General features: G+C 63.4%; 97 protein-coding genes and 2 pseudogenes (1 of these 99 running past the window's edge). 56 read left to right on the top strand and 43 right to left on the bottom strand.

Features of this window, described 5'->3' with window-relative positions; all coding sequences use genetic code 11:
- Both AC5RU7_RS14045 and AC5RU7_RS14040 read right to left on the bottom strand, forming a co-directional pair.
- A protein-coding gene (locus AC5RU7_RS14045; RefSeq protein ID WP_494052742.1) for an ABC transporter substrate-binding protein crosses the window boundary here: on the bottom strand, nucleotides 1–6 show its start. It extends 1539 nt beyond the left edge of the window; the window shows 6 of its 1545 coding nt (coding positions 1–6); the start codon lies at nucleotides 4–6; the stop codon falls past the left edge of the window.
- 35 nt (nucleotides 7–41) lie between these two features.
- Entirely contained in the window at nucleotides 42–1178 is a 1137-nt protein-coding gene (locus AC5RU7_RS14040) for a D-2-hydroxyacid dehydrogenase (protein WP_494052741.1), read from the bottom strand.
- A gap of 732 nt (nucleotides 1179–1910) precedes the next feature.
- On the opposite strand from AC5RU7_RS14040, the gene AC5RU7_RS14035 reads away from it, so the two are divergent.
- Genes AC5RU7_RS14035 through AC5RU7_RS14020 form a run of 4 tightly spaced genes read left to right on the top strand, consistent with a single transcriptional unit; the run spans nucleotide 1911 to nucleotide 7626 of the window.
- Nucleotides 1911–2852, top strand: a complete 942-nt coding sequence (locus tag AC5RU7_RS14035) for an ABC transporter permease (RefSeq protein WP_494052740.1) — start codon at nucleotides 1911–1913, stop codon at nucleotides 2850–2852.
- A complete protein-coding gene (locus tag AC5RU7_RS14030; protein WP_494052739.1) occupies nucleotides 2849–4642 on the top strand; it encodes a dipeptide/oligopeptide/nickel ABC transporter permease/ATP-binding protein in 1794 nt (597 codons plus the stop codon). The genes AC5RU7_RS14035 and AC5RU7_RS14030 overlap by 4 nt, the downstream gene beginning before the upstream one ends.
- Entirely contained in the window at nucleotides 4642–5508 is an 867-nt protein-coding gene (locus tag AC5RU7_RS14025) for an ATP-binding cassette domain-containing protein (protein WP_494052738.1), read from the top strand. The genes AC5RU7_RS14030 and AC5RU7_RS14025 overlap by 1 nt, the downstream gene beginning before the upstream one ends.
- A gap of 42 nt (nucleotides 5509–5550) precedes the next feature.
- Nucleotides 5551–7626, top strand: a complete 2076-nt coding sequence (locus tag AC5RU7_RS14020; protein WP_494052737.1) for an alpha-amylase family protein — start codon at nucleotides 5551–5553, stop codon at nucleotides 7624–7626.
- Between the two features lie 716 nt (nucleotides 7627–8342).
- Here the strand turns inward: AC5RU7_RS14020 and AC5RU7_RS14015 are convergent.
- The 4 genes from AC5RU7_RS14015 to AC5RU7_RS14000 form a co-directional block, all read right to left on the bottom strand.
- Nucleotides 8343–8861 carry a glycerate kinase gene (locus AC5RU7_RS14015; protein WP_494052736.1) on the bottom strand — a complete coding sequence of 173 codons (519 nt, stop codon included), beginning with the start codon at nucleotides 8859–8861 and terminating at the stop codon, nucleotides 8343–8345.
- A complete protein-coding gene (locus tag AC5RU7_RS14010) occupies nucleotides 8800–9396 on the bottom strand; it encodes an SDR family NAD(P)-dependent oxidoreductase (RefSeq protein ID WP_494052790.1) in 597 nt (198 codons plus the stop codon). Before AC5RU7_RS14010 ends, AC5RU7_RS14015 begins: the two co-directional genes overlap by 62 nt.
- Nucleotides 9397–9512: 116 nt before the next feature.
- Nucleotides 9513–9803: a hypothetical protein gene (locus AC5RU7_RS14005; RefSeq protein WP_494052735.1), complete on the bottom strand. Its 291-nt coding sequence runs from the start codon at nucleotides 9801–9803 to the stop codon at nucleotides 9513–9515.
- 518 nt (nucleotides 9804–10321) lie between these two features.
- Nucleotides 10322–11101 (bottom strand): alpha/beta fold hydrolase, encoded by a 780-nt coding sequence (locus AC5RU7_RS14000; protein WP_494052734.1) that lies wholly within the window; start codon nucleotides 11099–11101, stop codon nucleotides 10322–10324.
- 879 nt (nucleotides 11102–11980) lie between these two features.
- Here AC5RU7_RS14000 and AC5RU7_RS13995 point away from each other — a divergent pair.
- From AC5RU7_RS13995 to AC5RU7_RS13975, 5 genes are all read left to right on the top strand, one after another.
- On the top strand, nucleotides 11981–13309 hold the full coding sequence (locus AC5RU7_RS13995) for an FAD-binding oxidoreductase (protein ID WP_494052789.1): 1329 nt from the start codon (nucleotides 11981–11983) through the stop codon (nucleotides 13307–13309).
- On the top strand, nucleotides 13309–15510 hold the full coding sequence (locus AC5RU7_RS13990; RefSeq protein ID WP_494052733.1) for a malate synthase G: 2202 nt from the start codon (nucleotides 13309–13311) through the stop codon (nucleotides 15508–15510). Before AC5RU7_RS13995 ends, AC5RU7_RS13990 begins: the two co-directional genes overlap by 1 nt.
- 20 nt (nucleotides 15511–15530) lie before the next feature.
- The gene (locus AC5RU7_RS13985) at nucleotides 15531–15965 is read left to right on the top strand and encodes a GlcG/HbpS family heme-binding protein (protein ID WP_494052732.1); all 435 of its coding nucleotides are present in this window, start codon (nucleotides 15531–15533) and stop codon (nucleotides 15963–15965) included.
- A gap of 75 nt (nucleotides 15966–16040) precedes the next feature.
- On the top strand, nucleotides 16041–17873 hold the full coding sequence (gene uidA / locus AC5RU7_RS13980) for a beta-glucuronidase (protein WP_494052731.1): 1833 nt from the start codon (nucleotides 16041–16043) through the stop codon (nucleotides 17871–17873).
- 72 nt (nucleotides 17874–17945) lie between these two features.
- Complete coding sequence (locus AC5RU7_RS13975) at nucleotides 17946–18824, top strand: 2-hydroxy-3-oxopropionate reductase (RefSeq protein ID WP_494052730.1); 879 nt, start codon at nucleotides 17946–17948, stop codon at nucleotides 18822–18824.
- Nucleotides 18825–19087: 263 nt separating this feature from the next.
- On the opposite strand, the gene AC5RU7_RS13970 is transcribed toward AC5RU7_RS13975, so the two are convergent.
- The 4 genes from AC5RU7_RS13970 to uxaC are packed head-to-tail and all read right to left on the bottom strand — an operon-like array spanning nucleotide 19088 to nucleotide 23725.
- Nucleotides 19088–19609 carry a gluconokinase gene (locus AC5RU7_RS13970; RefSeq protein ID WP_494052729.1) on the bottom strand — a complete coding sequence of 174 codons (522 nt, stop codon included), beginning with the start codon at nucleotides 19607–19609 and terminating at the stop codon, nucleotides 19088–19090.
- Complete coding sequence (manD, locus tag AC5RU7_RS13965; RefSeq protein ID WP_494052728.1) at nucleotides 19606–20835, bottom strand: D-mannonate dehydratase ManD; 1230 nt, start codon at nucleotides 20833–20835, stop codon at nucleotides 19606–19608. Before manD ends, AC5RU7_RS13970 begins: the two co-directional genes overlap by 4 nt.
- 29 nt (nucleotides 20836–20864) lie before the next feature.
- Nucleotides 20865–22271, bottom strand: coding sequence for a mannitol dehydrogenase family protein (locus AC5RU7_RS13960; protein WP_494052727.1), 1407 nt, complete (start codon nucleotides 22269–22271; stop codon nucleotides 20865–20867).
- Between the two features lie 32 nt (nucleotides 22272–22303).
- Complete coding sequence (gene uxaC / locus AC5RU7_RS13955) at nucleotides 22304–23725, bottom strand: glucuronate isomerase (protein WP_494052726.1); 1422 nt, start codon at nucleotides 23723–23725, stop codon at nucleotides 22304–22306.
- 188 nt (nucleotides 23726–23913) lie between these two features.
- On the opposite strand from uxaC, the gene AC5RU7_RS13950 reads away from it, so the two are divergent.
- From AC5RU7_RS13950 to AC5RU7_RS13935, 4 genes are all read left to right on the top strand, one after another.
- Complete coding sequence (locus AC5RU7_RS13950) at nucleotides 23914–24969, top strand: LacI family DNA-binding transcriptional regulator (protein WP_494052725.1); 1056 nt, start codon at nucleotides 23914–23916, stop codon at nucleotides 24967–24969.
- A 127-nt stretch (nucleotides 24970–25096) separates the two neighbouring features.
- Nucleotides 25097–25387 carry a fibronectin type III-like domain-contianing protein gene (locus AC5RU7_RS13945; RefSeq protein ID WP_494052788.1) on the top strand — a complete coding sequence of 97 codons (291 nt, stop codon included), beginning with the start codon at nucleotides 25097–25099 and terminating at the stop codon, nucleotides 25385–25387.
- A 526-nt stretch (nucleotides 25388–25913) separates the two neighbouring features.
- Nucleotides 25914–26120, top strand: a complete 207-nt coding sequence (locus AC5RU7_RS13940) for a hypothetical protein (RefSeq protein ID WP_494052724.1) — start codon at nucleotides 25914–25916, stop codon at nucleotides 26118–26120.
- 334 nt (nucleotides 26121–26454) lie between these two features.
- The gene (locus AC5RU7_RS13935) at nucleotides 26455–27021 is read left to right on the top strand and encodes a recombinase family protein (RefSeq protein WP_494052723.1); all 567 of its coding nucleotides are present in this window, start codon (nucleotides 26455–26457) and stop codon (nucleotides 27019–27021) included.
- A 41-nt stretch (nucleotides 27022–27062) separates the two neighbouring features.
- Here the strand turns inward: AC5RU7_RS13935 and AC5RU7_RS13930 are convergent, their stop codons facing one another.
- The 6 genes from AC5RU7_RS13930 to AC5RU7_RS13905 form a co-directional block, all read right to left on the bottom strand.
- Nucleotides 27063–28295 carry a saccharopine dehydrogenase family protein gene (locus AC5RU7_RS13930; protein ID WP_494052722.1) on the bottom strand — a complete coding sequence of 411 codons (1233 nt, stop codon included), beginning with the start codon at nucleotides 28293–28295 and terminating at the stop codon, nucleotides 27063–27065.
- 356 nt (nucleotides 28296–28651) lie between these two features.
- Nucleotides 28652–29083 carry an acyl-CoA thioesterase gene (locus tag AC5RU7_RS13925; RefSeq protein ID WP_494052721.1) on the bottom strand — a complete coding sequence of 144 codons (432 nt, stop codon included), beginning with the start codon at nucleotides 29081–29083 and terminating at the stop codon, nucleotides 28652–28654.
- A gap of 298 nt (nucleotides 29084–29381) precedes the next feature.
- Nucleotides 29382–30914, bottom strand: coding sequence for a carboxyl transferase domain-containing protein (locus AC5RU7_RS13920; RefSeq protein ID WP_494052720.1), 1533 nt, complete (start codon nucleotides 30912–30914; stop codon nucleotides 29382–29384).
- A gap of 2 nt (nucleotides 30915–30916) precedes the next feature.
- Nucleotides 30917–32179: a CaiB/BaiF CoA transferase family protein gene (locus AC5RU7_RS13915; RefSeq protein WP_494052719.1), complete on the bottom strand. Its 1263-nt coding sequence runs from the start codon at nucleotides 32177–32179 to the stop codon at nucleotides 30917–30919.
- A gap of 284 nt (nucleotides 32180–32463) precedes the next feature.
- Nucleotides 32464–33900: an amidase gene (locus AC5RU7_RS13910; RefSeq protein ID WP_494052718.1), complete on the bottom strand. Its 1437-nt coding sequence runs from the start codon at nucleotides 33898–33900 to the stop codon at nucleotides 32464–32466.
- A 23-nt stretch (nucleotides 33901–33923) separates the two neighbouring features.
- The gene (locus AC5RU7_RS13905; RefSeq protein WP_494052717.1) at nucleotides 33924–35243 is read right to left on the bottom strand and encodes an Nramp family divalent metal transporter; all 1320 of its coding nucleotides are present in this window, start codon (nucleotides 35241–35243) and stop codon (nucleotides 33924–33926) included.
- Between the two features lie 121 nt (nucleotides 35244–35364).
- Here AC5RU7_RS13905 and AC5RU7_RS13900 point away from each other — a divergent pair, with 121 nt between their 5' ends.
- Complete coding sequence (locus tag AC5RU7_RS13900; RefSeq protein ID WP_494052716.1) at nucleotides 35365–36351, top strand: Lrp/AsnC family transcriptional regulator; 987 nt, start codon at nucleotides 35365–35367, stop codon at nucleotides 36349–36351.
- 91 nt (nucleotides 36352–36442) lie between these two features.
- Here AC5RU7_RS13900 and AC5RU7_RS13895 read toward each other — a convergent pair whose 3' ends face one another.
- From AC5RU7_RS13895 to AC5RU7_RS13885, 3 genes are all read right to left on the bottom strand, one after another.
- Nucleotides 36443–36826, bottom strand: coding sequence for a RidA family protein (locus AC5RU7_RS13895; protein WP_494052715.1), 384 nt, complete (start codon nucleotides 36824–36826; stop codon nucleotides 36443–36445).
- A 28-nt stretch (nucleotides 36827–36854) separates the two neighbouring features.
- A complete protein-coding gene (locus tag AC5RU7_RS13890; RefSeq protein WP_494052714.1) occupies nucleotides 36855–38081 on the bottom strand; it encodes an NAD(P)/FAD-dependent oxidoreductase in 1227 nt (408 codons plus the stop codon).
- A 314-nt stretch (nucleotides 38082–38395) separates the two neighbouring features.
- Nucleotides 38396–38587 carry an IS1096 element passenger TnpR family protein gene (locus tag AC5RU7_RS13885; protein ID WP_494052713.1) on the bottom strand — a complete coding sequence of 64 codons (192 nt, stop codon included), beginning with the start codon at nucleotides 38585–38587 and terminating at the stop codon, nucleotides 38396–38398.
- 26 nt (nucleotides 38588–38613) lie between these two features.
- Here AC5RU7_RS13885 and AC5RU7_RS13880 point away from each other — a divergent pair.
- The 8 genes and pseudogenes from AC5RU7_RS13880 to AC5RU7_RS13845 form a co-directional block, all read left to right on the top strand.
- Nucleotides 38614–38779 (top strand): annotated as a pseudogene (locus AC5RU7_RS13880) (3-hydroxyacyl-CoA dehydrogenase family protein); the annotation flags it as partial.
- A gap of 376 nt (nucleotides 38780–39155) precedes the next feature.
- Nucleotides 39156–40361, top strand: a complete 1206-nt coding sequence (gene pdhA, locus AC5RU7_RS13875) for a pyruvate dehydrogenase (acetyl-transferring) E1 component subunit alpha (RefSeq protein ID WP_494052712.1) — start codon at nucleotides 39156–39158, stop codon at nucleotides 40359–40361.
- Nucleotides 40358–41464, top strand: a complete 1107-nt coding sequence (locus AC5RU7_RS13870) for an alpha-ketoacid dehydrogenase subunit beta (RefSeq protein ID WP_494052711.1) — start codon at nucleotides 40358–40360, stop codon at nucleotides 41462–41464. The genes pdhA and AC5RU7_RS13870 overlap by 4 nt, the downstream gene beginning before the upstream one ends.
- Nucleotides 41465–41466: 2 nt before the next feature.
- A complete protein-coding gene (locus tag AC5RU7_RS13865; RefSeq protein WP_494052710.1) occupies nucleotides 41467–42912 on the top strand; it encodes a dihydrolipoamide acetyltransferase family protein in 1446 nt (481 codons plus the stop codon).
- A gap of 246 nt (nucleotides 42913–43158) precedes the next feature.
- Nucleotides 43159–44490, top strand: a complete 1332-nt coding sequence (gene aceA / locus AC5RU7_RS13860) for an isocitrate lyase (protein WP_494052709.1) — start codon at nucleotides 43159–43161, stop codon at nucleotides 44488–44490.
- A gap of 72 nt (nucleotides 44491–44562) precedes the next feature.
- Nucleotides 44563–46206 (top strand): malate synthase A, encoded by a 1644-nt coding sequence (gene aceB, locus AC5RU7_RS13855; RefSeq protein WP_494052708.1) that lies wholly within the window; start codon nucleotides 44563–44565, stop codon nucleotides 46204–46206.
- A gap of 122 nt (nucleotides 46207–46328) precedes the next feature.
- Complete coding sequence (locus AC5RU7_RS13850; RefSeq protein ID WP_494052707.1) at nucleotides 46329–47645, top strand: ATP-binding protein; 1317 nt, start codon at nucleotides 46329–46331, stop codon at nucleotides 47643–47645.
- 1301 nt (nucleotides 47646–48946) lie between these two features.
- Nucleotides 48947–49513 (top strand): recombinase family protein, encoded by a 567-nt coding sequence (locus AC5RU7_RS13845; RefSeq protein WP_494052706.1) that lies wholly within the window; start codon nucleotides 48947–48949, stop codon nucleotides 49511–49513.
- 174 nt (nucleotides 49514–49687) lie between these two features.
- Here AC5RU7_RS13845 and AC5RU7_RS13840 read toward each other — a convergent pair whose 3' ends face one another.
- The 4 genes from AC5RU7_RS13840 to AC5RU7_RS13825 form a co-directional block, all read right to left on the bottom strand.
- Nucleotides 49688–50593: an aldo/keto reductase gene (locus AC5RU7_RS13840; protein ID WP_494052705.1), complete on the bottom strand. Its 906-nt coding sequence runs from the start codon at nucleotides 50591–50593 to the stop codon at nucleotides 49688–49690.
- A gap of 203 nt (nucleotides 50594–50796) precedes the next feature.
- Nucleotides 50797–51633, bottom strand: coding sequence for a carbohydrate ABC transporter permease (locus AC5RU7_RS13835; RefSeq protein ID WP_494011293.1), 837 nt, complete (start codon nucleotides 51631–51633; stop codon nucleotides 50797–50799).
- Between the two features lie 7 nt (nucleotides 51634–51640).
- Entirely contained in the window at nucleotides 51641–52597 is a 957-nt protein-coding gene (locus tag AC5RU7_RS13830) for a carbohydrate ABC transporter permease (protein ID WP_494052704.1), read from the bottom strand.
- 35 nt (nucleotides 52598–52632) lie between these two features.
- Nucleotides 52633–53949 carry an ABC transporter substrate-binding protein gene (locus AC5RU7_RS13825; RefSeq protein ID WP_494052703.1) on the bottom strand — a complete coding sequence of 439 codons (1317 nt, stop codon included), beginning with the start codon at nucleotides 53947–53949 and terminating at the stop codon, nucleotides 52633–52635.
- A 260-nt stretch (nucleotides 53950–54209) separates the two neighbouring features.
- Between AC5RU7_RS13825 and AC5RU7_RS13820 the strand changes: the two genes are divergently transcribed.
- On the top strand, nucleotides 54210–57563 hold the full coding sequence (locus AC5RU7_RS13820; RefSeq protein ID WP_494052702.1) for a glycosyl hydrolase: 3354 nt from the start codon (nucleotides 54210–54212) through the stop codon (nucleotides 57561–57563).
- Nucleotides 57564–57655: 92 nt separating this feature from the next.
- Here the strand turns inward: AC5RU7_RS13820 and AC5RU7_RS13815 are convergent, their stop codons facing one another.
- A complete protein-coding gene (locus AC5RU7_RS13815) occupies nucleotides 57656–59119 on the bottom strand; it encodes an MFS transporter (protein WP_494052701.1) in 1464 nt (487 codons plus the stop codon).
- Nucleotides 59120–59499: 380 nt separating this feature from the next.
- Here AC5RU7_RS13815 and AC5RU7_RS13810 point away from each other — a divergent pair, with 380 nt between their 5' ends.
- From AC5RU7_RS13810 to AC5RU7_RS13785, 6 genes are all read left to right on the top strand, one after another.
- On the top strand, nucleotides 59500–60702 hold the full coding sequence (locus AC5RU7_RS13810) for a flavin reductase family protein (RefSeq protein WP_494052700.1): 1203 nt from the start codon (nucleotides 59500–59502) through the stop codon (nucleotides 60700–60702).
- 115 nt (nucleotides 60703–60817) lie between these two features.
- Nucleotides 60818–61792: a LysR family transcriptional regulator gene (locus AC5RU7_RS13805; RefSeq protein ID WP_494011299.1), complete on the top strand. Its 975-nt coding sequence runs from the start codon at nucleotides 60818–60820 to the stop codon at nucleotides 61790–61792.
- A 44-nt stretch (nucleotides 61793–61836) separates the two neighbouring features.
- Nucleotides 61837–62973, top strand: coding sequence for an LLM class flavin-dependent oxidoreductase (locus AC5RU7_RS13800; protein WP_494011300.1), 1137 nt, complete (start codon nucleotides 61837–61839; stop codon nucleotides 62971–62973).
- A gap of 11 nt (nucleotides 62974–62984) precedes the next feature.
- Complete coding sequence (locus AC5RU7_RS13795) at nucleotides 62985–65426, top strand: beta-glucosidase family protein (protein ID WP_494052699.1); 2442 nt, start codon at nucleotides 62985–62987, stop codon at nucleotides 65424–65426.
- Nucleotides 65423–66076, top strand: coding sequence for a TetR/AcrR family transcriptional regulator (locus AC5RU7_RS13790; RefSeq protein ID WP_494052698.1), 654 nt, complete (start codon nucleotides 65423–65425; stop codon nucleotides 66074–66076). The genes AC5RU7_RS13795 and AC5RU7_RS13790 overlap by 4 nt, the downstream gene beginning before the upstream one ends.
- Before the next feature lie 76 nt (nucleotides 66077–66152).
- Nucleotides 66153–66494 (top strand): hypothetical protein, encoded by a 342-nt coding sequence (locus AC5RU7_RS13785; protein WP_494052697.1) that lies wholly within the window; start codon nucleotides 66153–66155, stop codon nucleotides 66492–66494.
- 104 nt (nucleotides 66495–66598) lie between these two features.
- On the opposite strand, the gene AC5RU7_RS13780 is transcribed toward AC5RU7_RS13785, so the two are convergent.
- The gene (locus AC5RU7_RS13780; protein WP_494052696.1) at nucleotides 66599–66868 is read right to left on the bottom strand and encodes a hypothetical protein; all 270 of its coding nucleotides are present in this window, start codon (nucleotides 66866–66868) and stop codon (nucleotides 66599–66601) included.
- A 363-nt stretch (nucleotides 66869–67231) separates the two neighbouring features.
- On the opposite strand from AC5RU7_RS13780, the gene AC5RU7_RS13775 reads away from it, so the two are divergent.
- The 8 genes from AC5RU7_RS13775 (at nucleotide 67232) to AC5RU7_RS13740 (ending at nucleotide 74747) form a co-directional block, all read left to right on the top strand.
- Nucleotides 67232–68251, top strand: coding sequence for a VOC family protein (locus tag AC5RU7_RS13775; RefSeq protein ID WP_494052695.1), 1020 nt, complete (start codon nucleotides 67232–67234; stop codon nucleotides 68249–68251).
- A 6-nt stretch (nucleotides 68252–68257) separates the two neighbouring features.
- Nucleotides 68258–69220: a fumarylacetoacetate hydrolase family protein gene (locus AC5RU7_RS13770; protein ID WP_494052694.1), complete on the top strand. Its 963-nt coding sequence runs from the start codon at nucleotides 68258–68260 to the stop codon at nucleotides 69218–69220.
- Complete coding sequence (locus AC5RU7_RS13765) at nucleotides 69217–70263, top strand: cyclase family protein (RefSeq protein WP_494052693.1); 1047 nt, start codon at nucleotides 69217–69219, stop codon at nucleotides 70261–70263. The genes AC5RU7_RS13770 and AC5RU7_RS13765 overlap by 4 nt, the downstream gene beginning before the upstream one ends.
- 34 nt (nucleotides 70264–70297) lie before the next feature.
- The gene (locus tag AC5RU7_RS13760) at nucleotides 70298–71368 is read left to right on the top strand and encodes an amidohydrolase family protein (protein ID WP_494011308.1); all 1071 of its coding nucleotides are present in this window, start codon (nucleotides 70298–70300) and stop codon (nucleotides 71366–71368) included.
- Nucleotides 71369–71379: 11 nt separating this feature from the next.
- A complete protein-coding gene (locus AC5RU7_RS13755) occupies nucleotides 71380–72372 on the top strand; it encodes a fumarylacetoacetate hydrolase family protein (RefSeq protein ID WP_494052692.1) in 993 nt (330 codons plus the stop codon).
- 145 nt (nucleotides 72373–72517) lie between these two features.
- Nucleotides 72518–73708 (top strand): 4-hydroxybenzoate 3-monooxygenase, encoded by a 1191-nt coding sequence (locus tag AC5RU7_RS13750; RefSeq protein WP_494052691.1) that lies wholly within the window; start codon nucleotides 72518–72520, stop codon nucleotides 73706–73708.
- 98 nt (nucleotides 73709–73806) lie between these two features.
- Complete coding sequence (locus tag AC5RU7_RS13745) at nucleotides 73807–74013, top strand: hypothetical protein (RefSeq protein ID WP_494011311.1); 207 nt, start codon at nucleotides 73807–73809, stop codon at nucleotides 74011–74013.
- 476 nt (nucleotides 74014–74489) lie between these two features.
- Nucleotides 74490–74747, top strand: a complete 258-nt coding sequence (locus tag AC5RU7_RS13740; protein ID WP_494011328.1) for a DUF3072 domain-containing protein — start codon at nucleotides 74490–74492, stop codon at nucleotides 74745–74747.
- A 49-nt stretch (nucleotides 74748–74796) separates the two neighbouring features.
- Here AC5RU7_RS13740 and AC5RU7_RS13735 read toward each other — a convergent pair whose 3' ends face one another.
- Nucleotides 74797–75000 (bottom strand): hypothetical protein, encoded by a 204-nt coding sequence (locus AC5RU7_RS13735; protein WP_494011329.1) that lies wholly within the window; start codon nucleotides 74998–75000, stop codon nucleotides 74797–74799.
- 366 nt (nucleotides 75001–75366) lie between these two features.
- Between AC5RU7_RS13735 and AC5RU7_RS13730 the strand changes: the two genes are divergently transcribed.
- Together AC5RU7_RS13730 and AC5RU7_RS13725 are read left to right on the top strand one after the other, a co-directional pair.
- Entirely contained in the window at nucleotides 75367–76653 is a 1287-nt protein-coding gene (locus tag AC5RU7_RS13730) for a glycosyltransferase family 87 protein (protein WP_494052787.1), read from the top strand.
- Between the two features lie 28 nt (nucleotides 76654–76681).
- On the top strand, nucleotides 76682–77941 hold the full coding sequence (locus AC5RU7_RS13725; protein WP_494052690.1) for a glycosyltransferase 87 family protein: 1260 nt from the start codon (nucleotides 76682–76684) through the stop codon (nucleotides 77939–77941).
- A gap of 3 nt (nucleotides 77942–77944) precedes the next feature.
- On the opposite strand, the gene mptB is transcribed toward AC5RU7_RS13725, so the two are convergent.
- Nucleotides 77945–79537: a polyprenol phosphomannose-dependent alpha 1,6 mannosyltransferase MptB gene (gene mptB, locus AC5RU7_RS13720; protein ID WP_494052689.1), complete on the bottom strand. Its 1593-nt coding sequence runs from the start codon at nucleotides 79535–79537 to the stop codon at nucleotides 77945–77947.
- A 290-nt stretch (nucleotides 79538–79827) separates the two neighbouring features.
- Here mptB and AC5RU7_RS13715 point away from each other — a divergent pair, with 290 nt between their 5' ends.
- Nucleotides 79828–81354 carry a SulP family inorganic anion transporter gene (locus AC5RU7_RS13715; RefSeq protein WP_494052688.1) on the top strand — a complete coding sequence of 509 codons (1527 nt, stop codon included), beginning with the start codon at nucleotides 79828–79830 and terminating at the stop codon, nucleotides 81352–81354.
- Between the two features lie 46 nt (nucleotides 81355–81400).
- Here AC5RU7_RS13715 and AC5RU7_RS13710 read toward each other — a convergent pair whose 3' ends face one another.
- The 5 genes from AC5RU7_RS13710 to AC5RU7_RS13690 form a co-directional block, all read right to left on the bottom strand.
- On the bottom strand, nucleotides 81401–82522 hold the full coding sequence (locus AC5RU7_RS13710) for an NAD(P)/FAD-dependent oxidoreductase (protein ID WP_494052687.1): 1122 nt from the start codon (nucleotides 82520–82522) through the stop codon (nucleotides 81401–81403).
- A gap of 84 nt (nucleotides 82523–82606) precedes the next feature.
- Nucleotides 82607–83650 (bottom strand): Gfo/Idh/MocA family protein, encoded by a 1044-nt coding sequence (locus AC5RU7_RS13705; protein WP_494052686.1) that lies wholly within the window; start codon nucleotides 83648–83650, stop codon nucleotides 82607–82609.
- Nucleotides 83650–84429 (bottom strand): amino acid ABC transporter ATP-binding protein, encoded by a 780-nt coding sequence (locus AC5RU7_RS13700; RefSeq protein WP_494052685.1) that lies wholly within the window; start codon nucleotides 84427–84429, stop codon nucleotides 83650–83652. The genes AC5RU7_RS13705 and AC5RU7_RS13700 overlap by 1 nt, the downstream gene beginning before the upstream one ends.
- Nucleotides 84426–85214, bottom strand: coding sequence for an amino acid ABC transporter permease (locus tag AC5RU7_RS13695; protein ID WP_494011336.1), 789 nt, complete (start codon nucleotides 85212–85214; stop codon nucleotides 84426–84428). Before AC5RU7_RS13695 ends, AC5RU7_RS13700 begins: the two co-directional genes overlap by 4 nt.
- A 79-nt stretch (nucleotides 85215–85293) precedes the next feature.
- The gene (locus AC5RU7_RS13690) at nucleotides 85294–86151 is read right to left on the bottom strand and encodes an ABC transporter substrate-binding protein (RefSeq protein WP_494052684.1); all 858 of its coding nucleotides are present in this window, start codon (nucleotides 86149–86151) and stop codon (nucleotides 85294–85296) included.
- Nucleotides 86152–86324: 173 nt separating this feature from the next.
- Between AC5RU7_RS13690 and AC5RU7_RS13685 the strand changes: the two genes are divergently transcribed.
- Entirely contained in the window at nucleotides 86325–87431 is a 1107-nt protein-coding gene (locus AC5RU7_RS13685) for a LacI family DNA-binding transcriptional regulator (RefSeq protein WP_494052683.1), read from the top strand.
- Between the two features lie 35 nt (nucleotides 87432–87466).
- Here the strand turns inward: AC5RU7_RS13685 and AC5RU7_RS13680 are convergent, their stop codons facing one another.
- Nucleotides 87467–88618 (bottom strand): GGDEF domain-containing protein, encoded by a 1152-nt coding sequence (locus tag AC5RU7_RS13680; protein WP_494052682.1) that lies wholly within the window; start codon nucleotides 88616–88618, stop codon nucleotides 87467–87469.
- Nucleotides 88619–88767: 149 nt separating this feature from the next.
- Here AC5RU7_RS13680 and AC5RU7_RS13675 point away from each other — a divergent pair, with 149 nt between their 5' ends.
- The 3 genes from AC5RU7_RS13675 (at nucleotide 88768) to AC5RU7_RS13665 (ending at nucleotide 91528) form a co-directional block, all read left to right on the top strand.
- Nucleotides 88768–89004, top strand: a complete 237-nt coding sequence (locus tag AC5RU7_RS13675) for a zinc-ribbon domain-containing protein (RefSeq protein ID WP_494011340.1) — start codon at nucleotides 88768–88770, stop codon at nucleotides 89002–89004.
- A 236-nt stretch (nucleotides 89005–89240) separates the two neighbouring features.
- Complete coding sequence (rsgA, locus tag AC5RU7_RS13670) at nucleotides 89241–90404, top strand: ribosome small subunit-dependent GTPase A (protein ID WP_494011341.1); 1164 nt, start codon at nucleotides 89241–89243, stop codon at nucleotides 90402–90404.
- Between the two features lie 95 nt (nucleotides 90405–90499).
- A complete protein-coding gene (locus AC5RU7_RS13665) occupies nucleotides 90500–91528 on the top strand; it encodes a LacI family DNA-binding transcriptional regulator (RefSeq protein WP_494011342.1) in 1029 nt (342 codons plus the stop codon).
- A gap of 2 nt (nucleotides 91529–91530) precedes the next feature.
- Here AC5RU7_RS13665 and AC5RU7_RS13660 read toward each other — a convergent pair whose 3' ends face one another.
- The 7 genes from AC5RU7_RS13660 to AC5RU7_RS13630 all read right to left on the bottom strand — a co-directional run bounded on the left by AC5RU7_RS13660 (nucleotide 91531) and on the right by AC5RU7_RS13630 (nucleotide 99421).
- Entirely contained in the window at nucleotides 91531–92574 is a 1044-nt protein-coding gene (locus AC5RU7_RS13660) for an arabinan endo-1,5-alpha-L-arabinosidase (protein ID WP_494052786.1), read from the bottom strand.
- 1 nt (nucleotide 92575) lies between these two features.
- The gene (gene arfA / locus AC5RU7_RS13655) at nucleotides 92576–94081 is read right to left on the bottom strand and encodes an arabinosylfuranosidase ArfA (RefSeq protein WP_494052785.1); all 1506 of its coding nucleotides are present in this window, start codon (nucleotides 94079–94081) and stop codon (nucleotides 92576–92578) included.
- 121 nt (nucleotides 94082–94202) lie between these two features.
- Entirely contained in the window at nucleotides 94203–94844 is a 642-nt protein-coding gene (locus AC5RU7_RS13650) for a YesL family protein (RefSeq protein ID WP_494052681.1), read from the bottom strand.
- Entirely contained in the window at nucleotides 94837–96195 is a 1359-nt protein-coding gene (locus tag AC5RU7_RS13645) for an arabinan endo-1,5-alpha-L-arabinosidase (RefSeq protein WP_494052680.1), read from the bottom strand. The genes AC5RU7_RS13650 and AC5RU7_RS13645 overlap by 8 nt, the downstream gene beginning before the upstream one ends.
- A 3-nt stretch (nucleotides 96196–96198) precedes the next feature.
- Nucleotides 96199–97152 carry a carbohydrate ABC transporter permease gene (locus AC5RU7_RS13640; protein ID WP_494011345.1) on the bottom strand — a complete coding sequence of 318 codons (954 nt, stop codon included), beginning with the start codon at nucleotides 97150–97152 and terminating at the stop codon, nucleotides 96199–96201.
- Nucleotides 97153–97163: 11 nt separating this feature from the next.
- On the bottom strand, nucleotides 97164–98072 hold the full coding sequence (locus AC5RU7_RS13635; RefSeq protein WP_494011346.1) for a carbohydrate ABC transporter permease: 909 nt from the start codon (nucleotides 98070–98072) through the stop codon (nucleotides 97164–97166).
- Between the two features lie 17 nt (nucleotides 98073–98089).
- Nucleotides 98090–99421 (bottom strand): ABC transporter substrate-binding protein, encoded by a 1332-nt coding sequence (locus AC5RU7_RS13630; protein ID WP_494052679.1) that lies wholly within the window; start codon nucleotides 99419–99421, stop codon nucleotides 98090–98092.
- Between the two features lie 298 nt (nucleotides 99422–99719).
- On the opposite strand from AC5RU7_RS13630, the gene AC5RU7_RS13625 reads away from it, so the two are divergent.
- Entirely contained in the window at nucleotides 99720–101177 is a 1458-nt protein-coding gene (locus AC5RU7_RS13625) for an arabinan endo-1,5-alpha-L-arabinosidase (RefSeq protein ID WP_494052678.1), read from the top strand.
- Nucleotides 101178–101231: 54 nt separating this feature from the next.
- On the opposite strand, the gene AC5RU7_RS13620 is transcribed toward AC5RU7_RS13625, so the two are convergent.
- On the bottom strand, nucleotides 101232–101369 hold the full coding sequence (locus AC5RU7_RS13620) for a methionine/alanine import family NSS transporter small subunit (RefSeq protein WP_494052677.1): 138 nt from the start codon (nucleotides 101367–101369) through the stop codon (nucleotides 101232–101234).
- Nucleotides 101366–102940 carry a sodium-dependent transporter gene (locus AC5RU7_RS13615; RefSeq protein WP_494052676.1) on the bottom strand — a complete coding sequence of 525 codons (1575 nt, stop codon included), beginning with the start codon at nucleotides 102938–102940 and terminating at the stop codon, nucleotides 101366–101368. The genes AC5RU7_RS13620 and AC5RU7_RS13615 overlap by 4 nt, the downstream gene beginning before the upstream one ends.
- A 111-nt stretch (nucleotides 102941–103051) precedes the next feature.
- Here AC5RU7_RS13615 and AC5RU7_RS13610 point away from each other — a divergent pair, with 111 nt between their 5' ends.
- The 10 genes from AC5RU7_RS13610 (at nucleotide 103052) to AC5RU7_RS13565 (ending at nucleotide 113896) form a co-directional block, all read left to right on the top strand.
- Entirely contained in the window at nucleotides 103052–103786 is a 735-nt protein-coding gene (locus AC5RU7_RS13610; RefSeq protein ID WP_494052675.1) for an alpha/beta fold hydrolase, read from the top strand.
- An 8-nt stretch (nucleotides 103787–103794) separates the two neighbouring features.
- On the top strand, nucleotides 103795–104418 hold the full coding sequence (locus AC5RU7_RS13605; RefSeq protein WP_494052674.1) for a TetR/AcrR family transcriptional regulator: 624 nt from the start codon (nucleotides 103795–103797) through the stop codon (nucleotides 104416–104418).
- 105 nt (nucleotides 104419–104523) lie between these two features.
- Nucleotides 104524–105750, top strand: a complete 1227-nt coding sequence (locus AC5RU7_RS13600) for an MFS transporter (protein ID WP_494052673.1) — start codon at nucleotides 104524–104526, stop codon at nucleotides 105748–105750.
- Nucleotides 105750–107456: an amidohydrolase gene (locus AC5RU7_RS13595; protein WP_494052672.1), complete on the top strand. Its 1707-nt coding sequence runs from the start codon at nucleotides 105750–105752 to the stop codon at nucleotides 107454–107456. The genes AC5RU7_RS13600 and AC5RU7_RS13595 overlap by 1 nt, the downstream gene beginning before the upstream one ends.
- A gap of 45 nt (nucleotides 107457–107501) precedes the next feature.
- Entirely contained in the window at nucleotides 107502–108584 is a 1083-nt protein-coding gene (locus tag AC5RU7_RS13590; protein ID WP_494052671.1) for an agmatine deiminase family protein, read from the top strand.
- Complete coding sequence (locus AC5RU7_RS13585) at nucleotides 108581–110341, top strand: amidase (RefSeq protein WP_494052670.1); 1761 nt, start codon at nucleotides 108581–108583, stop codon at nucleotides 110339–110341. Before AC5RU7_RS13590 ends, AC5RU7_RS13585 begins: the two co-directional genes overlap by 4 nt.
- Before the next feature lie 461 nt (nucleotides 110342–110802).
- The gene (locus tag AC5RU7_RS13580) at nucleotides 110803–112059 is read left to right on the top strand and encodes a D-arabinono-1,4-lactone oxidase (RefSeq protein ID WP_494011357.1); all 1257 of its coding nucleotides are present in this window, start codon (nucleotides 110803–110805) and stop codon (nucleotides 112057–112059) included.
- A 47-nt stretch (nucleotides 112060–112106) separates the two neighbouring features.
- Nucleotides 112107–112442, top strand: coding sequence for a hypothetical protein (locus AC5RU7_RS13575; protein WP_494011358.1), 336 nt, complete (start codon nucleotides 112107–112109; stop codon nucleotides 112440–112442).
- A 105-nt stretch (nucleotides 112443–112547) separates the two neighbouring features.
- Nucleotides 112548–112763, top strand: a complete 216-nt coding sequence (locus AC5RU7_RS13570) for a hypothetical protein (protein WP_494011359.1) — start codon at nucleotides 112548–112550, stop codon at nucleotides 112761–112763.
- Entirely contained in the window at nucleotides 112760–113896 is a 1137-nt protein-coding gene (locus AC5RU7_RS13565) for a baeRF2 domain-containing protein (RefSeq protein ID WP_494011360.1), read from the top strand. The genes AC5RU7_RS13570 and AC5RU7_RS13565 overlap by 4 nt, the downstream gene beginning before the upstream one ends.
- 52 nt (nucleotides 113897–113948) lie before the next feature.
- Here AC5RU7_RS13565 and AC5RU7_RS13560 read toward each other — a convergent pair whose 3' ends face one another.
- Nucleotides 113949–114533, bottom strand: a complete 585-nt coding sequence (locus tag AC5RU7_RS13560) for a MarR family winged helix-turn-helix transcriptional regulator (RefSeq protein WP_494011361.1) — start codon at nucleotides 114531–114533, stop codon at nucleotides 113949–113951.
- Between the two features lie 260 nt (nucleotides 114534–114793).
- On the opposite strand from AC5RU7_RS13560, the pseudogene AC5RU7_RS13555 reads away from it, so the two are divergent.
- Nucleotides 114794–115343: pseudogene (locus AC5RU7_RS13555) on the top strand (hypothetical protein); the annotation flags it as partial.

Below are 115343 nucleotides of genomic sequence, written 5' to 3'. Positions count from 1 at the left end.
TGGCATTGGGAGGAGCTCCTTTACTCAGGGGTGCCAAGTGGCTAAGGGTGAACTTGGGTTGGGGATTTACTGAAAACGTCACGGGGGGTAATTGCATTCAACAGTGGCTCGCCGCGTAGGTATCGGTCCCGGTTCTCCAGGATCAGGCTGATAGAGCGTTGCGTCCGGTCCGGGAGCGCGGGTGTCATGTGGGGGGTGATAATGACACTTGGCATGTCCCAAAGCGGTGAATCCTCAGGCAGCGGCTCGGGATCAGTGACGTCGAGCCCGGCTCCGGCGATCTGGCCCTCTGTAAGGGCCTCGATCAGCGCGTCCTGGTCTATGAGTTGGCCGCGCGCCATGTTCACGATGTATGCGTCGTTTTTCATGGCAGCGAACTGCTGGGATGAGAAGAGATGGTAAGTCTCGTCGGTCAAGGGTGCTGCAATCATGATCACATCTGATTCCTGGATGAGCGGATCCATGGAGTCCCCCGCGTCGGTGGAGAGCATAAGGTCTACTGCGGGGTGTGACTGGCCTGCGCGCCGGCGTGAGGCGATGACGCGCATGCCGAAGGCCTTGCCGAGCTTGGCCATGGCCTCACCGGTGTTGCCAAATCCTACGACGCCCAGAGTCTTCCCCCACAGCGCCAGACGGTGATGGTAATTCGGAATTCCGCGCCAGATGTGCGCTTCCTGCATCTGGAAAAGCCGGTGGGCGTCGAAGGTGAGGCCGAGGGCGAAGTAAAAGCCGTGCTGTGCCAGTGCCTCTGCTGACCGGCCCGCCGAGCCCGTAATGATGAGTCCGCGCTCGAATGTTTCCGGGCGGGCCGATCGGGCGAGTCCCGAGTGGTCGCAATGGACCCAGCGGAGATGAGGGGCAGCCAGGAACCGGTCATCAATGTCAATCGGCAGGATGGCAACATCAGCTTGCTGCAAGGCCTCCTCAATCCCAGCGGAGTCGCCGGGGTGCAGATGGATGAACTCAGCGGGGGCGAAAGCTTCCCGAAGTTGCTGAACCTCATGCGGGTGGTACAGCACAGTTGAAAGCACAGTATGGATTTCGCGTGGCTGAAGCTCGTCTTGCATCGGTATGAACTCCTTTGTATGAACCGAACCTGAAGAAATCTTTGGCTCTTCCGAGCCAGCGTAGGACGGGGAATAGGTCATGTCAACCGGTTGCCACAAAAAAAGGTTCATAACACTTTGTCTCACCTGCAGAGGCAGGCAGTGCGCCTACCAATCGGTTGCCCGCTGCTCTTGTGGGCGCAATGAAGGTTGCAATTCGCCATGGTCAATCTTTCTCGCTGGAAGCCATCTTGTTGGCGATCATCGCCCTCAACCTTCAAGACCCCACAGAACCGGCCGCAGAACGTAGGCTGTTCCTTCCAACCCTCTCCCAACTTCTCGCCCCTTTCGAATCAGTACCGGCTGGGGTTAACCTCACGGCCGCTTAAGAGGTTTGGTTGGAGTCGTGTTTTCGTCAGGAGTCCCAGGAGGGGCGGGGTGAGGATCAACGGCATCGTTGATGGTCTTCCGACGGGAAATACTACCCAAGATGCCAATCGGTTGCCCCCGAGAAAGGGCTCCGGCGCCCGGCTACCTTTGGGTTTTCTCATCCGGCAATGCGGCGCGGACCACGCGCGCGAAGCAGACGTACAAGTGACTTCTTGGATGGGACACCTTAGAGTGCAGCAAACCACCCCAAGGAATTTTGCACATTGCCCCGGCAACCGGTTGTCATGTGAGCTGGGCCATGTTTTACTTGTTTCTACTGCGGTACGGGAAACCCCGTAGTCCGAACCCGTCGGACGAGATCCCGCCAAATCCTGACAAAGGGGTCCTAGCGATGCTCTATCGCTTCTTATGCAAGCCGATACGAACTCGGTTCCGGGAAACCGGAGCAGGCACCTGCCTGAGCGGAGGCTGCTGATGCTTCCTTACATCCTCCGCCGTGCAGCGACGGGTGTCATTCTGGCCGTGTTGGTAACCTTCATTACCTTCTGGCTCCTGAGCTTTTCCTTCGACGGGGTAGTGTCAAACATCCTCGGTCCAGCGGCGTCAACGGAGGCAGTCGCGGCATTGAAGGGGCAGATGGGGCTGGACAGGCCATTCCTCGTTCAATACTTCGATTGGTTCTTCGGCATATTCCGGGGCGACTTCGGGATCTCGTACTTCACGAGCGAGCCGGTCGCAGAAGCGGTCAGCGCGCGGCTCGGTGTGACCCTGTCTATCATTTTCGTGGCCATGGCGCTCACCATCGTCGTCAGTGTTGCCCTTGGTGTCCTGGCTGCCTCCCGGGCCGGAGCTGTTGACCGGCTTGCGCAGGGCGTTTCCTTGCTCGGTCTCCTTTTGCCGAACCTGCTCATTGCCATTGGTCTCGTTGTGCTGCTGGCCATCAATCTGCGCCTATTGCCGGCTACTGGTTTTGTCCCGTTCAGTGAGAGCCCCTCAGGCTGGGCCGCCTCAATCACCATTCCTGTTATCGTGCTCGTCATTAACGGCATCTCCAATATGGCGTCACAAATCCGAGGGACGATGATTGGTGAACTGCGCAAGGATTACGTTCGTACTCTCCGTACCCGGGGAGTACCCGCCTGGTCCGTCGTCTATAAGCATGCTCTGCGTAACGCCGCAGCCCCTGCCCTGGTGGTCATGTCACTGGAGTTCCTCTCCATGCTGGGCGGCACACTGATTATTGAGAACGTGTTCGCCCTGCCCGGTTTCGGTGTGTTTGCATTCAACTCCGCCATCCAAGGTGACATCCCGAGCATTTTGGGCATTACCGTTTTCAGCGTACTGCTCGTTGTAGGTGTGAACCTTCTGACCGACCTCATTAACGGATGGCTTAACCCGAAGGCGAGAATCCATTGAGCACGCAAGAACCATCTGCCCTTATTGAGCCCGCGGCGGCTCCACCCCGCCGCTCCGTCGTCCGGAAGCTGCTGAAGGATCCCCAGGCCGTTATAACCACGGCGTTCCTACTGCTCGTTGTCCTTCTGGGCATTTTTGCCCCCTGGATCACAAGCCACGGACCGAATGATGCCTCGCTATCGGCAGTAAACGCGCCGATCGGCACGCCCGGTTACCTACTGGGCGGCGACCAGAACGGGCGAGACATCTTCGCGCGTCTACTCTTTTCCATCAATACGAGTGCTATCTCCGCTGTTATCGGCGCCGGCATTGGTGTAATCATCGGCCTGACCTTCGGGCTGATTGGCGGCTACTTCGGCGGCCGCGTCAGGGGCTCCCTGGAATGGCTCTTCAACCTCATCATGACCTTTCCCGGTCTCCTGCTTCTGATCGTCCTGATGCCCGTGACGAAGGGTGACTTCCGGATAACGATGCTTATTTTCGGCGTGCTGCTGGCACCCGGAATATATCGGCTCGTCCGCAACATCACGGTGGGCGTAAGAAATGAGCTGTATGTCGACGCGGCACGCGTCGCAGGTCTCTCAACACCCCGAATCCTCGGGCGCCACGTGATGCCCGTCGTGCGAGGGCCAGTCATCATTTCCCTGGCCTTCCTCATGGGCTCGGCGATTGGCGTGCAGGCCGGCTTGGCGTTCCTGGGCGTGGGCTCCACCGATATCCCAAGCTTTGGTGCCATGATCTCTGATGGGTTCACGAACCTATATGTCGATTCCATGCAGTTTGTTTGGCCGGCCCTGTTGCTTGGCATGTCCACCGCCGCACTGGTTTTGCTTGGAAACGCGCTTCGGGATGCGCTCGAGGGTGCACGTCCCAAGCCTTCAAAGGTGACCATGTCCGCTCTCTCCAAGAGCGTCGCCGAGGACACATCGCCTTCGGACACCGACTCTGATGCACTCCTGAGTATTCGGGATCTGCACCTCGACTACCCCGATCCAGGAGGCAACGCAAAATCGGTGCTGAAGGGCGTTTCACTGTCCGTGCGCCCGGGGGAAACTATGGGACTCGTGGGTGAGTCCGGCTCCGGCAAGACGCAAACCGCGTTCTCCGTCCTCGGCGTCCTGCCGATGGAAGCAACCATCCCCAAGGGATCCATCAAGCTCGACGGCCGGGAACTTATAGGCCTTTCCGAGCGGCAGCTACGCTCACTGCGCGGTAAAGAAATCGCGTATGTTCCGCAGGAACCGATGTCCAACCTGGACCCGTCGTTCACTATTGGTGCGCAGATGATCGAAAGCATCCGGGCGGCGTCCCCGCTCTCCCGTTCGGAGGCAAAGCAACGGGCTCTCGAACTGCTTCGACACGTTGGAATCACAGACCCTGAGCGGACGATGCGTTCGTATCCTCATCAAATCTCAGGGGGAATGGCTCAGAGGGTGCTCATCGCCACCGCTGTCGCATGCCGGCCCCGGGTCCTGATCGCGGACGAACCGACTACCGCGCTGGACGTTACTATCCAGGCCGAGATTCTGGACCTTCTCAGGGACCTGCAGAAGGAAATGGGAATGGCCATACTGTTGGTCACTCACAACTTTGGCGTCGTAGCGGATATCTGCGACCGCATGGCGGTTATGCAAAACGGGGTTGTAGTGGAGTCCGGTGACGTGGTGGAAGTATTCCGCAACCCTCAGCACCCCTACACACGCAAGCTCCTCGCTTCAATTCTCGACGAGACAACCGTTCGCGAGGACCATTCCCGACTGGCCGGCGACCTTTTGAAGGAATCGAACTGATGCCCAAGACATTGCTTGAAATTGAGGACCTCCGTGTTGAGTTCAAGGGGCAGGGGTTCCGGGCGAAGACCCATGAAGTGCTGCACGGTGTCTCCCTCTCCATCGCAGACGGGGAGGTGCTGGGTCTGGTCGGGGAATCAGGCTCAGGCAAGACCACCATAGGCCGAGCCGTTCTCGGACTCGTCAAACCAAGTGGCGGAGCCATCCGGTTCAAGGGTGAGGACATCACCCACGCCCACCAGGCCCGCCGCCGGGAACTTGCGCGCAACATCCAAGTGGTGTTCCAGGATCCCTACTCATCCCTTAATCCGGCACTCACGGTCGGAGACATTCTCAGCGAACCACTAATTGTCCAAGGCGCGACCCCAAAGGACGCCCGCAGCCGCGTCAAGGGCCTCCTTGACCAAGTCCAACTACCGCACGATGCTGTAGATCGCCTACCACGGGAATTCAGTGGAGGACAACGCCAGCGAGTCGCCATTGCCCGGGCACTCGCACCCGAGCCCCAACTCATTGTGTGCGACGAACCCGTCTCGGCTCTGGACCTGTCGACACAAGCAATTGTTCTGAAAATGCTGATGGATATCCAGGCCGAAACGGGAGTAGCGTTCCTGTTCATCTCGCACGATCTCGCCGTCGTCCGACACATCAGTCACCGGGTTTCGGTCATATATAAGGGTGACCTCGTTGAGACGGGGCCCGCGGCAACCGTCACCTCCAACCCCGCACACCCCTATACCAAGCGCCTACTGCTCGCAGCGCCCGTGGCAGACCCGATCGAGCAGCGTCGCCGCCGCGAGGAACGGCGCCTGCTCGCTGAGCAGGAACTCCAGGCACGCGGCGCCGCTCCCTCCATCGCCGGTTAGCTCCCCATTCTGCGACGACCACATCACTAGTTAGGTTTTCCCATGCCCACAAATCCCACCCCGTCTGAGCGCGATCTGCCCCCCGACAGTCGGTGGCTTGAGCCGTTCGGTGTCCTGCAAACAAATCTCCAGGACATAGATGCAGGAATGGATGTAGAGGCCGCAGTTGATGCGGTCGTGGAATACGGCGCCGACACGTGGCTGCTTAATGCCGGCGGAATATCCTCCTTCTACCCGACCGACCTGCCGTTTCAGACACGTAACCCGCTGCTCGATCTAAGAGAGTCCGGCGACCTGCTTGGCGACGCGGTGGCGGCAGCCAAACGACGCGACATCAAAATCATCGCCCGGTTCGACATGTCCAAGGTCGCCCCACGCATTGCAGCTGCCCACCCGGAGTGGCTCTACCGGTCAGCCGAGGGGGAACCACAGATCTACAACAACCTGTACAGTACCTGCCCCTCAGGTGAGTACTATCAATCGCGCGCCTTTGACGTGCTGGACGAGGTGCTGGGACGGTATGATATCGACGCCGTCTTTTTCAACTGGTTCAACTTCAACGAACGTGACTATGACGAAGTCATGCACGGGCCATGCCACTGCGAAGGGTGCACAGAGGGCTTCGCCAAGTTCAGCAACGGCGCCGAACACCCCCGCGACATGTCGTCCCCAACCTTCGGCATGTATCGGCAGTACACTGCCGCCACGCTGGCACAGCTGACGACGAGAATCGCCGACTACGTCGCCCAGCGCAAGGAGGATGTGGGCGTAATACTCCGCCGAGGCGCCCCTATTGAATACGTCGAGGGCAACAATCACTACAAGGCAATGCCTGGCAACGAGCTGTGGCCCCATGCCGTTGCCGAAGCGGTCAGCGCCCACGTTTCATCGCGACCTGGTTCGGCTGTAATGGTGAACTGCGTCGCCTTTGTCGACAGCACCTATCGGCTGGCCAATGAGGAGCCGGAACATTTTGCGCAATATCTCGTGCAGTCGATCGCTCGAGGCGGAAATCCCTCAGCCTACTTCTTCGGGGCACCCGGGCGCTTGCCCATGGAACCAGCCATTTCGGTCGGGCGGGATGTCATGCAGTTTCGGGCGCGCAACCGGCAGCTCTACGCTGGCTTCCGCTCAGCCGCCGATATAGCCCTGGTAAGACCGGACTACGGTTCCGCCCCCCGCGGGTACTACTGGAACGCACTGGAGGAGTTCAGGGGGTTTTATCTCGCACTGCAGGAAGCGCATATTCCGTTCGATGTAGTACCCGTCGATCGGGTGAGCACCCTTGCTGATACGGGTGCTCTCGTCAGGTATCGCCTGGTGGTTTTGCCTGACCTTGGCACACTCCGCGACGGTTCCAGCGCTGTCGACGAGTACGTGCAGGGAGGGGGCGCTCTCCTCATGACCGGATCCTCAGGCCTGAGCCACGCCGGCTCCATGGAGCTGGCTAGTGCTCCTGCCCTGCAGGCGTTGGTGCCGGTACTTGAGGGGAACGATCTGCGCTCAACGTTTGTCACCGATTCCCCACAGCCCCGGATCGATGAGTACCACTACGCCGGGCCACTGGTCCCTGTTGTCGGCCGCTATCAGCGGTTTGCCTGGAAACCAGGGACGACCAAGGTGGGGGCTGTCCTTCCTCGTGCCCCGTTTGGGCCTCCAGAACTGTGTTACGGCCATGTGATGAGCGGTGACCCAGGCGCCGTTCGCGCCACTTACGGCCGCGGTAGCGTCGTTCATGTTCCGTGGACAGTTGGCCGATCCTACCGTGAATTCGTCAAGTCAGAATCACGGGACCACATCATCAACCTTGTCCACTCGGTTTGGCAGCCAAGCGTTACTACCGATATTCACGAGGCGGTGGAGACGATAGTGGGGCAAAGCGGGAAGAGCATGGTGGTTCATTTGATCAACCACAGCGGAGCTCGTCGTCGGTCGTATCGTCCCCACATTCCGATCTCTGGAGGCCAGCTGCGGTTGATCGGACAAGCTGGTTCAAAGGTCGCAGCCCAAGCGCTCGTTGGAGGAGCTTCCCTTTCACAGCGCAACGAAGGAAATGACTTGGTTTTGGACCTTCCAACGATCAATCTTTTTCAAGTCGTGACGATTACACCCGCATGACCAATTAGCGCCGCCAGTATCGGCCGAGCGTCCAAGTTGTCGGCCCCATTAGTACCCAGGGCGGGTACTAATGGGGCCGCTACTGCGAGAAATGTTGGAACCTCATAATCGAGCCTGCCAGGTCCATTGGCAAAGAGACAGCTGGAAACGGCCCCAAGCATCTCGGTGTCCTTTTGGACCACCCGGGAACACTCGGGGCCGGTTTTGTAGCGAGGGTTGGGACCTAACACGCCGCCATTCCGGCTGGATAACAGGGCTTTAAGTGATGGACAGTGTTCAATCACCATCCACTCTCCGCAGGATCAGCGGCACTTGCGCCGTGGTGTCTCCTGTATTTTGGTCACACGCTTCCGGCGCCCATGCCCAAGGCCAGCCCTTGTTCCACCAGCGCGGGTACAGCCGAATGGCTTGACGCCGCGCCGGGTAACGGGACTCTCGTTTGATATCTGCCGCTCTCAGCTGGCTCTACACAACAGCCGGGTGTTGGTATCAAAGTCTCGAGGCAAGACGCAGGGATCTGGGATAGCAGGTTAGAACGGAATCCTCCGTCTTCCGGCGGGTCCATCTCGGGGTCGGCCGTGTGGCTTTGTGGCAGGAAGTTGCTCTTGCTACCTGGGGCCGAGGGATGGCATCTCGGCTGCAATGGCCGATTCCATGGTTCCCAGGAGGGCACCCACATTTGAAGCAGAGCGTGCCACGTCGGATTTGGTCTCTCTTCAGGAGTCGAGGAATTCGGCCCCAACCCGGAGAGGAGACCAGCCCCGCCATAGTCCACTCACTATGGCGGTCGGCCTGTGAATCCCGCAGGTTGGCGCCGCGACGGTGCCTTCTCCCCCATCAGCAATCACGACTAAATCGAATGTCAGGGCTGGCCGCGCAGCAATAAAGGCCCGTGGTGAGATACCAGCAACTTCCTGGAAGGACAGTGAGTGCTCGAATTTGTCGGAAGCTATCGAACCCGCATGCGAGATCCCTAGAGAAATGGTCGATGCATTTCGCTGTTCAATCGCAGCCCGCTTATTATGGCCGAACCGGGCAGGCAGGCGCAGGGTCCTGGTGCTGCGCAGGGGTGCCGGCAGAGTCAGCACAGCACCAGCACAGTTGCCAGCACAATTTCGCCGGAAGGCGAGGTCGAGCGCGCATAATTGAGGTCTGGTGCCTGAGGCTGGGGAATTACTGGACAGACCATCCCCCGTCGGAGGCCAGAATCGCTCCGTTGATGTTGACGCTGTCATCGGAGAGCAGGAACGTTATCGAGGCGGCCAGCTGATCCGCTGTTGCGACAGTAGGGATTTGCGCCTGGAACGGGCGCAAACGTGCTAGGCCGGCCTCGGAAACGTCCTTGGGGAAAGGAATGCCGGTAGCAACCCCGCCAGGTGCAACAGCGTTTACTCGGACGCCTTTGGGGCCGTACATAAAGGCGGCCGATTTGGTGAGGCCGAGCACGCCGTGCTTGGAGACTGTGTAGGCGTTTCCTGGGGCGTTACCGCGAAGACCAGCCTCGCTGGAGACATTGACGACGGAACCGCCTCCGGCTTCCAACATGAGTGGGAACACAGCCCGGGTAACTTTGAACGCGCCGGTTAGGTTGACGCCGAGGACGCGATCCCAGATGGCGTCTGAAGTTTCGTGCAGGGGAGAGAAGTCGTCATTGATGCCGGCGACGTTGGCAAGCGCGTCAATTTTTTCCCCCGCTGTGCGGACGACGGCGTCAATGGCCGCTTGGTCCGTGATGTCCGCTGCCACGCCAATGATCAACGTTTCGGGCAGTGATAACCGAAGCTCATCGAGCTTTTCCTCCGAGACGGTAACGGCGATTCCTTGCCGCCCTCACGCGTGACCCGGGATGCATCAGCCCTGCCGATGCCAGACGCCGTACCAGTTACCTAGACGGTCTTTCCTGAAAAACGACTGTCAATGATTTGTTCCTGCCAGCCCGGATCCAGATCCTGTTCAGGTTCTTGTCCTGCGTTGACATTCAAAACCAGGTCATCGATGACCGACTGGGGCATTTTGCCCTGGCTAAGCACCACTAATTGCTGCAGGGGAAGCGCCCTGATGGGTTCAAGGGATTCCTCGCTTACACCTGTTTGCGCAAGCAGGCCCCGCAACACCTCACCGCCAAAAGGATGGTCGAGCCATGCGCCAATGCTGGTATTAACAGAAAGTGATGTCATGATTTTGGCCCCATTTATCCAATACATTGCTCATAGGCATTGCTCGAGGAGTTTTTATAGTGCGGAAGGCAGCCAGGGCGGGTATGCCCGGATTGCTCTGAAGGTGCCGGTTTCTGTCCAATCCGCTTCGAACGGATCTGGTGTTGAACGGACATCTGGAGCGCCGAGGGGATGAGCGCATCTGCGGGACTTGAACGTCACACCAGAATCTGGCCGCCTAGAATTGTCTCCTGAGGCGTTCTTGGGAAAAAGTCAGGCTGCCAGGTAGACGTCGAATTCAGAGAGTTCCACAATTCGCCTGCCTCCGTTCGGTGTGACGACCCAGAACAATTCCATCAGCGGCAGGACTTCAGTTACACGACCCAAAACATGCAAGGTGCCTCCTACCCTGGCCTCGACGGTGTCCCCTGGCGACACCTGGGTGCAGCTGTGAAGGCGGCTGTCAGAGGGCACAGGCGGCCCAGGGCAGGTATGGTCAGGTCTGATCAACTGAGATGCAGGTTTCATCTTGTTGGCTGCTAACTGTTTAGTTTGGCGTGATCTGAGACAAGCCGGGCGATTAGCGCCGGTTCCGCGACAGGAGCGAGATGAGCAGTTCCACGCAGAATTTCGTGTCGGGCGTGTGGCACACTCTGCGCGATGAGCTTTTGGTCATCAACCGGGTTGGCATTATCGGCTTCCCCGCTGATGACAAGCAGCGGCACCTGTATTGCCAGCAGGTCATCCCGTACGTCTGCTTCCGCAAGAAGGTCGCATGCGAAGGCATAACCGACGGGGTCAGTAGATGCGAGCATGTGGCGGAGCCGATCAACCGTATCGGGCTCCTGCTGCTGGAACTCCGCAGTGAACCAGCGGTCAATAACTTGGGGAACCATTGGATTAATTCCCTGCTCCCGCACCATTAGGCCCCGGTCCACCCATACGTTTCGGGAAAACCGTGCCGCGCAGCACATAGCCACAGCGGATGTTGTCCGCTCAGGCCGGAGAGCCGCAGCCCGCAAAGCGACAAGGCCGCCCAGGGAGACCCCCGCTATGTGCGCTTGTTCAATTCCCTCAGTGTCCAAAACGTGAAACAGATCCCCGACCAGATCATCGAGATGGAAGGGGCTGTTCCCCTTCGGGCCTCCGCGGTCACGTTGATCAAAGCGAACCACATCGAAGTCAGGCGGCACGTTGGCAACCACGTCGTCCCACATGCCGCCTGTGGTGGCGAGAGAATTGACGAAGACGATGGTTCCCGAACCGGGTCCGGAACCAAGCCTTCTTTCTACAACTGTATTAAAACCGCCACCGCTCATGGCATGACTTCCTTTCAAAGGTTCGATGGTCCGCGGCGCTGCAAGACAGGGGTTACGTGAGCTCGGTGTAGACCTTCCTGCGTGCCTGCGGCCACCTTCATCTTCGAGTCTTTCCGGGCTCCAAAATTTTCCAGCCACGCTAGAGGCCCACCAGCAAAACTGGCCGAACAGGACACCTAGCGATAACTGTCCCCAGCCAGTATCGCTGCCAAATCATGGATGCGTCAACCGGTTGCCGTTTTGGTGCTTCTGATGTACTGACCCGTCGCGCTTCTCAGAACCAGGAAGATCGATGACTTCACGCTGTTCCGCGCTTGCGCGCTCCTCGCCCCGCATTCGGCAAGCGGTTGTCAAACGGGTTCGGGCATGCTTTACTTCAAATTATGCGGTATCGGCAGGCAGCGTTACCGCGGACCTCAAGCCATCAAGGTATTGGTAGAAGCAATCGACAAAGGGGTCGCGGTGCCATCAGTTTCAATGCGCGGCTGTCGACCGACTGTGCAGGGTAACCCGTCGGCGACGGCTTCGTCTGTTCGCGCATCCCGCACGGAGATGGTGGCACCGGGTCGGATGGCATCAGCTCGAACAAGCTGCGCCAACCCAACTTACCCAGCACCTTCTGCTGTCTTGCACTGGCAAAAAGCGGCTGCATGGGGCTTAGCCCCATTGATCCCACTTCAACCCGCGTGCGCGGCACACATTCATCAACATTGACGCAAGGAGCAAGACGACATGTCGAAAGCTGCGAATTTGCAGGATACAGCCATCGATACCCACGCATCCCCTGCACAGGACCAGGCCCTTTCGGGCGGACCCGTGGCTCTCGACGAACTCCGTCTCGCACTGCCGTCAGATGTTGTGTGCACTGATCCCGGTCTTATGGAGCCCTACCGACAGGACCGGGCACTGGATCCCGCCGCGGGTATACCCTTGGCGGTCGTGTTGCCCTCAACCACCGAGCAGGTTCAAGTCACTATGCGGTGGGCGGCTAAACACCAGGTGCCGGTCGTTCCCCGCGGTGCAGGGACCGGGCTCTCGGGCGGAGCAACTGCCCTCAGCAACGGAATCGTGCTGAGCACCGAGCGGATGCGCAACATCAACATCGACGTCATCACCCGTACTGCCGTCGTGCAGCCTGGACTCCTCAATGCTGAGGTAAAGGCAGCTGCTGCACAGGAAGGGCTCTGGTATCCGCCGGATCCTGCGTCCTATGAAATCTGCACTATCGGCGGTAACGCTGCTACCAATGCAGGCGGCTTGTGTTGCGTCAAGTATGGAGTTACTTCCGACTACATCCTGGGCATGGAAGTCGTTACCGCTGACGGCAGGGTCGTAAACCTGGGAGGCCCCAGGCTGAAAGACGTGGCAGGGCTGTCCATGCTTAAGCTCTTCGTAGGTAGCGAGGGAACGCTGGGCATCATCACGGAGCTGACCTTGCGCCTTTTGCCGCCAGCGCCGCCTGCACGGACGGTGATCGGCTGGTTCTCCAGTAGCAGGGAGGCTGCCGGGGCGATCCTCGATATCGCATCAAGTATTCGCCCCTCAATGCTCGAGTACATGGACGCCACATCGATTAATGCAGTCGAAGACGAGCTCGGCATGGGGTTGCACCGGCACGCCGCCGCCCTTGTAGTTGCGCGCTCTGATGACCAAAGCCCCAGCGGTGCGGAAGCCACCATCATGCTGGAGGCCTTCCAGCGGCACGGCGCCTTCGAGGCGTTCGAAGTCGCAGACCAGCAGGAAGGTGAAAGCTTTGCCCAGGCACGCCGGATCGCGATCCCTGCCGTGGAACGAATGGGCACATTGCTGCTTGAAGACGTGGGTGTCGCCATCCCTCGGCTTGGAGAACTCATCCTCGGCGTTGAGGAGATCGCCAAAGCCCGGGAGGTGGTCATTGCCTTTATCGCCCATGCCGGCGACGGCAACACCCACCCCTTGATTGTTTTCAACCCCGAGGACGCCGACATGAAGGAACGCGCCTACCTCGCTTACGGAGAAGTGATGGATCTAGCCATTCAGCTGGGAGGCACGATCACCGGTGAACACGGCGTGGGCCGGTTGAAGCGGCCGTGGCTTGTGGATCAAATCGGCGAAGACCTGCTTGAGATCTCGCACAACGTGAAGCGCGCCCTTGATCCGGCAGGAATTCTCAACCCCGGCACCATTTTCGCCGCCGGTACTTCCGGCTCCACCAGGACAGGACTCTGATGACACAGGCAGATCGCATCCACGTTTCCGGCCTTGCGGTAGATCCTGCACTGCACCGCTTTATTGAGAACGAAGCGTTGCCTGGCTCTGGTATCGAGCCAGACAACTTCTGGCGGGGATTCGCAGATATTGTCCAGAACTTGGCGCCGCGGAACCGTGAGTTGCTCGCGCGGCGCGATGAACTCCAGGCACAAATCGACGCATGGCATGCCGAGAATCCGGCTCCCGTTAATCCCGTCGCGTACCGGTCGTTCCTGGAAAGTATCGGCTATATCCTTCCCGAGCCGGACCACGCACAAGTGGTGACCACTGGTGTTGACGATGAAGTTGCCTTCGTTGCAGGCCCGCAGCTGGTGGTGCCCATCTCGAACGCTCGTTACGCGCTCAACGCCGCCAACGCACGGTGGGGTTCTCTGTACGATGCCCTCTACGGGACCGACGCGCTGGCACCGGCCACCAAATCCAGGGTTTACGATTCAGCACGGGGCGATCTTGTTGTCTCCTATGTTCGCGGCTTGCTGGACGAATTTTTTCCGCTGGCGTCCGGACGCCACGCGGACTCCGTGAGGTACACGGTACGGGACGGTTCGCTGGCCGTGGAACTTTCAGACGGGACCGTCAGCAACCTGGTCCAGCCCGGACTTCTGGCCGGCTACACAGGCACACCGGATTCCCCGACGGCGATCCTTTTGCGCCACCATGGCCTTCACGTCGAGATCACCATCAATCACGCGACAGAAGTCGGCCGGAGGGACGCGGCCGGTATCTCCGACGTCATCATGGAATCGGCCATCACCACCATCGTCGACTTCGAGGACTCCGTAGCGGCGGTTGACGCCGAGGACAAGATTGTCTGTTATCGAAATTGGCTGGGACTCAACCGAGGTGACCTGGCCGACACCTTCGAAAAAGGCAACGAACTGGTGGTTCGGCAACTGGCCGACGACCGCCGCTACACCTCTCCAGACGGAGCAGGCGACGTCCTTAAAGCGGGACGGGCACTGCTTTTTGTCCGCAACGTCGGCCATCTCATGACCACTGACGCCGTACTCGATGCTGCAGGAAAGGAGATCGGGGAAGGCATCATGGACGCGGTCATCACCGCGCTGGCTGCGCTCCCGGGCCGGAACCCTTCAAGCCCGCGGCGAAACGGATCCGAAGCTTCCATCTATATCGTCAAGCCAAAGATGCACGGACCGTCCGAGGTGGCCTTCGCAGTGGAACTGTTCGCTCGAGTGGAGAACCTCCTTGGCTTGCCACCGAACACCCTCAAACTCGGCCTCATGGACGAGGAGCGGCGGACCACGGTGAATCTAAAAGCCTGCATAGCGGAGGCACAGGAGCGGCTGGTCTTTATCAACACCGGCTTCCTGGACAGGTCCGGGGACGAAATCCACACCTCCTTGGAGGCTGGGCCTTCTGTCCGCAAGGCAGAGATGCGCAACCAGGCGTGGATTTCAGCCTATGAGGATCAGAACGTCGATATCGGTCTTGAAGTAGGGTTGCCAGGCCACGGCCAGATTGGCAAAGGCATGTGGGCCATGCCGGACCTGATGGCCGATATGCTCCACCAAAAAATTGCGCACCCCAAGGCCGGGGCCACTACCGCATGGGTCCCTTCTCCCACCGCCGCGACCCTGCACGCCATCCACTACCACCGCGTAGACGTACAGGCCCGGCAACACGAAATCACCGGTGAAGGCAGGCGTGGCACCCTCGAGGACATACTGACACTGCCTGTCGCCACTCACCCCGACTGGTCGCCCTCAGAGCGCCAGGAGGAACTCGACAACAACATGCAATCGCTGCTTGGCTACGTGGTGCGCTGGGTCGACCACGGGGTCGGGTGCTCGAAGGTCCCGGACATCCACAACGTGGCACTAATGGAGGACCGGGCGACCCTGCGCATTTCCAGCCAGCACATCGCCAACTGGCTGCGCCATGGAGTGGTGACCGAAGAGGAGGTGCACGAAAGCATGCGCCGTATGGCCGCCGTCGTCGATGAACAAAATGCCTCTGACCCGCTGTACCGCCCCATGTCACCCACCTTCGAGGAAAGCATTGCATTCCAGTGCGCCGAGGATTTGGTGTTTGAAGGAAGGAACCAGCCCAACGGCTACACCGAACCCCTCCTGCACAAGCGGCGCCGGGAGGCCAAATCGAAATTTTCCCAGGCCGCCGCGATGACCATCCACAACTGAACCCACGGCAGGAGCTAGACATGGAAAAGTACTACGTTGAATCAGTCACGGTAAGCTATGCCGCCGCCGCCCGCGCTGTTTCCTTGGCAGTGGAAGAAGGGGAAAAGCGGGGCGTACTAGTATCAGTCACCGTGGTTGACCCCACCATGGGTCTGGTGGCTTTCGGGAGGGCCGACGGGTCCATGCCACACAGCGTGGAAACGAGCCGGCGGAAAGCCAACACTGCAGCCTCATCGCGGAGGCCCAGCGGCTGGATGCAAGGCGATTTCGCAACCGCCCTCCCTATGGGAACGGGGAACCTGCTCACGAACATCCGCGGAGGTTTCCCGCTGACCCTGGACGGAAAGCACCTCGGCGGCTTGGGTATCGCTGGTGGAACTCCGGACCAGGACGCCGAAATAGGACAGGCAGTCCTGGACGCCCTGAGCAGCGAACTGCTCTCGGTCCCAAACTGAACTGGCCCAGGCATTCAGCAGCTAACGACGCTGCAAAACCAAACCCAACTATTCTTGAACTTCCAGGAGACCTCGATGCTTAAACCCCGTTCCACACCAACCCGCGAGCTGGTCAACCTGGACGGATTATGGCTCTTTGCCCTCGATACCGAAGCCGGCGAGGCGCCTTGGACCCGCACCCTGGACACCAAGCTTGAAGCCGCCGTACCGGCCAGTTACAACGATCAGTTTGTTTCCCCCGAGGTCCGGAACCATGTGGGCTGGGTTTACTACCAAAAGGCGGTACGTGTCCCACGAGGTTGGGCAGAAGACCGAATCGTCCTGCGCTTTGATGCAGTAACCCATGAAAGCCGGGTCTATGTCAACGACACCAAGGTCGCCGAACATGTCGGCGGTTACACACCCTTTGATGCCGACATCACCGACTTCGTTACTCCGGGTGAGGAGTTCCGGCTGACCGTAGGAGTAGGCAACGAGCTCACCAACGTGACCATTCCGCCGGGTACCATTTCCGTGTCGCAGAGCGGCCGCCGGACCCAGTCGTACCTTCACGATTTTTACAACTATGCCGGCCTTGCCCGATCAGTCTGGCTCTACAGCACGCCGCGGACCTATCTCCAGGACGTAACAATCACGACGGAGGTCAATGGGACAACGGGCATCGTCTCCTACAACCTTCAGCCAAACGGCGTAGCAGAAGCCAGGGTTACGGTCTTGGATGAAGAGGGAGTGCAGGTTGGGACATCCAACGGGCTGCAGGGATCCCTTGAAGTTAATGCAGTGAGGCTCTGGCAGCCTGGCGCCGCGTACCTTTACCGGTTGCTCATTGAACTCCTGGATGGTGAGGAAGTTGTCGATTCCTACACCGAAAGCTTTGGAGTGCGGACTGTAGAAGTCCGTGGAACGGAGTTCCTGATCAACGGTGAGCCGTTCTACTTCACCGGGTTTGGCAAACACGAGGACACTGCCGTTCGCGGTAAGGGCCATGACAATGCCTACCTGGTGCACGACTTCGAGCTCATGGACTGGATCGGTGCAAACTCATTCCGCACCTCCCACTACCCCTACGCAGAGGAAGTACTGGAATTCGCGGACCGGCACGGCATCGTGGTCATCGACGAAACAGCAGCAGTTGGCTTGAACCTCGGTGTCCAGGGCGGGCTTTCAGGAAAACCTACTACGCCGTCGTTTTCAGCTGACACCTTCAATGACCAGACCCAAGAGGCACATGCCCAGCACATTCGAGAGCTCATCTCCCGGGACAAGAACCACCCAAGCGTTGTCATGTGGTGTATCGCCAACGAACCCGCTTCCAACGAGGACGGAGCACGCGAGTACTTCTCGCCGCTGGTGGAATTGGCCCGGGAACTCGATCATACCCGGCCTCTCACCTACGCAATCGTCATGTTTGCCACGTTCAAAAATGACCAGATCATTGACCTCTTCGATGTTGTAAGCCTGAATCGCTACTACGGTTGGTATGTCATGAGCGGAGACCTGGAGTCCGCAGAGAAGTATCTCCGGATGGATATTCAGGGTTGGATTGATCGGGTCGACAAGCCCATCATGATGACCGAGTACGGTGCCGACACGCAGCCGGGCGTTCATTCTGTATGGGATCAGCCCTGGTCGGAGGAATACCAGACAGCCTTCCTGGACATGCATCATCGTGTCTTCGACGAATTTCCGCAATTCGTGGGGGAACAGGTATGGAACTTCGCGGATTTCCAGACCAGCAACGGCATTCACCGCGTTGACGGTAACAAGAAGGGCGTTTTCACCCGCACCCGGCAGCCCAAGGCAGCGGCACACGCGCTTCGCGCCCGTTGGCGGAAAATCGGCAACCGCAAGCCCTCAGCTGCCGCTGCCGAGCTCCCGGCCCCAGTGGAAAACCCGGTTTTCCGGTAGCGGACAAGCAGCCCTTAACTTCCGGGAGCATCTAGCTGCCTAATCCATCCTCAAAACGTGAAAGAAAGTCTTATGAGCAACGTTGCAGTTATTGGACTCGGAATCATGGGCCTGCCCATGGCCATCAACCTGGTCAAGGCCGGCCACAGCGTCACCGGCTTCAACCGCAGCCAGGACAAGATCGACAAGCTCGTCACCGAAGGCGGCAAGGGCGCCACCAGCATCGCTGACGCCGTCAAGGACGCCGACGTCGTCATCACCATGGTCCCGGACTCCCCCGACGTCGAGGGCGTCGTCAGCGGCGAAGACGGCGTCTTCGCCAACGCCAAACAGGGCACCCTCTGGATCGACGCGTCCAGCATCCGCCCCGACGTCGCCAAGCGCCTCGCCGACGAAGCCCGCGAAGCAGGCATCCGCCCCCTCGACGCCCCGGTCTCCGGCGGCGAACAGGGCGCCATCGACGCAGCCCTCTCCATCATGGTCGGCGGCGACAAGGAAGACTTCGACGCAGCCTCGGACGTCCTGAACGCCGTCGGCAAGACCATCGTCCACGTTGGCCCCTCCGGCTCCGGCCAGACCGTCAAGGCAGCCAACCAGCTCATCGTCGCCGTCAACATCGAAGTCCTCGCCGAGGCCATCGCCTTCCTCGAGGCTTACGGCGTGGACACCGACGCCGCCCTCAAGGTCCTCGGCGGCGGCCTGGCCGGCTCCAAGGTCCTGGACCAGAAGGGCCAGAAGATGCTCGACCGCAACTTCGACCCCGGCTTCCGCCTCGCCCTGCACCACAAGGACCTGGGCATCGTCACCTCCGCCGCCCGCGAAGCCAACGTCGCCGTCCCCCTCGGCGCCGTCGTCGCCCAGCTCGTCGCCGCCACCGTCAACCAGGGCGACGGCGCACTGGACCACTCCGGACTCTTCAAGCAGGTCCTCCAGCTCAGCGGCCGGGAATAACCCCGGCGCCCAGGCGCGATAACAGACACAAACAGGGCAACCTCCGTCGTACATCACGACGGCGGTTGCCCGTGTTTAACGTTTGGATGCTGTGGCTTATTGACCCCTTGAACCAAGGTCGTTGCAAGGGCGCGGACGTGCAGATGAGTGCCAACCAAAATCCCAGTATGACTACCAACAAAGAACCCCCCGTCCCTTTAATCAAGGGGCGGGGGACCTCTGGATTAGGCCGGGCAGCTACTACACCTGTTCAGCTGCCAGAGTCACCCTGCAATCCCAGTGAGCGCCTCGGCCACGATCTGCTGGACGGGGGCGGCGATGTCGACGACGATGCCGGCTTCGTCCTTTTCGAGTGGTTCCAGTGTGGCGAGTTGGGAATCGAGCAGCGCCGGCGGCATGAAGTGCCCCGTCCGGCCCTCGGTGCGTGCCTTCAGCACTTCTTTGGTGCCGTGCAGGTGCACGAAGACGGTGTCCGGTGCCTGTTGGCGGATCGCGTCCCGGTAGCTGCGGCGGAGCGCGGAGCAGGCCAGTACTAGTCCGCCGTCCCCTGCCGTGGCCAGTTCGGAACCCACAGTGGCGAGCCAGGGCCAGCGGTCCTCGTCCGCCAAGGGTGTGCCGGCCGCCATCTTGGCGACGTTCTCCGCCGGGTGGAGCGAATCACCGTCCAGGAACGGGACACCGAGTTCGCGGGCTACGAGGTCGCCGATGGTGGTCTTGCCGCAGCCGGAGACCCCCATCACGATGACGCGGAGCTTAGGCCCGGTGTGGGCGTTGGAAGTGTTCACCAGTCGTGGACCGTTCCATCGATGAGGCGGTTGTAGGGCAGGTAGGCCTGCTGGTACGGGTAGGCTGCTGCGGCTTCTTCGTTGAATTCCACGCCGATGCCGGGCTTGTCGCCGGGGTGCAGGTAGCCGTCCACGAACGCCATGGACTGCTCGAAGACCTCGTTGGTTTTGTCCGAGTGCTGCATGTATTCCTGGATGCCGTAGTTGTGGATGGCCAGGCCCACGTGCAGCTGCGCGGCGAAGCCCACCGGGGAGATGTCCGTTGGGCCGTGGAAGCCGGACTTGATCTGGTACTGCGCGGCGAAATCCATGACCTTCTTCAAGGGTGAGATCCCGCCGAAGTGGGTGGACGCCGCCCGGACGTAGTCGATCAGCTGTTCCTTGATCAGGGTCTGGTAGTCCCACACGGTGTTGAAGATTTCACCGATGGCCAGCGGGGTGGTGGTGTGCTGGCGGACCAGGCGCAGGCCTTCCTGGTTCTCCGCCGGGGTGCAGTCCTCCAGCCAGAACAGGTCATACGGCTCCAGTGCCTTGCCGAGCTTCGCGGCCTGGATCGGCGTCATCCGGTGGTGACCGTCATGCAGCAGCGGGATCTCGGGCCCGAACTCGTTCCGCACCGCCTCGAACACCGAGGGCAGGTGGCGGAGGTACGCGCGGGTATCCCAGTCCTCCTCCACCGGAAACGCGCCCCGCCCGGCGGGCTCGTAGTCGTAACGTTCGCCTGTGGCCTGGACCTGGGAAGCCACCCCATAAATGGATTTCAGGGAGGGAACCGCGGTCTGGATCCGGATCGACTTGTACCCCAGTTCCAGATGCTCACGGACGGAATCGAAGAGTGAGGGAAGGTCCAGTCCGGAGGCGTGGCCGTAAGCACGCAGGCCATTGCGGGACGCACCACCCAGCAGCTGGTACACCGGCATGCCGGCCATTTTGCCTTTGATGTCCCACAGCGCCATATCCACGGCGGCGATCGCGGCCATGGTGACCGGGCCGCGGCGCCAGTAGGAGCTGCGGTAGAGGAACTGCCAGGTGTCCTCGATCCGGTGCGGGTCCTTACCGATCAGCAACTGCGCAACGTGTTCCTTCAGGTAGGCGGCAACGGCGAGCTCGCGGCCGTTCAGGGTAGCGTCACCGATACCTGTCACACCGTCCTCGGTGGTGATCCGGAGGGTCACGAAGTTACGCGAGGGACTGGTCACGAACACGTCGGCGGCAATGATTTTCACAGCAGGTCCTTTCTGAGGAAGCCTCAGGTTCAATTCGAATTTTGATTGGGCAGGGAAAAGGCGCCGCATTGACCAGCGACGAGATCAACGACAGCGGCATCGGCCGCCAATTCAGCATCGACAAGTTCCAACAGGGCACGAACTCGCTGCGTGCCCCTCAGCAGGTTGGCGGCTGCAACAGCCTCTGCCAGCGAATCCTGGAGCACAGCAGCCGACACGGAATAGTCGATCCAGGCTGCGATCATGAGCGCAGCACCAGCTCCCGACCGTCCCGCCTTTCGCTCAGCTTTGAGCACCGGAACGGCACGCATCCGCAGCTTGGTGCTGCCGTCCGTGGCGATTTGCGCGAGGTTGTGGGCCATCCGGGCGTTGCGGAACCGAGCCAGCAGCTCCGCCCGGTAGGCCGGAACCTGCAGGTCGGCACCATGCTGCGCTGCCGGTCCAGCGAGGTTCGCTTCCGCCTCATCCCAAAAACCTTCAACGGCGGACCGGCACACAGTATCTGCCAGTGCTCCGGCAACGGTGGAATGACCGCGAAGGTGGCCCGCGTAAGCCAGCAGGGAATGTGCGCCATTGAGCAGCCATAACTTGCGGTTTTCGTAGGGTTCGATCTCATCCACGAAGACCGCACCCGCGTCTTCCCACCGCGGACGCCCGGCCGGAAAGCGGCCACTGAGGACCCAGTTGCGGAAAGGCTCGGCCACCACCGGGGAGTTATCCAGGTAGCCGCAGACATTCCTCACTGCCTGGACGTCGGCCTCAGTGGTCCGCGGTGTGATGCGGTCCACTGAGCTGCTGACAAAGCTGATGTTGTCCCCGATCCAGACTGCGAGCTCCGGGTCCCATGCTTCGGCCATACCCACCACGGCATTGCGTGCCACGATGCCGTTGTTGGACAGGTTGTCGCAGCAGACGACGGCGAGTGGACCGGCGCCGGCACGTTCGCGCTCAGCCAAGGCACGGACCAAGCGGCCGACCGGCGTGGCGGGTCTCCCGGTAGCACCGGCCCGCAGTTCCTGAAGGTCCGCGGCAACATGCGGGGCGGAGGGGTTTAGGCGGCCGTCCGGGCCGAGGCCGTAGGCGGCTTCGGTGATTGTCAACGTTACGATGGCGGTGGATGCTGCAGCGATCAGGGCATTTAGCCTGCCACCGTCGGCGCCGTCCACCGCTTCCGCAATGCTGCCAATGACCTCGAAGGTGTCGCTGGCATCACCTCGTTCCACGAGAGTGAATAATCCGTCCTGTTCCACGAGGGCGATTGCAGCGTCGGGACGCCGTCCTGTGAAGGCGGCAATACCCCATTCGGCAGCATCACCTGCATGTTGGGTGTACCAGGCTTGGTGTGAGCGGTGAAAGGCACCTAGGCCAAGGTGGACAATTCGCACCGGAGGCGTGGGCGATGGCCACAAGGACCGGCTGAGCTTTGGTATCTTCACAGGCGTAGGAACCGGGAAGTCAACTTCCCTCGTCACAGCTTGAAGACCCTTCGGGGTGAGGCGTCGACAAGGTCGACGATGAGTTCGTGGGCACGGTCCTCGCTCACCCGGTGCTCTGCGACCAATCGGGCCAGGAAAGAAGCCTCGATGCGGCGGGAGGCGTCATGCCGGGCCGGGATGGAGCAGAACGCGCGGGTGTCATCAATGAAGCCGGAGGACCGGGAGAATCCAGCGGTCTCGGTGACGGCAGAGCGGAAGCGGAGCATAGCGTCCGGGGCGTCAAGGAACCACCACGGAGCGCCTAGATAAACTGACGGGTAGAACCCGGCGAGGGGCGCGAGTTCGCGGGAGAAGACTGTTTCGTCCAAGGTGAACAGCACCAGGTGGAAGTCCTTGGCGGTGCCGAAATCCTGCAGCAGGGGCCGGATTGCCTCGGTGTAGTTGATCGCGAAAGGGATGTCGTGGCCGCTGTCCGCACCGAAGGTGTTGAACGTGGGTTCGTGGTGGTTGCGGTATGAACCTGGGTGGATGGTCATAACCAGGCCGTCCTCCACGGACATCCGCGCCATCTGGTACATCATGTGGGCTTCGAATGCGTCCCGGTCCTCCGGCGTTGCGTTGCCGGAGCGGGCCCGCTCAAAAAGGCGAGCTGCGTCTGTTTGACTGAGCTTGAGCGTCGCGGGCGTGCGGACACCATGGTCCGCCGAGACGGCCCCGTTCTCCACGAAATACCGGCGACGGTTCTCCAGCGCAGTGATGTACCCGGCGTAGCCGGTGCCGCCATCGCCGGCCGCTGCGATGAGCCGCTCCACGTTGTCCTGCCACTGGGGGTGGTTGATGTCGAGGTACTGGTCTGGACGGAAGGTGGGGAGGACCCGGCCGTGGAACGAGGGATCCGCGGCGATGGCTTGGTGGCTGGCAAGGCTGTCGAGAGGATCATCAGTGGTGGCCAGCACTTCGATGTTGAAGTCCTTGAAGAGCTCCCGGGGGCGGAAACCAGGCTCCTGCAGCCGTGCGGAAATTGCGTCATAGCTGGCGTCCGGGCTGTCCGCGCTCAGCTCCTGCTGGAGACCGAAAACACTCTGGAATTGATTACGGAGCCAGTAGCCCGAGGCGGTTCCCTCAAACAGTGGCCAGGCCTTGCAGAACTCGCGCCAGACCGTCCGTGCATCCGGAGCCGCAGCGGGGTCGCCCTGCGCACCGGTCTGCGGGCGCAGCAGGTTGTGGTCAACGCCGCTCGCGTGAATTAAACGGGTGACGTAATGGTCGGGGCTGACAAGCAGCGCTGCCGGGTCCGGGAATGCGCTGTTGTGCTCGATGACGGCGGCGTCAACGTGGCCGTGGGGAGAAATGATGGGCAAGTCCTGGACGCGCGCCAGCAGATCGCGGGCGATGCTCCGCATTCCGGGGTCAGCGGGCAGGAGCCGGTCTGGATGGGCGAGAGACTGAGGCATGGCACCAATCGTGGCGCAGCACGACGAGTCTGTCAACCGGTTGCCATGGCCGTGGTTTGTGTGGGATGCCCTAAAGAACGCGATATCAGACTGACCAGCCCCGGTCGTCGAGAAGCGGCATCCGGGGGAACCAATCAATTTTTTGGCAACCGGATGGGATTTGCTGCCTGAGCAGATATCATTGGGGCATGACTAAACTTCCTGCCCCTGAAGTTGAGGCCGAGTTTCCTCGAGGCAAAGCCGATGGCAAGGCGGGCAAGCCCAACGCCACAATCTATGACATTGCCAAGCTGGCAGGGGTCAACCCGTCCACCGTCTCCAGGGCTCTTAGCAAGCCGGGCCGGGTGAGTGCCGGGACGAGGAAACTTATCGAGGATGCTGCCGCCGAACTGAATTACAAGGTCAACCCTTTTGCCAGAGCTCTCCCTACCGGGAGGACGAACACCATCGGTCTTATCGTTGCTGACATCGCCAACCCGACGTTCTTTGGCACGATACGCGGAGCAGAGTCCACTGCTGCCGGCCGTGATTATTCTGTCATTCTCGCCGAATCTGCAGAGTCTCCTGAGCAGGAACTTTCCGCAGCCCAGCGCATGCTGACCAGCGTTGACGGGCTTATCCTGGCGGCTCCGCGAATGGATGACGATCACATCCGTCGTTTGGCGGAAGAAAAGCCCGTTGTGGTCGTAAACCGCGATGTGGAGGGCATTGTTTGCGTCCTGCCCGATGTGGACAAGGGCTTGGGCGAGGCCGTCCGCCACCTCGTGGGTCTGGGACACGACAAGATCACCTTCATTGCAGGGCCGAGCGCCTCGTGGATGACGAATCGCCGCTGGCAGGGTGTCAAATCAGCTTGCGAATGGTCACGGATTCAGGCCATCAAGATGGAATCCGAGAGCCCAACCATCAAGGGGGGGCGGGCAGTTGCACGTGCTGTTGTCAGCAGTGGAGCTACAGCCGTTATTGCCTTCAACGACCTACTGGCCATAGGACTCATGCAAGAACTGCAAGCTGCAGCCTATGCTGTGCCGGACCAGATCAGCATCGTAGGATTCGACGACATTTTCGGGGCAGACTTCACGACACCCGGCCTGACGACTGTTCGCACTCCCATGGAAACTTGCGGCATTGAGGCAGCGAGCTCGCTATTGAGAGCTCTCAAGGGCCCGGAAGACGCTCCTTCCACCAGGTACCTTGATACGGAATTGGTCGTAAGGGGTTCCAGCGGAAAGCTCCTTCGATAAGTTGCCGGCCTGGTTTCCTGGCGTGACCTGGTCACCGACGGCGTTTACCAGCCTTCGATCCTGACGCTGGCCCCCTTCACTCGTTTCCGAGGAGGGCGCTCAGCGCTGCGTCACCGTCCGCCTTACCCTGAAGAACACCGGCACACGCGCCGGTGAAGAAGTCGTACAGGTCTACGCGGGTCCCAGCGCCGAACTAGCTCTTCCGCAGGTCGAACGCAAACTCATCGGCTACCAGAAACTGGGCCTGGAAGCCGGCGAAAACCGACGAGTAGAAATCACCATCCCCCTCAAGGAGTTCTCCTCGTGGAACACCGCCACCCAGACCTGGGAACTTGGCACAGGGAACCGGCAAATCTTCGTCGGCAACTCCTCGGCTAACCTTCCCCTGACCTTCACCACCAAGATCAACGAAAAGTAATCTAGACGACAGGGGGAGCACACTCACTTGGTGTGCTCCCCCTGTCACGGCCGACGGTACTCGAGGCGTCAGCCCCAATGGCACGGTCGACCCTTCCGAGCCGTGGCTACCCACCGTTCGAATGGCTAATGCCGTCGGCGAGGTCCTCGAAGGCGACTGTCCACCCTCCCGCCTCCCCGCTTGTCGTCGCATAAGCACTTCTTGTGCCGGGTTTGATGGCAATGTTCGTCGCCGATGACACGCCTTCTCCGTCCGTGAGGATAGAGATCGTGGACACTTGCTCCCCCTGTGGGCCTTTTTGGCTTTAGCTGTGCCTTCCCGTGGTGACGGCGGCCCTAGGTTTGTTCCTCGCTGTTTCCGCAGCTGCTCGCCCTCGAACTTGCGTTTAGTTGGTGCCGGTAGTTGTAAAACGCATGACGCGGAACGGCACGTGCTGGTCCACTCCGGCGTACTGGCCCGCACGCCCCAGTTCCAGCTGAGGCTTAGCACCAATAACAGGTCTTGACGGTAAATAAGAGGAAAAACCATGCAAAAGATCATTGCTGAGCTGCACGTTCAGAACCGTGAAGACAAGGAAACTCAGCTGACACTAGCCCTGAGAACAGCTATACAGGCAGCCACAGCTGAAAAAACCAGTGGTGTGCTCATCACGCGCCATCATTACGGCAGATTTACCGTCGCCCTATCTCGGACGGTGCCGTACGGGCAGACGCATGAACTAGACCTAGCCTAGTCGTGACCAACACGGACGGCACTTGAGTTAAACCGACGTCACTACTCCCGTGCCCATCGGAAGGTGTCCGGACACTTCGATGGAACGAATGCCAACTTCAACATCTACTTGCCCTAAAAGGAGAGCTGGGAGGGCAGGTTCTTCCAGAAGCTCTACCCCCTTCAAGGCCCGGAGGCCTCAAACGAGACGATCGCGTTCCGCCGCTAGCGGGGCGGAGAATCAACTTCCGCTGTCAGTTGGGGTACACCAAACCTGACGAACCGGGGCGCATGCCTTGACTTTTTTCTGAGAGGGGCCAAGAACTCAACCTGACAGGACGAGGTTGGAGGCACCGGTGACTGGACAGCGGATCGGGTACGTACGCGTGAGCACGCTGGACCAGAACGAGGAGCGCCAGCTCGAAGGCCAGGTTCTGGACCGGGTCTTCATGGATCAGGCCTCGGGCAGGGACACCGCGAGGCCAGAGCTTACAGAGTTGCTGCGGTTCGCGCGAGATGGGGACACCGTGGTGGTGCACAGCATGGACCGGCTGGCCCGGAACCTCGATGACCTGCGTGCTCTTGTCCAAAACCTGACACGCAAGGGCGTGCGGGTGGAGTTCGTCAAAGAGAGTCTGGTCTTCACCGGCGAGGACTCCCCCATGGCCAACCTCATGCTCTCCGTCATGGGCGCGTTCGCCGAATTCGAGCGTTCCCTTATCAGGGAACGCCAGAGGGAAGGGATCGCCCTGGCCAAACAGCGCGGCGCCTACAAAGGGCGGAAAAAGACCCTCACGCCGGAACGGGCCGCCGAACTGGTCCAGCGGGCCGGCAACGGTGTCCCGAAAGCCGTCCTTGCCCGCGACTACGGGATCAGCAGGGAAACGGTCTACCAGTACCTGCGCCAGGCCAAGGTGGAGTGAGCCACGCTCCCCTCCCTGCGCCGTCGAGTGCAGGATCTGGTTCAGACGAGTTTGGTTACCTCGTACGTGTGGCCGGCCGCACGGAGTCGCTTTATGAGCACGTTGCCGAGTGCAGTGGCCGGTGTCAGCGACCCTTTCGCGGTCGGCAGCCGGTCACCGTCGAGGGCAAGAGCGAGTGCAGTCTCCCCTGCCATCACGGCGGTGGCGGCATAGCCGGGATCACCGGGGCCAGCAGCAATCGCCTGGTACCGGTGCCCGTCCTCGGTGCGGGCGGTCACCTGGGAGTGGAACCAGCCCGCGCGCTGCATGCTGGTGCTCGGACCCGCACCTGGTGCCGGAAGACAGCGGTCGAGCACCCGCCGGGTCGGCGGGAACGCCATCGCGCCCGTGAATGCCCGAAGCCCGAGTGCCATTGCCCTGGCGATGACCGCTCCTGCCGGTCCGGGGGCCACCCCCATCACCTCGCCGTACTGAAGGGAGCGGCCGTAGGCCCAACCCTGCAATGCGTTGCTGCGGCGCACTATCCGGGTGTTGAACGGGGCCATGATGAAAGGCGCGGTCCAGGTGCCGTCTTCGGAACGGCGCACGGGGCCGGCGTCAGGAGGCTGTTGTGTCGTCGGCTCCCTTGTGCGGTCGGGGCTCAGAGCGTAGGGGTCCGCGGCTAATGACCTCAGGGCGGTGCTCGATCGCATCGCGTCGAGCTGCCCGCGCATCGATTCGAGCGTGCCTCCGCTAATGCCACCCTTGGCCGTAGCAACGAGTTGGACCTCGACCAAACCGCCAGCGCCATCGGCTTCTGCCGCCTGATGAAGCAGCAGTACAGCGAGGTCGGACGGCACGGAGTCGTAGCCGCAGGAGTGCACGATCCTGGCCCCGCTCGTCCTGGCCAGAGCGTCATAGCGATCGATCGCCTCCCGAATGAAGGACACCTCGCCCGCGAGGTCGGCGTAGTGGGTACCGGCCCGTGGGCAGGCGTCGACGACGGGTAGTCCGTGTTTCGCGTATGGACCGACGGTTGTCAAGAGCACGCGTGTGCCCGCGGCCAGAGCGGCGATCGAGTCCGCGTCCTCCGAGTCGGCTTCGATTAAGGCCCATCCATGCGCCGCGACCGGCAACTGCGACCGAACCGCCCCGAGTCTGGACCTCGACCGGCCCGCGAGCCCGACTCGCATACCGGCCGGTGCATGCTCCGCGACGTAGACGGCGATCAGTCGGCCAACGAAACCCGTCACTCCGTAGAGAACGAGGTCATGTTCCCGAGATGAGCTGTCCATAACTGTCAGCCTTCCACAGCGGCAACTCCAAGCCGACACACGGCCCCTTGCCTTGGTCCTAGCAACAACCGGAACTGATCTACGTTCGAACGAGAAGTCAGGTCCGCCCGTCCACAGCCGGGGACAATTCTCATAGGTTTATCCACCGCTACTGCTGCCAGGGAGCTACCCCGACGGCTCCCTACTCCAGCCATGGACCGATCAGAGTCGCCACCACTTCCGGCCGCGTGATCAGCAAGCACGCGTTTGCCCGGCCGACTCGGGTTGACAGAATCTTCATAATCGGCGCGTTGTAAACGGGTTGGGGAGTCGCCTAGAACCTGCAAGCCAACTGGAACGAATGTGAGTTTTCTCCGCTAGCCTTGCAGTGTTTTTGTGAAGTGATGCGTCGGAATTCTGTCTCTGTCGTAGGTGATTTCTATGTAGCCGTGGGGTTCGGGCTTGCCCTCGCTGTTCAAATTCACGAACACGATCTCCTCGATTGTGAGAATGCTTCGCCGCGTGATCATGTTTCGGACTTCTGCTCGCATGGTCAGTGAGGTCCGACCGAACTTCGTTGCCGTGAGACCCATTTCTATGAGGTCACCCTGCACAGCGGAGCTGACGAAGTTGATTTCCGAAATGTACTTCGTCACGGCCCTGCCATTGCCGAGCTGGAGGATGGCATAGATTGCTGCTTCCTCATCGATCCATCTGAGAAGGCTCCCACCGAACAAGGTGCCGTTCGCGTTCAAGTCTTCTGGCCGCACCCACTTTCGAGTGCGGAAAGTTATATCTGAGGGTTCCATGGTGAGACCTTACTTCTGAGGCGGACCTGACTTGGTTTTATGTCGTCTGAGGGAACGTGCGTTGTTTAGCGGCTGGCCCATCGGGCGGCCTGTCGGGGTTTGGCTCTCTGCACGTTTCTGCTTTGGCTGCAGTTCCACCGGCCACTCATGGAGGCCCCAACAAACCGAAGGTTCCAGGACAGCGTGGTGAGACATCGCTTGCCCGGCTCATCGCGTGGGTGGCAATGCTGTGGAAGCCGGCTCTGGGTGTTGTCCCCTCGAAGCGGAGGCAGAACGACGGATGAGGCTTGCGCACCGGTTATGCCTGAGCTCCGGTAGCGGAGGTGGGCAGGCCGAGGTTGCGGTACTTATTGAGCCGCTGCGGCAGCAGCTCGCCGATGCCGGCTGAGGACAGGGTGACAAGTTCGTACTCGATGGCCTGCCCCAGCCGCTGGCAGAAGGCCTTGGCCTCCAGTGCTGCGTCGCCGCGCTCGTCAATGACGTGCTGGACAAGCCCGTTGGCGAAGAGGGACGCAACGTTGACGCCTTGGGCTTCGGACATGGCCGGCGCGAAGTCTGTGCTCCGGTGAACGATGGCGCTGGCGCCTTCGGGCGGGAGCGGAGCCAGCCACGCGTGCTGGGCCGCGATGGTCCGGTCTGCCGGCAGCAGGGCCAGCGCACCGCCGCCTGCGCCCTGGCCGAGCAGCACGGAAACTGTGGGCGAGCTGAGCCCGATCAGATCATGCAGGGACCTCGCGATTTCGCCTGCAAGGCCGCCTTCCTCGGCTTCCTTGGACAGCGCAGCGCCACCGGTATCGATGACTGTCAGCAGTGGCAGGCCGAGCTCCTCAGCCAGCCGCATGCCACGGCGTGCCTCGCGAAGTGACGCCGGACCCATCGCCGTCTGCTGGGAGGGCCGCGGCCGGGTGTGGCCGATCACCACGCAGGACTTTTGGCCGAAGCGGGCCAGTGCCAGAAGCAGGCCCGGGTCTTTCTCGCCCTGTCCCGTCCCGTTGAGCGGAAGCACATCCCGGGCCCCGTGCGCCAGCAACTGGCGCAAGTCCGGGCGCCGCGGATTGCGGGAGATTTCAATCGACGCCCAAGCGCCGGCCTCCGACGGTTTCACAGACAGCGTCCGAGGCGGAGCGACCTGCGGATTTGGGCCGGTGACCAGAATGCTCAAAGCCCGGTCAATGACGTCGGACAGCTGCCAGGGCGGGACAACGGCATCCACGAGCCCCTTGTCGAAGAGGTTCTCTGCCACTTGGACATTCTCTGGGAAGGGGATGCCGTAGAGCACCTCGTAGACCCTGGGTCCCAGGAATCCCAGCAGGGCGCCAGGTTCGGCCACTGTGATGTTCCCGAGGGATCCCCAGGATGCCATGACGCCGCCAGTAGTGGGATGGCGGAGGTAGACCAGGTATGGCAGCCCAGCCTGCCGGTGTGCCCGCACGGCCGCGCTAATTTTGATCATGGACAGGAAGGCGATGGTGCCTTCCTGCATACGCGTGCCGCCGGAGGCAGGTCCAGCCAGCAGCGGAAGCCCTTCCTGCGTTGCCCGTTCGACGGCGTTTACGATCCGTTCGGCGGCCGCGAGCCCGATGGAGCCGGCCAGGAAACGGAACTCGCTGACGATGACGGCCACCCGGCGGCCGCGGATGAGGCCCTCACCGGTCAGGACGGATTCATCCACGCCGGTTTTAGCCCGGGCCGCCGCCAGCTCCTGCCGGTATTCGGGACCCGGGTCAGGGTCCACGACCGTGCCGTCCCAGCTCCGGTAGGAGCCGGGATCCAGCACCGTAGCGATGAGTTCAGTGGCGTTCAGGTGACGGACCTTCTGTTGTGTCGGCATCCTCAGCGGCGTTCCTCATCCTGGCCTGTTCCGGCGGCTGCGCGCCCGGCGCGTCCGGCGCCGGCTTCGGAGACCAGACCAAGCCACTGCCGGATCTGCTCCCCGTCCTGGTCCAGCAGCGGCGGGGCAGTATGCGTCTTCAGCGTCGTTTCGGCAGTGTCCGCGGCGCTGAAAAACCGCAGCGGCGGGCCGGGCAGGCTCACATTGCCGAGGATCTTGTGGTCGACGTCGATCACGAGTCCCTGCGAGTGAACCTGGTCCCAGGCATACACTTCGTCCAGCGTCCGGACTTTGCCCGCCGGAATGCCGGCCTGGTAGAGCTTGGCCAGCAGGGGTTCGGCCTCAAAGTCGGAGAACACCCGCTCCACCTCTTCAATAACTTTCTCCCGGTTGCGCACCCGGTCCGCGTTGCTGGCGAACTCAGGCCGGGCGGCGTTGATCCCGAATGCCGCGGCGAACGTGGCCCATAGTTTTTCGCTGCCCACACTGATCTGCACCCGGCCCTGCCGGCAGTGGAACAGGCCATAGGGGGCGATGGAGGGGTGGTGGTTGCCCTGGGCCTTCGGGACCTCGCCGGCGACCGTCGCCCGGGTGCCCTGGAAGGCGTGGACCCCGATCAGTGCGGCGAGCAAGGAGGTGCGGACGATCTGCCCCAGGCCGCTGCGTTCGCGCTGCAGCAGCGCGGCGAGCGTCCCGAACGCCCCGTACATGCCGGAGAGCAGGTCCGCGATGGGCACTCCCACGCGCTGCGGATCCTCCGGGCCGGATCCGGTCAGGGACATCAGGCCGGCCTCGCCCTGAAGGATCTGGTCATAGCCGCTGCGCCGGGATTCGGGGCCGTCGTGCCCGAAGCCAGTGATGGACAGGACCACCAGTGCCGGGTTGAGGGCGTGCATTTCCGCGGCCGAGAATCCAAGCCGGTCCAGTACGCCTGGGCGGAAGTTCTCGATCACCACGTCCGCCCGTTCCAACATCTCCCGCAGGACCGCCCGGCCGTCATCGCTCTTCAGGTCCAAGGCGATGGATTCCTTGTTGCGGTTGCAGGACAGGAAGTATGTGGCCTGGAGATCATCCTCGGGACCCACGAACGGCGGTCCCCAGCCGCGCGTATCGTCTCCGGTGTCCGGGCTTTCGACCTTGATGACGCGCGCCCCGAGATCGGCCAGCATCATGCCGGCATGGGGTCCGGCGAGGGCCCGACTCAGGTCCACCACGAGGTAGCCCGACAGCGGGCCTTCGGTGCGGTGGGTGGATTCTGCGCTCATAGGGATTTTCCTTCTGTTGCTTGGTTTGCAGGCTGCGCATGCGATGCTGCTGTTCGTTGCCCTGTTTTGTCACCAGCATTCAGCCGGCGACGGCCGTCCAGACGCTCGGGCCGGAGCCGAGGGCATGGGTCGGGAGCGAAGTGGTCGCTGCGGTGGTCATTGCGTTGTCCTTGTTTAGTTCCGGGCAGAGTCCGGTCGTAAGATGCGGGCACCATTTGTTCGAGGACGTTGTGGTGGGGCTTCCGTTGCTGATCGCTCGATTTGTCCATTCTGCGCGGGTTCTTTCAAGGGGTGGTGGTCATCTCCAAAGACCGGGCATCAGGGCGACGCGCCCCGGCACCGTTCCTTTGCTCGAATGCGTAGGCGATCTGCAAAAGAGCCTTTTCTGCCCGGGGTGGTGCGATGATCTGTAGTCCGATGGGCAGCCCGGCGGGTGTGAAGGCGGCAGGCACCGATATGGCGGGGCAGCCGGTTACCGAGATTATCGATGGCAGTCTCATCCATTCCAGGTAGTTGTCCATGACGTGACCATGGATTTCCTGCGGGTAGGGAAGTTCAGCGTCGAATGGTGCCACCTGGCTGACCGGGGTGATGAGGAAGTCATACTGTTGGAAAAACAGGCGCATGGTGTGGTGAAGCGTTGTCTGCGCTATTTCAGCTTTTCCTATGTCATTCCCGGTGAGACGCCGCCCCTGCTCGATGTTCCACACTGCATCGCTCTTGAATTGGCCCGGGTTGCGGTCGAGCAGGGGCCCGAGGGTGTACTCGATCTGCCATGCCCGCAGCGTATTGAATACTGAGTCGGCACCTGCGAGGTCCGGGGCTGCTTCTTCCAGATGGCAGCCCAGATCCGTGAAGGCTTGAAGTGCGGGACGCAGCGAGTCGAGCACCTCCGGGGCGACGGGGACAGAGCCGGTCAGGTCTGCCGACCATGCAATGCGTGTACCGTGCTGATCTGTGGTGAGAGGACCGGCGAAGGCCTGCCCCGGGGTTTCCAGAGACAGTGGACTCCTGGGGTCCGGTCCGGCGAGCACGGAAAGCAACAGCGCAGTGTCCTGTACTGTGCGGGCCATTGGGCCTTTGACGGACAGCCGCCCCCATGCAGCGCTTTCGGGCCATGAGGGTACACGTCCGGGTGTGGGCCGTAGCCCGACCACGTTGCAGAAGGAGGCTGGGTTGCGTAACGAGCCACCGGTGTCGCTTCCGTCCGCGATGGGGATCATGCCCGCTGCGAGGCTTGCGGCGGCACCTCCGCTGCTTCCGCCAGCGCTCTTCGCCAGGTCGTAGGGGTTGCGGGTGAGCCCGTAGACGTCGTTGTAGGTGTGGGAGCCTAACCCGAATTCGGGCACGTTCGTTTTTCCCAGCGTGAGCGCCCCGGCCTTCTTCATGCGTTCGACGACGATGTGGTCAACGGCGGGCACGTCCGTGGCGAAGAGTTTTGAACCGCGGGTGGTGCGGATCCCCTTTGTGGGCAGGATGTCTTTATGTGCGGTGGGTAGCCCGTATAAGGGTCCCTTGTCGGTGGTCCTGCTCCACTGTCGATCGAGCTGCGCGGCCTGGTCCATGGCCTGGTCCAGGTCCATGGCGACGAGGGCGTTGACCTTTGGATTGGTCTGTTCGATGCGGTCGATGTGGGCCGCTAGGACTTCGGTGACGGATAAGGTTCCGTTGCGCATGGAAGTGGTGAGGTCAGTGGCGGTCATGAATGGGATGTCGGACATGTCTGCTCTTTCGGTAATCTCGGTCAGTTTGAACCGGAGAGGACTTGAACGACTTGGTTTACGCACAGGCTGCCGAACAACGCGAGCCCAAGCCCGAGAGCACAGTTGCTGAGGATGCCGTTGCGGAAACCTCGGTTGAGGCTGCGACGGTTGAGCAGCACGAGCAGGCTGCCACAAAGCACAGGCAGGATGAACGCCGACAGGGTCGCATAGATCACCACCAGGGTCACGGGGCGCCCGACGAATTGGAAGGCGATGGCGCTCAGTACGCAGTAGAGGATCACCGAGCGGAATACGGGGGTAGAACTGGACATGTGGGCGTCAGCATCCTCGTCGGGAACCTTCCGCAGAACACGGATGGCATCGGCAATGAGATAGCCCATGGCGCTGAAACCTCCAAGGATGGAACTGAAGACAACCGCCAGTAGGCACAGAAGGAAGCCGATCCGACCGATTTCCCCGGCCATGTCGGCCATGGGGCCAGCGATCGTGGCCAGGCCCGCATTGCCGGCGATGCTCTTACCGGTGCCGTAGATCAGACCTGTACCGAGGATGCTCATTGCGACCGCGAACACAATTACCCCGATGTAGCTGGCTGCCGTGTCAACCCGGAGGTGGGGCAACCATTCTCGTCCCTGCCACCGCTTTTCCCGCACCCAGTATGCGTAGGCGAGGATACCGGCGGCCCCACCCACGCCACCAATCAGTGCCAGGACGGCCAGGATGGATCCTGTGGGCAACTGGGGCACAATGGTTTTGAACGTGACCTCAGGCGAGTCAGCGTCCGCCACGACCATGACGGCGCTGACGAGGACGGTCACGAACATGAGTAACCCCAAGGCGACCATGACTCGTTCGAAGAGGGAATATCGTCCTAGCGCTACCATTGCTCCTGCGGTGACGGCAATGGCGATGGTCACGGGGACCACAGGAGCGGCGGGAAGAAGTTCCACGACGGCGAGTGCCGCCACTGAGCTCAGGCCCGCCCCGTAGAAGAGGCCGATGACGACCATGAAAAGCAAGAAAACCACAGGAAGCACTGGTCCGCTGATGTCGGCCATCTGTGAGAGCATGGTCCGCCGGGAACTTAGCTGGAGGCGCCCCACGCACTCCGTAAGTGCGAACTTGATCAGCACTCCAATCACGATCGTCCACACGAGAGCCATGCCGTAGGCGGAGGATCCATTCAAGGTGGTAACCATGTCACCGGCCCCGACACTGGTAACTGCCAGAACCATGCCGGGACCCATGGCCCTGATGCGGGTGGCCACGGTGCGCGGAGGTCGCGGCGAGTGCTGGGCATCGCGCTGTTGATCTGTCTGCTGAGAGGGGTGAGTTGTCATAGCGACCTGGCTTCCCGGGATGGTGTTTCCTCGAATGAAGGGCATATTTGATATTGGTCACGCTGATTCGCACGGTCAATGGGCTGGTGTAATTCGACGGAATCTGACATACGATCGGCCAATGACTTCAGTTTCTCGCCCCGAAGTGACGCACCTCATCGATGATCTGGACCGTAGGATCATCGGCGCCCTGCAGCTTGACGGGCGCGCTTCCTGGTTGCGGGTCGCAAGGGCATTAGGAGAAAACGAGCGGACAGTGGCCCGCCGTGGAATGCGCCTGCTGGACAGTGGCATCATGCGGGTCACGGGCATGCAGCTCAAGGCCAACGGCACGATTCTGGCCCTGAAGTGCGGCCCAGGACACGTACGGATGTGCTCCCGGGCCGTTAGTGCCCGACCCGAAACGATGTGGTCCCACATGGTCGCCGGTTCTCACGACATCGTCGCGGAGGTCAGTCACTCCCGGGCCGAAGAGCTGACCTTCCTGTTCGAAGAGTTGCCGGCTATTCCCGGGCTTACATCAAGCAGTACCTATCCGGTCCTGCGGTACCTAAGAACCGCTCACCAATGGCGCCCCGGGGTGCTTAGTGACGCCGAGTGCGAGGAGTTGGAGTCCGGAGCCCCCGTGGATCAAAGACTGCATATCGGTGAATTGGAGGGCGTCTCGCCCGGTGACCGAATCATGCACTCCGCCCTGATGGAGAACGGGCGCAGGACCTACGAGGAACTGGCCCGGCTTGCCGGTGTATCGGAAGCCACTGCGAGGAGGCGCATCGATCAAATGCGGCAGGACGGGCAGCTGGTCGTGCGCGCCGTGGTTGACCCAGCGGTGCTCGGTTTGCCCATCAAGGCGTTGATCTGGGCGCGGACTGCGCCCCGGGAGCTCGACCAGTTGGTCGCTGCCATTGAGGGCACCCCCCGCATCCGATACGCCAGCCGAATCACTGGACCTTACCAGGTCTTGATCGCGGTGGACCTGGCGTCACGTTCTGACTTGGATGACTTTATTAGCCATGCAGAATGGGCACAACATGCCGACAGTATGGATGTGGGAGTCGTGGTAGCGACAGGGAAACGAGGCGGCTTGCTCAGCGACGCCCTGCGCTGACAGCGTTCGCCACCGGGCTGCGGGCAAAGATTGCCGGCCGCCGGGACGCCCTAAGACTCGCGTCTGCCGCATGGACCCCATCCAGCGGAATCTAGGGACCGATCACAGCTATGGCATCGATCTCGAAACGCAGACTCATTGCCAGAGCTGCCTGGACGGTAGTGCGGGCCGGACGGGGTTCAGCAAACCTGGTCACGTACACGGCATTGAACAGATCCAGATCCTCGATGTTGCGCAAGTAACAAGTAGTTTTCACAACGGATTCCAAACCACAGCCGGCCGCGGCCAAAACAGCCTCGAGCGCGTTGATGGCCAGCTCGATTTCGTCCTCCAGCTGCACCGGAGCGCCTGGAGCTCCAGGCGTGATGCCCGCTTGGCCGGAGACGAACAAGAAATCGCCGATTTGTACGGCCTGTGACAGCGCTGGAGACGACAATGCCTCCGGTGTGCTGATAATACGTGCTGTCTTGTTCATGTTTTTCTCCTCGTTGCTGTTGCGGATGTTAACGCAGGGGGTCAAAGTCGACGGCTTCAGGAACGTTGTTTCCGGAGATCAGCTCTGCGAGCATTTGGCCTCCGGCGGGGCCCAAGGTTAAGCCCCACATGCCGTACCCACCAGCGACATGCACATCCGGGATCCGACTGCGGCCGATAAGCGGCAATCCGTCCGCCGTGCACGGGCGCGATCCCACCCATTCTTCGCTGCGGCGGTCGAAATCAATGGATGGAAGTAAAGGCTTAATGGTCCGGACAACGGCATCGAGGCGCCGGTGATCGAGAGGAGCGTCAGGGTGGCGGAACTCCATCATTCCTGAGATGCGCAATGTCTGTCCCATGGGCGTGGCGACCACCCGGTGGGACGGGAAGTAGAGCGGCCCAGATGGCAGGGCGTCAGTCTTTACACTGAAGCTATATCCCCGGCCGGCCTGGACGGCTTGCCGGATGCCAAGCTTTTTTCGGAAGTCGGCAAGCCACGCCCCATTCGCCATGACGACCGCATCTGCAGGCATACGTCCCGCGCTGGTGTGAAGGACTGGGCCGCCATCATGCTCCACACCGAGCACGGAGACACCCTCTTTAATGACGGCGCCGCTGGCCACGAGCCTCTTTGCCAAAGAGCTCACGAAAACTCGTGGGTCCAGGTAATACTGATCGTTGAGTTTTAGCGCCCCGCCAAGGTCCTCCGAGACCATGGGTGCCAAGCGCCTGGCAGCCTGCCCGTCGAGAAGGTCAAAGTCAACATCCTGGCCTGCAGCTCGAACGAACTTCAATTCGTGCTCGATGCCCGATAGTTGCTGAGCGCTGGCGGTGAAGATCAGTCCCGGATCCATTCGCACGGGGCCGCCCTGCACACCTGCGGCTTCCAATTCGCGGTAAGCCCGCAGCGCCTGCAGGTTAAGTGGGGTAAGGGACTGGACGCCTGCCTCCCACTTGTCCGCCCGGCAGTTGCCCACGAACGCCATCAGGAACCGGAAGAGGTTTGGGTCGGGGCGGAGCGGGACCGAAACAGGAGAGGTGTTGGAGAAGAATGCCGACAGACCAACCTTGAGCGCTGCCGGTTCGGCCAGGGGCACCGAAAATGCCGGGCTAATCCACCCGGCGTTGCCCCACGATGCCCCAGAACCTATCTGCTTCCTCTCCAGCACAGTGACCCGATTGCCCTTTGCCATCAGAAACCAAGCCGCCGACAGGCCGACGATGCCGCCGCCAACTACTACCACATGCTTCATTTTCTATTCCTGTCTTGCTGAATAAGGAGCTGCTCCAGCATCTCAAGACCCATTGGAAACAGTGGCGAAATGGCAGAAACAACGAAAAACGCCATCTCAATGACCGAAAGTCGCCCTTCGCGAGGCAAAAATGTCCCTATCGAACTCTCCTACTCCGGCGGATTCTCCCGATGGGACTGCAGATCCCCGAGGGCGTCCTGGTACCGGTGCCTGAACCAGTACACGTCCGAGAAGAACGCCAAAGCCCAAAGCGTCCAAGCGGACCAAAGAGCTGGAGAAGGAGACTGCTGGCTCAGGCAGGGTCAAACGGCGCATCAGAGCCGATTATGTCGGCCACCCATTGCGGAGCGTTCGGCATGGTCAGGATGCGACGGGTCGGCCAAGGCATCCATGATCTCCTCGTAGATCTCCTCGTAGCCGGGAAAACCTCCGGAGTCTTCCAGCGGGTCGTGCCGAGTGCGCTCGATCAGTTGGGCTTGCGGACTGTCTCTCGTCTGCGGGCCCACGGGATACCAGCTTGAGCTGCAGGGCTCTGAAAACGACCGACCTCGTGGGTCTCGACGTGCGGTTGGGGATCGCCGAGTACTTACATGCCACCCTGGGCGAACGATCTGCCCCGCCGCAATTTTCAGAGAGAAAATGTGGCCCGCGGCGGCCCTGGACGCAAGTCAGATAAGGGGTTCTTCGACTGGACCTGATCCTACCTGCACGTCAGGGCTACCTCCGCTCCTTTAGTTTGGCCACCTTGACCCGGCACCTCTGTTTGGCGGGTATCCAGCCCGCGCAGGAATACCGAGGCTGTTACGACAACCAGAAGTACCTCTGCCAGGAAAACAGCTCCCATGAGCATTGCCCCCCTTTGGTGTCCTACTCCGGTTAGCGGCGTCCACGGACCTCAGCTCCCGGAGGTTTCTATTGGTCTCTGTACCAGTGCGTAAGCCACACCATATCTTCAAAATGTCTTCTTAATAGGTCGAAAAGCAGATTATTGTCCACGCTTTCATCGGAACGGTATTCAAGAATTAGTCTGAAAGGATAATTTGTTGGAAATATTGATCTATCGAGGACGGAACAATGACGATCTCCGCCAACCCCAAGGCACCCGAAGAGGCTCCGGTTACGCCCGCCGAGGGCTCCATTCCGGAGTCGGTGCGCAAGTTCGGCATCACGGTGGAGGACTACATGCTCCCCGCGCACCACCCGATTCAGATGGTAGATCCGGACGGCAAGCTCATCCCCCTTGACGATCAGGGCGCCCAACCCGGCCACGAATATCCCGTTCCTGGAGACCAGGAGCTGGTAGCTGCCTATGAGCAGCTGGTAATTGGACGCAGGGTTAACGACCAAAACTCGGCCCTGGTCCGCCAGGGGCGTATGGCTGTCTACCCGTCCAGCCACGGCCAGGAAGCCTGTCAAGTAGCAGCAGCCCTTTGCCTCTCGGACGGGGACTGGATGTTCCCCACCTACCGCGATTCCGTGGCAGTAATGGCCCGAGGTGTCGACGCCGTACAGGTAATGACCTTGTTCCGAGGTGACTGGCACGGCGGGTACAACCCTAACGACCACAAAGTGGGTATCCAGTCCACACCCCTGACCACTCAGCTGCTTCACGCCGTCGGCGTAGCCCACGCAGCCAAGCTGCGCGGTGAGGAAACTGTCGTCTTGGCTATGTGCGGGGACGGGGCGACCAGTGAAGGCGACTTCCACGAAGCATTGAACTTCGCGGCTGTTTTCAAACTCCCCGTCATCTTCTTCGTACAAAACAACAAGTACGCCATATCCGTGCCTTTGGCGCAGCAGTCCGTCGCCCCGTCTCTGGCGCACAAGGCAGTGGGCTACGGGATGGCAGGAGAACGCGTGGACGGCAATGACCTCGTCGCTCTCCTGGCAGTACTGGGCCGAGCAGTGAAACTGGCCCGTGAAGGTTCAGGTCCGCTTCTCGTCGAGGCACACACGTACCGAATGCAGGCGCACACCAACGCCGATGATGCCACCCGTTACCGCCAGGACAGTGAGGTCGCCGAATGGCTAGCGAAAGACCCCCTGAGCCGGATGATGACCTACCTCACTGATAAAGGCCTGTTGGACGACGAGCTTGAAACGCAGATAGCCGAAAGGGCCGAAGTAGTCGCTGCCCAACTCCGGGACGGGCTCAATGAAGACGTCGCCGTGGACCCCCAGGACCTCTTCAAGTACGTCTTCTCCTCCCCCACGCCGCAACTGAAGGAACAGTCTGCGCTGCTCGCCGACGAAATCTCCCGGGAAGAAGCAACCAAATGAGCCCCACCATCACAACTTCCTCCGAGGCCAACGGCAGCGTCAGTGCCGCCACCGCCACGGCTGCTGCCCGCGCGGCCGCACCTGAAAACGGACCGCAGTCAGCGACCCTCGCCAAGGCAATCAATACAGCCATGGTCGATGCGATGAACACCGACAAGTCAGTCGTCGTTTTCGGCGAGGATGTCGGAACGCTAGGCGGAGTCTTCCGCATCACCGACGGTTTGACCAAGACTTTCGGTGACCAACGGTGCTTCGACACTCCTTTGGCAGAATCAGGCATCGTGGGTATGGCCGTGGGCATGGCCATGAACGGCATGCGGCCTGTAATTGAAATGCAGTTCGACGCTTTTGCTTACCCCGCGTTTGAACAAATCGTCAGCCACGTGGCCAAAATGCATAACCGCACCAAGGGCGCGGTGAAGTTGCCTATCGTGATCCGGATCCCGTACGCCGGAGGCATTGGGGGCGTCGAACACCACTGTGATTCCTCTGAGGCGTACTACGCCCACACCGCCGGTTTGAAGGTGTACGCACCGGCCACGGTGGCTGACGGGTACCGCATGCTGCGCGAAGCCATCGATTCCGATGACCCCGTCATCTTCCTGGAGCCCAAAAAACTCTACTGGTCCAAGGACCTTGTAGACCTGCAGGCCCTGCGCGATCAGCATGCATCCAACACCGAAGGAGGCACCTCGAGTGAGGGCCGGGCGGCTGTCGCCCGCGCCGGGACTGACGCTACCCTCATCGCTTACGGCCCGTCCGTTCCAACGGCTCTGGCGGCAGCTGCTGCAGCCGCCGAAGAAGGGCGTTCCCTGGAAGTCGTTGACGTCCGCTCAATCGTCCCCTTCGATGACGAAACCGTCAGCGCATCTGTACGCAAGACGGGGCGTGCCGTAGTGATTGCCGAAGCCCACGGTTTCGCGTCCGTGGCCTCCGAGATCGTAGCCCGGGTCCAGGAAAGCTGCTTCCACTCCCTGAGAGCACCCATCCGCCGTGTCACCGGGTTCGACGTTCCCTACCCGGCCCCGAAACTAGAGCACTATTACCTGCCCGGCGTGGACCGCATCCTCGACGCCGTCGACGACCTCCAGTGGGAAGACTAATCATGAGCGAACCAAACGTATTCCTCCTCCCTGACCTCGGCGAGGGCCTCACCGAGGCGGAACTGGTCAACTGGCTCGTTTCCGTGGGCGACGAAATCCGCGTGGACCAGCCCATTGCCGAAGTGGAAACAGCGAAATCCATGGTTGAAGTACCCTCGCCCTACGCTGGGACGGTAGCTATCCTCCATGGCGCACCGGGCCAGACACTTGACGTGGGCAAGCCTCTGATCTCCGTGACGGCTGCCGGCACTCCAGGCGTGTCTGCCAGCATCCCTTTGTTCGACGAAAGCGCCACACCAGCCGCAGACGCCGCCGCAACTGCCTATCGGGAAGAAGAAAAGGCCGGTTCCGGGAACGTCCTGATCGGCTACGGCACCCCGGGAGGGTATGGCCAGGCGCGCCGCAACCGACCCCGTAAGGCCGCTGCTACCACAGCCGGTGCTAACGCGTCGGCACCGGCATCCAGTCCACCAATCCAGGGAAGACCCGGAACCGTCAGCTCGCCCCTCGTTCGCAGGATGGCCCGAGAAAACGGAATCGACCTAAACTCGCTTATCGGCACAGGAACAGCCGGTTTGATAACACGGCGTGACGTGGAAACGGCCATCTCAGTTCCCTCCCTGCCAACAACCCCCGCTCTCGCGCCCACAAAAGAGTCGCCGGCAGAAGCGCCGGCGGCCGGGGCCGATCCAACTACCCGCGATACAGACATTGACTCCCGTACTGGACTTCGTATTGCAGCAAGGACGCCGGTCAAGGGCGTGCGCAAGGCGGTGGCTGCCAACATGTCCCGCAGCCGAACAGAAATTCCCGAAGCCACAGTCTGGGTTGATGCCGATGCAACGACACTGGTAGAGCTGCGGGAGGGCATGAAGAAACAGAATGCCGACAGCACCCCTGGGCTGCTTGCCTTTATTGCCCGTTTCGTCACCTCCGGCCTCAAGAAGTACCCGGAGTTGAATACCCGATTCCAAACCGCCCACGAAGCGGAAGACAGTGAGCTGAAGGAAATTATCGGTTTCGACGGGATAAACCTGGGGTTTGCCGCGCAAACCGACAGGGGACTCGTAGTTCCCTCCATCCGAAACGCCGACAAACTCAGCGCCCGTCAACTGGATACCGAAATCCGCCGCCTCAGCAAGGTCGCACGCGAAGGTAAAGCAACACCGGCTGAACTAGGCAGCGGCACCTTCACACTGAACAACTACGGCGTCTTCGGGGTAGACGGATCAGCTGCAATCATCAACTACCCCGAAGTCGCAATCCTTGGCGTAGGACGCATCATCGACAAACCGTGGGTGGTCAACGGAGAAATAGCCGTCCGAAAAGTCGTCGAGCTGACGCTCGTATTTGATCACCGCGTTTGTGACGGCGGAGCGGCAGGCGGGTTCCTACGCCACGTCGCCGACGCCATCGAGAACCCCACTTCAGCGTTGGCCGACCTGTAGCCAACGAGCCCCATCACGGGCAAACCTAGACAGCCTTCGAAAAGAAGGCAAAGAACTTTGCTTGACGCGCCCAACAGGGCGATGAAGCGAGTCCCCATATCCCTCCTGCTCAAGAGCAAGAGGAGCCCACCCCGGTCCCATTCCGCTGCGCCCAAAAACCGGACCGAGGGAGAGCAGATCCACTTCAATTGGCTGGTTCGCTGCGGGGAAGCAGACGAGAACGAGCCTCATAAGGAGATTTACAGAATGATTGAAGCAACGAAGCCCACCCCGCAGACCTCCGATCAGCAGGCCGCCGCCCTGGAGCTCGAGTGGGCCGCCAACCGCCGCTGGGAAGGTGTGACCCGGGACTACAAGGCTTCCGACGTCGTCCGTCTCCGGGGACGTGTCTCCGAAGAGCACACCCTGGCCCGGCGCGGCGCGGAGAAGCTGTGGAAGCAGCTCACCGAAGAGCACAAGACCGGCGGCTACACCAACGCCCTGGGCGCCCTGACCGGGAACCAGGCAGTGCAGCAGGTCAAGGCCGGATTGCGGGCCATCTACCTCTCCGGCTGGCAGGTTGCTGCGGACGCGAACAACTCCGGGCACACCTACCCGGACCAGTCCCTTTACCCGGCCAACTCGGTTCCCACCGTGGTGCGGCGGATCAACAACGCCCTGCTCCGCGCTGACCAGATCGAGTTCTCCGAGGGCGTCCAGAGCGTTGAGGACTGGCTGGTCCCGATCGTCGCCGACGCCGAGGCCGGGTTCGGCGGGCCGCTGAACGCGTACGAGCTGATGAAGTCCATGATCGCCGCCGGCGCTTCAGGTGTTCACTGGGAGGACCAGCTCGCGTCGGAGAAGAAGTGCGGGCACCTGGGCGGCAAGGTTTTGATCCCCACCCAGCAGCACGTTCGGACCCTGAACGCAGCCCGCCTGGCCGCTGACGTCGCCGGTACCCCCACCGTGGTCATCGCCCGCACCGACGCCGAGGCGGCCACCCTGATCACCTCAGACGTTGACGGGCGGGACCAGGAATTCATCCTCCGCGAAGGCGGCCAGCCGGTCCGTACTGCCGAGGGCTTCTACAAGGTCCGCAACGGCATCGAACCCTGCATTGCCCGCGCCAAGGCCTATGCACCCTATTCGGACCTGATCTGGATGGAGACCGGCACCCCGGACCTGGAGCTGGCCCGCAAGTTCGCTGAAGCTGTCAAGGCCGAGTTCCCGGACCAGATGCTGTCCTACAACTGCTCGCCGTCGTTCAATTGGCGCAAGCACCTGGACGACGACACCATCGCCAAGTTCCAGCGTGAACTTGGCGCCATGGGCTTCACGTTCCAGTTCATCACCCTGGCCAGCTTCCACGCCCTGAACTACTCGATGTTCGACCTCGCCCACGGCTACGCCCGCGAAGGCATGAGCGCCTACGTCGAGCTCCAGGAAAAGGAATTCGCCTCCGAGTCCCGCGGCTACACCGCAACCAAGCACCAGCGCGAAGTCGGCACCGGCTACTTCGACACCATCTCCACCGCGCTCAACCCGAACGCATCCACCCTCGCCCTGGTCGGATCGACCGAAGAGGGCCAGTTCCACTAAAACTTCCGACGGCGGTCCTACTGCAGGAAAAGCGGTGGGACCGCGCGTCACACTTCCTGAGGAAACACTGCCATGAACAGCTTGATAGACAGCTTCACCATAAACGGAATTCGATTTACTGCCCAGCCGATTCGTCGGCAGGATGAGATCTTGACGCCGGAAGCCTTGGAATTTGTCTCGACGCTCCATTGGGCGACCGAAGAGCGCCGACAGGAGCTACTGAAAGCCAGGCAAACCACGCGGAGCGAAATTCGTGCTGGCAAAGACCTTCGGTTCCTCCGGGAAACGGAGTGGATTCGCAAGGACATGTCGTGGCGGGTCGCCCCACCGGCTCCGGGCTTGGAGGACCGCCGCGTAGAAATTACGGGGCCGGTGGACCGTAAGATGACCATCAATGCCCTGAACTCCGGCGCGAACGTGTGGCTCGCTGACATGGAAGATTCTTCCACCCCCTCTTGGCGGAACGTCATCAAGGGCCCGCTGAACCTCACCGACGCGCTCGAGCGCCGGATCGATTTCACCTCTCCTGAGGGCAAGGAATACAAGCTCCGCCCCGCCGGCGAATTGCCCACCATCGTGGTCCGCCCGCGCGGCTGGCACCTTCCGGAAAAGCACATGCTCATCGACGGCGCCCCGGTGGCCGGCGGGATCGTTGACTTCGGCCTGTTCTTCTTCCACAACGCCCGCCGCCTCCTCGCCCAGGGCAAGGGCCCCTACTTTTACCTGCCGAAGATCGAAAACCACCTTGAAGCACGGCTGTGGAACGACATCTTCATCCTGGCCCAGGACCTGCTCGGCATCCCGCGCGGAACCGTCCGCGCCACCGTGCTGATCGAGACCATCACCGCGGCCTTCGAAATGGAGGAGATCCTCTACGAGCTGCGGGACCACGCCGCCGGCCTGAACGCCGGACGCTGGGACTATATCTTCTCCCTGATCAAGAACTTCCGCACCCGCGGCCCCCGGTTCGTCCTGCCTGACCGCGCCCAGGTGACCATGACCCAGCCGTTCATGCGCGCCTACACCGAACAGCTCGTGCGCGCCTGCCACAAACGGGGTGCCATGGCAATCGGCGGCATGGCAGCCGCAGTTCCCAACCGCAAGGACAAAGAAGCCAATACCAACGCGCTCGAGAAGGTGCGTGCGGACAAGACCCGCGAGGCCAACGACGGCTTCGACGGCTCCTGGGTAGCCCACCCGGACCTGGTACCGGTTTGCCGCGAGGTGTTCGACGGCGTCCTCGGGGACCGCCCGAACCAGCTGGACCGGCTCCGCGAGGACGTCACTCCAGACGACCGCGCGCTCTTGGACATTGCCTCGACAAGGGGCAATATCACCGAGCAGGGCATCCGGAACAACATCGAAGTGGGCATCCGCTACATCGAATCCTGGCTCCGCGGCAACGGCGCAGTGGCCATCCACAACCTCATGGAAGACGCCGCCACCGCCGAAATCTCCCGCTCCCAGCTCTGGCAGTGGATCTACGCCCGCGCCATCACCGATGAGGGAGACATTATCTCCAAGGAATGGGTAGAAGATTTGCTGGAGGACGAATTCGATGGACTGGAGAGGTTTGACGGGGACCGCTTTGAAGACGCACGCGAAATCTTTACCCAAGTGACGTTGGGCCGGGACTTCCCTACCTTCCTGACCCTCCCCGCCTACGCGCTCTACCTGAAGGAGTGCAACGAGACTGAGCTGGCGGCCGCCCGCTAGCCAACGCCACCCATGAGCAGAGAGCGAGCGGACAGTACGTTCAGTTGACCCACGTCAACTGAACGTACTGTCCGCCGCACCACATCAAAACCCATTCAACGAAGAACCACTGGGAGTACGGCATGACTAATTGGCGGATCAGGGATTTCCATTCAGCGGACCTCGACGGGATTCTGCATCTGTGGGAAGCCCTCAAAGCCTCCAACGTCGATCCGGTATACGCACTGTCCGAAGTCCTTGCATCTTGCGAGAAGGACCACGCCGTTGTGGCGGTGCAAGGCGAGCAAGTGATTGGTGCCGCCGTCGGACGCGCCGCGCACGACCAGGGCTGGATCGTTTTCCTGACCACGCTGCCGAAGTACCGCGGCCGCGGGATTGGAACCTCCCTGCTGGCCGCCGTCGAAAACCGGATGGCGCCACACGGGCTGAACAAGCTCTCAGCACTCATGCCCGAATCCGAAACCCGCGTCGAGGGCTTCCTTAGCCGCGGTTTCGCATTGAAGAAAAACCTTCGCTACTTCGAGCGAACCATACCGGTCCAGCGCCAGGAACTCGGTGCACTCGGCCAGCTGGGCGGACGCGTCTTAGCAAGGGATTTGTGGGAAAACGTAGCCGGAATGCGTAAAGAGAAGGAACTGCTGGAACGCCGTCTGGTCCTGCCCCTGGCCGAAGCCGACCTTGCCGACGAATTCGGCGTGGTCCCGCCGCGGGCTGTGGTGCTCTTCGGGCCGCCCGGCACAGGCAAGACCACGTTCGCAAAGGCCATCGCTTCCCGCCTGGAGTGGCCCTTCGTTGAGGTTTTCCCCTCCCGGCTCGCCGCAGATCCCCACGGCCTTGCCGGCGCGCTCCGCGAAACGTTCCTGGAAATCTCGGAATTGGAGCACGCCGTGGTGTTCATTGACGAGGTGGAAGAAATCGCATCCCAGCGTTCCGGTGAGCCGCCCTCGCCGCTGCAGGGCGTTACCAACGAGCTCCTCAAGATCATCCCTGCCTTCCGCGAACAGCCGGGTCGCCTTCTGGTCTGCGCCACCAACTTCATCCGCGCCTTGGACACCGCCTTCCTGCGACATGGCCGTTTCGACTACGTCATCCCCATAGGGCTGCCCGACCGCCAGGCCCGCGAAGCCATGTGGCAACGATTCATCCCGGCGCCCGTTGCCGACTCCGTGGACGTGGAACTTCTTGTGGAACGCACCGAGGGCTTCTCCCCGGCCGACATCGAATACGCCGCCCGCAGCGCCTCCCAGCGCGCTCTGGAAAAGGCAGTCTACGACGACGGCGGGCTGGCCTTTGGGGGCCAGCTTTCCGTCCGTGAGGCGGTACGCAAAGGTCCCTCCACCCAGGACTACCTGGACGCCATCGGCGAAACCCGAACAACGGTCAGCCCGGATGTTCACGAGCAGTTCCTGGAGGATATTGAGGCGCTCGGGAGGGTGTGATGGTCACAGAAAAGGACGGAAAATCCCCGCTGCATTTATCCGGTGGCCAACCGTCCGACACTCCCCGTCCGCCATCGCGGGGAGTGATAGCGGAGCGCGTGCTGCATGGCGGCACCGAGACTGATCCCCCGCTTCACGCTGAGGTGGAAGGCGATGAATCTACTGCCCGTCAGTGGCTCCGGTACGGACAGCGGCAAGAGTTGTTGCACACCGTCCCGCCATCCCCTTCCGGCCCAGCCGCACCTTCAAATGCGAGTTAGTCACGTTGGCCACACCCAACGGACGAAACGGATTCCTTATGGTTAGGCAGCATCATGAAAGCTGGAGGTGAAGGAATTCCTTGCCCGCTGCTTTATGAGAAAGGTGAGAACACTCCACCCAGCGCGGAGGTAGCTGGAAGAAGGAAACCGCTCCGTGCGGAGGAAGTTAATGTCCCATCCGATGATGCTGGGACAGTATGGTTCAGGAGCAGAACAATGAAACCCCGTACTCAACGACGGCAGCACGCGGGCGAGGACAAGCGATCCCCTCTCCCTTGCCCTGGGCCGCCGCAGCACTTCCCGCCGGAAATTGTTGTGGTGGTCCTTGGCGTGATGTATCCAAGTGTCCTCCCCCAGCCTGTCGACGCTACCACCCACCTTGATCTGCCACTTCCATCTCTCGGCCTAGACACCGCTCGGCAAAGCGCGGATGTAATCTTTCACGATCCGCTCTCTTCCCAACGAAACGGTGACGAGGCTTCCCTAGCCTTGAAGTATGGAAAGAAACACAAGGGCACAGGGTACGAAAATCATGCGGACGCCCAGAAAGCTGTTGCCCGCGATCTGACGTTGCTCTTTCTGGCGAAAACGCGGGTAACCAACACCAGCTCTCAGCTGCCATCACATTCAGACGCTACTCACGGGGACATTATTCAAGGAGCGGATTGGAAAGGCCTCAGACTGGGTCATGAGGTTGAGGTGCTCGACGACGGTCTGGTTATTGCACGTGGGGTAATTGAATACCTGTCTTCGGATCAAGGCATCATCCGACTCAAGCTCTCTTATGGAAGAGGTAGACGAACGTACCGCTGGAGGGACGGTCGGCAGGTTCGTACTGTCTGCCAGGATGGGCCAACCCAGCCGGTGACGAGCACCACTCCTTAGCTGCAGTTTCAGGGCGTAGGGGCTAGGAGCCTTTGGGGGCGTTGCTCCTGTAAGGTACGGCACACCCCAACTGGACGCACTCGAACTGTAGGTCTTGACTTTCATCTGGGATGCGCCTAGAACTCAACCTGACAGTATTGAAGGTGGGTGGTTCACGTGGCTGGACAGCGGATCGGCTACGTACGCGTGAGTACGCTGGACCAGAACGAGAAGCGCCAGCTCGAGGGCCAGGTTCTGGACCGGGTCTTCACGGACAAGGCCTCCGGCAGGGACACGACCAGGCCCCAACTCACGGAACTGCTGCGATTCGCACGCGACGGGGACACTGTGATCGTGCACAGCATGGACCGGTTGGCCCGCAACCTTGATGACTTACGCGCTTTGGTCCAGGGCCTGACCCGAAAAGGCGTGCGCGTGGAGTTCGTCAAAGAGAGCCTGGTCTTCACCGGCGAGGACTCCCCCATGGCCAACCTCATGCTCTCCGTCATGGGCGCGTTCGCCGAATTTGAACGCTCCCTTATTAGGGAGCGCCAGAGGGAGGGCATCGCCCTCGCCAAGCAGCGCGGCGCCTACAAAGGTCGGAAGAAAACCTTGACACCAGAACGGGCGGCCGAGCTGGTCCAGCGCGCCGGCAACGGTATCCCGAAAGCCGTCCTTGCCCGTGATTACGGGATCAGCAGGGAAACGGTCTACCAGTACCTGCGTCAGGTCAAGCTGGAGTGAGGCGCCCCTGCCTGCCGTCGATGTGCATTAGTCCACGCTGCCGTAGCTTGACGGAATATCCATTATCGGAGTTTGAAAATGGGCGGGGGTGCCTCCCTAGGGGCTGTCCGTCGAGTTGGGTCTGCGTTATGGCCGAGTGTTCGGCATGGGCGGGAGGCAGCTACCGTTTGTCCGCTAGGCGGAGAAACGGTGGTGGCGACGTAAAAGCGTCCCGCAGTACTGCACAAATTTATGGGGCAGCCCTTCGGGACTTGGCGTCAGTGAGATCAACGAGGTCAGCAAGGTCCGAGTGTCGAGGTGAAGATTGACGGTTTGCAGGCAATCTTCGATGCTCTGCGTCGTGGTCGCCCCAACGATGGGTATAAGTCCGGGGCCTTGTGCGATGACCCATGCGAGCATTACTTGATGGGGCGATACCTTGTGTCGCTGGGCGACTCGAAGCACAGCCGGTATTGGGATGCTACCTCCGTTCAGAGGTTGATAGGCAAGGTATGGGATTCCCGCTCGTGCACATGCGGTGGCTAGAGGAAGATCTTCGGGCGAGGTCACTGAGAGGCGATTCTGGACAGTATCGATTGTCGTCACTAGTCGCGCGCGTTCGAGCTGCTCTGCGCTCACATTGGAGAGTCCGATTGCTGCGACGAGTCCTTCCGAGCGCAGTTCTGCCAGCGCGGCTACGCTGTCTTCGATAGGCAGGCCAGGGTCGGGGTGATGGAGCTGGTACAAATCAATCCGCTCAACACCTAGTGTCCGCAAGCTGATCTGGCAATGCCGACGCAAGGCTTCGGGGCTTCCATCAATCGGAAATTCATTTCCCCTACGCCAGTGGCCGCCTTTTGTTGCGATGGTCAGGCTATCTCGGCCCACTTTGGCGATCACATCACGGACGATTTGCTCTGCATAAGACTCAACGCCGGGCCGCGTGTAAGCCAGCGCGGTGTCCACAAGCGTCACCCCGCCGTTCACAGCGTCTACCAAAGCCCTCACGGCCTCTGACCGCTCTATGCCGCTGAAAGCGAACTTTGCTGTGCCGAGCGCGACCGGGAAGACCCCTCGGTCGGCGATCTTAGTCGAATCCACGTATTGCTCCTAAGTTCACTTAAATCGATATCGTAGCCAGGACTACATGGCACCTGTGCGGTCTCTCAGTGGGTTTGAAGGGTATCTAGCGAGCGTATAAAGCCTTTCAGAAAGGGGACCTGAATTTTGGCGAAACCCAGTAACTGACGCTGTCTACGACGATCGGACCATGGGGCTATCTCCATCGCCCAGTTCATGGTCTGTTAGCTCTTGACGCCGCCGGTGAAGCCTTGGATGAACTGCTTCTGGGCGACGAGGAAGAACGCCAGAATCGGGATCATCGAGATGATGATGGCCGCGAAGATCACGTTCCACTGGGACACGCTTTCACCGACGAAGTTGTAGATCACGACGGGCAGCGTGACGGCGTCTGAGCCGTTGAGGAAGATCAGGCCGGTGAAGAAGTCGTTCCACACGATGAGGCCGGTGAAGATTGCCACGGTGCCGGTGGCCGGAGAAAGGAGCGGAAAGATGATTTTCCGGAACACGGTGAAGCGCGAGGCTCCGTCGATCTGGGCTGCTTCCTCGTAGTCCTTGACGATCCCGTTGGTAAAGCCCATGTACAGGAAGATCGAAATGGGAAGCAACGCTCCCGCGTACATGATTATGGTGCCGGTGTGCGTGCCCACGAGGCCCACGCTGCGCATCCCTACGTATATGGGAATGATTGCCGCCTGTGCCGGAAGGACCATGGTCACCAGAATCAAGCCCATAGCCACCTTGCTCAGCTTTCCGGTCCGGCGGCTCAGGGTGTATGCCGAGATGGAGCCGATAAAGACAAGGACCAAAACACTGCCGGCGGTGATGATAATGCTGTTCAGCATGCCGTCCATCAGTGTGGCCTGCCGTCCCCCGCGGACGGCTTGGCCGAAGGCATCCAACGTCGGGTTAGTGACGAGCTGCATTGCCGATGTGGTGAGGGCATCGTTGCCGTTCTTGAAGGCGAGGTTAAGCAGAAAGTAGAACGGCAACAGGAAAACTAGGGCAACCAGGATCAGCAGTGCCTCGCGGAGGAGGGTCTTCTTCGTATAACGGAACATGAGCTGACTAACCTTTGGAGTTCGTGCGGAGGAGGAGGCGCTGGGCCACGGTAAGGATGATGATGATTACGGACATAACCAAGGCCAATGCGGCGCCGAAGCCGAAGCGGCCCATAACGAACGTCTCCTTGTAGATGGTGACGGCGAGGGTTTCCGAAGCCCCGTAGGGGCCGCCGCCCGTCAGTGCCTGAATCTGGTCGAAGACCCGTAGACCGTTGATGAGCATGAGTGTCATGGCGATGACCACAGACGGCATGATGGCGGGAAGGATCACATAGTTGAACCGCTGCCACAGCGTTGCACCGTCCAGCGCGGCAGCTTCTTCGAGTTCCGGGGAAACAGTGGCGAGTCCGGCCAGGTACATGACCATGACCAGTCCGACGTTCTGCCACACCATCACGATGATGATTGCCGGAAGGACTGTCGCCGGGTCGCCCAGCCACGTCCGTTGCATCGACTCCAGGCCAACCCAGGCCAGGAACTCGTTGAGTGGTCCGTCCTGCTCAAAGATGAACTTCCAGATGTAGGACGTTGCCAGGGAGCTAAGGACTACGGGCGCGAAGATCAGGGTGCGGATAACGTTGCGGGACTTCACGGTCCGGTTGAGGCCGAGCGCCAACAGCAGACCCAGCACGTTGGTCAGTATCACGAACGAGATGCCGATGATGAAGGTGTTGGTGAGCGCCGTAGTGGTGGGGCCACCCTCGGCTATGGCAGCGAAGTTATCCCAGCCGACGAACTGCCACTTTCCGATGCCTTTCCAGTTTGTGAAGGCGAAGAAGGCACCGATGGCGCTCGGCGCGTAGTGGATGAGCACAAGGGCCAGGAGCGCGGGTGTGAACCACCACCAGGCAGCGAAGCGGCGCTCGGTGCGGAGGTCTTTGCTGCCGTTGGACTTGGTGGAGCGGGGCTGGCGCCCGGTAACCCGGGCGCCCTCCGTTTTCTGCTCGAGTTGTGCGGTCATGGGGGTGTTTTCCAATCAGGTTGCGTCGCCGTTGGCTAGGCGCCGCGGTCGTACTGCTCGTCCATCGTCTTCAGGACCTGGTCAGGTGTGGCCTGTCCGGTCAGGAGGCCCTGGATGCCCGTGCCCAGAGAGTCGTACACTCCGCTGTTCGGCCACAGGTAGTTGGGCTGGGTGACGATTTTCTTGTCAGGCTCTGCGAAGAACGGTTCAAGCGTGGGGTACTGGGACGGGACAGTGCCCGAGACTGCGGCCGTGATGGACACGTTGCCGTTGGCTTTGGCAAGGGCATCCTGGTTCGCTGGCTGTGCCAGGAATTCGAGGAACTTCAATGTGGTCCCCTTGTGCTTTCCGGCGGCGTTGACAGCCAGGGCGTTGCCGGGGCTGGCAATCAGACGGCTGTCCTCGGGCTTTTCACCGGGGATCACTGCGACGTCGAACGAACCGTCCTTGACCTGACCGCGGAGCGCAGCCACCGCCCCGGCCGGCGCGAACACCGCGGCTACCTTGCCCTGGGCGACAGACGGGAACAACTGGTCAAAGCCAGCGCCTGCCGCTCCGTCCTGGTAGCAGCCCGCGTCCTTGAACTCGACAATCTGCTCGAGCACTTTCGTCCAGTCGGAGTCGGCGAATGTGGTTTCCTTCTTCTCACGTTTGGCGTCCCACTGGGGGTCCTGGGCGTAAACGATGCCCGCTGCCAGCTGCATGGCGTGCAGGCCCATGTTAGCTGCGGAGGTGCCGGCGACGGCGAATAGGGACTTTCCGGCTGCACGAGCCGTCTTGCATTGCTCCAGGACTTCGTCCAGTGTGCTTGCCTGCTCCAGGCCGAGTTCCGTCAGGACCTTGGTGTTCTGCAGTTGGGTAAGCGGTGCAAGGTCTGCCGGGACGGCGAAGAGCTTGTCGTCATCGTAGTAGAGGTTCTTTGCGGATTCCGGGATGGCATCCGCAGCCCATTCCTGGCCAGTCAGATCGTGAAGGTAGCCAGCTTCAGCTAGCGAGGCGAAGGACTGGTTGTTGCCGCGGCCGGCGGTCACGTAAAACAGGTCCGCGGCGTTGCCGGCCTGGAGCTGGGTGCGCAGGGTCTGACCGTGCTGGTCGGCCGGGGACTCCACGAGCTTGACCGTAACGTTGGGGTTCTCCGCCTTAAAGGCATCGATCAGTGCCAGGTAGGGGTTGCCCGCCCCGCCGCCAGCGTAAGCGGGAGTTGCCAACGAAATTTCAACCGGCCCGGTTTCCTCGACAATTGGCTCGCTTGCCGTATCACCGCCGCCGCAGGCGCTCAACGCCAGTGCTGCTACGGACGCGAGCACCGTGGCGGAGAGGAACCTCCGGCCTTGGCTTGCTGCTTTCTTCATGGTGTGCCTTTCATGACGTCGTTGTCCTGTCGCATGGCGATCAGTGGGTTCGAGCCGTGAGGGGGTAGTTGTTCCCTGGGTCACAAGCTGGCTCCTGTCATTCAAGGTAGGTCAGGCGATAGCGGCCATGGAAATAGTTATCGTCTATGCTCACCATCTTCTCTCCGCATGCCTCTTTTCCCCCCGGGGTTCCGTCTTACGTTCTAAGGTGAATTTAGTTTTGGCGGTATGTGCCGTCTCCCTGCTTGAAGGACGATCCCGTGCCAAATGATGTCGTGCCCATCCACTCCCCCGAAGAACCTTCCGAAATAAACCCGCTGTTTACCGGCTTCGTAAACCCGCCGATGTCCGCCCGGCCCCGGGCATGGTGGCATTGGATGGATGGCAACGTCGACCAGGCCGGCATCGTGAAAGACCTTGAGTGGCTGGCAACATCGGGCGCGGGCGGCGTGCAGGCCTTCACCGGATCGATGGGCACGCCCCAGTACACACAGGATCGGGTGGCGTTCGGTTCTCCCGCCTGGCAGTCCGCCATAAAGTGCGCGGCTGCCACGGCGGACAACTTGGGTTTGGAACTGGCCGTCGCCACGTCGGCGGGCTGGAGCGCCACCGGGGGACCATGGGTGCGTCCGGCCGCCGGGATGAAGAAACTCGTCTGGAGCTCCACTCAGGTGAGGGCAGGCCAAGTGGAACGGATCAAATTGAAGGCCCCGCCATCGTCGTCAGGACCTTACCAGGACGTTCCATTCTCGGCAGTCCGAAAGGATCCAGTCGGCGTCCCCGACCACTACGAAGACGTTGCGGTGCTCGCGTTTCCGCGACGGGACGGCCATGTTCCCCTTGTCCCGACAGGCATCAACCCGAGCGGGTCCGTGGCAGGCGTTCGTTCCCTTGAATCGCTCGCTGACGGCCATTTTTGGCCCGCCCTCGAACTCGCGGTTGAGCCGACCGAGCACGAACACGACGGCTGGCTCGTGGCCGAGTTCAACGAGCCTATCTCCGTGGCGTCAGTGCGCGTCGGGTTGCCGGCACAGCGCGGCTTCGGTGTGCCGCCCGCTCCCCGGGCACGACTGGAGGCCAGTGACGACGGCGCCACGTTCAGGACCGTCGCCAACCTTCCGGCGTCCCCCTCGCCGGTTCGTTCCGCGAGCTTCCCCGCCGTCACCGCGACGCACTTCCGACTGGTCCTTGAGCCCGGAGCTACGGGCACGATCCCGGTGGCGCCCGGCGTTAAACCCCCCGCTTTTCCCGCGGCCAAAGCCGCGTCGACGATCAAGGTTTCCGCGTTCCAGCTCTTCTCCGGAGCCCGCATTGCCCGGGCAGAGGAAAAGGCAGGCTACGCCCCTGTCCCTGATTTTTACGCACTCGACTGCGGTACCAGCTCCACATCAGATTCCGTACAGCCGCAGGACGTTGTGGAAGTCACTTCCTACCTGGGCACGGACGGAACGCTGGACTGGACGCCCAACGAGGGCGAATGGACAGTCCTTCGATTCGGATACTCACTGACTGGCCACCTCAACGCCCCGGCACCGGTCGATGCCACAGGACTGGAGGTTGACAAGCTCGACGCCGCACTGGTCACCGAATACTTCGAGCACTACCTCGGCTTCTTCGAGGAGGCACTCGGCAGTGAACTCTTGGGCTCCAAAGGGGTATCCGCCCTGCTCAGCGACAGCATCGAGTCCGGACCGCAGAACTGGACCAGCGCCATGCGGAGGGAGTTTCGGGAACGCCGGGGTTATGACCTTTTGCCTTGGCTTCCTGCAGTCGCCGGCATCGTCGTGGGCGATCCTCAACAGAGCGACGCGTTCCTTTGGGACCTCCGGAAGACTATTGCCGAACTCCTTGCCGAGAACCACTACGGGACCATTGCTGGCATTGCCCGGGGCCGGGGTATGGCTTACTATGCGGAGGCGCTGGAAGACCACCGGCCGCAGCTTGGCGATGACCTAGAGATGCGATCGCATGCCGACGTTCCCATGGGTGCCATGTGGTGTTACGAGCCCGAAGCCGGACCTCAGCCGACCTATGTGGCTGATCTTCGCGGTGCCGCCTCGGTTGCCCATGTTTACGGCAAGGCGGCGACCGGCGCAGAATCCATGAGCTCCTTTGGGAAGCCCTTCACCTTTACGCCAAGGAAACTGAAGCCGATCGTGGATATGGAGTTCGTGCTGGGCGTCAACCTCATCAACATTCACACGTCACCGCACCAGCCGGATGCCGTTCCCAAACCTGGCATCACTCTGTCACCGTACCTCGGCCAATCCTTCTCTAGGAACGAAACCTGGGCGCACGCCGCCAAGCCCTGGCTTGATTATTTGGCACGGTGCAGTCACCTGCTGCAGCAGGGAACGCACGGTGCTGATGTAGCCTACTTTTACGGCGAAGAGGCCCCTGTCACCGGGGTATTCGGCGACTCCGCCCCAGAGGTTCCCGACGGATACGGCTTCGATTTCATCAATCTTGATGGCCTGCTCAACCACCTCACCGTGACAGCCGACGGCGGCCTGCTCACCACGGGCGGAACCCGCTACCGACTGCTATACCTCGGAGGATCCAGCCGGCGCATGACGCTTGCGGCCGTGCACCGCATCACGGAACTCCTTGAGGCCGGGGCCAGTGTCGCCGGGTGGCGTCCGGACAGCTCACCCAGCCGCAGCGATGACCCCGCCGCCTGGGCGGCCGCCGTCGAAGCCCTCTGGACTCAACGCGCGGGGCTCCTGGATCTCGCAGGCGTTGCAGTATCTGACGGCGTAGCAACCGCCTTCGCAAGGATGGGCCTGGACCCGGACTGGACCGTCATGGCCTCCGAAGATGCGAAGCTGCCAGCTATTCACCGCCGCCTCAACGGCGCCGATCTGTACTTCCTCAGCAACCAACTGGAACGGCCCGAGAAGGTGGTTGCTTCCTTCAGGGGCGAGGCAGTTTCCGCGGAAGTATGGGACCCGGTGCAGGTGTCGCGCTCCGCAGTGGGCATCCGTGTCGAAGCCGGCCGGACCGCCGTCAACCTTCACCTGGAACCATTCGGGTCGGCGTTCATCCTTTTGCGCCATAGCCGCTCACAACCAACTGGCGACCCGGCACCATTAGTGCATAGCCCGCAGCAGGAAATGGCTACGGAATTACCGCTGGCAGGACCGTGGAAGGTTACCTTCGACGGCGACGGCCAATCCCCCGCGCCGATAGTCATGGCCACACCGGCCCCATGGAGCGGTCCTCAAACCAGCGACTACGGTGCGTGCGTGACGTACTTCTCCGGCACTGCGACGTACAGCGCCACCTTCAACGTGGAGCTGAAGCTAGGCGGGCCAGATGCGCGCATGGTCTTGGACCTCGGGGAAGTTCACGACCTGGCAGGCATTCGCCTGAACGGGCAGGACGTCGGGGTTCTCTGGACTCCCCCGTTCCGCATTGACGTTACCGAGGCTGCCAGGATTGGCAGGAACCTGCTGGAAGTCTCCGTGACCAACGCCTGGGCGAACCGGCTCATGGGGGACGCCGCCGAAGGACTGAGTGCCAGGCCCGGTTCCCAGGTTTTCGAGGCAGATTCCCAACCCCTGGCAGCCGGGCTGCGCGGACCGGTTCGGCTGCTGGTGACAGCAGCTGGCTAGGTAGCGCAATACGGAGAGCACCAAGGCTTGTGGCCGTTCCATCTGGAAGGGCCACAAGCCTTGTCTAAACGTCCCCCTGCTGCTCCCTCAGGTCACTTGCGGGGCGAAGCCTCTGAGAGCCGCTGCTCCGGCATGAAGATGGACAGCAGCACGCCAACGCCGAAGATGCACGCCAGAAGGGCGAAAATCGGCAGGAACGCATCTGAATAAATAACGGCGACGCCAGCTTGAAGCTCATCGGACAGGTGCTGCACGGCGCCAGGGTCGGTAATGGTCGACGCCGGCAGCCCAAGTGTGTTGCCTGCAGAACCTCGAGCGAGCATCGTGGCAAAGAGGCCACCGAAAACGGCCGTCCCCAGCGTAACTCCGAGCTCCCGCAGGTAACCGAGCGACGCCGTTACGCTTCCTACGACTGAGTGAGGCATCGCATTCTGCGCCGCGACCACGGTGATCTGCATAAAGCTGCCCACCGCCAACCCCAACAAGGCCAGCAGGATCCCCACCACCGGCAATGGCGTCTCCGGCTGAAGGAAGTGAAGGCAGATGGCCACGGCAGCGGCCAGTGCCGACCCCGCCAGCGGGAAGATCTTATACCTGCCGGTTCGGCTGACCATCCAGCCACTGAGATTGCTGGATGCCATCAAGCCCAGAACCAGCGGGAGCAGGATCATCCCAGCCACAGAAGCCGACGTCGAATAGACCATCTGCACGTAGCTGGGCAGATAGGCCACAACACTGAAAAGTCCCGCGCCGATAACCAGTCCCAGGCCCGCTGCGTTGACAACCGGCCAGCTACGGAACATCCGCATCGGTATCAGGGCGTGCTTCGAGCGGACCTCAACCACCACGAAGAGAACACCGGACAATGCCGCCAGAGCGCCCAGGCCCAGAAGCATTTCAACGGGTATGTCTGCTTCCGTGGCCAGCGAAATTACTGCAACCAACCCACACGTGAAGATCAGCATGAGGACGGTTCCCGCCCAGTCCACGCCCCGTGAGGCGCGGACGGACCGCAGCCGGCGCAGGGAAAAGGCCATGGCCAGGGCAAGCAGACCCACGGGGATATTGATCCAAAAAACCCAGCGCCAGCCAACGGTGTCGGTGATTGCACCCCCCACCAAAGGGCTTACCACCGTCGCAATTCCGAAGACCGAACCCAGCGGGCCAAGATATTTTGGACGCTGCCGCGGCGGGACCAGGTCCGCGATGATCGCCGGCGGCAGCACGGCAAGGCCCGCGCCGCCAAGCCCCTGAAGGCCACGGAACAGCGAGAGCTGGTAAATGTCGTGCGCAAAGCCGCACAGCACTGAGGCCCCAAGAAATACCGCAAGGGCAATCATCAGCAGGGGCGGTCTGCCGAATCGGTCACCCAGCCGCCCGTAAACGGGCATCCCGACGGTCATTGCCAGCGTGTAGGCCGTGATCACCCAAGCCATATGGCGGGAGCCATCCAACTCCCCAACAATCGTGGGCAAAGCTGTGGCCACGATCGTGTGGTCCAGCGCGCTCAGCAGAACGATGATCAGCAGGGCTGCATAGATGCGGCCGATCCGCACTGCACGTACGGGCTTCCCGTCGCTCCCGGTCGGACTCGTCTGGGGTGCCTGCGGGGTGGACGGCTCGGCGGAAAGATCCGCCTTGGCGGGGTCAGGATTGGTGGTCTGGGACAAGTTTGAACGGCGCACCGCAACCTCGTTCTGGGAAAGCCAGGAGACTGGCTCGACGCCGGCCAGGTGCGCGTCCGGGGGAATCTTCACCCCGACCGACGGGCCCTTGGAGGCCCCAGCATCCCCTCGAACCTATCACCCGGGACTGCCCCCTGAGGGCAAACGCTGGCATCCGAATTGTCGATAGCCCGCATACCTCGGAACTATTTCCGCAGCCACCCAACGGGCGCGTTTACTGGATGGAAACTCGACGAAGAGGAGAGCTTCCGATGGCACAGACCATTCCTGCTTCCACGGCTGATTCCCAAGAGACCAGCCCGGACAATCCGGCCTGGTTCCGCTATGTCCTGGGCCAGTACCCTACTGGTGTCACACTCATCACAGCAGCACGCGGTGATGAACCCGTGGGTATGGTGGTAGGCACTTTCAGCTCGGTGTCCCTTGACCCGCCCCTCGTGGCCTTCATGCCTGATGTCCGCTCTACCAGTTGGCCCAAGATTCAGGAGGCCGGCTCCTTCTGCGCCAACGTCCTGACCGCCGGACAGCAGGACGTATGCAGGGCGTTTTCCCGCAAGGCCGAGGACCGCTTCAGCGCCAACAGCTGGGGCGACACTCCCTCCGGCAGCCCCAGGCTTGATGGAGCAGCTGCCTGGATCGACTGCGATATCGAGAACGTCATCCGCGCAGGTGACCACGACATCGTTATCGGCCGTGTGAAGGCCCTTGGCGTCGGGGAATCAAAGAATCTTCCTCTGCTCTTCCTTCGCGGCGGATATGGCTCCTTCAGTATCCCGTCGATAGTTTCCCCCGCAACAGCCCTTACCCGGCACGTCAAAGCCGCGGACGCCGCGCGTCCCCAAATCGAGGCCCTGGCCGAAGAGCTCAAGCTTGAGGTCCTGGTGAGCGGCGTTGTTGATGACTCAGTAGTAGTCCTCACGGCGGCCGGTGTGGACAGCTCCCCTGGCGGCTCACCCTCACGGGTAGGTGTGTCCTTCAGCCTGGCAGCGCCCCTCGCGCCGCTGCACGTCGCCTGGGCCGGTGACACCGCGGAATCCCGCTGGATCGCCAACGCCCGCAACGTCATCGGCCACGTTGACCCCGAAGTCGCCCACGCTGAACTGCAGCATGTCCGTGAGACCGGCTATGCCGTGTCCGCCGGAGCGGCCACCGCGGCGGAGTTTGAGCGGATGGTTGTGGTCCCCAGCGATACCGCCGCCCCGGACCTGAGTGGTGTCCTCCCCAAGCTGCTGGAACGCACTGCATCAACCGGGCCCGCCTCGATCGATGACCCGGCAGGAGTGACCTCGCTCCATGCCCCGGTTTTCGACTCGACGGGACAGGTGGCGGTGACCCTGACCCTGAACGGTTTTTCCGGTACGGAATCCTCTGCGAGGCTCGCTGAGTGCCGGGATCGCCTCCTGAAGGCTGCCCGCTCCATTAGTGAAGTAATTGGAGGCCAGCCTCCCCAGTAGCCCGCCGGTCGCTCGCGCTCATTGACCGCAGTTGTGACGTGACCCATAATTAGTATCAGTATTCTAATTCGGGTTCCGTCGTTCGGCGGTTACCGCCCTCAACGTGGAGAAGAACATGGTCAATCTGCTGACAGCCGACCTGAACCTGCTCGTATCGCTCGACGCTCTGCTTGCGGAGCGAAATGTCACCCGGGCAGGCGCGCGGATCGGCATCAGTCAACCGGCGATGAGTTCCTCCCTGCAGAGATTGCGCAGGCAGTTCGGCGACGAATTGCTGACGCGGGTGGGCTCCGCCTATGAGCTGACGCCGCTGGCGCAGGTGCTTAAGGAGGACGTCTCCGAGATCCTGCGCCTTGTGGAACGCACCTTCGACGCCCAAGCGGTCTTTGATCCGGCATCCTCCACCAGGAGTTTCCGGGTCATCACCTCCGACTACTGCCTTACGGCGTTATCCGGAAAGTTGATGGCGATGTTGCAGGAGGAAGCTCCCGGTGTGCAGATCCACTTTGACGCCGTCACGCCGTTGGCGGTGGACCGCATCAAGGAGACCCTGCAGAATGCGGACCTGATGCTGATCCCCAAGGGGCATTTTTCCGGGTTTCCCCACACGGAGCTGTTTACGGATAACTGGGTGTGCGTCACTGGCGCAGATTCACCGGAGCGCAGCTTGACCATTGAGGAAATGAGGGATGCGCGCTGGGCGCGACTTTTCGGGGCAGAGGTCGATTCCACCCTTGCCGATCGCCGGGTCTACGATCTGCAACTGGGAGAAAAGACAGACGTCATCGTTGATACCTTCCTGATGCTTCCTTTTGCCGTTGCAGGCACGGACCGGCTTGCGCTGGTCCAGGAGCGCCTGGCCCGCCTGCTGGCAGCAGTGGCCGGCGTCCGGATCATGCAACTGCCTATCAGCCTTCCCACTCTTGTGGAGTGCGCCTGGTGGCACCCGGCCAAATCCGGGGACCCGGGCCACCAGTGGTTCAGGCGCCTCGTGGTCAAAGCTGCCGCCCAACTCGAACCCTTACCGCCCAGCGATTCCACGGCACCAAGCCCAGACGACTCTGCCGCAGCGGCCCAACCTGCCGCCTAGTCAACCCGCCTTAACTACCCGTTCATCACTCACCAGGAGTTTCCATGCACTTTTCACTGTTCCTCACTTCCCGTTCCCGTGGCCCTGAAGAGGACCGCCCGGTCATGCAGGCAATGATTGAGCACGCCGTCGACGCCGAGCAAAAGGGTTTTGACGCCGTCTTCCTGCCGGACCACCACTTCACCGGGTACGCTCCCCCGGCCAGCGACCCCTTCGTCTTCTCCGCCTACCTCGCCGGCAAACTCGAGCGCATGCACTTCGGGTTCTCCGTGCAGACCCTTGCCCTGCACCACCCGGTCCGCTTCGCTGAACGGCTTGCCCTCCTCGACCAGCTGACTGACGGCAAACTGCTGGTGGGGGTCGGCAGCGGCACCACACCGGAAGAAATGATCGGTTTCGGTGTCAACTTCCAGGACAGCTCCCGGCTCGCCAACGAAAACCTTGAGATCGCCGAAAAGCTCTGGGCAAAAAAGCCGGGTGATGACCCCGTTACGTTCGACAACGGCCACTACCGCGGATCCGTCGTTTCCCGGATCGTTCCGGCCCCGTACACCAAGCCTGAACCCCGCGTCATGTCCGTTGCCGCAAGGCCGTCCAGCGTGGAGCGCGCGGCCAAGAAGGCACAGCCCGCATTCATCCTCGCATTCACGCCCCCCGTTATCGACAGCGGCAACGCCTACGAGGAAGTCAAGAAAAACTTCACCAACTACCGCAACGCCCTGGAGTCCGCCGGCCACTCAGAGGAGGCCGTTAAGGCAGCTCTTGAGTGGACCACCCATTCCTACCAGCATGTGCATATCGCCGAAACCGACGAACAGGCGGCCGCCGAAATGGACATCATCCTTGAGCAGTACCAGGAGGCCGTGGAACGCGAGCACGCAGCCAACAAAGCCGCCGAGGCCATCAGCGGCGTGAACCTCCGCCCGGCTCCAGACGCCCGAACCGAAGGTTTCAAGGGCACCTGGTGCCTGTACGGCAGCCCGGAAACAGTCGCCGCCGAACTTCAAAAGTACGCTGACCTCGGCATTGGCAACGTCCTGATGGCCTTCATGGGCGGCCCCCTCACCCAAGAGCGCCGCCGCTTCACAGAGCAGTCCATGCGCCTCTTCTCCGAGCGGGTCCAGCCGCTGCTCCAGTCCTCGGAAGCCGCCGCCGGCGCCGAAAAGGTCGCTGCCCCGTGACAGTTGGCCCCGTGACAGGCGCTAACGCAGCAGTGACGGATCCGGACCTCACAGGCTCCGAACTCACGGGCGGCCTCAACGGCTGGAGCACCACAGCGAGCCCCGAGGCCGGCGTCGAAGAAATAGTGTTGCTGGACGGCCCCTTGGGCATCGTCAGCAAGACGATGGATGAACGCGACACCTCCCTCATCATGCCCTCCGGAACCGCCCTGGGTGCCACGTGGAACCCGGGGCTGGTTTCCGACGTCGGCCAGCTGCTCGGCCAGCAGGGCCTCGAACGCGGGGTGAATGTCGTCCTGGGGCCCAACCTGAACCTGCCGCGTACTCCGCTCTCGGGCAGGGCCTTCGAGATGTTCTCTGAGGACCCGTTCCTGACCGGTGTGCTGGGCTCGGCCTGGGTGCAAGGGGTCCAGTCCCAAGGCCTGGGATCCTGTACCAAGCACGTGGTGGCCAATGATACGGAGACCGAACGGCGCCGGATGAACTCACGCGTTGAACCTGCAGTCCTGCGTGAAACCTACCTCCGGCCCTTCGAGACTGCGGTACGCACTGCGAACCCCTGGATGCTGATGATGGCCTACAACCGTGTTAACGGCACTCACTGCTCCCAGCACGCCGGGCTGATCAGCATCCTCAAGAATGACTGGCAGTACGACGGCGTTGTCGTTTCGGACTGGTTCGGTGTCGATGACACCGCTGCCACTGCCAACGCAGGGCTGGACCTGGAGATGCCAGGCCCGGCGAGGTTCCTCGGTTCCCGTTTCGCGGCTGCCGTGACCGCAGGCGACGTTCCCGGGGGGCGGCTGCGTGACGCCGTCGAACGCATCACCCGGCTTGCCGACCGGACCGGGCGACGGACCGGCGGCACTGCTCCCGAACCTGCCCGGTTACGGAGCCCGGAAGAGCAACGCGAGCTCCTCCGCACCGCTGCGGCCGAGTCATTCGTGCTGCTGGAGAACAGAGACAACATCCTGCCTCTGGACCCAGCCCGGATCCGGACCCTGGCCGTAGTGGGGCCGAACGCCGCCAAACCCTGCTTTCAGGGCGGAACCTTCGCCACGGTGCGGCCAGAGGGTGAGCTCGTCACTCCCTTGGACGCCATCCGTGAGGCAATGGGGCCGGACGTTGAGGTCCTCCACGAGGCCGGGACGGTACCGTCGTCGGCCCTGCCCCTGACGGAACTGGGCAGTACCGCGCCGGACGGAACGCCGGGGGTGTTGCTGGAAATCCTTGCACCTGCCGGGGAAGATGCGGTCCTGTACAGCGAGGTCCGGAAGACGTCGTCGTTCGTATGGTTCGGACCGGTGCCCGGCCTGGGTGCCGGCGTCCCTGGCCGGGCGCGCATCACGACGCGGCTGAAACTGGACTCTGCAGCGCACTGGTCTCTGGGAACCGGGGGTACGGGCACCAGCTCGCTCTGGGTGGACGGCAAACAGGTGCTGGAGGTGCCACCTCCCGCACCGGATGACGTGATGGGCGTCGTCGCCCGGGCCGAGACACAACGAATCACCCTCGAACTGCCGGCCGGTGAGGTGGAGGTTGTGGTGGAGATGGCGTTCGAACCCGGCAGGGTCCAGGCCATCACCGCTGTGGCGGTCCCTGAACGGGCCACCAATCCACTGAAGGACGCGGTTAAGCTTGCTGCCCGCGCGGACGCCGTCATTGTGGTGGTCGGGGACGAGCAGGGCTCGTCCCGCGAAAGCGCAGACCGTACGACGGCGGGTTTGGACCCTGATTGCGACCGCCTGGTTGAAGCGGTGGCGGCGGTCAATGCGGAAACCGTGGTGGTGGTCAACGCGTCCCGTGCTGTTTTGCTGCCGTGGGCGGACAGGGTCAAGGCGTTGCTGATGGCGTGGTTCCCGGGACAGGAGTTCGGGCACGGCCTCGCGTCGGTGCTCACGGGCCACACCGCCCCGTCCGGCAGGCTCCCGGTATCCTTCCCGGAAAGGAACGAGGACATCCCCGGGTGGGGAACCGGGCTGGACGCCGACCTTGATCTGGACTACGCAGCCAGTGAACCTATGGGCTACCGGCATTTCGAAGCGTCCGGCCGGACAGCCCGCTATCCCTTCGGCTACGGTCTCGGCTATACGGGGTTCAGACTGGTGGACGCTGTAGCGGCATCAGCAGGACTGCGTGCCGGTGATGCGGCGGCCGGTGTGGGAGGCGTTTCGGTCCACGTGACTCTCCGGAATACAGGTGAATCGGCCGGGCGCGACGTTGTCCAGGTTTATGGAAAGGCGGTGGGAGAAACCGGCTACCGTCTCATGGGATTCAGTGCGGTCGATGTCGCCGCGGGAGAGAGGGCTGAAGCAAGAATCGCGGTGGACCCGCACGGCTTCCGGCGCTGGGATCAGACGAAATCCCGTTGGCTGATTCCATCTGGCGAATGGGAGCTCCGGGTGGCACGAAACGCCGCAGGTGAAGGAATCCTCTGTAGGATCACGTTGTGACGCTTCCGGACACGAAGTCCCGCGAACCTAAGCAAGCCAGGAGCCGCCAGTCGTTTGAAAAAACGATTGAAGCGGCCCTGGCGCTGCTTCAGCAGCGGGGCAACGACGACTTCACGCTGGCCGATGTCAGCGCTCGTTCCGGCGTGTCAATCGGTTCCATCTACGCGCGGTTCCAAGGCAAGGATGAACTCATCCGGGTCGCCCACGGCCGAAAAATGGATGACATTGACGCCGTCTCCAACCATCTTTTCGAAGCCCTGCCGGCCCGTCCAGATGCGGGACTGGAATCCGTTGCGCAGGAAGCCGTAGACCGGACGATCGAAGTACTTCGGCGATACGCGGACATCCTTCGACCGTTTATGTTGCGGGCAACCCAGGACCAAACGATTTCCAAGCGCGGCGCAGCTTCGCATGCTGCCCTCGCAAAAAACTTCTCAGAAGTCCTGCACAAGTGGCCGGAAGGCTTCCTTCACGAAGCGGACATCGACTGGAGCTTCAACGTCGTCTACAGCGTCGTGGCCCGCCGGCTGGGCCTCGGGAGCACCGTCGAAGGCAGCGGGAACCTCGAATGGCGGGAAATCGCGGAAAAGCTCGCCGGCATGGTGGCGTCCTACCTTTTGGCAGGACAGCGAGATTCCGTCCCCCCGTAATTTCCTGCGGGCATAACTTCGGACGATACCGGCTATCCAAAAGTTCGGCTTCCGGGTGCAGCGCGCTCTCGGCATAGTGGAAACCACCGACATTGTTGATGTAAAAGGAGTTCCCGTGCACGTGCGAGTCAGCCCAGGATCCGTTGCGCTGGATGAACCGGATGATTGCACCACCTTCAAAGTGTTGCTGTCGGAGGAAGCCAAGGACAGCCTGCCTAACCTGCTTGAGTCCACGGCGGCCGGCAAGCTGGACGACCCGGATGTAATGGTCTCTGTGGACTGGATCAAGAGCGAATGTGCCGGCCGGATCGGGATGGGCTGGAACTACCGCTTCGCCAACATGCTGGTTTACGCCGCCGGAAAAGGCTGGCTGAGCGACGACGGAAGCCACGTCAGAGCCCACGTCGAGACCTTCTGAACCAGCTGAAGAACAGAAAGAGGCCTCGGTGCGCACTTTGCACCGAGGCCTCTGCGTTGGTCCAACCCGGTCCAAGGCTCCTAGGGATCGGGAACACCAACACTTCAAAGGGACTGCCTGATCATCCCGTAAGGGACTGCAGGATGTGCGCGCACGATGTAACGGTCCATGCCAATACGCGAGATCAGGATTCCAGTGCGGTGCTCGTCAGCGGCCCGGGAGACAACGGCGATGGCGTTCCCAAGGGCGCCGGGCAGGTCAGCTCCTTCAGCGTCTGTCACCTCCAACATGCCGGGAAACCGGGGACCGTCCCTGACGTCCTCATGTTCACGTCGTGCCTCCGCAGGGAGGTAGATGTTTGTAAGGGGATGCAAGACTTTCCTTCCAGCTTCTCTGGTGTGCGGAGTTGGCCTGATACGAGTGCGCGACGCAACCATGCATGCGGATCTCATCGGCCTCCATCAGGTCACGGCTCGAAGCGTGCAATCAAACTAGCTAGCGGCCGATGATGAGCGGAAATAGGAATCCTCAATGCCCGGCATCTTCACTCGCTATGGCCGGTACCGCCTTGAAGAAATCAGCGCTGCGCGCGGGGCGACCTGGTTGTGGTTTCACTATTTGCAACGTGAATGGTGGGCATAGCGAAACTGCGCTTCCCCCGATACATGAGCTCCTTCACAGTGGTTACAGGACCTGCACCAAACCGATAGCAGCCAACAACTCTGAAGGACTTCAACGTGGAAACTCCCCTCTCGCATCTTGCCCACCTCGAGATCACTACCCCGGACGTCGAAGCGTCGGCACGGTTCTACGAGGAAAAGTTCGGCATGCGCATCATCGACCGCGTGGACGGCAACGTCTACCTGCGCTGCTGGGGCGACTACTACCGCTACAGCCTGGTCATCACCGAAGGACCCGAGGCGTCCCTGGGCCGGATGGCCTGGCGCACCAACTCCCAGGCAGCCCTTGAAGCGGCTGCCCAGCGGATCGAAGCGACCGGCGTCCAGGGCACCTGGACCCCCGGCGGCCACGGCTACGGCAAGGCCTACGAATTCACCGGCCCCTACGGCCACCCCATGCGCCTCTTCTACGACGTGGAAAAGTTCGTCGCTGAACCCGAATTCGCATCCACCTACCCGGACCGGCCGGAGCGCCGCAGCAGCCACGCCGCCGCACCGCGCTTCCTGGACCACGTCACCGTGGCCTGCTCGGATGTCCGCGGCTTCGCCAAGTGGTACAACGAGGCCCTCGGCTTCCGCGTCATGGCCTTCGTCGACCTGGACGAGGCACCTATCACGGTGTTCTCCGTGCTGACCACCAACGAAAAGTCCCACGACCTCGGCGTGGTCCTGGACACTTCCAGCCGGGCCGGCCGCGTCAACCACATCGCCTTCTGGGTGGACGCCACCGAAGACCTGCTCCGCACCGCCGATGTCATGATGGAAAACGGCACCCCAATGGAATACGGCCCCTCCATCCATGGCGTGGGCGAACAGAACTTCCTCTACTTCCGCGACCCCTCAGGTCTTCGCGTGGAGCTCAACTCCGGCGGCTACCGCAACTACGTCCCGGACTGGGACGCCAACACCTGGAAGCCGTCCCTCGGTTCCAACAACTTCTACAAGAACGGCGCCATGCCGCTCTCCATGACCGAATCCTTCCCGCCGGCCGAGGGCTTCACGGCCACCGAAGAAGGTGCTTCCCCCGAAATGAAGGAAGCCCTCCTGAACCCCTACGCCAAGCAGGGCCGGGGCTAAGACGCCATGACCGAAGCAACTTATGCGCTGATCCGGTTCCAGGAAGCCGGTGACGGCAAGGCCCGCGCGGGCCTGCTCGTCGGTGGCCGGGTCCTGCCGCTGGACGGGGACATCAACTCTCTGATCGAGCACTGGGAAACCACCGAAGCCCAGCTGGACAGCCTCGCCGCCTCCGCCCGCGACGACAGCGGCCTGGCGCTGGCCGACATCGAGGTCCTTGCCCCCGTGGAACCGGCCCAGGTCCTGCAGACCGGTGCGAACTACCGCAAGCACGTCATCGACCTCGCCGCAGCCCACCGCGAACCCGGCGAGGACGAGGAGGAAGTGCGCGCCAGAACAGCCGCCATGATGGACAAGCGGGCAGGCCAGGGCACGCCGTACTTTTTCATCGGGCTCCCGACGGCGATCGCATCCGCCACGGACAACCTCACCCTCCCGTCCTATAGCAAGTCCCACGACTGGGAACTGGAGCTGGCGGCAGTCATTGGCAGGACGGCATTCCGGGTCACCCCTGAGGAAGCCCTGGACTACGTGTTCGGTTACACCATGGTCAATGACATCACCACCCGTGAATACGTCTTCCGCAAGGACATGCCCGCCATCGGCTCGGACTGGTACCGCGCCAAGAACGCCCCCGGCTTCCTGCCCACCGGCCCGCTGCTGGTGCCCGCCAAGTTCTTCGGCAACCCACAGGACGTCCAGGTGACCTTGAAGCTCAACGGCAAGGCCATGCAGGACGAGTCCACGCAGGACATGATCTTCGGCGTCGCCAAGCTCGTCAGCGAAGCGTCCCAGATCATGCCGCTGCGCCCCGGCGACCTGGTTCTCACCGGCAGCCCCGCCGGCAACGGCCAGCACTGGGGCCGGCTCCTCCGGAACGGGGACGTGATGGAAGGCACCATCACCGGGCTGGGCACCCAGCTGATCCACTGTAAGGACGAAGTGACAATTGAAGGCAGCAAGCCGTGACCACCCAGGACACGGCTCCTGCCAGCACCACCGGCACCGGGGAATCAGCCACTGATTCCCCGGTTATCCGGCGTGAAGACCCACTCGGTAGCATCCGTGCCATGGCCGCAGCGCACAACAACTGGGGCCGCTGGGGCCAGGACGACGTCCTCGGCACCCTGAACTTCATCGACGCCGCCAAGCGCATCGAAGCCGCAGCCCTGGTCACAACCGGCGAGGCGTTCTCGCTGTCCCAGCCGTTCGACACCAACGGACCCCAGAAGGGTTGGCGCCGCCGCACCAACCCCGTCCACACCATGACCGACACCGGAGTGGACGCCGAACGTGGCAACCAAGGCTTCCCGCACGGCTTCGGCGGCGCGGACGACGTCATCGCCATGCCGCTGCAGTGCTCCACGCAGTGGGACGGCCTGGGCCACATCTTCGACCAGGGCAAAGCCTGGAACGGCCGCGCCGCCGGGGACGTGGTCACCTCCGAAGGCGACCTGGTAACCGGCATCGAAACCGCAGCGGCCAAGATTGTCACCCGCGGCGTCCTGCTCGACGTCGGCCGTGCGCTCGGCCCGGACCTTGGACGGAACGACGGCGAACTGCCCGACGGTTTCGCCATCACCCCCGAACACCTCCAGCGGACCATTGACCTGCAGGGGCCCAGCTCGAAGGTGGGCCGGGGCGACATCGTGGTGATCCGCACCGGGCAGCACACCAGGGTCCGCCGCGACGGCTGGGGCGACTACGCCGGCGGCTCAGCCCCCGGGCTGTCCTTCACCACCGGGCCCTGGCTGCACCGCACGGAAATAGCCGGGATAGCCACCGATACGTGGGGCTTCGAAGTCCGGCCCAACGAGTTCGACGCCGCCTTCCAGCCCCTCCACCAGATCGCCATCCCCAACCTCGGACTGTTCCTGGGCGAAATGTGGGACCCGGACGGACTGGCACAAGCCTGCGCAGCGGACGGCAGGTACGACTTCCTGCTCATCGCAGCCCCGCTCCCCATCACCGGGGCAGTCGGATCACCCGTCAACCCGATAGCACTTCGGTAGTGGAGTCAACGATGCCAGCAGTTAAGGAACCCGCATGAGCACCCGCCCCGCAGAATTCCCCACGGTGGACGTCCACGCCCATATCCTGCTTCCGGCCCTTCAACAGCTGGTGGCGGAGGCTGATCCCGAGGGCTTCGGCGCCCAGCAGGCCCTGGAAGTGCGGCGCAACGGACCCGAATCGATGGCAGCTTCGGGCCGGATGATCAAGGAGCGCTGGCCGCAGCTGACCGACCTGGACCGCCGGCTCGCGGACATGGACGCCCAAGGTGTGGACGTGCAGCTGATCTCGCCGTCGCCGTCGCACTTCTACTACTTCGCAGGCGAAGAACTGGCACTGCAGGTAGCGAAGTCCGCAAACCAGGCCGTGCGGGAATTCGTTGACCGCGCCCCGGAGCGGCTCCACGGCCTGGGCCTGGTCCCGCTCCAGCACCCCGCCTTGATGGTGGAGGCCCTGGAGCACACGGTGCTCGAGTGCGGCCTGCTCGGGGTGGAAATCGGGTCGTTCGCCGCCACTCCAGCCGACGCGGAACGCAGCACTGTTGAGCTGTCCGACCCCCGGCTGGAACCGTTCTGGAGCCGGGCCGAGGAGCTGGGTGCCCTGGTGTTCCTGCACCCGTTCGGATGCTCCCTGGATGAGCGGCTGGACCGTTTCTATCTCGCCAACACCGTCTCCCAGCCTGCGGAAAACGCCGTGGCACTGTCACACCTGATTTTCAGCGGGGTACTGGACCGGCACCCGGACCTGAAGGTCCTGGCCGCGCACGGCGGTGGCTACCTTCCCACCACCCTGGGCCGTTCCGACCGCGCCTGGAAGGTCCGGACGGAGGCGCACGGCTGCGCGCAGCCGCCGTCCTCCTACCTGAAAAAGCTGTACTTCGACTCGCTGGTCCACAGCCCCGCTGAGCTTCGGGCGCTCGTGACCGCCGCCGGGCCGGAGCAGGTGCTGCTCGGCTCCGATTACCCCTTCGACATGGGATCCGACCTGCCCGTGGACGAGGTTGTCGAGGCACGCCTTCCCGCAGAGGACGAGGCCCGGGTGCTGGCCGGCAACGCTGCCGCCCTTGGCATCACGCCCGCTTCAGTCCCCGCCGCCCGCCCAGCCTAAGGAAGATTCATATGGTCAAGATTGCTCGCTGGAATGACGGCGACGGGATCCAGTCCGGCTTTGTGGACGGCGGGAACTGCTACGCCCTGCCCGCCGGCCAGGACGTCCAGACGCTCCTGGACGCCGGTCTCGAAGAAACGCTGAACATTGCACGGCAGGTTCTGACTTCAGGCGTTGCCTCTTCGCTGGCGGACGTGCAGTTACTGGCCCCGCTGGTGCCCGCCACCATCCGGGACTTCGTCGCGTTCGAGGAACACGTGGAAGGCGTCCGGAAGAGCATCGACGGCGTGGCCGGTGTGGTGCCCGAATGGTACGAGGCGCCCACCTTCTACTTCACGAACCCGCACACCGTGACAGGAACGGGCGAGGTGATTGGTATTCCGGCGGGCTGCGAGGACCTGGACTTTGAAACCGAAGTGGCGGCCGTCGTCGGGCATGTTCCCGGCAGCGACGGCCGCAACCTAACCGCAGCCGACGCGCACCGGCACATTTTCGGCTATACCGTGCTTAACGACTGGTCCGCCAGGGACCTGCAGCGCCGCGAGATGAAAGTCAGCCTAGGCCCCTGCAAGGGCAAGGACTTCGCCAACACACTAGGCCCATGGATCGTCACCGCGGACGAGTTTGAGGACCGCCACGACGCCGAAGGGTTCCTGCCCATCTCCATGGCCGTCGAGGTTAATGGCCAGCGCATCGGGCAGGACATGCTCTCCAACATGGGTTGGCCGTTCGCCGAACTGGTGGCCTACGCGTCGCAGGACTCCGTGGTGCGGCCCGGCGACGTGCTGGGCTCCGGCACATGCGGCAGCGGCTGCCTGGCTGAACTTTGGGGTCGGAACGGAGCAAAGACTCCCCCGCCCGTGAAGACCGGCGATGTGGTCCGCATGACAGTGGAAGGAATAGGCACCATCGAGAACGCGGTGGGCGCACGACGCGAGGCCGTAACCCGTGTGGCCGCCCGTACCCGTCCAAGGACGGGCGAAGAATCGCCGGCCCACCGATAGGTGCCAACGCGGCCTTCAAAGGGCGTGTACCCAGGACCGCCAAAAACTCTTGTAAGCGAGGCGCCAGTCGTCCTGTTGAGGCACACGCCACGTAACACACTCAGGCGCCGCGACTGCGGAGCCCCGCAACGAAGCGAGACGAACCATGGCAACACGTAAAACCATCACTACCCAAGTGGCCATCATGGGATCCGGACCCGCCGGTCTCATGCTCTCCCACCTACTGGCCAAATCGGGCATCGACTCCACCGTGATCGAAGTCCGCAGCCACAAAGACATCTCCGAAACGGTGCGCGCAGGCATCCTCGAGCACGGCACGGTCAACATGCTCGTGGACAGCGGAGTTTCGGACCGTGTCCTCCGTGACGGCGACCGCCACGACGGCATCGAACTGCGCTTCAACGGGGAAAGCCACCGCGTCGACTTCAAGGACCTCGTGGGGGAATCTGTCTGGCTGTATCCCCAGACGGACGTCTTCCTGGACCTCGCCGCCCGCAGGAAGGCCGACGGTGGCGACGTCCGCTACGGCGTCACGGACACCAGCGTGCATGACCTGGAAGGAAAGCCTAAAGTCTGGTTCACCGACGCCGGGGGCGCGAAGTTCGAAATCCAGGCCGACTTCGTGGTGGGTGCGGACGGCTCCCGCAGCCACTGCCGGTTCCAGATCCCCGAGGCGCACCGGAAGTGGTACTTCCACGAATACCCGTTCGCCTGGTTCGGCATCCTGGCCAAAGCCCCGCGCAGTTCCGATGAACTGATCTACGCCAACTCCGCCAACGGCTTCGCCCTGATCAGCCAGCGCACCGAGACCGTCCAGCGGATGTACTTCCAGTGCGACCCGAAGGAGAACGTGGCCGACTGGGATGACGACCGGATCTGGGCCGAGTTCCGCAGCCGGGTAAACGGCAACGGCTTCGAACTCAAGGAAGGCCCGGTCATCGAAAAGATGGTGCTGCCATTCCGCAGCTTCGTCCACGCCCCCATGCGCCACGGCAACCTCTTCCTGGCAGGCGACGCAGCGCACACCGTTCCGCCCACCGGTGCCAAGGGCCTGAACCTCGCGATCCATGACGTCAAGGTGCTCTTCGAAGGATTCGACAGCCACTACAACTCCGGGTCCGGCCGACTGCTGGAGACGTACAGCGACCGCGCCCTGGAACGGGTATGGAAGGCCCAGCAGTTCTCTTACTGGATGACCACCATGCTGCACACCCCCACCGACGCAGACGATTTTTCCCGCGCCCGCCAGCTCGGGGAACTCAGCTCCGTGGTCTCCTCCCGGCATGGACTGGCCTACCTGGCAGAGGCCTACACCGGCTGGCCGGGCGCCTTGTAAAGCTGTCTCTACCCAAGAACCGGGGCCGAAATGGGACGTGCTGCCGACGTAAGCGCTCCGCCGCAGCACATGCGAGCAGTCAAGAGATGATGCGCCGCATGAAACCCATCGTCACCCGCCCGACTACTAAGCCGAGACTCGAAGCAGCAGCGGTAAAAACTTCGTTGCAATTGGCTGCCGGCATCGACGACGTTGTTGCCTCGCCTTGGCTTGGACTTCACTACAAGCACGAGTTTCTGCTGCACTACAAGCACGAATCGCTAGAACTGGCAGTCAGCATGCCAGACAGGCCGAATTATGCATGATGCTGCGACCCCCGAGAAGCTCAGAGCATAAAGCCTGGCGCCAGTTTTAGCTGGACTTGGCGTTTAGAGCGTACGCGCGAGCGGGCAGGCCAACGGTTCGCTTTCCAGGAAGGGCAACTACCCTTCGCATACAGGTTGGTTCACAGGCGATCGTTTGTAGCGCCAAACACTGGAGCCCGATGCCTGCCGGAAAGTGGGCGAGGTTGAATACGGCCCCCTGGTAGCCGGAATTGATAGGTCCGAAGACCGGGCTCACGGGCCCGCATGTCGTTCAGATAAGGCACACCCAAAGCTGACGTCAGGCAACTACGTACAGAGGGTCGGAATGGGGTCCCTGCGGCATTTCCGGACGCCGTCGTAGGCAGGTCTTAGATCTATATCTGACAGACGAATCACGCTGCAGCCCAGGGGCGCGGCCGGATCAAAAGGCAAGCATGCTTCCCAAAATGTCCCACCCCGCACCTAAACTGCTAGCCATGGACAACAACGGCAAAGACACCATCGGCAGCTCCACACCTGAGCCGGATGCAGGCCTCAACCGGGACCCGGAAGACTGGGTGACAGGGGACGAACCCATGACAGCGGCGCAGCGCAGCTATCTCGATACGCTCGCACGGGAGGCAGGGGAAGAGCTGCCCGCGGATCTCAGCAAGGCGGAGGCATCCAAGCACATCGACCGGCTGCAGCAGCGCAGCGGCCGGGTGTCGGGTGACGGGGATGGCGCCGCGAGCTAGCGGCGGCACCTGGAGCGCCGGCGGAAGAGGCCGGCATCCAGGAAGGGGCCTACCAGGCCTGCTGTTCCCGCGTGAGGCCGAAGGGCACGGACTCGCTCAGGGAAATCGTGAACTTGTCGGCGGCATGCCGCGTGACCAAAATGCCGTGCCGCCGGTCGGCAAGGGCACGTGCCTTGGCGGCGGAGACGGCAGCTTCGAGTTCGCTGTCCATGCTTTGGCGGTCGGCCACGGTGAGGGTCAGGGGGAAGTTCATGGGTAGAGCCTTAGGTAGATCGCGGGGAGAGGGGAAGGGCAAACCGCCTGCGCTCCCCAAGGCTGCAGACGACGAAAGGCACCTGGGTGCCGTCCGATCATGATGCCGGATCATCGGAACGCCAACAACTGGAGAAAAATAACCGCAGGTCAGAGCGGATAGCGTTTTCCGTCGCAGGGTGATTACGGCGTCCAATGGGCGGTCAACTAAAGTTGAATCCGGGGCGGACGCTGACTCTCAGCCGGCTCCGATGCCACAGACACCGCCACGCGGCAGAACCAAGCACCAGCGCAACACCACACGTGTGCCACAACTGACAAGGATCCCGCCATTTCCACCGACGTTCTCTTCGGCAATCTCACCAGGATCCGCAATGTCATCCTTCCCGCACCCGTCCGGGCCCGGCTGAACACGGGACGCGGACTGCTGGGCGGATTCATCGTGGTCCACCTTGTCTTCCTCATCTTCTCCGCGTCACTCTCGCTGCGCGGCGAGGCGTTCAGTGACACCTTCATCTACCGCGACTGGGCGATGGCCGGGTTCGACGACGCCAACCTCACCGGCGGCCCCAGCCCCTGGGTCTACCCCATCCTGGCGCTCATCCCCATGGCCATCGCAGGCATCGCCGGGCCGGGACCGTTCTTCTTCCTCTGGGTCCTGATGACCACCCTCCTCAACGGCTGGGCGCTCCTGAAGCTCACCGGACGCGGCCGCCACACGGAAGCGATCCCTGCCGGCTGGTGGTGGCTGGTGTTTACCTTCCTCATGGGCTGGCTGGGGTTCGCCCGCGTGGACGGCCTCACCGCCCCGCTGGTCCTGGTGGCACTGGCCTACGGTGTCAACCAGCCGTTCATCGCCTCCCTCCTCCTGGCCATTGGCACGTGGGTGAAAGTCTGGCCGGCGGCCGTCATGCTGGCCCTCTTCGCCGTCGTTAAGAACCGGATCCTGGTGGTCCTGGCAGGAATTGCGACGACGGCGGGCGTCGTCGCGCTGGCAGCGGCAGTGGGCAGCGTCCCCAAGCTGCTGAACTTCCTCACCCAGCAGGGCGACCGCGGCATGCAGCTCGAAGCCACCTTCACCACGCCCTGGCTCTGGCTGTCTGTCCTGAACGTCGGCGATTCCCGGATGTACATGAACACCGCCATCAACTCCATGCAGGTGGACGGGCCGGGCACCGCCGTCATGTCCGTCCTCATGCAGCCGCTCCTGATCCTGGCTGCACTGCTCGTGGCCGGCATGACCTTCTGGGCCCTCCACAATGGAAAGCAGCACAACGGAAAGATCAGCGGCGGCGTGGACCGCACCGAGCTGCTCCTCGCCGGCGCCCTCACCCTCGCCACCGCGTTCGTCGTCTTCAACAAAGTGGGCTCGCCGCAGTTCATGGTCTGGCTCGCCCCCGCCGTCGCCGTCGGCCTGGCCCACAGCTGGCGCGACTGGCGCGTCCCGGCTGCCATGCTGATCGTCATCGCCGTCGCCACCTACTTCATCTACCCGCTGTTCTACGACGCACTCAGCCACAACAACCCCTGGATGGCCCTGGTACTCACCATCCGCAACGTCCTCCTGGTAGTCCTGTTCCTGTGGAGCGTCCGGCGCCTGTACCTGCTGGGCAAGAAGGCTCCGGCCGCCGCCCCTGCGCTCAAGGAGTCCTGAGATTTCCGCGAGGTTCTTTGACCGCCTGGTGACGGTCCGCAGCAAAGTCCTCCCCGCCCGGGTGGTGGACTGGTTCGCCCGCCCGTCCAGCGTGTGGTGGGGCTTCGCCGTCGTCCATCTCTACTTCCTGGGCTGGATGGCGTCCTTCTTCCTGCACGGCGACACGTTCAGCGACACCGAGCAGTACCGGCAGTGGGCCCTGACCGGGTACAACCCCGCGGACCTGGACGGGAAGATCAGCCCGTGGGTCTACCCGGTGCTGGCGCAGATCCCCATTTTCCTGGCGAACATCGCCGGGCCGGACCTCTACCTGCTGGCCTGGTTCCTGATCATCACTGCCCTCAACGCCGTCGGGCTCCTCTACCTGACCCGCGGCCCGCGGAAGGTGACCGGCACTGCCCCGGCCTGGTGGTGGCTGTTCTTCACCGTCTTCATGGGCTACCTCAGCTTCGCCCGGGTGGAGGGCATCACCGCACCCATCGTGCTGATCGCACTGCTTTATGCAGCCGAGCGGCCGGTAGTGGCCGGCGTCCTGCTCAGCATCGCCACCTGGATCAAGGTCTGGCCGGCCGCCGTGCTCGCGCCGATCGTGATCGCCAGCCACAAGCGGATCCAGGTGGTCCTGTCCGGCGTTGCCGTGACCGCCGTCGTCACCCTGGGCACGTGGCTGTCCGGCGGCCTGCCGCACATTCTGGACTTCCTCCTGAACCAGGGCGAGCGCGGCATGCAGCTCGAAGCCACCTTCTCCACGCCGTGGGTGTGGCTGAGCGTGTTCAATATTGCCGGCTCGAAGATGGCGGACAACACCGCCATCAATTCCACCGAGGTCTACGGTCCGGGCGCCGCCACCGCCGCGGTCCTGATGCAGCCGCTGCTCATCCTCGCCGCCATTGGAGCGGCCATCCTGCTGGTCCGCGCCATGAAGCGGGGTGCCGAACGCGAGGAACTGTTCCTCGAAGGCTCCCTCATGATGGTCACCGCGTTCATCGTCTTCAACAAGGTGGGCTCGCCACAGTTCATCATCTGGCTGGCGCCGGTGATCATTGCCGGCCTCACGCACGACTGGGAGCGCTGGAAGGTCCCGGCCGCGCTGCTGATGGGCATCGCCATGACCACCTTCGTGATCTACCCCCTGTTCTACACCCCGCTGATCCATGCCCATCCCGTGATGGCAGCCATCCTCACTACCCGCAACGTCCTGCTGGTGGTGCTGCTCTGGTGGTCGGTGCAGCGGACGGCGGAACTGGGCCGGAAATCGGCCGCCCCGGTTCCCGCCGCGAACGCCTAGGGATCAGCGGCTGACCGCGCGTTCCCGCTGCGCGAGCAGCCACTGCCAGCCGCGCCGGGCGAGGTCCCAGGGCTTGCCCTGGATCAGCAGCTTGCGGGTGTGCACGTCCAGGAACAGCAGGTAGAACGTAAAGGCGAGCGCGGTAAAGAACGCCAGGGTGGACGCATCGACGGGAAGCTCCACGAAGGACCATACGGACAGCTGGTCCTGCGCGCCGAACACCACGAAGAACGTGACGCCCACGTACAGGGAACGGATCTGCCAGTCGTCGCGGATCCCGGTGACGGCCAGGAACGGCAGGAACCAGAGGATGTACCAGGGCTGGATGATGGGTGAGAGCATCACGACGGCGGTGAACGCCAGGGCCATCCGGCGGACCGCACGGGAGTAGTCACCGCGGAACATCAGCAGCAGGACAAGCGCGATGGCGGCCCATTTCATGCCGGTCCGCAGCCAGGTGGCGAGCGTGCCGCCCGGCAGGCCCAGCGCGTTGGCGAGCATTTCCACCTGCTGGCCAAGGAAGCCGGACGGCGAATACCCCGTGTAGCCGGGGGTGGGGTCCATGATGGCCCAGGTCCAGCCGATGCCCAGGTTGTAGGGGATGCCGCTGAGGAGCAGCACGCCGAAGCTGAGTCCCGCCGTCGCGCCCCACATCAGGAACTTGCGCGGCCAGGTGGCGGACGGCCCCGCCCACATCACGCCAAGGAATGGCAGCAGGAGGACAGTGATCGGCTTGATCCCGATCGACGCGGTCACCAGGAGGATTCCCAGGATGTACCGGCGGGTGGCGGCAAAGTAGACACCGGCCACGGCAAGGCCCACCATCAGGGCATCGTTGTGGGCGCTGGCGATGAAGCTGATCAGGAACAGCGGGTTGGCCACGGCGATCCAGAGTGCCCGGGCGCCGTTGATGCCGTGCAGCTCCGCCAGTTTGGGCACGTAGATGACGCAGAGCAGGACCCCGACGCCGGCCAGCAGGCGGAAGAGGAGGACGGAGACGTCCGGCTGCGCCCCGGTCAGTCCCACCACCCCGCGTGCCAGCCACAGGAAGTACGGCCCGTAGGGTGTCCGGTTTTCCGCCCAGGCGGGGTCGGCGCCGAGGGCGAACCAGTTGCTGAGCGTGGAGATGCCCACTTCGTAGGGGTTCTGGCCCTCCTGTACCAGCCGTCCCTGGCCAGTGTAGGCGTAGACGTCCCGGGAGAAGACGGGCACGCAGAACAGCAGGGGCAGGGACCAGGCGGAGATGGCAATCACCACTGACCGCAGGGACGATTTCCCCCACTCGGCCAGGCGCTGGCCCAGCCGCAGCCAGGACCGCATCAGCACCATGGCGCCAACGGTCAGCAGGACGGTGGAGACGGTGACGCCCCAGCCCTCAGTGCGGAGCGCGATGACCACGGGCTGGCGGATCATGGGCGAGCCGTTGGCGATCCAGCCGGTTCCGATGGAACCGACGAACATCATGAGAGCGCCGACGAACCCTTCAATGATTGCCAGGTAGGCGCGTCCTGTCGCGGGCGCGGAGGCCCTGACCGGCGCGGCTGGCGCTGCCGGCTGGCTCTCCGAAGTCCCGAGATGTGACCCGCCTGCAGTCATGATTGTGTCTGGTCCCCTACTTCGATACGGCGCTGGTTGGACCAGCAGAAAGGCCGCCCTGCAACCCGGCCATTTTATCAGCAGGCCTTCCGGCCGCCCCCGGGCTGCGGGCGCCCGGTAAGGCACAGTTTGGCAACAGGGCGGGCTGCGCGTTCCGCGTAAAGTTGAAGGGGCTCGGTTCGGCAGCACGCTTGCGCCGCCCGTGCCCCCAGTTTCGAGCGCACCGCGGCGCCCCTTTCCCACCACCTGAAGGTTCCCCACGCGCCTTCCCAACCTGAACGGAGCCAGCCATGGCCGTATCTGCCGCTTCCCCGGTTGCAGCGCCTCCGCCCCAGCAGCTGCAATCGGTCCGGGCCACGCTCCGCTCCCCGCGCCGGCTGAAGACCGAGGCCCTTGCGGGCCTGGTGGTTGCCCTTGCCCTGATCCCGGAGGCTATCGCCTTTTCCGTGATTGCGGGCGTGGACCCGAGGATCGGCCTGTTCGCGTCCTTCACTATGGCCGTGACCATCGCGTTCGTCGGCGGACGTCCGGCGATGATCTCGGCAGCCACCGGGGCCGTGGCGCTGGTGATCGCTCCCCTGATGCGCAGCCATGGGCTGGACTACCTCATTGCCGGGGTGATCCTGGCCGGGGTGTTCCAGATCCTGCTTGCCGCCGCGGGGGTGACCCGGCTGATGCGCTTCATTCCCCGGTCCGTCATGGTCGGCTTCGTCAATGCGCTGGCCATCCTGGTGTTCATGGCCCAGCTCCCGGAGCTGGTTGGCGTCCCCTGGATGGTCTACCCCCTGGTTGCGGTGGGCCTGGTGATCGTGGTGGGCCTGCCGCGGATCACGACGGCGGTGCCCTCGCCGCTGGTGGCGATCGTCCTGCTCACCGTGTTTGCCGTCCTGGCCGGCGTGGACGTGCCCACCGTCTCGGACAAGGGGCAGCTTCCGGAGAGCCTGCCGTCACTTTTCCTGCCGAACGTCCCGCTGACGTGGGAGACCTTCCAGATCCTGGCCCCGTTCTCGCTGTCCATGGCCCTGGTGGGGCTGCTGGAGTCCCTGATGACCGCCAAGCTGGTGGATGACATCACGGACACCCGGTCCAACACGACCCGCGAATCGTGGGGCCAGGGCGTGGCGAACATCGTCACCGGGTTCCTCGGGGGCATGGGCGGCTGTGCCGTGATCGGCCAGACCATGATCAACGTGAAGGGGTCGGGCGCGCGCAGCCGGGTGTCCACCTTCCTGGCCGGCGTCTTCCTGCTGCTGCTCGTGGTGGTGCTGGGCGACGTCGTCGGACTCATCCCCATGGCCGCGCTGGTGGCCGTGATGATCTTCGTCTCCGCCATCACGTTCGAATGGCACTCCATCGCGCCGCGGACCCTCCGACGGATGCCCAAGTCCGAAACCGCCGTCATGCTCATCACCGTGGCCGCTGTGGTGGCCACCCACAACCTGGCCATCGGGGTGGGCGTCGGCGTGCTGGCCGCAATGGCCATGTTCGCCCGCCGCGTGGCCCACTTCGTCACCGTGGAACGCACGGTGCTTGAGGTCAACGGGCAGAACGTGGCCACCTACACCGTGGACGGCGAGCTTTTCTTCGCCTCCTCCAATGACCTCTACACGCAGTTCGAGTACGCCCTGGACGCGGCACCGGACATCCACCGCGTGGTGGTGGACCTGCACGCCTCGCACCTCTGGGACGCCTCCACCATCGCCGTCCTGGACGCCGTCACCGAGAAGTACAGGCGCCACGGCCGCGAGGTGGAGCTGATCGGCCTGAACGCTGCGAGCGTCTCGATGCGGGAGCGGCTGGCGGGGAAGCTCAACTAGGTACCCTCGGAAAGGGCCCTGCGGCTCCCCCGCCGGCCGTCCTGGACTAGGAGAACCGCCCCGGCCGGAAGGTGCCGAGCATGGGGTGCTTCCTGCCGGTCAGGATCTCCCCGGCCAGGAGCTCACCGGCAATGAGGCCCAGGGTGGCACCGGAGTGGGTGAAGGCGACGAAGCAGCCGGGCACCTGCCCCAGTTCGCCAAGGACCGGCTCGCCATCGCCGGGGATCGGCTTGTAGCCAATCTTCCAGGATGCAGGCTTGAGTTCCGGGTTACCGGCAACCAGCTTCGACGCCTCGTCGGCCAGTTCCTGCACCACCTCATCCGGGATGCTGAAGGAGCCGTCCGCGTGCTCGGTGATGTGCTCCTCGTACCAGTCGTGGTCCAGCGCGAAGGTGCCGCCGGGGTTGGGCCTGAGCGCGGCGCGGGGGGTGTTCATCACCGCGGCGACCTCGTGTTGCACCTGCTTGGTCAGCACCAGCATGGACACCGGCGAACCGTTGGGGATCCGGATGCCAAGGGGTTCGACGACGGCGGGCGTCGCCGCGCCGCATGCCACCAGGACAGCGTCGGCCGGGTAGGTCCCGCCGGCGGCCGTTTCCACGCCCGTGGCGCGTCCCTCCTCCACCATCACGGAAGTCTTGCCCGCGTTCAGGACGAGTTCACCGCCGCGGGAGTGGAATTCCTCCATGAGGAAGTCGATGAGGTCGGGCAGGCTGACCCAGCCCTCGCCGGGGTTGAAGATGGCCTTGTCCGGTACAGAGGCGGCGTCGATGCCTGGGGTAACGGACGCGATGTCACCGGGAGAAAGGAGCTTGGAGTCGTAGCCGATGGACTTCTCGTAGGCGTGCCGGGCCTCGGTGTCATCCTGCTGTCCTTCGGCGTTCCACATCAGGCCGCCGCCGAACTGGAGCCATTCCCGAGTGGGGTCAGCGGCAAAGAGGGTGCGGTACCGGTCCACGCCGGCAATCCGCAGCTGGTGGTAAGGGGTGGACCGCTCGCCTGCGGAGTTGAGCCACGACAGCGACCGCCCGCTGGCTTCGCTGGCCAGGCCGCGTTCGGTCAGCAGGATCACGGAGGCGCCTTCGCGCAGCAGGTGCACGGCGGTGGAGACTCCCAGGATGCCGCCGCCGATGATGGCGACGCGCTTGGCGGATGCTGCAGAGGACATGGTGTCCCTTTCTGTGAAAAACATGATGATGGGAACGCTGTTACGCGTTGAGGAGGAAGAGGTGGAAGGAACCGGACGGCGGAATCAGGTTAGGGCGTGGATGCCCTCGATCACCCTCAGCACCTCAAGTGGTTCGGCCGGGTCCACGGGCAGTGGGTCCTCCCCCCGCAAGGCTCCGGAAAGCTGCACATAGAACTGCGGGTACGCACCGCGCTCGGGTTGTACGGGCTTTGCTTCGCCGTCCACTCCCAGGAGCCCCCAAGACTCCTGGGATTCAACCCCATAGGCAGGGTCCGACGGCGGCATGCCGGCAGCAAGGGCGGGTTCCTGGCTGTCCAGGCCCCATTTGGTGTAGCCACTTTGGGAGCCGAGGACGTGGAAGCGGGGGCCCGGCTGGGCGGCCATGCCGTTCATCCACAGCCTCGAGCGGACACCGGACGCGTGCAGCAGCGACACGAAGGCTTCGGTGTCGGCGGCATCGGGGTGGGGTCCATGGTTTGCCGTCTCCCCGTAGCTCCTGTCCACCGGGCCGAACAGCTGGATGGCCTGGTCAATCAGATGTGCCCCCAGGTCGTGCAGGATGCCGCCGCCTTCGGCGAGGGAGACCGTGTCCCGCCAATTGCCGAACCCTTCGGGACGCCACCACTCGAACCGTGATTCGTAGCTGCTGACTTCCCCGAGGGCTCCTGATGCCAGGACCTTCCGGAGGGTCAGGAAGTCGGCGTCCCAGCGCCTGTTCTGGAACACGGTGAGCTGCACGCCACCGTCGGCTGCCCTGCTGATCAGTTCCTCGCCCAGGTCTGACGTGGGCACGAACGGCTTGTCCACTACTACGTGCAGTCCATGGGCGATGGCCGTGGCGGCCAGCCCGAAGTGGGTGTCCGGCGGAGTGCCAAGGATCAGGAGGTCGAGGTTTCCCGCCTCCGCGAAGAGCTCCTCCGGGGTGGGCAGGATCCGGGCCTGCGGATAGAGCCTGGCTGCCTCGGCCACCCGTTCCGGGTGTGAGGTGACGATGACGTCGAGTGAGAAGCCTGGATTCGCGGCGATCAGCGGCGCGTGGAACACGCGGCCGGAAATTCCAAAGCCGACGACGGCAGTACGGATGGGTGCCGCTGTAACGGTCCGCATCAGAGCACCTCGGAGAGGAACCGCTGCAGGCGTTCGCTGCGGGGGTTGTCGAAGAGTTGGGCGGGTGTTCCTGCTTCGACTACTTCGCCTTCATCCATGAAGACCACCTGGTCGGCCACCTTGCGGGCGAAGCCCATCTCGTGGGTGACCACCAGCATTGTCATCCCGCGGCGGCCAAGCCCTGCCATGAGGTTCAGGACGCCCTTGACCAGTTCCGGGTCCAGCGCGCTGGTGGCTTCATCGAAGAGCATGACCTCGGGTTCCATGGCGAGCGCACGGGCGATGGCAACGCGCTGCTGCTGACCGCCTGACAGGTCCCTGGGCCGGTGGTCTGCGCGCTCCGCAAGTCCCACTTCGGCGAGTCCGCGGCGGGCGCGCTCCATCGCTTGGGCCTTGGGCATGCCCTTGACGCTCCATAGCGCCAGTGCCACGTTCTCCAGGGCGGTGTGGTCCGGGAATAGGTTGAAGTGCTGGAACACCATACCGATGCGTGTCCGAAGAGTATCGGAATTGGCGTTGAGGGTGCTTTCGCCAGCCAGCAGCACGTCGCCGCTCCTGGGTTCGTGCAGCCGGTTGACGCCGCGGAGCAGGGTGGACTTGCCCGAACCGGAGGGACCGATGATGCAGGTGGTGGTGCCCGGGGCAACCGTGAGGCTGACGTTACGCAGGACCTCGATGTCCCCATAGGCCATTGTCAGGTTGCGCAGTTCCAAGCTCGAGCCGTGGAACGTCTGGACGTCCTGGGACGCGTTGTTGCTGGTGGTGGTTGGCAGGTTCATGTGTTGCTCCCGGTGATGAGCGGCGAGGCCGCATCGAGTTCCTTGACTTCGTTCAAACCGCTGGTGGGCGGTGCGGCACGGCGGCGGCCGGTGCGGAACCTGTTGTCGAAGTAGTTCACCAGGTGCGTCAGCGGAACGGTGATCACCAGGTACAGGATGCCGGCAGCGACCAGCGGGGAAAGGTTCCCGGACAGCACGGCGGCGTCCTGTCCCACGCGGAAGAGTTCGCGTTCGGTGACGAGCAGCCCCAGGAAGTAGACCAGGGAGGAATCCTTGACGATTGCGATGAACTGGTTTACCAGCGCCGGAAGCACCCGGCGGATGCCCTGGGGCACCACAACAAGTGCCATGGACTTGGCGTAGCTCATGCCCAGGGCCCGGCAGGCCTCGCCCTGGCCCTTGTCCACGCTGAGAATGCCAGCACGGAAGATCTCGCCGATGTATGCGCTGGCGATCAGGCTAAGGGCGATGATCCCCAGGGGGTAGGGCGAAGGACCAAAAATCGATTGGCTGAGGCGTGCGAAGCCCTGGCCGATCAGCAGGATGGTGAGGATGGCGGGCAGGCCGCGGAAGAGGTCCGTGTAGATCCTGGCCGGAACCCGCAGCCACTTGGACGGTGAAATGCCCATGACGGCGACCACCATTCCCAGCACCGTGCCAAGGACGGTTGCGGCGATGGAGATGATCAGCGTGTTGAGAAGGCCGACCGCCAGGAGTTGGGGCAGGACCTCGGCCATAGCGCCGAAGTCGAAGAAAGTACGGATGATGGTGTTGAACCAGTCCATGGTTGCTCTCAGACGTAGATTGTTTGGAGGTTCCGGGCGGGCCGCTTGAGGCGGCCCGCCCGGTCAGATGTCCGTAGGACTACTTGGCCGGCTCAGCTGCGGCGGTCTGCTCGGCCTTGGGCAGGTACTGCTCTGGCATCGGGGAGCCCGGGAACCACTTCTGGTAGAGCTCCTTCCAGGTGCCGTCTTCCATCGCTTCGGCGAGGCCCTTGTTCAGGGCCTCCTTGAAGGCCGTCTTGCCCTTGGCCACGGCGAATCCGGCCGGGGCGTCGAAGGACGGGATGTCAGCCGCGCTGACCAGGCCGTGCTGTTCCTGGTAGGCCTTCGCGGCCTCGTAGTCCAGGAAGTGTGCGTCCACGGTGCCGCTGTTGACCGCTGCGATCGCGGTGTTGTTGTCCGGGAAGCGGACCAGGCTGGCGGACGTGAAGTTCTTCACGGCGTAGGCTTCCTGAAGCGTGCCTTGAACCACGCCGAGCCGCTTTCCTGCCAGGCCGTCGGCGCCGGTGATGCCGGAGGTCTTGGTGGTGATCACGGTCAGGTAGCCGGCAAGGTAGCCATCCGAGAAGTCCACGGTCTCCTTGCGCTTGTCCGTGATGCCGATCGCGGCCACGCCGGCGTCGAACTGGCCGTTTGCCACGGCGGCCAGGAGCCCGGAGAAGTCCTGCCCGGTGAAGACCACGTTGTCTACGCCGGCGCGGTGGGCCACGTCCTTGAAGAGTTCCACGTCGAATCCCGTGAAGTTGCCAGAGGCATCGGCAAATGTATAGGGCTTCGAGTCGCCCAGGCTGGCCACGCGGATGGTGCCGGGCTGGATCAGGCCGTAGGGATTGTCCTCGGTGGTGGAGGCGGGGGTGGTAGAGCCGCAGCCGGAGAGCGCCAGGACTGCGGCCAGGGCAGCCGCGGCGATGCCGGCGGGGCGGAAGTTCAGCTTTTTCACAGCGTTGTCCAATCGTTGATGGGGAGGCGGTGCTGTCAGGGCCGCCAAAGAAAGTGGCCGATGCTTCTTGTTGAGTCCGGTCTCACCCTCTAGGATTGAGACCGGACTCACATCGATTGATAGAAATGTAGCCTAAGTCACAGGGGCCGTCAACAGCCCGTCGAAAGGTGAAGATGAACGGTGAAGGAGCGAGGCGGCGGGACGTAACCGTTGCCGACGTGGCAAAGGCAGCCCAGGTGTCCAAGGCCCAGGCCGCCAGGGCACTGGGTAACTACGGTGCCGTCAGCGATGACGTCCGTGAACGTGTCCTCGCCGCAGCCGAGGCACTGTCCTACCGTCCCAACGAGCTTGCCCGCAGCATGAATACAGGGAAATCCCACACCATCGGCGTAGTGGTCGGCGATATCGAAAACCCCCATTTCGGACTTGCCACCCGGGGCATTACCGACACCGCCAAGAAGGCTGGCTACAACGTCATCCTGGTCAACACTGACGAAGACCGGGGGGCTGAAGTTGACGCCGTCCGGGTCCTGCTGGACAAGCGCGTGGACGGCCTGATCGTTGCCCCCGCATCATCGGTGGATACCGGGCACCTGCAGCAGGTGCACCAGTCAGGCCGCCCCCTGGTCTTCATTGACCGGACCGGCGGAGACCTGGGCGTGGAGACGGTAGCGGTGGATATGGCGAAGATTTCGCTGGAAGCCACGCAGCATCTTCTCGACGCCGGCCACCGCAGGATTGCCTTCATTTCCACGCTGCGGACCGAGGCTCCCTACGCCCCGGGAATGACGCTGGATTCTTCCCAGATAGCGGACCGTTTGGAGGGAATGCGGAAGGCATTCCTGGCGGCTGGCCTTCCGTTCCCGGAGGACCTCGTCCGGCTCAATGCCGGCGACGCAGACTCCATCCGCAGCATCACCCGGGAAGTCCTTCGCGGGCCGGAGCAGGCCACTGCAGTGGTTGCTTCCGATGGCCTGATTGCCCTCAGCGTGGTGGAGGCGATCCAGGAACTTGGGCTGTCCATTCCGGCCGATGTTTCATTCCTCATGTACGACGACTTCCCCTGGACCCGGCTCACCACACCACCCCTGACCGTGATCGCCCAGCCGGTTTACAACATGGGTGTGGCTGCAGCCAAGGCGCTGATCCGCCAGATGGAGGGCCTTGCACCTGCCCCACCGTCACACTTCACGGCAACTCTTGTCCGGCGCGGTTCGGTGGGACCCTGCCCGGCTGTGGGGCAACAACCGCAGGAGCAGCTCGCGGCCAGGCTGAGCTAGGCCTCGGCCGGGGGCGGCGTCCCGCTTGGCTCTCCCTACAGGAGCCGGTCGCTGCGGGCCGTTCGGTTCCGGCCCTCTGACTTTGCCACGTACAAAGCCGCGTCGGCGGCGGCGATGACGCTCTCCACGTCGGATGTATCGGCGTCGTACATGGAAATTCCGTAGCTGACAGTGGGCATCTCCATGCCGTCGGCGGCAGGTCCGGCGGCGAGCCGGCGGCTGATCTCCTTAGCGATCAGCTCGGCACGCTCGGCGCTGGCACCGGGGATCAAGAGCACGAATTCTTCACCGCCATAGCGGCCCACCAGGTCGGTGGACCGGACCGTTTCGGTGCAGGACTGGGCGAACCGCTGCAGCGCCCTGTCCCCGGCGGCGTGGCCGTACGTGTCGTTAACACCCTTGAAGTGGTCCAGGTCTGCCAGAATCAGGGCGCCGGAGCCGCAGGTGATGGCCCGGTCGGAGAGCAGCTCGGCGGCAAGGTCGATGAAGGCCTTGCGGTTCAACAGCCCGGTCAGGTCGTCACGGGAGGCCACCACGCGGAGGGCGCGGGTCTGCTGTTCACTGCTTAGCGCGGCCATGCTGAAAGACACCACTACCAGCAGCACCATGGTCACCAGAGTGGTCACCGCCGAGCCGAACACGGTGGTGAACGTGGGCCCGTTCTGCCCCTCGACCAGGAACGCGATCCACCGGAGGAAGTAGAAGGCGGCCAGGCCCCCGGCCGCCACTGCCATGGGAATCCGGACCCTCGAGTAGCCGGGCTCCAGGCGCCACAGCTCCCGGGATGCCAGCCCAATGCTGACACTCATCGCGGCGAGGAACACCGGACCGCCGGACCAGGTATTCGTGGCCGGGCTGTCCACCACGGAGGCCACCAGCGTTACCAGCGGGATCCCGGTGAACGCCCACTTCGGCGGCGGCACAGTCCGCAGCGACCGGGCACCTGCCCACACCGCTACCCCGCCGTGTACCAGCATCACGTTTCCCAGCGGGTTGGCCCACACCTGGTGGACCGTCCCGTCCAGCAGGAAGCACGCGGATCCGGCGAGGAAGAACACGAGCGCCAGGCACCACCAGCCGCTGTACGGCGAGCGCGTGATGCGGTAAGCGGAGAAGTAGAAGAGCACCACCAGGACCAGCGCCATCAGGCCGAAGGCGATCCTGAGCGTGGTGGTGTCCAGAACCATGTCTTCGAAGTCCCCCCAACGCCGAATGCCTGTGCCGACCCTCAGTATTGCACCGCAACGGCACGCGCATCAGCAGTCGTACCCATGAACAACCGCGGCGAAACCGCCTAAGGTGGTTCGATAAGCACAGGACCACGAAAGGCCCCGCCATGCTCCTCCTCTTCGGCTTCAAGACGGTACTCAAGGCGCTCCCCGGCAAGCCTGCAACCTGCCAGTACTGCCGCTCCTTCGTCCACCACCACCTGGAAGAGCGCGCCACCAAGTTCACGCTGTTCTTCATCCCGGTGTTCACCACGTCCCGGAAATACAACATCACCTGCTCAAACTGCGGCTACGTCTCGTCCATCTCCGGCCGGCAGAAGCGGGCCCTGGAACTGCAGCGCTAAGCTTCCCGTTTGGCTCTGGCCCCCCACGGCGGCCGCGGCTAGAGTGGGACACGGTCGCCCCTGCCGTCCCCGGCAGAGCGGAGAGGACCCCTGGAGGGAATGGAGGTGGTTTTGATGACTGCAGCTGCCGCGCGCCCGGAGCGCCCCGCATCCATCAACCAGCCCCACTCCCCCGCCTGCATCAGCGTCGCCTGACGCGCCCTGGTGCATCGGGAGATCTTCCCGAGGAAACCACAGTGAACACTTCTTCAGGCAACGCCCTGGACAGTACTGGAATCAGCAACAAGTTACTTTTCGAAGGCCCCACCGCCTTTGGCTATGCGGCGCCAGTAGCGCGGCATTTCAACGAACACCCGTGCCCCGGCGCCACCGGACGAGGGCGGGTGGTCCGGGTGGACCGCAACCGGCTGCTGGTCGCCGTCGGCAACGGCCTCCTGCGCCTTCCCTACCCCCTGGCCGGCGGCGTTCCCGTCACCGGCGACTGGGTGTGGACCGGCCCCAACCGCGCCGGCGAACGCCAGATCCTGGCCGTCCTGCCGCGCCTGTCCGAACTCAGCCGCAAGCGCGCTTTCGAGGATTCGTCCGCGGAACAGGTCCTGGCGGCGAACATGGACGTGGTGGGTGTGGTGGTGCCGGTGGACCGGCCCCTGACCCACAACCGGCTGGAGCGGACCCTTGTGGCTGCATGGGACTCCGGCGCCACTCCCCTGGTGATCATCACCAAGGCCGACCTCGCCGCCGTGGCGGACGACGTCGTCGGGAAAGTCATCCTCCAGGCCGCCGGGGTGGACGTGGTGACCACGTCCGCAGAAAAAGGCGACGGCATCGACGAACTGCTGCAGCACATCCCTGCGGGCGGCACCATCGTGCTCCTGGGACCGTCCGGCGCAGGCAAGTCAACGCTGATCAACGCGCTGGTCGGCCGCGAGGTCCAGCACACCGGTCCGGTGCGCTCCGGCGACTTCAAGGGCAAGCACACCACCACGTCCCGGGAACTGGTGCCACTTGCCAACGGGACCGTGCTGATGGACACGCCGGGGGTGCGCGGCTTCGGGCTGTTCGACGCCGAGGACGGCCTGGAGGAGATGTTCGGCGACGTGGAGGAACTGGCTGCGGGATGCCGGTTCTCGGACTGCTCCCACCAGGGCGAACCAGGCTGCGCCGTGCAGCAGGCCCTCGCGGACGGCACCCTTCCCGAGCGGCGCTGGCACAGCTACCGGAAGCTGCAGCGCGAGCTTGCCGCCCTGGCCCGGCGCAGCAGCGTGGCCGCCCAGCGGGCGTACCACCGGGAGTGGCACCAGAAGGTGGTGTCAGCCGGGAAGTCGCAGCGCTGGGCGGAGCGGGACCTGGCGGAACGGCAGGACCGCGCCGGCGGGAAGGACCGGAAGCGGCGGCGGTGAGGGTCCGGGGGCCGGGAGGAGCGCGCTAAAGGCGTTCAACGTTGTAAAATCAGCGTAACCGGCCTCCGGGCCTCAGACCTTTTGCAGGGGGATCCATGGCGGCCACGCTCCACGATGTTGCCCGGGTTGCGGGCGTGTCCTTCAAGACGGTGTCCAACGTCATCAACAACCACCCGCATGTCCGGGAATCCACCCGGGCCAAGGTCCAGCAGGCTATCCGTGAACTGGGCTACCGGCCCAACCTCACGGCCCGCAGCCTTCGTTCCGGACACACCGGCGCCATCACGCTCGCTTTGCCCCAGCTGAGCCTTCCGTACTTCGCCGAGCTGGCCGACGCCGTGATCGAGGCGGCGGCCAAGTGCGGGCTGGTGGTGCTGGTCGAGCAGACCGGCGCGGACCGCGACCGGGAGCTTGAGGTCATGGCCAGCCCACGGCTGAAGATGTCCGACGGCCTGATCTTCAGCCCTCTGGCGCTCGGGCAGGAGGACGCGGACCTGATCAAGGCCGAGGTGCCCATAGTGCTCCTTGGAGAGCGGATCTTCGGCAGCGCTTCCGACCACGTCACCATGCAGAACGTGACGGCGGCCCGCGCCGCCACCGAGCACCTGCTGGACCTGGGCAGGAAGCGGATCGCCGTGGTGGGCGCCCACGAGGGTGAGGTCATCGGTTCCGCCGGCCTCCGCCTGCGGGGTTACCGCGAGGCCCTTGAGGCGAGGGGCATTCCGTACGACGACGGCATCGTGGCCTACGTCGTGGACTGGCACCGGTCCAACGGCGCCGCCGCCATGCACGACCTCCTTGACCGCGGGGCCGGGTTCGATGCTGTCTTCGGGTTGAATGACACGCTCGCCCAAGGCGCCGTGCGGGTGCTTCAGGAGGCCGGGTTCCGCGTGCCGGACGATGTGGCGGTGATCGGCTTCGATGACCTCGATGAAACCCGGTACTCCCTTCCCACCCTTAGCACCGTGGACCCGGGCCGCACGGAGATTGCGGAGACTGCCATCCGGATGCTGATGGACCGCATCAAGGACCCTGCCGGAATGCCGCCCCGAGAGGTCGAGACGGCATTCCAGGTGGTGCCGCGGGAGTCAACTGTGGGACGCGCACAGGCCATCCCCGCGTAGGCCTACTCCCACCGCACCGTTGGCCAGCGGTCCTTCCACTCCAGCTCGGCAAGCCCCAGCCGGAAGGCGCCGTCCAGTTCCTCTGCGTAGTAGTGGAAGGCGAGGACGTTCCCGGAAACGGACTGCCCGCCTGGCCCCACGCGCCCGGCCTCGGATGCCAGCAAAGGCGTGCCGCCGCCGTCGAGCAGGTCCTTGCCGTCCGCATCCACGTAGGGGCCGGTGATGTTGTCCGACCTCCCCACGGCGATGTTGTACGTGCTCTCCAGCCCCTTGCAGCAGAAGTCGCGGGAGAAGAAGAGGTAGTAGGCGCCGTCATGCGGCAGGATGTAGGGCGCTTCGATCGCGTTGGGCGGGGCCTTCCGGTCCGCGATGGCCACCGGTTCTTCCGTCCCTGCCCGCAGGCCGCCCGGCCACTCAAGCTCCACCAGCTGCAGCCCCGTCCAGAAGGAGCCGAAGGACAGCCAGGGCGTGCCGTCCTGGTCCTCGGCAATGCCCGGGTCGATCGCATTGAAATGCTCCCCCTTGGACGAGATCACCTGGCCCCGGTCCACCCACTCATAGTCGGGGTCCGCGGGATCCAGCGTGGTGTTGGTGGCCAGGGCGATGACAGAAAGGTTCCTGCCGAACGTCGAGGCGGAGTAGTAGAGGTACCAGGTCCCGTCATGCTCGTAGAGTTCCGGCGCCCACAGGTTGTCCACCCCCGGCACCGCCTCGGTAAGCCATGCAGGCTTTTCCTGCCACACTTCACCGGCATACTCCCAGTCCACGCCGTCCGCGGACCGCCTCACCTGGATGTTGCCGTCCGCCACCTGCCCGTTGCCGGTGGAGTAAATGAACCACGGCTCCCCCTCCTCCCCCTTGACCAGCGCAGGATCGTGGGTGAAGAAATCGCCCGTGAGCCCGGCGGGCTTCGCCTCGGTCGCCGTGCCGGGTGCCGCACATCCGGCGAGGAGAAGGACGACGGCGGCGAGCGCCGCTGCCAGCCAGGCCCCGGGCCATGTCCTGGGCGGGCGGCGGGCAGCGGCGCGTTTGGCGTGGAACGGCACGTCAGCCAAGCGCGACGGCGGACCAGGACACGGGAGGAAGCGTCACCGTGAGCGTTCCCTCGTCCAGGACAACGCCGTCGAGCTGCTTCAGGCCAACGCGGTCCTGGTCCTGGAGGGTGTTCTTGGCGTAGACGTCCTCATCGTGCAGGGTGACTGCCTCAGTGACCACCGTGGCGTTGAGTTCGGCGACGTTGATGGTCACGTCGATGGACTCGGTCTGGCTGCGGTTGACCAGGAAGAGGGCAGACTCTCCGGTGGCGGCGTCGTTGGTTGCCACGGAGTCCACCAGCGGGGCCTCGCCGTACACCGCCGTCGTGTAGGTTCCGGCCTCAATGCGGGGACGGAGCACCTCGCCCTTGGCAAGCCGGGACGTGACGGAGAACGGGAAGAACGTGGTCTGGCGCCAGGTGTCACCGCCGGGCTCGGTCATGATGGGCGCGATCACGTTGACCAGCTGGGCGAGGGAGGCTGCGGCAACCCTGTCGTGGTTTTTCAGGAGCGTCATCAGCAGGTTGCCGAACACCACGGCGTCGGCAACGGAGTAGGTATCCTCCAGCTGGCGCGGCGCGTGCGTCCATTCTTCATTGACCTCGTCAGAAGCCTGGTGCTCGTCCAGGTACCAGATGTTCCATTCGTCAAAGGACAGCTGGATGGTCTTCTTGCTCTTGAGCTTGTGCTTGACGTGGTCGGCCGTGGCCACCACTGTCTCAATGAAATACTGCATGTCCAGCGAGGACGCCAGGTAGGAGCCCAGGTCGCCGTTGCGCTCCTGGTAGTAGGCATGGCAGGAGATGTAGTCCACGTAGTTGTAGCTGTGCTCCAGAACCACGCGCTCCCACTCGCCGAACGTGGGCATGGAGGACCCGGAGGAGCCGCAGACCACCAGCTCCAGGTTCTTGTCCGCCGTCTTCATGGCCGACGCGGTACGGGCGGCCAGCTTCCCGTAGTCCTCGGCGGACATGTGCCCGATCTGCCAGGGCCCGTCCATCTCGTTGCCCAGGCACCACATGCGGATGTTGTAGGGGTCCTTGGCGCCGTTGGCGATGCGCTGCTCGCTGAGTGCCGTGCCGGACGGGTGGTTGGTGTACTCCAGCAGGTCCAGGGCGGCCTCGATGCCCCGGGTGCCCAGGTTGACGGCCATCATGAGTTCCGAGCCGGTGAGCTGGCACCAGCGGGCAAACTCGTCCAGGCCCACCTGGTTGGATTCAAGTGAGTGCCAGGCAAGGTCCCGCCGGACGGGGCGCTGGTCACGGGGGCCCACGCCATCCTCCCAGCGGTAGCCCGAGACGAAGTTGCCGCCGGGGTAGCGGATGGTGCTGGAGCCGAGTTCCTTCACCAGTTCAATGACGTCCAGGCGGAAGCCGTCCTCATTGGCCGTGGGGTGTCCGGGCTCGTAGATTCCGTCGTAGACGCAGCGGCCAAGGTGCTCCACGAAGGAGCCGAAGATCCGGCGGTTGACGGGGGCCACCACGGCGTCCCGGTTCACGGTGATGACAGTTGGTGCCACGACAGCCAGGTCGGTCTGTTCAGCAGCGGCGGAGGTGATGGTCACGGGGGTTCCTATTCTTTATAACGTTGTATAACTAGCGAAGGACAAGATGGAAAGAATGCTTGGGGAGCAGGCTGGCTTATGGGCTTGCGGGTTCCAGTCCGCCGAGCCTGCGGCCCACAAGCCATCCGGACAGGAGCAGGGGAAGCGACGCGCCGACCAGGGGCACCAGCACCGTCATTCCGGAAAAGATGACGCTGGCCGCTGCCAGGGTGGCCAGCAGGGAAAGGCTCATGACGGGCGAGATGACCGGCAGCATGAACGCCGCCCGCCATGTCTTGCTGACGGTGTCCCGGTAACGGGTGCAGATGGACACCGCGGTGGCGGCTGCAGCAACGGTCACGGCGGCAGCCACGGCGGACAGTACCAGCAGGACTGCCCGCACCACGTGGGGCATCGTGGTCCCTGCCGGACCCAGCAGGGTCCAGAAGTTGAGGACCAGTACGACGCCGGTGATCCAGAAGGCGCCTCCCACCAGGTTGGCGTGCCGGAACTGGTACCGGTAGGCGGTGACGAAGTCGCGTGCCAGGTGGCCCCCGGCAGAATCGTCCCGCAGCCTGGCCAGGACCGTGCTGGCGGCCACGGCTGCAGGGAACAAGCCCAGGACCAGGAGTCCGGCCAGGGTCCCGGCCACGAAGAGCACGTTGACCAGGACCAGAGCCGTGCAGAAGCGGAGCCAGCCCATCACGCGGCCGGCCCACCCCAGCGGCAGCTCATTCATGCGTTGACTCCCGGGTTCCGCTCCAAACCACCCCGTCTTGGTCCAGGCCGCTGAAGGACAGGGCCGGGCGGTTGCGGGACCAGTCCCATGAAGCGAAAACCACGGCATCAAGTTCAACGGCACCATCGGACCCGCCAGGAGCAGCAACGCGAAGCCTCATCCGTGCGGGGGCACCATCGGAAACTGCGCCGGCGGCGTCAATGCACTCGACGCCCAGGGCCACCGCCGGGACGAGGTCTGATGTCTCCGGGGCGAAGCGGAGGACCTGCCAGGTTCCCTGCACCGGAACGGACGCGGACAGCGCCTCACGCTCTCCCCCTGCGAAGGGCTGGGGCGAGACGACAGGCCAGCCGGATGCGGTGAAAAAGATCCGGCGCAGCTGGACCACATGCTGGCTGGGATCAGCCGCGAAGCGGACGTGGTGGACCGCGAAATGCTCGGCCCGCCCGTCCGGCCCCTCCTGGGTCAGGACTGAGTTGTGGCCCGGCGCGAGCCAGCCCGTGCCGCCGTCGAACTGGTAGCTGCCCAGGACCTTGGTGCCCACTGACGCAGGCGCGGAATCCAGGTCGGTCATCGGGTTGCCCAGGAAGTCGCAGTAGGGGCCGGTGATGGAGTCCGCCAGGGCCACCCGGATGTTGTAGGTGCTGAACAGCGAGTCGTAGGAGCAAAAGAGGACGTACGCATCTTCCTCCGGGCGGTACAGGACAAAGGCCCCCTCCACGGCACCCTCCACCGACTTGGGGCGGCGGGCGATGACCGTTCCGAGGTCCCCCTCCACCAGGGCCAGGCCCGTTTCGGCGTCCAGCGGCAGGGTATAGATGCCCGAGAAGAAGGACCCGTACGTGAGCCATGGCTTTGCGTCGGCATCGAAGGTGACCGCCGCATCTATGGCGTTCTGGGAATGTTCGCCGGAGCGGGTGGCCGCCACAAGACCGCGGTCCTCCCAGGGGCCGGCCGGTGACGAAGCAACAGCAAGGCCTATGGCGGAGGTGTTGGAACCAAAGGTCGACGCCGAGTAGTACATGTGCCATCCGCCGCCGGGCCAGCGGACCACATCAGGCGCCCACAGCCCCTGCGCGCCGGACCAGGCTGCGGCGGGTTGCGGGACACCGCCTAAGGCAGTACCAGCGTAGGTCCACTCCACCAGGTCGGTGGAGGTCCTGATATGTACCCCTGGGGGAATGTCTTGCGAATTGGCAACGGCGTCGGTGGAGAACATGAAGTAGGTGCCGTCGTCGTCCTGCACCACCGTAGGGTCGTGCGCGTGGCGGGAGCCCCATGACGCAGCCGGTGAGGCGGCACCCGCGGGAAGCGGAAGCAGTTCCCGGGAGACATCAGTGTCGGTAGCCACGGCTCAGCCCTTGGATCCGGAAAGCGCAATGGACTCGATGATCTGGCGCTGGAAGACCACAAAGACGATCAGCACCGGAAGGAGCGCCACGAAGGACGCCGCCATAATCAACGGGTAGTCCGTCTGGATGGCGTACTGGGCATTGAAATTCGCGATCACCAGCTGCAGCGTCTGGGTGCCGGGCGAATTCAGGTAGATGATGGGCGCCAGATAGTCGTTCCACATGGCCATGAACCAGAGGATGAACTGCGCGGCCAGGGCCGGCCGGATGGCCGGCATGATGAGGGTCCAGAAGATCTGCAGGTAGGAGGCCCCGTCAATGCGGGCCGCCTCCACGATGGAATCGGGGATGCTGTTCAGGAATTGGCGCAGGAAGAAAATCATGATGATGTTCCCGAAGAGTCCCGGCACGATCAGCGGCAGGAGTGTGTCTACCCAGCCGATGCTGGCGAAGATGGTGAACTGCGGAATCATCAGGGTGGGGAACGGGATCATGAGGCCGGACAGGAGCCCCAGGAACAGGACGTTCTTGAAGGGCATCCGCATCTTCGCAAAGGCAAAGGCTGCGAGCGCGGACGTCAATGAACCCACGATGGTCACCGAGCAGGCCACAATCAGGCTGTTCTGGATGCCGCTGAGGAGCGGGCCGGCAGTCCAGATGCGGGCGTAGTTTTCCCAGACGAAGGGGTCCGGAATCCATTGCGGCGGAAGCGCAAACACCCCGTCCTTCGTCTTGAGGGAGGTGGAGAAGGTCCACGCCAGCGGGGCAATCATGACGATCGCGCCCACGCTCAGGATCAGTGTGGTGATGACGTTGCCGAGGCGGAGCGTTTCCCTTGTGGAGCGCGGCCGGCCGCTTTTGGTGCGGGACGCGGTAGAGCCCGCGCCCCCGCCGGCGCCCGGAAGTTCCTGCGTGGGTTCCAGCGGAGGGGTGGTGATGACGTTCTGTGCGGACATGGCTGCCTGCCTCAATCGATGGAGAACTGGTTGCGGCGGTTGAGCCGGAACTGGATGAAGGTGATGGCGAAAACCAGCAGCCCCAGGACCACGGACATGGCGGAGGCGTACCCCATCTGGAGGTTGTCGAAGGCCTTCTGCCAGATGTACCAAACAATGGAAGCGGACTGGAACTCGGGGCCGCCCGTGGGAGTCATGATGTTGATTTCCACGAAGATCTGGGAGCCGCCGATGATGCTGGTGACGATCAGGAAGAACGTGACCGGCCGGACCATGGGGATGGTGATGTGGCGGAACTGCTGCCAGGCCGATGCGCCGTCCAGGGCCGCTGCCTCGTAGAGGTACCGGGGCACTGACTGGAGGGCGGCAAGGTAGAGCAGCATGGAATATCCCAGGCCCTTCCAGATGGCCATGATGATGAGGGCCGGCTTTACGGTGTTTGTGTCCTGGAGCCAGTTGGGGCCGTCAATCCCCACCAGTGCCAGGCCCTGGTTGATCAGACCGAAGTCGCCGTTGAAGGCCCACTGCCAAAGAATCGCGACGGCGGCGATCGAGGAGATCACCGGGAGGTAGTAGACGGTGCGGAAGAAGGTGGTTCCGCGCATCTTCCGGTTCATCGCCAGCGCCAGGCCCAGCGAGATGGCCAGCCCGATGGGAATCCCGATCATCATGTAGAAGGTGTTCCACAGCGACTGGAGGAAGTAGCGGTCACCGAACATCTTGGTGTAGTTGTCCAGACCCTTGAAGACCGGTGCCGAGATGCCGTTCCAGTTGGTGAAGGAGGCATACACCGAGAAAAGAAGTGGGAAGAGCGTAAAGAGGAGGAAACCGATCACCGGTATGGCAACAAAAGCGAGGGCCGCCTGGTGTTCCTTCCGGTGGAGCCGCGAGCGGCGCGGCCGCGTGATGGTTGTTGTCATACCGGTGATCCCTCCCGCTAGTTTCCGGCCTGCTGGTTGGCGGCGTCCAGGAATTCCTGCATCCTGGGCTGCGCTTCCTTCAGGTAGTCGGCGGCAGTCTGCTTGCCGTCCAGGACGGGCTGGATGTTGGTGAACAGTTCGTCGTACCACTCGGCGTTGAAAGTATTGCCGCCGGGCAGGGCGCGGCCGTAGTCCTTCACGATCTGCAGGAACTCTTCTTTGTTGGCCGGCTTGGTGCTGGTGTCCGCAGCCCAGGCCTCGGCCATGTCCTTGAGGTTGGGGATCTGGATGCCGGCATCCACCAGGCTCTGCTGGGCCTCTTTGTTGGCTGTCAGGTACTCCACGAGCTTGACTGCGTCCTCCGGGTGCTTGGTGCTTTCGGAGACGGCGATGCCCAGGGTGCCGATCCAGCTGGCGGTTTCCCCGCTGTCCCCGGCCGGGTACGGAATGACGTCCCATTCGAAGCCCAGCTTCTGGTAAGTGGACAGGTCCCAGGGGGCGATGGGGAAGAACCCGATTTCACCCTTCATCCAGCGCTGGTAGGTATCCAAGGTCTGCGCCTCAGCCACGGACGGCGTAACGGCGTGGACGTTCTGCAGGTCCGCGAACCACTGCAGGGATTCGGCAAACTCGGGCGTATCCACCGTCACCTTTGTCCGGTCTTCGTTGAGCCAGTCGCCGCCGTTGGACCAGACGAAGGGCTGCAGGTTCCACTGGACGTTCAGGCCGGTGCCCCACTGGTCAAGGGTGCCGTCGCCGTTGGTGTCCTGGGTGAGCTTTTTGGCGGCGGCCACGAACTCGTCGAACGTGTATGGCTTGTCTTTGTCCGGCAGCGGGATTCCTGCCTTTTCCAGCATGGTCTTGTTGTAGCCGAAGGAGAACGGGCCCACATCCTTGGGCAGGGCGTAGATGGCACCCTCGCCGACGCGCTTGCCGTCATACCGGTAGCTGTCCACGCCGTATTCCCAGATGTTGTCCAGGTCGATGGTGTCCGAACCCTCAACGTACTCAGTGATGTCTTTGACGATGCCGTTCTGCACATAGGCCTGGACGTCGCCGGGGCCGATGTAGAAGACATCCGGAACCTGTTTGCCGGCAATAGCTGCCTTCAGCTTGGTGGCGTACTGGTCTGCGGTGGTGACAATGATTTCCACGTCCACCCCGTTGTCCGCTTCAAACTGGGAGACCGCCTTCTCGTAGGCCTTTTTCTCGTCCTCACCTCCCCGGAACATGAACGTGAGTTTCTTTTCGCCGCTGTCCTCGGCGGAGGGGGCGGAACAACCGCCAAGCATCAGGCCGGCGGCGGTAAAGAGCGCCAGGGTCGCGGCCATGGGACGTGACTTCATCATCACGCAGTCCTTCCGGGTTGGGTGGAGCACACAAGTGTATTGGTGGGGTGGTACGGAAAGCCCCACTGTCCGCGGTGGCGGACCGGCATCCGGGGCGATTTATTGCAACGTTGTAAGAACCTTCACACAGCGTTTCCTGCGCCGTCAAGAGGAGGCGGGGGATTTGTTTTCGGGCCAGCCTCCGCCGTCGTTGACCGGGAACGTGATCCATGCCATATTTTTCTTACAACGTTGCAAGAAACCCCGGCGCCGCGCATCCCTGCTGCCGACCAGCCCTCTCTCCCGGAAGGACCACGTGATGAAGTCACGTCCCTGGGTGCTGCGCGCCGCAGGATTGGCAGCCGCTGCAACCCTTGCCCTGGCAGCAGCCCTCCCCACGGCGGCCGCCCCCGGCCCCGCCCTTACCCCGGCTGCCCAAAGCCAGGTCAGCCAGTCCGAAAAGCCCCCGGGCCAGCAGAAGCTCCCTTTCGATCCCCCCGGCGGGAAAACGGTGGTGGGACAGACCTCGCCCATTCATGATCCGGCGCTGATTATTGCCGACGACGGCACCTGGTATGTCTATTCCACCGGCCTGGTGAACCGGGAGAACGGCGGCACCATTCAGATGTGGAGTTCCCGCGACCACGGGACAACCTGGGAGTACACCGGAACGGTTTGGGACCGCATCCCGGCGTGGATCGACGAGCACTTCTCCGACGGCGAACTGCCCGGCAACCTCTGGGCACCGGAAATCACCGAACACAACGGCACCTACTACCTTTACTACTCGGCGTCACGATTCGGCGGCAACAAGTCACTGACGGCCGTTGCCACCAACACCACCCTTGACCCAAGCGATCCCGACTATGAATGGATTGACCAGGGATTGGTGGTCTCCTCACCTGCCACCGACCTCGACCCGAGCAATCCCGCCAAGACCTTCAACGCCATCGACGCCGGCATCATCGAGGACGCCGACGGAACCCCTTACATGGCCATCGGTTCGTTCTGGTACGGCATCTTCCTGGTCCCCATTGAGTGGCCGAGCGGAAAGCCGGTTGCCGGATGGGAGTCCAAGACTGTGAATATTGCGGACCGGTTCATGCCCGGGAACCCCATCGAGGCGCCGTACATCACCCAGCACGGGGACCACTACTACCTCTTTGTCTCGTTTGACGCCTGCTGCCGCGGCGCTGATTCGACGTACAAGGTGGCCGTGGGCCGTTCCACCTCTGTCAAGGGGCCGTACCTGGACAAACAAGGGCGCGACATGTTCGGCGGTGGCGGATCCGTGGTGCTTGATTCGCACGGCGCGATCACCGGCCCTGGTGGTCAATCCGTCTTTGGCGACTACCTGGCCTTCCACTACTACGACGGTTCCAACGGGGACCTTCCGTACTTCCCCACCCTCGGCATCCAGAAAATTGACTGGGCCGACGGCTGGCCGGTGTTCAACCAGAGCGTAGAAACGCCGTCGGTCCTGAAGCAGCCAAAGGCCACCGCAGCAGGCAGTGCCGCCACTATCACAGCCACCGCGGGCGGCACGCCGGGTCCGGTAGCAGTATGGGAATTGTCGAACGACGGCGGCGCAAGCTGGCAGCCAGCGGACCACCAGCCCGTGACGAAGCGCACGGACGAAGGCACCTACCGCTCAGCGCTCGAAGTTTCCTTTAACGCAAATGACCATGCCGGCCTTCTGGTCCGGGCAGTGTTCCAGAACGCCCACGGCAAGGCTGCCACTGACGCCGTCGGCTTCCCCGTTCCTCCCGGCAGGTGAAGGCGGAGTGCAGCGCCATTCAACGGTGCTGCACTCCCCCGTAACCTTGTTCCATCAGAGCTCCGGGGCGTGCTCCTCAGGCAGCGCGCCCTCGTCCTCCGGATGCCGTTTCAGGTTCAGCAGGGCCAGGACCAGGCCGCCCCAGACGGTGAGGATGGCGATGATCATCATGGTGATGGCTATCGGCGTCACAGTGCCTTCTCCTTTTCCTCTTCGGCCACCACGGCGTCGTATTCGGGGTCGTGGTGGGCCTTGGACCGGTGGCTCCAGGGGATGAATGTCAGCGCCAGCGCCAGCACCACCAGGGCCCCGGCCATTCCCCAGCCAAAGATGCCCACAAACCATTCCGGGTAACCCTCATAGGTGGCGGTGATCTTGCTGATGAACTCGTTCGACACCATGTAGATCAGCGCCAATGGAACGACGCCGGCCACCAGGATCATCCACGTGCGCCGCATCTTGACGGTGGAGATCCTGTTCAGGTGGGCGGACAGCAGAGGCAGTTTGCGCAGGAACCACGCGAGCACCACGACGGTGACCAGGGCCCCGAGCGTGATGCCGAAGCTGTTGACGAATGCATCAGAGGTGTCCAGCAGGTAGAGGCCGGTGGCCGTGGGGAAAAGTCCCAGCGAGACCGCCGCCACCAGACCGCTGACCACCAGCGACGCCTGGACCCGGCCCCAGCCGAGCTTGTCCTGGACCGCGGCCACAATGACTTCCAGAACTGAGATCAGGGACGTTATGCCCGCGAAAACCAGCGACCCGAAGAACAGAACGCCCATGAGAGCTCCGAACGGGGCCTGGGACACGATGGTGGGGAACGCGACAAACGCCAGCCCGATGCCCTGCGTCACCACTTCGTCCACCGCAGTACCCGCTGCTTGGGCCATGAAGCCCAGGGCGGCAAAGACACCGATTCCGGCCAGGATCTCGAAGCCCGAGTTGGAGAAGGCCACCACCATGCCGGAGCCCGTCAGGTCCGTCCGGCGCTTCAGGTAGGAGGCATAGGTGACCATGATGCCGTACCCCACGGAAAGGGAGAAGAAGATGTGCCCGTAGGCTGCCGCCCAGACGCCAGGATCCGCGAGCGCCGCCCAATTAGGGGTGAAGAAGGCGTTTAGGCCTTCAGCCGCTCCCGGAAGGAAGAGCGACTGGACCACCAGGAGGAGGAACATCACCATCAGCAGCGGCAGCAGGACGGCGTTGGCGCGGGAGATGCCCTTCCGTATCCCGGCCACCATGATGAAGATGACGGCGGCCCAGATCAAAAGCAGCGGGAAGAACACGGACGGCACGTACTCGAAGCCCAGGCCGGGAGCCTCGGCGATGCTGAGGAAGTTCCCGAAAAAGAAGCCCTCGGCGTCGTCACCCCACGCCTCTGTGAAGGAAAAAACCGTGTACATCAGTGACCAGGCGATGATCACTGCGTAGTAGGCAGCAATCACGAAGCAGACCAGCACCTGCCACCAGCCGAGCGGCTCTGCGACACGGTGCAGCCGCCGGTAGGCCAACGGCGCCGAGCCGCGGAACTTATGGCCCACGGCATAGTCGAGGAACAGCAGCGGGATGCCGGCCGTGAGCAAGGCCACCAGGTACGGGATGAGGAACGCACCGCCGCCGTTGTCGTAGGCGATGTAGGGAAAGCGCCAGATGTTGCCCAGCCCCACCGCCGAGCCGATGGCGGAGAGGATGAAGAGCCGGCGGGACGAGAATGTTTCGCGCTTGGCCGGACTGGCGGGCTGCGCTGGGGAGGAAGCAGTCATGTCCGGACTTTACTGCTGCCCTTCCGCCTGCAAAAGCCCCCTCTGCTGTTTGCGCACCCGGGGAGGCCTGGCCGGGGCCTTTTTGTCGCCCCCGGAGAGTAGGGTTCCGTCATGGACATCATCCTGGTTCCCGGTTTCTGGTTGGACGCTTCCTCCTGGGAGGAGGTGACGCCGGCGCTCGAGGCTGCGGGACACCGCACTCATCCCCTCACCCTCCCCGGCCTGGAGTCTGTGGATGCCAACCGTGCCGGGATTGGCCTGCGCCAGCACATCGACGCCGTGGTGTCGGAAGTGGACGCCACCGAGGGAAAGGTGGTGCTGGTGGGCCACTCCGGCGGCGGGGCCATCATCCACGGGGTGGTTGATGCCCGCCCGGACAGGATTGCGCGGGCCGTCTACGTGGACAGCGGCCCCCTTGGTGAGGGCGGCGTGATCAACGATGAACTGCCGGCAGACGGCGAGGACGTTCTGCTTCCGCCCTGGGAAGGATTCGAAGACGCGGACCTGGTGGACCTCGACGACGGCCTTCGCCGGAAGTTCCGCGCACGGGCCATTCCGCAGCCCAGGGGCGTGGCTTACGATCCGCAGCACCTGCACGACGAGCGGCGCTACGACGTCCCCGCCACAGTCATCGCCTGCGAATTTCCCTCTGCCACGCTGCGCGAGTGGATCGAGGCAGGCCATCCATTCGTGGCAGAGCTTGCCCGGATCCGGGACGTGGAATACGTGGACCTGCCCACAGGCCACTGGCCGCAGTTCACCAGGCCGGCGGAACTGGCCGGGGCCATCCTTGCCTCCCTGGGACCGGAGCGGCCAGCTACATTGAACGGACCGCCCTGTGCTTAGGAGTTCCCATGCCGCGCCCGCGATCACCACTGTTGTCCGTGGATGCCATCATCCGCGCCGCCCTGTCCCTGGTTGATGCCACCGGAGATTTCAGTTTTCCGAAAGTGGCCAGGGAACTTGGCGTCAGCCAGGCCTCCCTCTACAACCACATCGACAACCGCGAGCACATTATTGAGCTGATGCGCGGGCTCGTCTTCTCGGAGTTCGCCGGGCGGAGGCACTTTGATCCTGCAAGCCTGCCCTGGGACGAGGCACTCCGGACGCTGGCCCACGAATACCGTGACTGCCTGGTGGACCACCCGCGCCTGGTGCCGCTCCTGGTAACCCAGACCGTCCAGGACCTGGGCGTGATGCGGATCTACGAGGATATGGCGATCGTCCTGGGCAGGGCAGGCCTTGACCCTTCGGTCATCGTCCCGGCCATCACCACCGTGGACTACCTGGTCCTTGGCTCGGCACTGGAACTGACTGCCCCCGACGTCGTCTGGTCTCCCCCGCCCGGGGAATTTCCTGCGTTGACGGCAGCCATCGCCGGACTGGGTTCCCCTGCGGAGCGCTCCGACGCCGCCTTCGCTTTCGGATTGGAGACCATCGTGGCCGGGATAAGACAGGTCACAAAGATAAGTTTCTGAAAGGCTTTCACTAAAACACTTGTGCTGGGCGGGGTGCATCTTCATAATAAATGAAGGCCATTCATTTTGTGACGGCATTCACTCCACCCCAGCAAGGAGAAGTCCATGTCCCAGGACGACCCCACCACAGGGCGCTTACCCCTGACGCCGCGCCGGGCAATTTCCGTCTTCGGCATCAGCGTTGTCGGCTTCATGACCGCCAACCTGGTTCCCGTCATGATCGTCGCCCTGACCGGCGACCTCGGCTTTTCGGACACCGAAGCCGGCACCCTGATGACGGGCTCGCTGCTCGCCTGTGCCGTGGCATGCCTGCTGACGTCCAGGCTGGCAGCGGGAAACGGAAGATACCTGGTGGCACGCGCCGGCCTGGGGCTTGCTGCGGCAGGCTTCGCAGCCGCGGCCTTCATCCCGTCCGTTCCCGTCGTCGTCGCCGGTATTTTGCTCGGCGGGCTCGGCGCGGGCGGGGCCGTCTCGGCAGGCGGCGCCGCACTGGGCGCCCTTCGCAACCCGGACCGCGCCTCGGGCCTCAGCGGCTTCGCCAACCGCGTGATCGTTTCCGTGATTCTTTTCGTCATCCCGGCCGTGGGCGCCGGCATGGGCAGCGCGTTCGGCCTGCTCGCGGGCCTTGCCCTGGCCGCCCTGTTCACCACGGCCTGGCTGCCGGGCAACCCTGCCGGTAGCACAGACGGACCACGGGAAGCCGCCGCGCCGGGCAAGGGCTCCCGATCCACAACCCTCGCCGGAGTCGGCCTGCTGGCCTGTTTCGCCCTGTGGGCCCTCAGTGAGGACTCCCTCTGGGCTGTGGCCGCCACCATGGGAGCCGACCAGGCGCAGCTCGACGAAACCGGCATGGGCCTGGTCCTCAGCCTCTCCACCCTCGGAGGGCTCCTCGCCTCGGGCCTGATCGGGCTCGCCGGGCGCCGGCTCGGCAGGACAGCGCCGCTGGCCGTGGCGCTGGTAGCGGGGGCAGCATTGAAGATGCTGTCCGGAACCGTCACCGATCCGAGCCTGTACATGGCCGTGATCATCGCCTGGAACACCATCTACATGCTGGCCTTCATCTACATTGTGGCCACCGCGGCCGCTTTGGACGCATCCGGGCGCTGGTCCGCCCCGGTGCTCGGCGTCTACCTGATCGGCTCCTCGTTCGCCCCGTTTTTCGGAACGTTCGTCTCGGCTTCGGCAGGGTATGACGTCCTCGGCTACGTCTTGGCGGGCATGACCCTGGTCCTGGCGGTTCCGCTGGTCCTGATCTCCCGCCTGTCCGTCCGGATGGACCGGGAGGCGGCCGGCAACCCTTCGACCAACATCAACAAGGCGGTCATCGTCTAATGTCCCTCCCCGACCTGAAGGAAAGCAGTCCCTTGCCTGCACGCACGCTCTATACCAACGCCGCCGTGTTCACGGCCGATGGCACTCCCGCGGAAGCCTTCGTGGTGGAAGGATCACAGTTCATCCACGTGGGAGACGAAGCCGGTGCCCGCAGCGCGGCAGGGAAAGGCGCTGTGGAAGTGGACCTTGAAGACCGCTTTGTCCTGCCCGGCTTCGTCGACGCGCACACCCACCTGCTGATGACGGGCCAGGCCCTGCAGAAGGTCCAGCTGCGGGACGCCGCCAGCCTCGCCGACCTGCAGCAGCGCCTCCGGGATTCTGCCGCGGCCAGCAATGCACCGCGGATCCTCGGCGCGGGCTGGCTCCACAGCGCCCTCGACGGGCAGGCCCCTACCCGCCAGCTGCTGGACGCAGCGGTCCCGGACCGCCCCGTTTACCTGGACGCCAATGACCTGCACTCCGTCTGGGTCAACAGCGCTGCCCTGGCTGAACTGGGCATCGACAAAGACACCCCGGACCCCATCGGCGGACGCATCGGCCGGGACCCTGAGACGGGTGAGGCTGATGGGGTGCTGTATGAAACGGCAGTACAGCAAATGATCTGGCCCGCCCTTGCGGCGCATGCCACGGACCAGGACCGCGACGCCCAGCTGGAGGAGGCCTTCGCCAACTACCTGGCCGTTGGCGTGACCAGTGCCGTGGACATGGCCGTGCAGGACGACGACCTTGCCGCTTTCCGCCGCGCCATGCAACGCCGGAACGGCACCCTGCCCATCCGGGTCAAGGGACACCTCCTGGTGGCCCGCCACGAAGCAGAGTCCGACAACCTGGCACAGGTGGCCAAGGCCGCATGGCTGGCGGCCGAACTGCACGATGACTGGCTGCAGATCTGCGGCATCAAAGTGATGGTGGACGGGGTCATCGACAGCTGCACCGCCGCCATGAAGGAGCCGTACGCCGACGGCAGCAGCGCCGAGCCCGTCTGGGACCGCGCATCGCTGACCCCGGTCGTGGTTGCGGCGGACGCCGCAGGGCTGCAGATCGCCCTGCATGCAATCGGCGACGAAGCGTCGGACATCGCCCTGGATGCGTTGGAGGAGGCGTACCGCCGCAACGGGCCGCGGGACCGCCGGCACCGCATCGAACACCTGGAAACAGTCACGGAGGCGAACGTAAAGCGGCTGGCCGCCCTCGGCGTCGTGGCTTCCATGCAGCCCGTCCACGCCGACCCTGCCATCCAGGACAACTGGCGCAGCATGCTGGGCGACCACCGCTGCGAGCGGGCCTTCCCCTGGACCGAGTTCACGGAAGCCGGCGCCACGCTTGCACTGAGCACCGACGCGCCGACGGCACCGCACCAGCCGCTGCCCAACATGTACGTTGCCGCCACCCGCCGCTCCGCCCTTGACCCCGCGCTGGAAGCAAACCTGCCCCACTACGCCCTGGAACTTGCTGATGCGTTCTGCCATGCCACCCGGGACGCCGCCTACTCCTGCCGCGCCGAGGACCGCCAGGGCAGGATCGCGGCCGGCTACCTGGCGGACTTCACCGTCCTGGACACCAACCCGCTCCAGGCAGACGCCGCCGAACTGCTCACCAACTCCACCCGGCTCACCGTAATAGGCGGCAAGGTGGCATACGACGCCGGAGCCTCCCCGGCCGACCGTCCCGCCGTAACCAGTGCCCGCGTGGGCCAGCCCGCCTAAGACGTTTTCCCTCCACCAGCCAGACCGAAAGACCCAGGAATACCGATGAAACCCGCTCCCGCCCCCACCGCAGCCGCCGCGAAACCCGCACCGGCAACCTCCATGCCCGCTGAATGGGACGCCCACCAGGGCACTTGGATGGCCTTCCCGCCGCCGAACGACACTTTCGGTGAAGTAGGAAGTGCAACGCTGGACCGCGCCCGCGCCGCCTGGACGAAGGTGGCCCAGACCATCGCCCGCTACGAACCCGTCACTGTGGTGGCCGATCCCCGCGATGCCACCGCAGCCCGGGAATGGCTCGGCGACGGCATCGCGGTGCTCGAAGTTCCCCTCGATGACGCCTGGCTCCGGGACAGCGGGCCCACCTTCGTGCACCAGCAGGACGGCTCGCTGGCTGCCGTGGACTGGATCTTCAACGGGTGGGGCGCGCAGGAGTGGGCCGCGTGGGACAAGGACCAGGACGTTGCCCGCATCATCGCGGCTGAAAGTTCCGTTCCCGTCAGGTCAAGCTCCCTTGTAAACGAGGGCGGCGGATTCCATGTGGACGGTGACGGAACGGTGCTGCTGACCGAGACTGTCCAGCTGGATCCCGGCCGTAACCCGGGAGCCACCAGGGAATCGGTGGAGGCCGAGGTCCACGCCGCGCTGGGCACTACCAAGGCAATCTGGCTGCCCCGCGGACTCACCCGCGACTACGACGAGTTCGGCACCCGCGGACACGTCGACATTGTGGCCTCCTTCGCTGGCCCGGGCACCATCCTGCTGCACCGCCAGGATGACCCCGCCCACCCGGACCACGCTGTCTACCTGCAGCTGAAGGCAGCCCTCACGGGCCACCTGGACGCACAGGGCCGGCCCCTGCGGATCATCGACGTCCCCGCCCCCACCACGCTGAAGGACGACGAAGGCTTCGTGGACTGGTCCTACATCAACCACTACGTGGCAAACAACGTGGTGGTACTGTGCGCCTTCAACGACCCCAATGACGCCATCGCCGCCGGCATCCTGGAGCGGGCCTACCCCGGCCGCACCGTGGAACTGGTGGACGCACGCGACATCTTCGCCTTCGGCGGCGGCATCCACTGCATCACGCAGCAGCAGCCGGCCGTGCGGGGAGGTGCGGCATGAGGCTCGCCGAGACAGCCGGCACGCCGGGCACCAAGGGCCGCTTCGACGTCGTCGAAGCCTCCATCAGGGATCTCCGTGCGGCGCTGGAGGCGGGAGAGGTCACCAGCGAGGAGCTCCTGCGGCTGTATTTGGCGCGGATCGAGAAGTATGACTCCTCCGGTATACATCTGAATGCACTGGTGGTGATGAACCCGGACGCCCTCGCCGACGCTAGGGCATCAGACGAACGCCGCGCCCGTAATGCCACCCTCGGACCCCTGGATGGCATCCCCTACACGGCAAAGGACAGCTACCAGGCGCGCGGCCTCACTGTTGCCGCCGGGTCTCCCGCCTTCAAGGACCTGGTGGCCCAGAAGGACGCTTTCACCATCGAGCGGCTCCGCGCCGGGGGTGCCGTCCTGATCGGCCTGACCAACATGCCGCCCATGGCGAACGGAGGTATGCAGCGCGGCGTATACGGGCGCGCCGAAAGCCCCTACAACGCGGAGTACCTCACCGCCGCCTTTGCCTCCGGGTCCTCCAACGGTTCCGGCACGGCCACGGCCGCCAGCTTCGCCGCCTTCGGGCTTGCGGAGGAAACCTGGTCGTCAGGCCGGGCGCCGGCGTCGAACAACGCCCTCTGCGCTTACACCCCCTCCCGGGGCGTGATCTCCGTCCGGGGCAACTGGCCGCTGGTCCCCACTATGGACGTAGTGGTGCCGCACACGCGGACCATGGACGACCTCCTCGAGGTCCTGGACGCCGTGGTGGCTGACGACGCGGAAACCCGGGGCGACTTCTGGCGGGTCCAGCAGTGGGTGCCGATTCCCAAGGCCTCCGAGATCCGCCCGGCCTCCTACCTGGACCTCGCAATCCGGGACAGTGCCGCCGCCAGGGGTGTGCTTGCCGGCAAGCGGCTGGGCATCCCCCGGATGTACATCAACGCGGACCCGGAGGCCGGAACAGCTCTGGCTGGCGGGATCGGCGGCCCCACCGGGCAGCGCATCGAAACGCGGCAGTCCTTCATCGAGCTGTGGAATGCCGCGCGGCGGGATCTCGAAGCCGCCGGCGCCCACGTCGTCGAAGTCGACTTCCCGGTGGTGTCCAACTATGAGGGCGACCGTCCCGGCGCGCCCACCATCGCCACCCGCGGCCTGGTACCGCCGGAGTACCTGCGCCGCGAGATCGTGGACCTCTCCGCCTGGTCATGGAACGACTTCCTGGACGCCAATGGGGACCCGCACCTCAACCGGCTGGCCGACGTCGACGGTGCCGCCATCTTCCCCGCTCCGGACGGTTCCTTACCGGACCGGTACGACGGGTTCGACGACGACATCAGCGACTACCCCGCCTGGATCCGTAAGCACGGGGTTCCCTCCCTCGTGGACATTCCGCACCTCAAGGAGGGGTTGAAGGGGCTGGAGGAAACGCGGCGGGTGGACCTGGAGGAGTGGATGGACGGGCTTGGCCTGAACGCCGTCGTCTTCCCTGCAGCCGCGGATGTCGGCCCGGCGGATGCCGACGTCAACGAAGCCTCGGCTGACCTAGCCTGGCGCAACGGCGTCTGGGTGGCCAACGGGAACCTGGTTGCCCGGCACCTTGGCATTCCCACGGTCACAGTGCCCATGGGGCTGGCCCCGGACATTGCAATGCCGGTTGGTCTCACCTTCGCCGGCAAGGCGTACAGCGATTCGGCACTGCTGCACCTGGCCGCCGCCTTCGAGGCCACCGGAAGCCGCCGCGTCCCACCGCCGCGCACCCCTGCCACTGACGCCTGAGGCGCCGGAAGCGGAGGGGAACCTGCCGGACCTGCTGGACCTCGACGTCGACGCCCTCCACTCCCGGGCCGGTGATGGGCTGCGTGAGGGTGAGCGCGGAGGTCCGGGCCGGCTATTCCGCCGCCCGGGATGGCGGCGGAGATGCCGGCAACTGCATGCCGGTGCGGACGTGGCGGGTGCCGGGCTGCGCAACCGCCAGCTGTGCGGGGCGGACCAGCGCGGCGCCTGCCTTATCGGCGCCGACCTCACCCGGGGCACTGTTCCTCACGCAGGCTCAAGTCGGCGTGGCCCGGGGAACCTCGGCGACGCGGCTGCCGCGGGCGTTGGCCCATCCGGACCATTGGAGCACCGGGAGGGGTCCTAGTTCCCGGCGAGGCAGACGGACTGCTGCTCGCCTTGACACCATGATTGTTAGCGCTGACAGTGGAGGGAGCCATCCCCGCCGACCGAAAGCCGACTTTATGAAGAACTGGGCAGGAAACCTCGACTACTCATCCCGCGAGGTGCAGCGGCCCGGGTCCGTGGCCGAACTGGCCGAGGTTGTTGCCGGCTCGCCCCGGGTGAAGGCACTGGGGTCCCGGCACTCCTTCAACCGGGTGGGCGACACGGACGGCGTGCACGTTATGCTGGACGCCCTGCCCCGGCAGATCGAGCCAGATTCGGCGAAAGGCACAGTCCGCGTCAGCGGCGGCATCAGCTATGGCGAGCTGTGCCGCACGCTGGAAGGGCAGGGCCTGGCCATCCATAATCTTGCTTCCTTGCCCCACATATCTGTGGCAGGGGCAGTGCAGACGGGCACGCACGGGTCCGGGGTTGGCAACCAGTCCTTGGCGGGCGCCGTCCAGGCCATCGAGCTGGTCCGGCCCGGCGGTGACGTGGCCACCCTGTCCCGCGCGGACGGCGACGAGTTCCTGGCCGCCGTAGTGGGACTGGGGGCATTCGGCGTCGTCACCGGCCTGGAGCTGTCCGTCCAGCCCAGCTTCCGGATGCGCCAGCGGGTATTCCAGGACCTGCCGTGGGACCGGGCGCTGGAAAACTTCGCCGCCCTGGTGTCCAGCGCCTACAGCGTAAGCCTCTTCACGAACTACGCCGACGATGCCATCAGCCAGGTCTGGCTCAAGGCACTCGATGACGAACCGCCCCTGGCCGACCTCTTCGGCGCGACGGCAGCCACCCGGCCCCGGCACCCGCTGCCGGACATGTCCGCAGAGAACTGCACACAGCAGCTGGACGAGGCCGGTCCGTGGCTTGACCGGTTGCCGCACTTCCGCCACGAGTTCACGCCCAGCAAGGGCGAGGAACTGCAAAGCGAATTCATCCTTCCGCTGGAACACGCACCCGCCGCCATCGACGCGCTGCGGGGCCTGGCGGACAAGCTGGCACCCCTGCTGTTCGTGTCGGAAATCCGCACCGGTGCGGCCGACGATTTCTGGCTCAGCCCGTTCTACCGCCAACAGAGCGCCGCCTTGCATTTCACCTGGAAGCCCCTGCAGCCGGAGGTGGAGGCCCTCCTTCCCGAACTTGAGGACCGGCTCCGTCCCTTCGGGGCCCGGCCGCACTGGGGCAAGCTGTTCTCACCCGACGGCCACGACTGGGAGCAGCTGTACCCCCGGTTTGCCGGATTCCGCTCGCTGGCAGCAGCACATGACCCGGACGGCAAGTTCCGGAACGGGCTGCTGGACAGCGTGCTCGGTGTGCCGGCGGCCACTTCGCACTGACACGCCCCGGCCCGGGACGGTGGTGGAGCAGCGGCTAGGCTGGAAGAATGAAACGCCGCCTTGCCGCCCTGTCCGCCGTCCCCCTGATGCTGCTGCTTGCCGGCTGCGGTGCCGTGGAGGAGGCCGCCACCAATGCCGCCAGTGACGCCGCGTCCAAGGTTGCCACGGCGGCCGCGGACGAAGTGAAGCGGCAGATCTGTGCCGTGGTCCAGGACGGACTGGTAAGCGTGGAGGACAAGCAGGTTCTGGCCGGACTGGTCTCCGCAGCCCGTACGGCAGGTGTTCCCGCGGAAATTACGACGCCGCTGGGCGAGATTGCGCAGGCCGGCGACCAGGTGCCGGAAGAGTCAGTCCAGGCACTGAAGGACGCTTGCCCGGCTTAGGCGAATTGCCCGCTGAATCCCCCTTCAATCGGCCGCATGGCGGTGCTACCGTGAAATGACGAACTAGTAAGCCTGTGATACTAATCACGCGCGAAGGAGATCGTCATGGCCGAACGAGGCAACGCCAAACACGGCTCCAATCTGGATGACCAGATGCAACACGAGGCCCAAGGGGCCGTCCGGGGGAACCAGCCGGCCCACGCGGAAGAATTCCGCGAAACCGAGCCGTTTCCGGACAGCACGGATCCTTCCGAGGTCCAGGAGGCACTGAACCCCGTCGCAGCACCGGACCCCATCGATGATGAGGAGGGAGAACAGTGACGGGCAGCCTCAAGCGTTACGCTGACCTGTACCGGCTGCCCGGGCCATGGTGCACCGCCTACGTCAACGCGGGAACTGGCACGGTGGACACCCTGGAAGCCGGGGACGTCCTGCCCGGCAATCTGCGGACCCGGCTGCAGTCCGAAGGAGCCGCGGCGCAGGATCTGGACGCCATCGAACAGGCCGTGACGCCTGCGGCCGGCGTTCCGGCCCCGGTGGCACGGTTTGTCCTGGTCAACCAGGGCAAGGCGGCGGTTAACGAGGTCCTCCCCGGTGAGCTGGTCCTGCCGGAACGGATCTCCGTGGACCCGGTTCCCGATCTGCTGCCGCTGGTGAAACACCGGCCCGAAGAGTTCGCCTACGTGGTTGCGGAAGTAAGCCGCGAACACGGGGAGATCAGGTTGTACCACGCCGGTTCTGGCGCTCCTGCCAGCACCCAGGAAGTGCAGGGCGAGACAGAGCATGTGAGCAAGTTCCAGGGCGGGGGCTGGGCCCATCTCCGGTTCCAGCACCACACGGAGGACGTCTGGCGCCGCAACGCGGACGAGGTTGCCGGCGAGATCGACAGGATCGTCGGTGACAGCGGGGCCAGGCTGGTGGTCCTGGCAGGCGACATCCGGGCCCGCGGACTGGTACAGGACCAGCTCTCGAAATCCACGCAGGCCTTGGTTTCGATGGTCGACTCCCACACGCACACGGCAGGGGCCGATGAACAGCAACTCACCGATCAGGTGAACCAGCGCGTCGCGGAACTCTGGGCTGCCGAGCAGCAGGAGGTTATGGACCGGCTGGCCACGCAGGAAGGCCAGGCAAATCCGGAGTCGGCCACCGGCATCGGGGCTGTGGTCCATGCCCTGCAGCAGGCCCAGGTGGATGTCCTGATCCTGGATGACGCCGCATTGTCGGAGCGGACCCTGCTGGCACTTGATGCCGAACCCTGGGTGGCCACTGCCGAAGAGGAGTCCCTGGCTGCTGGAGTGCTGGGGAAGGTTCCCGCACCTGCGGCGCTGCTGAGGGCAGCCGCATTGACGGATGCGCGGGTCCTACTGGTCCCCGGCCCCGTCCTGCCGGACGGCGTGGACGTTGCCGCACTGCTTCGCTGGTCCACTGGACCGGCCGTACCCGCCGGGTAGCCGGGCTCAACCAGCATAGCGGGCAGCCTTACGAAGAGGACGGCAACCAGCGCTAGGCGTTGTCCTCCGGACTTTGCTGCTGGTGCGGCTCCATTGGCTGGCCCGCTTCCGACTGCAGCGGTTGGTCCGGACCCCGCCGGCCCCCGGGCCTGGACGTGTGGGGCCTGCGCGTCCGGTGGTCGGGTGCCACGAAGGGGACTACTTCCGGATGCCGGCTGGCAGGGAGGGCAGTAACGAATTTGGTCAACTCGTCCTGCAGCACTTTCCAGCCAATGCTGGGGTCATCCGGGTAGGCATTGATCTCGGCGTGCCGGGCAGCTTCCAAGGCCGCGAAGCCTGCTTCGGTAAGTTCAACTTTAAGCTGCCGGCGGTCCGTTGCCTGCCGGGTCCGCGTAATGTGGCCCATTGCCTCGAGGCGGGTAAGGATCCGGCCCAATGTCTGGCTCTGCACGCGGATGGCTTCAGCCAGCTGCTCCTGGTTCAACGGGCCTGCGGCCAGCCCTTCCAGGGCTATCACTGCAGCCCGCGTCAGGCCCAGATGGGCGAGCGCGTCATCCTGCCGCCGCTGGACCAGGCGTGCCGCCAATGTGATGAGGCGGTAGCTGTTCCGGGCGTCGGGATCAAGGTTGCTCGTCATCGGCCATGGCCTTCCTGTAGGCGGCAAGGGGCGGGTGGGCCTGCTTCTCTACGCTCCTACAATAAGCATGCTTAGCATCAAATTCGCAAGTAGGCTTACTATCCACCCCATACGCTGGTCGCGGAAAATGCAAAGCAGCAGCCGGCGCCCCTTGCGCATCAAATGGGAAGTGTGCTTAGGATCTAGTTAGTAACCATGCTTACTAATCGCCAGCACTGCTGGTTCTTGATCGCCAGCCAACCCGTGAGGAAGAGAGCCCGATGACAGAGAACCAATGGCCCCAGACCCCGAACACCACGCCGGCCGATCCATACGCCACACCGGCCACAGGAGCTGACGCCAGCTTCACCACTACTGCCGCGGACGCCTCCGGCACCTCCAAGACCCAAGCGGCCAAGGAGGAGGCTTCACACGTTGCAGGCGACGCAGCAGCGGCAGCCCAGGGCGTGGCCCAGACGGCCAAGAGTGAGGCTGCCAATGTGGCTGCCGAGGCGAAGAACAGCGCGCAGGACCTGCTGCACCAGGCCAAGTCAGGCCTGAGCAGCCAGGCCGGCACGCAGCAGCAGAAGGCGGCCGAGGGGATCCGCACCATCTCCGGCCAGCTGCAGAGCATGGCTGACGCCCCGGACCAGCAGGGCATGGCCAGCGACCTCATCCGGCAGGCCGCTGAACGCACCTCCTCCATGGCCACCTGGCTCGAGAACAAGGAACCGGGGGACCTTCTGACCGAAGTCCAGCGCTTTGCCCGGAACCGCCCCGGAACCTTCCTGCTGCTGGCAGCCGGTGCCGGCGTCCTGGCCGGCCGCCTCA

The sequence above is a fragment of the Arthrobacter sp. K410C genome, assembly GCF_059090105.1.
This window is presented reverse-complemented; position numbering and strand designations above follow the sequence as displayed.

Bases quoted from the DNA above. Each gene is read 5' to 3' on its own strand.
- AC5RU7_RS14040 (WP_494052741.1), bottom strand. From the start codon at position 1,178: ATGAACCTTTTTTTGTGGCAACCGGTTGACATGACCTATTCCCCGTCC.
- AC5RU7_RS14035 (WP_494052740.1), top strand. From the start codon at position 1,911: ATGCTTCCTTACATCCTCCGCCGTGCAGCGACGGGTGTCATTCTGGCC.
- AC5RU7_RS14025 (WP_494052738.1), top strand. From the start codon at position 4,642: ATGCCCAAGACATTGCTTGAAATTGAGGACCTCCGTGTTGAGTTCAAG.
- AC5RU7_RS14020 (WP_494052737.1), top strand. From the start codon at position 5,551: ATGCCCACAAATCCCACCCCGTCTGAGCGCGATCTGCCCCCCGACAGT.
- AC5RU7_RS14015 (WP_494052736.1), bottom strand. From the start codon at position 8,861: ATGACAGCGTCAACATCAACGGAGCGATTCTGGCCTCCGACGGGGGAT.
- AC5RU7_RS14005 (WP_494052735.1), bottom strand. From the start codon at position 9,803: ATGACATCACTTTCTGTTAATACCAGCATTGGCGCATGGCTCGACCAT.
- AC5RU7_RS14000 (WP_494052734.1), bottom strand. From the start codon at position 11,101: ATGAGCGGTGGCGGTTTTAATACAGTTGTAGAAAGAAGGCTTGGTTCC.
- AC5RU7_RS13995 (WP_494052789.1), top strand. From the start codon at position 11,981: ATGGAGCCCTACCGACAGGACCGGGCACTGGATCCCGCCGCGGGTATA.
- AC5RU7_RS13990 (WP_494052733.1), top strand. From the start codon at position 13,309: ATGACACAGGCAGATCGCATCCACGTTTCCGGCCTTGCGGTAGATCCT.
- AC5RU7_RS13985 (WP_494052732.1), top strand. From the start codon at position 15,531: ATGGAAAAGTACTACGTTGAATCAGTCACGGTAAGCTATGCCGCCGCC.
- uidA (WP_494052731.1), top strand. From the start codon at position 16,041: ATGCTTAAACCCCGTTCCACACCAACCCGCGAGCTGGTCAACCTGGAC.
- AC5RU7_RS13975 (WP_494052730.1), top strand. From the start codon at position 17,946: ATGAGCAACGTTGCAGTTATTGGACTCGGAATCATGGGCCTGCCCATG.
- uxaC (WP_494052726.1), bottom strand. From the start codon at position 23,725: ATGCCTCAGTCTCTCGCCCATCCAGACCGGCTCCTGCCCGCTGACCCC.
- AC5RU7_RS13950 (WP_494052725.1), top strand. From the start codon at position 23,914: ATGACTAAACTTCCTGCCCCTGAAGTTGAGGCCGAGTTTCCTCGAGGC.
- AC5RU7_RS13940 (WP_494052724.1), top strand. From the start codon at position 25,914: ATGCAAAAGATCATTGCTGAGCTGCACGTTCAGAACCGTGAAGACAAG.
- AC5RU7_RS13930 (WP_494052722.1), bottom strand. From the start codon at position 28,295: ATGGACAGCTCATCTCGGGAACATGACCTCGTTCTCTACGGAGTGACG.
- AC5RU7_RS13925 (WP_494052721.1), bottom strand. From the start codon at position 29,083: ATGGAACCCTCAGATATAACTTTCCGCACTCGAAAGTGGGTGCGGCCA.
- AC5RU7_RS13920 (WP_494052720.1), bottom strand. From the start codon at position 30,914: ATGCCGACACAACAGAAGGTCCGTCACCTGAACGCCACTGAACTCATC.
- AC5RU7_RS13915 (WP_494052719.1), bottom strand. From the start codon at position 32,179: ATGAGCGCAGAATCCACCCACCGCACCGAAGGCCCGCTGTCGGGCTAC.
- AC5RU7_RS13910 (WP_494052718.1), bottom strand. From the start codon at position 33,900: ATGTCCGACATCCCATTCATGACCGCCACTGACCTCACCACTTCCATG.
- AC5RU7_RS13905 (WP_494052717.1), bottom strand. From the start codon at position 35,243: ATGACAACTCACCCCTCTCAGCAGACAGATCAACAGCGCGATGCCCAG.
- AC5RU7_RS13900 (WP_494052716.1), top strand. From the start codon at position 35,365: ATGACTTCAGTTTCTCGCCCCGAAGTGACGCACCTCATCGATGATCTG.
- AC5RU7_RS13895 (WP_494052715.1), bottom strand. From the start codon at position 36,826: ATGAACAAGACAGCACGTATTATCAGCACACCGGAGGCATTGTCGTCT.
- AC5RU7_RS13890 (WP_494052714.1), bottom strand. From the start codon at position 38,081: ATGAAGCATGTGGTAGTAGTTGGCGGCGGCATCGTCGGCCTGTCGGCG.
- pdhA (WP_494052712.1), top strand. From the start codon at position 39,156: ATGACGATCTCCGCCAACCCCAAGGCACCCGAAGAGGCTCCGGTTACG.
- AC5RU7_RS13870 (WP_494052711.1), top strand. From the start codon at position 40,358: ATGAGCCCCACCATCACAACTTCCTCCGAGGCCAACGGCAGCGTCAGT.
- AC5RU7_RS13865 (WP_494052710.1), top strand. From the start codon at position 41,467: ATGAGCGAACCAAACGTATTCCTCCTCCCTGACCTCGGCGAGGGCCTC.
- aceA (WP_494052709.1), top strand. From the start codon at position 43,159: ATGATTGAAGCAACGAAGCCCACCCCGCAGACCTCCGATCAGCAGGCC.
- aceB (WP_494052708.1), top strand. From the start codon at position 44,563: ATGAACAGCTTGATAGACAGCTTCACCATAAACGGAATTCGATTTACT.
- AC5RU7_RS13850 (WP_494052707.1), top strand. From the start codon at position 46,329: ATGACTAATTGGCGGATCAGGGATTTCCATTCAGCGGACCTCGACGGG.
- AC5RU7_RS13835 (WP_494011293.1), bottom strand. From the start codon at position 51,633: ATGTTCCGTTATACGAAGAAGACCCTCCTCCGCGAGGCACTGCTGATC.
- AC5RU7_RS13830 (WP_494052704.1), bottom strand. From the start codon at position 52,597: ATGACCGCACAACTCGAGCAGAAAACGGAGGGCGCCCGGGTTACCGGG.
- AC5RU7_RS13825 (WP_494052703.1), bottom strand. From the start codon at position 53,949: ATGAAGAAAGCAGCAAGCCAAGGCCGGAGGTTCCTCTCCGCCACGGTG.
- AC5RU7_RS13810 (WP_494052700.1), top strand. From the start codon at position 59,500: ATGGCACAGACCATTCCTGCTTCCACGGCTGATTCCCAAGAGACCAGC.
- AC5RU7_RS13805 (WP_494011299.1), top strand. From the start codon at position 60,818: ATGGTCAATCTGCTGACAGCCGACCTGAACCTGCTCGTATCGCTCGAC.
- AC5RU7_RS13800 (WP_494011300.1), top strand. From the start codon at position 61,837: ATGCACTTTTCACTGTTCCTCACTTCCCGTTCCCGTGGCCCTGAAGAG.
- AC5RU7_RS13770 (WP_494052694.1), top strand. From the start codon at position 68,258: ATGACCGAAGCAACTTATGCGCTGATCCGGTTCCAGGAAGCCGGTGAC.
- AC5RU7_RS13760 (WP_494011308.1), top strand. From the start codon at position 70,298: ATGAGCACCCGCCCCGCAGAATTCCCCACGGTGGACGTCCACGCCCAT.
- AC5RU7_RS13755 (WP_494052692.1), top strand. From the start codon at position 71,380: ATGGTCAAGATTGCTCGCTGGAATGACGGCGACGGGATCCAGTCCGGC.
- AC5RU7_RS13750 (WP_494052691.1), top strand. From the start codon at position 72,518: ATGGCAACACGTAAAACCATCACTACCCAAGTGGCCATCATGGGATCC.
- AC5RU7_RS13745 (WP_494011311.1), top strand. From the start codon at position 73,807: ATGAAACCCATCGTCACCCGCCCGACTACTAAGCCGAGACTCGAAGCA.
- AC5RU7_RS13740 (WP_494011328.1), top strand. From the start codon at position 74,490: ATGGACAACAACGGCAAAGACACCATCGGCAGCTCCACACCTGAGCCG.
- AC5RU7_RS13735 (WP_494011329.1), bottom strand. From the start codon at position 75,000: ATGAACTTCCCCCTGACCCTCACCGTGGCCGACCGCCAAAGCATGGAC.
- mptB (WP_494052689.1), bottom strand. From the start codon at position 79,537: ATGACTGCAGGCGGGTCACATCTCGGGACTTCGGAGAGCCAGCCGGCA.
- AC5RU7_RS13715 (WP_494052688.1), top strand. From the start codon at position 79,828: ATGGCCGTATCTGCCGCTTCCCCGGTTGCAGCGCCTCCGCCCCAGCAG.
- AC5RU7_RS13710 (WP_494052687.1), bottom strand. From the start codon at position 82,522: ATGTCCTCTGCAGCATCCGCCAAGCGCGTCGCCATCATCGGCGGCGGC.
- AC5RU7_RS13705 (WP_494052686.1), bottom strand. From the start codon at position 83,650: ATGCGGACCGTTACAGCGGCACCCATCCGTACTGCCGTCGTCGGCTTT.
- AC5RU7_RS13700 (WP_494052685.1), bottom strand. From the start codon at position 84,429: ATGAACCTGCCAACCACCACCAGCAACAACGCGTCCCAGGACGTCCAG.
- AC5RU7_RS13695 (WP_494011336.1), bottom strand. From the start codon at position 85,214: ATGGACTGGTTCAACACCATCATCCGTACTTTCTTCGACTTCGGCGCT.
- AC5RU7_RS13685 (WP_494052683.1), top strand. From the start codon at position 86,325: ATGAACGGTGAAGGAGCGAGGCGGCGGGACGTAACCGTTGCCGACGTG.
- AC5RU7_RS13680 (WP_494052682.1), bottom strand. From the start codon at position 88,618: ATGGTTCTGGACACCACCACGCTCAGGATCGCCTTCGGCCTGATGGCG.
- AC5RU7_RS13675 (WP_494011340.1), top strand. From the start codon at position 88,768: ATGCTCCTCCTCTTCGGCTTCAAGACGGTACTCAAGGCGCTCCCCGGC.
- AC5RU7_RS13665 (WP_494011342.1), top strand. From the start codon at position 90,500: ATGGCGGCCACGCTCCACGATGTTGCCCGGGTTGCGGGCGTGTCCTTC.
- AC5RU7_RS13650 (WP_494052681.1), bottom strand. From the start codon at position 94,844: ATGAATGAGCTGCCGCTGGGGTGGGCCGGCCGCGTGATGGGCTGGCTC.
- AC5RU7_RS13640 (WP_494011345.1), bottom strand. From the start codon at position 97,152: ATGTCCGCACAGAACGTCATCACCACCCCTCCGCTGGAACCCACGCAG.
- AC5RU7_RS13635 (WP_494011346.1), bottom strand. From the start codon at position 98,072: ATGACAACAACCATCACGCGGCCGCGCCGCTCGCGGCTCCACCGGAAG.
- AC5RU7_RS13630 (WP_494052679.1), bottom strand. From the start codon at position 99,421: ATGATGAAGTCACGTCCCATGGCCGCGACCCTGGCGCTCTTTACCGCC.
- AC5RU7_RS13625 (WP_494052678.1), top strand. From the start codon at position 99,720: ATGAAGTCACGTCCCTGGGTGCTGCGCGCCGCAGGATTGGCAGCCGCT.
- AC5RU7_RS13615 (WP_494052676.1), bottom strand. From the start codon at position 102,940: ATGACTGCTTCCTCCCCAGCGCAGCCCGCCAGTCCGGCCAAGCGCGAA.
- AC5RU7_RS13610 (WP_494052675.1), top strand. From the start codon at position 103,052: ATGGACATCATCCTGGTTCCCGGTTTCTGGTTGGACGCTTCCTCCTGG.
- AC5RU7_RS13605 (WP_494052674.1), top strand. From the start codon at position 103,795: ATGCCGCGCCCGCGATCACCACTGTTGTCCGTGGATGCCATCATCCGC.
- AC5RU7_RS13600 (WP_494052673.1), top strand. From the start codon at position 104,524: ATGTCCCAGGACGACCCCACCACAGGGCGCTTACCCCTGACGCCGCGC.
- AC5RU7_RS13595 (WP_494052672.1), top strand. From the start codon at position 105,750: ATGTCCCTCCCCGACCTGAAGGAAAGCAGTCCCTTGCCTGCACGCACG.
- AC5RU7_RS13590 (WP_494052671.1), top strand. From the start codon at position 107,502: ATGAAACCCGCTCCCGCCCCCACCGCAGCCGCCGCGAAACCCGCACCG.
- AC5RU7_RS13585 (WP_494052670.1), top strand. From the start codon at position 108,581: ATGAGGCTCGCCGAGACAGCCGGCACGCCGGGCACCAAGGGCCGCTTC.
- AC5RU7_RS13580 (WP_494011357.1), top strand. From the start codon at position 110,803: ATGAAGAACTGGGCAGGAAACCTCGACTACTCATCCCGCGAGGTGCAG.
- AC5RU7_RS13575 (WP_494011358.1), top strand. From the start codon at position 112,107: ATGAAACGCCGCCTTGCCGCCCTGTCCGCCGTCCCCCTGATGCTGCTG.
- AC5RU7_RS13570 (WP_494011359.1), top strand. From the start codon at position 112,548: ATGGCCGAACGAGGCAACGCCAAACACGGCTCCAATCTGGATGACCAG.
- AC5RU7_RS13560 (WP_494011361.1), bottom strand. From the start codon at position 114,533: ATGACGAGCAACCTTGATCCCGACGCCCGGAACAGCTACCGCCTCATC.